General features: G+C 54.3%; 110 protein-coding genes, 2 tRNA genes, 3 rRNA genes and 1 pseudogene (2 of these 116 running past the window's edge). 62 read left to right on the top strand and 54 right to left on the bottom strand.

The window, feature by feature from the left end; genetic code table 11:
* Both truC and H0S68_RS19670 read left to right on the top strand, forming a co-directional pair.
* Positions 1 to 155, top strand: the 3' portion of a protein-coding gene (gene truC / locus H0S68_RS19675; RefSeq protein WP_020828370.1) for a tRNA pseudouridine(65) synthase TruC. 616 nt of this gene lie to the left of the window's left edge; only the last 155 of its 771 coding nucleotides appear in the window; the start codon falls outside the window, past its left edge; it ends in the stop codon at positions 153 to 155.
* 33 nt (positions 156 to 188) lie between these two features.
* Positions 189 to 638 carry a flavodoxin gene (locus H0S68_RS19670; RefSeq protein ID WP_020828369.1) on the top strand — a complete coding sequence of 150 codons (450 nt, stop codon included), beginning with the start codon at positions 189 to 191 and terminating at the stop codon, positions 636 to 638.
* A gap of 95 nt (positions 639 to 733) precedes the next feature.
* Here the strand turns inward: H0S68_RS19670 and H0S68_RS19665 are convergent, their stop codons facing one another.
* The 4 genes from H0S68_RS19665 to map all read right to left on the bottom strand — a co-directional run bounded on the left by H0S68_RS19665 (position 734) and on the right by map (position 5667).
* Positions 734 to 1123 carry a DUF3461 family protein gene (locus H0S68_RS19665; RefSeq protein ID WP_006318690.1) on the bottom strand — a complete coding sequence of 130 codons (390 nt, stop codon included), beginning with the start codon at positions 1121 to 1123 and terminating at the stop codon, positions 734 to 736.
* Positions 1124 to 1251: 128 nt separating this feature from the next.
* Entirely contained in the window at positions 1252 to 2076 is an 825-nt protein-coding gene (gene dapD / locus H0S68_RS19660) for a 2,3,4,5-tetrahydropyridine-2,6-dicarboxylate N-succinyltransferase (RefSeq protein WP_020828368.1), read from the bottom strand.
* A 43-nt stretch (positions 2077 to 2119) separates the two neighbouring features.
* Complete coding sequence (gene glnD, locus H0S68_RS19655; protein ID WP_176984336.1) at positions 2120 to 4798, bottom strand: bifunctional uridylyltransferase/uridylyl-removing protein GlnD; 2679 nt, start codon at positions 4796 to 4798, stop codon at positions 2120 to 2122.
* Positions 4799 to 4872: 74 nt separating this feature from the next.
* Entirely contained in the window at positions 4873 to 5667 is a 795-nt protein-coding gene (map, locus tag H0S68_RS19650) for a type I methionyl aminopeptidase (protein WP_020828366.1), read from the bottom strand.
* 361 nt (positions 5668 to 6028) lie between these two features.
* On the opposite strand from map, the gene rpsB reads away from it, so the two are divergent.
* From rpsB to H0S68_RS19560, 18 genes are all read left to right on the top strand, one after another.
* Positions 6029 to 6754: a 30S ribosomal protein S2 gene (gene rpsB / locus H0S68_RS19645; protein ID WP_020828365.1), complete on the top strand. Its 726-nt coding sequence runs from the start codon at positions 6029 to 6031 to the stop codon at positions 6752 to 6754.
* Between the two features lie 128 nt (positions 6755 to 6882).
* Positions 6883 to 7734, top strand: a complete 852-nt coding sequence (gene tsf / locus H0S68_RS19640; protein ID WP_020828364.1) for a translation elongation factor Ts — start codon at positions 6883 to 6885, stop codon at positions 7732 to 7734.
* Between the two features lie 272 nt (positions 7735 to 8006).
* Complete coding sequence (pyrH, locus tag H0S68_RS19635) at positions 8007 to 8732, top strand: UMP kinase (RefSeq protein WP_004952223.1); 726 nt, start codon at positions 8007 to 8009, stop codon at positions 8730 to 8732.
* A 123-nt stretch (positions 8733 to 8855) separates the two neighbouring features.
* The gene (gene frr / locus H0S68_RS19630; protein WP_020828363.1) at positions 8856 to 9413 is read left to right on the top strand and encodes a ribosome recycling factor; all 558 of its coding nucleotides are present in this window, start codon (positions 8856 to 8858) and stop codon (positions 9411 to 9413) included.
* Positions 9414 to 9570: 157 nt separating this feature from the next.
* Positions 9571 to 10767 carry a 1-deoxy-D-xylulose-5-phosphate reductoisomerase gene (gene ispC / locus H0S68_RS19625; protein ID WP_046372774.1) on the top strand — a complete coding sequence of 399 codons (1197 nt, stop codon included), beginning with the start codon at positions 9571 to 9573 and terminating at the stop codon, positions 10765 to 10767.
* Positions 10768 to 11045: 278 nt separating this feature from the next.
* Positions 11046 to 11804, top strand: coding sequence for a (2E,6E)-farnesyl-diphosphate-specific ditrans,polycis-undecaprenyl-diphosphate synthase (gene ispU, locus H0S68_RS19620; protein WP_020828361.1), 759 nt, complete (start codon positions 11046 to 11048; stop codon positions 11802 to 11804).
* Positions 11805 to 11813: 9 nt separating this feature from the next.
* Entirely contained in the window at positions 11814 to 12662 is an 849-nt protein-coding gene (cdsA, locus tag H0S68_RS19615) for a phosphatidate cytidylyltransferase (RefSeq protein WP_116691861.1), read from the top strand.
* Positions 12663 to 12690: 28 nt separating this feature from the next.
* Positions 12691 to 14046 carry a sigma E protease regulator RseP gene (rseP, locus tag H0S68_RS19610; protein WP_130016976.1) on the top strand — a complete coding sequence of 452 codons (1356 nt, stop codon included), beginning with the start codon at positions 12691 to 12693 and terminating at the stop codon, positions 14044 to 14046.
* A 35-nt stretch (positions 14047 to 14081) separates the two neighbouring features.
* Positions 14082 to 16484, top strand: coding sequence for an outer membrane protein assembly factor BamA (gene bamA, locus H0S68_RS19605; RefSeq protein ID WP_122080076.1), 2403 nt, complete (start codon positions 14082 to 14084; stop codon positions 16482 to 16484).
* 158 nt (positions 16485 to 16642) lie between these two features.
* Positions 16643 to 17140, top strand: coding sequence for a molecular chaperone Skp (skp, locus tag H0S68_RS19600; protein WP_020828357.1), 498 nt, complete (start codon positions 16643 to 16645; stop codon positions 17138 to 17140).
* Between the two features lie 4 nt (positions 17141 to 17144).
* Complete coding sequence (gene lpxD / locus H0S68_RS19595; RefSeq protein WP_020828356.1) at positions 17145 to 18167, top strand: UDP-3-O-(3-hydroxymyristoyl)glucosamine N-acyltransferase; 1023 nt, start codon at positions 17145 to 17147, stop codon at positions 18165 to 18167.
* 160 nt (positions 18168 to 18327) lie between these two features.
* Positions 18328 to 18783 (top strand): 3-hydroxyacyl-ACP dehydratase FabZ, encoded by a 456-nt coding sequence (gene fabZ, locus H0S68_RS19590; protein ID WP_017893789.1) that lies wholly within the window; start codon positions 18328 to 18330, stop codon positions 18781 to 18783.
* A gap of 3 nt (positions 18784 to 18786) precedes the next feature.
* Entirely contained in the window at positions 18787 to 19575 is a 789-nt protein-coding gene (lpxA, locus tag H0S68_RS19585) for an acyl-ACP--UDP-N-acetylglucosamine O-acyltransferase (RefSeq protein WP_020828355.1), read from the top strand.
* Positions 19576 to 19578: 3 nt separating this feature from the next.
* Positions 19579 to 20727 carry a lipid-A-disaccharide synthase gene (lpxB, locus tag H0S68_RS19580; RefSeq protein ID WP_410528972.1) on the top strand — a complete coding sequence of 383 codons (1149 nt, stop codon included), beginning with the start codon at positions 19579 to 19581 and terminating at the stop codon, positions 20725 to 20727.
* Positions 20724 to 21317 carry a ribonuclease HII gene (gene rnhB / locus H0S68_RS19575; protein ID WP_020828353.1) on the top strand — a complete coding sequence of 198 codons (594 nt, stop codon included), beginning with the start codon at positions 20724 to 20726 and terminating at the stop codon, positions 21315 to 21317. The genes lpxB and rnhB overlap by 4 nt, the downstream gene beginning before the upstream one ends.
* Before the next feature lie 86 nt (positions 21318 to 21403).
* Positions 21404 to 24892 carry a DNA polymerase III subunit alpha gene (gene dnaE / locus H0S68_RS19570; RefSeq protein WP_020828352.1) on the top strand — a complete coding sequence of 1163 codons (3489 nt, stop codon included), beginning with the start codon at positions 21404 to 21406 and terminating at the stop codon, positions 24890 to 24892.
* A 12-nt stretch (positions 24893 to 24904) separates the two neighbouring features.
* Positions 24905 to 25864, top strand: a complete 960-nt coding sequence (accA, locus tag H0S68_RS19565) for an acetyl-CoA carboxylase carboxyl transferase subunit alpha (protein WP_020828351.1) — start codon at positions 24905 to 24907, stop codon at positions 25862 to 25864.
* Between the two features lie 111 nt (positions 25865 to 25975).
* Positions 25976 to 28120 (top strand): lysine decarboxylase LdcC, encoded by a 2145-nt coding sequence (locus tag H0S68_RS19560; protein WP_122080072.1) that lies wholly within the window; start codon positions 25976 to 25978, stop codon positions 28118 to 28120.
* Here H0S68_RS19560 and H0S68_RS19555 read toward each other — a convergent pair.
* Positions 28117 to 28662, bottom strand: a complete 546-nt coding sequence (locus H0S68_RS19555; protein WP_116691874.1) for a MarR family winged helix-turn-helix transcriptional regulator — start codon at positions 28660 to 28662, stop codon at positions 28117 to 28119. The two genes, H0S68_RS19560 and H0S68_RS19555, sit on opposite strands and share 4 nt — an antisense overlap.
* A gap of 149 nt (positions 28663 to 28811) precedes the next feature.
* On the opposite strand from H0S68_RS19555, the gene H0S68_RS19550 reads away from it, so the two are divergent.
* The 8 genes from H0S68_RS19550 (at position 28812) to H0S68_RS19515 (ending at position 38363) form a co-directional block, all read left to right on the top strand.
* The gene (locus H0S68_RS19550; protein WP_129941008.1) at positions 28812 to 29045 is read left to right on the top strand and encodes a glutaredoxin family protein; all 234 of its coding nucleotides are present in this window, start codon (positions 28812 to 28814) and stop codon (positions 29043 to 29045) included.
* 123 nt (positions 29046 to 29168) lie between these two features.
* Entirely contained in the window at positions 29169 to 29558 is a 390-nt protein-coding gene (locus H0S68_RS19545) for a VOC family protein (protein WP_048759156.1), read from the top strand.
* Positions 29559 to 29647: 89 nt separating this feature from the next.
* Entirely contained in the window at positions 29648 to 31204 is a 1557-nt protein-coding gene (gene cadC, locus H0S68_RS19540; protein ID WP_410528971.1) for a lysine decarboxylation/transport transcriptional activator CadC, read from the top strand.
* Between the two features lie 365 nt (positions 31205 to 31569).
* Positions 31570 to 32919, top strand: a complete 1350-nt coding sequence (gene cadB / locus H0S68_RS19535) for a cadaverine/lysine antiporter (RefSeq protein WP_262256114.1) — start codon at positions 31570 to 31572, stop codon at positions 32917 to 32919.
* An 88-nt stretch (positions 32920 to 33007) separates the two neighbouring features.
* Positions 33008 to 35149, top strand: a complete 2142-nt coding sequence (locus H0S68_RS19530; protein ID WP_020828344.1) for a lysine decarboxylase CadA — start codon at positions 33008 to 33010, stop codon at positions 35147 to 35149.
* A 63-nt stretch (positions 35150 to 35212) separates the two neighbouring features.
* Positions 35213 to 36661: a dipeptide permease DtpD gene (gene dtpD, locus H0S68_RS19525; RefSeq protein ID WP_048759154.1), complete on the top strand. Its 1449-nt coding sequence runs from the start codon at positions 35213 to 35215 to the stop codon at positions 36659 to 36661.
* Positions 36662 to 36717: 56 nt separating this feature from the next.
* Positions 36718 to 38028, top strand: a complete 1311-nt coding sequence (tilS, locus tag H0S68_RS19520; protein ID WP_217331854.1) for a tRNA lysidine(34) synthetase TilS — start codon at positions 36718 to 36720, stop codon at positions 38026 to 38028.
* A gap of 17 nt (positions 38029 to 38045) precedes the next feature.
* Entirely contained in the window at positions 38046 to 38363 is a 318-nt protein-coding gene (locus H0S68_RS19515) for a c-type cytochrome (RefSeq protein WP_162838000.1), read from the top strand.
* Between the two features lie 68 nt (positions 38364 to 38431).
* Here the strand turns inward: H0S68_RS19515 and rof are convergent, their stop codons facing one another.
* The gene (gene rof / locus H0S68_RS19510; RefSeq protein WP_230090436.1) at positions 38432 to 38689 is read right to left on the bottom strand and encodes a Rho-binding antiterminator; all 258 of its coding nucleotides are present in this window, start codon (positions 38687 to 38689) and stop codon (positions 38432 to 38434) included.
* Entirely contained in the window at positions 38682 to 38882 is a 201-nt protein-coding gene (locus H0S68_RS19505; protein ID WP_041415645.1) for a YaeP family protein, read from the bottom strand. Before H0S68_RS19505 ends, rof begins: the two co-directional genes overlap by 8 nt.
* Positions 38883 to 39086: 204 nt before the next feature.
* Between H0S68_RS19505 and H0S68_RS19500 the strand changes: the two genes are divergently transcribed.
* The 3 genes from H0S68_RS19500 to nlpE are packed head-to-tail and all read left to right on the top strand — an operon-like array spanning position 39087 to position 40765.
* Positions 39087 to 39635, top strand: a complete 549-nt coding sequence (locus tag H0S68_RS19500; protein WP_020828338.1) for a YaeQ family protein — start codon at positions 39087 to 39089, stop codon at positions 39633 to 39635.
* Between the two features lie 3 nt (positions 39636 to 39638).
* Positions 39639 to 40052 carry an alternative ribosome rescue aminoacyl-tRNA hydrolase ArfB gene (arfB, locus tag H0S68_RS19495; RefSeq protein ID WP_046372783.1) on the top strand — a complete coding sequence of 138 codons (414 nt, stop codon included), beginning with the start codon at positions 39639 to 39641 and terminating at the stop codon, positions 40050 to 40052.
* A gap of 29 nt (positions 40053 to 40081) precedes the next feature.
* Positions 40082 to 40765 (top strand): envelope stress response activation lipoprotein NlpE, encoded by a 684-nt coding sequence (gene nlpE / locus H0S68_RS19490; protein WP_041414885.1) that lies wholly within the window; start codon positions 40082 to 40084, stop codon positions 40763 to 40765.
* A 51-nt stretch (positions 40766 to 40816) separates the two neighbouring features.
* On the opposite strand, the gene proS is transcribed toward nlpE, so the two are convergent.
* The 6 genes from proS to metN all read right to left on the bottom strand — a co-directional run bounded on the left by proS (position 40817) and on the right by metN (position 46590).
* On the bottom strand, positions 40817 to 42538 hold the full coding sequence (gene proS / locus H0S68_RS19485; RefSeq protein ID WP_046372784.1) for a proline--tRNA ligase: 1722 nt from the start codon (positions 42536 to 42538) through the stop codon (positions 40817 to 40819).
* Positions 42539 to 42661: 123 nt separating this feature from the next.
* Positions 42662 to 43369 carry a tRNA (N6-threonylcarbamoyladenosine(37)-N6)-methyltransferase TrmO gene (tsaA, locus tag H0S68_RS19480; protein WP_020828334.1) on the bottom strand — a complete coding sequence of 236 codons (708 nt, stop codon included), beginning with the start codon at positions 43367 to 43369 and terminating at the stop codon, positions 42662 to 42664.
* Positions 43366 to 43770, bottom strand: coding sequence for an Rcs stress response system protein RcsF (gene rcsF, locus H0S68_RS19475; protein ID WP_020828333.1), 405 nt, complete (start codon positions 43768 to 43770; stop codon positions 43366 to 43368). The genes tsaA and rcsF overlap by 4 nt, the downstream gene beginning before the upstream one ends.
* 266 nt (positions 43771 to 44036) lie before the next feature.
* Positions 44037 to 44852, bottom strand: coding sequence for a MetQ/NlpA family lipoprotein (locus H0S68_RS19470; protein WP_020828332.1), 816 nt, complete (start codon positions 44850 to 44852; stop codon positions 44037 to 44039).
* A 60-nt stretch (positions 44853 to 44912) separates the two neighbouring features.
* A complete protein-coding gene (locus tag H0S68_RS19465) occupies positions 44913 to 45566 on the bottom strand; it encodes a methionine ABC transporter permease MetI (protein WP_020828331.1) in 654 nt (217 codons plus the stop codon).
* The gene (gene metN / locus H0S68_RS19460; protein WP_020828330.1) at positions 45559 to 46590 is read right to left on the bottom strand and encodes a methionine ABC transporter ATP-binding protein MetN; all 1032 of its coding nucleotides are present in this window, start codon (positions 46588 to 46590) and stop codon (positions 45559 to 45561) included. Before metN ends, H0S68_RS19465 begins: the two co-directional genes overlap by 8 nt.
* Positions 46591 to 46777: 187 nt before the next feature.
* Between metN and gmhB the strand changes: the two genes are divergently transcribed.
* From gmhB to H0S68_RS19425, 7 genes are all read left to right on the top strand, one after another.
* Positions 46778 to 47341 (top strand): D-glycero-beta-D-manno-heptose 1,7-bisphosphate 7-phosphatase, encoded by a 564-nt coding sequence (gmhB, locus tag H0S68_RS19455; protein WP_048759140.1) that lies wholly within the window; start codon positions 46778 to 46780, stop codon positions 47339 to 47341.
* 407 nt (positions 47342 to 47748) lie between these two features.
* Positions 47749 to 49289: ribosomal RNA gene (locus H0S68_RS19450) — 16S ribosomal RNA — on the top strand.
* A gap of 75 nt (positions 49290 to 49364) precedes the next feature.
* Positions 49365 to 49441, top strand: a tRNA-Ile gene (locus H0S68_RS19445).
* Between the two features lie 37 nt (positions 49442 to 49478).
* Positions 49479 to 49554: transfer RNA gene (locus H0S68_RS19440), tRNA-Ala, on the top strand.
* 205 nt (positions 49555 to 49759) lie between these two features.
* A 23S ribosomal RNA gene (locus H0S68_RS19435) occupies positions 49760 to 52666 on the top strand.
* Positions 52667 to 52768: 102 nt separating this feature from the next.
* Positions 52769 to 52884, top strand: a 5S ribosomal RNA gene (gene rrf / locus H0S68_RS19430).
* The 16S, 23S and 5S rRNA genes sit together here with 2 tRNA genes alongside, the layout of an rRNA operon.
* 233 nt (positions 52885 to 53117) lie before the next feature.
* On the top strand, positions 53118 to 54428 hold the full coding sequence (locus H0S68_RS19425) for an MFS family transporter (RefSeq protein ID WP_020828328.1): 1311 nt from the start codon (positions 53118 to 53120) through the stop codon (positions 54426 to 54428).
* 1 nt (position 54429) lies between these two features.
* On the opposite strand, the gene H0S68_RS19420 is transcribed toward H0S68_RS19425, so the two are convergent.
* From H0S68_RS19420 to trxC, 5 genes are all read right to left on the bottom strand, one after another.
* On the bottom strand, positions 54430 to 54762 hold the full coding sequence (locus tag H0S68_RS19420) for a YfiM family lipoprotein (protein WP_020828327.1): 333 nt from the start codon (positions 54760 to 54762) through the stop codon (positions 54430 to 54432).
* Positions 54763 to 55001: 239 nt separating this feature from the next.
* Entirely contained in the window at positions 55002 to 56357 is a 1356-nt protein-coding gene (pssA, locus tag H0S68_RS19415; RefSeq protein WP_020828326.1) for a CDP-diacylglycerol--serine O-phosphatidyltransferase, read from the bottom strand.
* A 153-nt stretch (positions 56358 to 56510) separates the two neighbouring features.
* Positions 56511 to 59159 (bottom strand): GNAT family N-acetyltransferase, encoded by a 2649-nt coding sequence (locus tag H0S68_RS19410; RefSeq protein ID WP_410528970.1) that lies wholly within the window; start codon positions 59157 to 59159, stop codon positions 56511 to 56513.
* A 169-nt stretch (positions 59160 to 59328) separates the two neighbouring features.
* Entirely contained in the window at positions 59329 to 60024 is a 696-nt protein-coding gene (locus H0S68_RS19405) for a tRNA-uridine aminocarboxypropyltransferase (protein ID WP_142814526.1), read from the bottom strand.
* A gap of 119 nt (positions 60025 to 60143) precedes the next feature.
* Positions 60144 to 60563 carry a thioredoxin TrxC gene (gene trxC, locus H0S68_RS19400; RefSeq protein ID WP_041414882.1) on the bottom strand — a complete coding sequence of 140 codons (420 nt, stop codon included), beginning with the start codon at positions 60561 to 60563 and terminating at the stop codon, positions 60144 to 60146.
* 208 nt (positions 60564 to 60771) lie between these two features.
* On the opposite strand from trxC, the gene H0S68_RS19395 reads away from it, so the two are divergent.
* On the top strand, positions 60772 to 61872 hold the full coding sequence (locus H0S68_RS19395; RefSeq protein WP_201896064.1) for a tRNA/rRNA methyltransferase: 1101 nt from the start codon (positions 60772 to 60774) through the stop codon (positions 61870 to 61872).
* 72 nt (positions 61873 to 61944) lie between these two features.
* Here the strand turns inward: H0S68_RS19395 and emrB are convergent, their stop codons facing one another.
* The 7 genes from emrB to H0S68_RS19360 all read right to left on the bottom strand — a co-directional run bounded on the left by emrB (position 61945) and on the right by H0S68_RS19360 (position 69266).
* Entirely contained in the window at positions 61945 to 63480 is a 1536-nt protein-coding gene (gene emrB / locus H0S68_RS19390; RefSeq protein ID WP_048761023.1) for a multidrug efflux MFS transporter permease subunit EmrB, read from the bottom strand.
* Between the two features lie 17 nt (positions 63481 to 63497).
* On the bottom strand, positions 63498 to 64670 hold the full coding sequence (gene emrA, locus H0S68_RS19385) for a multidrug efflux MFS transporter periplasmic adaptor subunit EmrA (RefSeq protein ID WP_046372788.1): 1173 nt from the start codon (positions 64668 to 64670) through the stop codon (positions 63498 to 63500).
* A 25-nt stretch (positions 64671 to 64695) separates the two neighbouring features.
* A complete protein-coding gene (locus tag H0S68_RS19380; RefSeq protein WP_122080065.1) occupies positions 64696 to 66147 on the bottom strand; it encodes an efflux transporter outer membrane subunit in 1452 nt (483 codons plus the stop codon).
* A gap of 24 nt (positions 66148 to 66171) precedes the next feature.
* Complete coding sequence (gene mprA / locus H0S68_RS19375; RefSeq protein WP_020828318.1) at positions 66172 to 66693, bottom strand: transcriptional repressor MprA; 522 nt, start codon at positions 66691 to 66693, stop codon at positions 66172 to 66174.
* A gap of 159 nt (positions 66694 to 66852) precedes the next feature.
* A complete protein-coding gene (gene ygaH, locus H0S68_RS19370; RefSeq protein WP_116691876.1) occupies positions 66853 to 67206 on the bottom strand; it encodes an L-valine transporter subunit YgaH in 354 nt (117 codons plus the stop codon).
* Positions 67196 to 67942, bottom strand: a complete 747-nt coding sequence (locus tag H0S68_RS19365) for an AzlC family ABC transporter permease (RefSeq protein WP_116691877.1) — start codon at positions 67940 to 67942, stop codon at positions 67196 to 67198. The genes ygaH and H0S68_RS19365 overlap by 11 nt, the downstream gene beginning before the upstream one ends.
* Positions 67943 to 68066: 124 nt before the next feature.
* Complete coding sequence (locus H0S68_RS19360; protein WP_410528969.1) at positions 68067 to 69266, bottom strand: MFS transporter; 1200 nt, start codon at positions 69264 to 69266, stop codon at positions 68067 to 68069.
* A gap of 101 nt (positions 69267 to 69367) precedes the next feature.
* Between H0S68_RS19360 and H0S68_RS19355 the strand changes: the two genes are divergently transcribed.
* A complete protein-coding gene (locus H0S68_RS19355; RefSeq protein ID WP_020828314.1) occupies positions 69368 to 70246 on the top strand; it encodes a LysR family transcriptional regulator in 879 nt (292 codons plus the stop codon).
* 29 nt (positions 70247 to 70275) lie between these two features.
* Here the strand turns inward: H0S68_RS19355 and proX (H0S68_RS19350) are convergent, their stop codons facing one another.
* The 6 genes from proX (H0S68_RS19350) to H0S68_RS19325 form a co-directional block, all read right to left on the bottom strand.
* A complete protein-coding gene (gene proX, locus H0S68_RS19350; RefSeq protein ID WP_020828313.1) occupies positions 70276 to 71277 on the bottom strand; it encodes a glycine betaine/L-proline ABC transporter substrate-binding protein ProX in 1002 nt (333 codons plus the stop codon).
* A gap of 50 nt (positions 71278 to 71327) precedes the next feature.
* Positions 71328 to 72323: a glycine betaine/L-proline ABC transporter substrate-binding protein ProX gene (proX, locus tag H0S68_RS19345; protein ID WP_129983350.1), complete on the bottom strand. Its 996-nt coding sequence runs from the start codon at positions 72321 to 72323 to the stop codon at positions 71328 to 71330.
* Between the two features lie 63 nt (positions 72324 to 72386).
* Positions 72387 to 73505: a glycine betaine/L-proline ABC transporter permease ProW gene (gene proW, locus H0S68_RS19340; protein WP_122080064.1), complete on the bottom strand. Its 1119-nt coding sequence runs from the start codon at positions 73503 to 73505 to the stop codon at positions 72387 to 72389.
* Positions 73498 to 74700, bottom strand: a complete 1203-nt coding sequence (gene proV / locus H0S68_RS19335; RefSeq protein WP_020828310.1) for a glycine betaine/L-proline ABC transporter ATP-binding protein ProV — start codon at positions 74698 to 74700, stop codon at positions 73498 to 73500. Before proV ends, proW begins: the two co-directional genes overlap by 8 nt.
* A 406-nt stretch (positions 74701 to 75106) precedes the next feature.
* A complete protein-coding gene (locus tag H0S68_RS19330; protein ID WP_041415640.1) occupies positions 75107 to 75793 on the bottom strand; it encodes a response regulator in 687 nt (228 codons plus the stop codon).
* A gap of 11 nt (positions 75794 to 75804) precedes the next feature.
* A complete protein-coding gene (locus H0S68_RS19325) occupies positions 75805 to 77403 on the bottom strand; it encodes a sensor histidine kinase (RefSeq protein WP_020828308.1) in 1599 nt (532 codons plus the stop codon).
* Between the two features lie 326 nt (positions 77404 to 77729).
* On the opposite strand from H0S68_RS19325, the gene H0S68_RS19320 reads away from it, so the two are divergent.
* The gene (locus H0S68_RS19320) at positions 77730 to 79085 is read left to right on the top strand and encodes a 2-hydroxycarboxylate transporter family protein (RefSeq protein ID WP_020828307.1); all 1356 of its coding nucleotides are present in this window, start codon (positions 77730 to 77732) and stop codon (positions 79083 to 79085) included.
* Positions 79086 to 79219: 134 nt separating this feature from the next.
* Positions 79220 to 80164, top strand: coding sequence for an MBL fold metallo-hydrolase (locus H0S68_RS19315; RefSeq protein ID WP_046372793.1), 945 nt, complete (start codon positions 79220 to 79222; stop codon positions 80162 to 80164).
* Between the two features lie 5 nt (positions 80165 to 80169).
* On the opposite strand, the gene H0S68_RS19310 is transcribed toward H0S68_RS19315, so the two are convergent.
* Positions 80170 to 81063: a LysR family transcriptional regulator gene (locus tag H0S68_RS19310; protein ID WP_129941736.1), complete on the bottom strand. Its 894-nt coding sequence runs from the start codon at positions 81061 to 81063 to the stop codon at positions 80170 to 80172.
* Positions 81064 to 81186: 123 nt separating this feature from the next.
* On the opposite strand from H0S68_RS19310, the gene H0S68_RS19305 reads away from it, so the two are divergent.
* Complete coding sequence (locus tag H0S68_RS19305; protein ID WP_142814531.1) at positions 81187 to 81927, top strand: SDR family oxidoreductase; 741 nt, start codon at positions 81187 to 81189, stop codon at positions 81925 to 81927.
* Between the two features lie 73 nt (positions 81928 to 82000).
* Positions 82001 to 82213 carry a DUF1289 domain-containing protein gene (locus H0S68_RS19300; protein WP_020828303.1) on the top strand — a complete coding sequence of 71 codons (213 nt, stop codon included), beginning with the start codon at positions 82001 to 82003 and terminating at the stop codon, positions 82211 to 82213.
* 76 nt (positions 82214 to 82289) lie between these two features.
* Here the strand turns inward: H0S68_RS19300 and nrdF are convergent, their stop codons facing one another.
* The 5 genes from nrdF to H0S68_RS19275 all read right to left on the bottom strand — a co-directional run bounded on the left by nrdF (position 82290) and on the right by H0S68_RS19275 (position 86758).
* Entirely contained in the window at positions 82290 to 83261 is a 972-nt protein-coding gene (nrdF, locus tag H0S68_RS19295) for a class 1b ribonucleoside-diphosphate reductase subunit beta (RefSeq protein WP_020828302.1), read from the bottom strand.
* Between the two features lie 8 nt (positions 83262 to 83269).
* Entirely contained in the window at positions 83270 to 85414 is a 2145-nt protein-coding gene (nrdE, locus tag H0S68_RS19290) for a class 1b ribonucleoside-diphosphate reductase subunit alpha (RefSeq protein WP_128865633.1), read from the bottom strand.
* Positions 85396 to 85800 (bottom strand): class Ib ribonucleoside-diphosphate reductase assembly flavoprotein NrdI, encoded by a 405-nt coding sequence (gene nrdI, locus H0S68_RS19285; RefSeq protein ID WP_020828300.1) that lies wholly within the window; start codon positions 85798 to 85800, stop codon positions 85396 to 85398. Before nrdI ends, nrdE begins: the two co-directional genes overlap by 19 nt.
* 8 nt (positions 85801 to 85808) lie before the next feature.
* Positions 85809 to 86045 (bottom strand): glutaredoxin-like protein NrdH, encoded by a 237-nt coding sequence (gene nrdH / locus H0S68_RS19280; protein ID WP_020828299.1) that lies wholly within the window; start codon positions 86043 to 86045, stop codon positions 85809 to 85811.
* Positions 86046 to 86326: 281 nt separating this feature from the next.
* Positions 86327 to 86758 carry a carboxymuconolactone decarboxylase family protein gene (locus H0S68_RS19275; protein ID WP_020828298.1) on the bottom strand — a complete coding sequence of 144 codons (432 nt, stop codon included), beginning with the start codon at positions 86756 to 86758 and terminating at the stop codon, positions 86327 to 86329.
* 96 nt (positions 86759 to 86854) lie between these two features.
* Between H0S68_RS19275 and H0S68_RS19270 the strand changes: the two genes are divergently transcribed.
* Positions 86855 to 88288: a PLP-dependent aminotransferase family protein gene (locus tag H0S68_RS19270; protein WP_409325749.1), complete on the top strand. Its 1434-nt coding sequence runs from the start codon at positions 86855 to 86857 to the stop codon at positions 88286 to 88288.
* A 66-nt stretch (positions 88289 to 88354) separates the two neighbouring features.
* Here the strand turns inward: H0S68_RS19270 and H0S68_RS19265 are convergent, their stop codons facing one another.
* Positions 88355 to 88663 (bottom strand): YqjD family protein, encoded by a 309-nt coding sequence (locus H0S68_RS19265; protein ID WP_020828296.1) that lies wholly within the window; start codon positions 88661 to 88663, stop codon positions 88355 to 88357.
* 231 nt (positions 88664 to 88894) lie between these two features.
* On the opposite strand from H0S68_RS19265, the gene asr reads away from it, so the two are divergent.
* The gene (gene asr, locus H0S68_RS19260; RefSeq protein ID WP_048761059.1) at positions 88895 to 89371 is read left to right on the top strand and encodes an acid resistance repetitive basic protein Asr; all 477 of its coding nucleotides are present in this window, start codon (positions 88895 to 88897) and stop codon (positions 89369 to 89371) included.
* A gap of 196 nt (positions 89372 to 89567) precedes the next feature.
* On the opposite strand, the gene H0S68_RS19255 is transcribed toward asr, so the two are convergent.
* Positions 89568 to 89948 carry a DUF4440 domain-containing protein gene (locus tag H0S68_RS19255; RefSeq protein ID WP_262256027.1) on the bottom strand — a complete coding sequence of 127 codons (381 nt, stop codon included), beginning with the start codon at positions 89946 to 89948 and terminating at the stop codon, positions 89568 to 89570.
* On the bottom strand, positions 89945 to 91327 hold the full coding sequence (locus tag H0S68_RS19250; protein ID WP_262256028.1) for an MFS transporter: 1383 nt from the start codon (positions 91325 to 91327) through the stop codon (positions 89945 to 89947). Before H0S68_RS19250 ends, H0S68_RS19255 begins: the two co-directional genes overlap by 4 nt.
* 106 nt (positions 91328 to 91433) lie before the next feature.
* Here H0S68_RS19250 and H0S68_RS19245 point away from each other — a divergent pair, with 106 nt between their 5' ends.
* Entirely contained in the window at positions 91434 to 92330 is an 897-nt protein-coding gene (locus tag H0S68_RS19245; RefSeq protein ID WP_046372802.1) for a LysR family transcriptional regulator, read from the top strand.
* Here the strand turns inward: H0S68_RS19245 and H0S68_RS19240 are convergent.
* Entirely contained in the window at positions 92290 to 93330 is a 1041-nt protein-coding gene (locus H0S68_RS19240) for an alpha/beta hydrolase family protein (protein ID WP_410528968.1), read from the bottom strand. The two genes, H0S68_RS19245 and H0S68_RS19240, sit on opposite strands and share 41 nt — an antisense overlap.
* Before the next feature lie 138 nt (positions 93331 to 93468).
* Here H0S68_RS19240 and H0S68_RS19235 point away from each other — a divergent pair, with 138 nt between their 5' ends.
* Together H0S68_RS19235 and H0S68_RS19230 are read left to right on the top strand one after the other, a co-directional pair.
* Positions 93469 to 94473 carry a helix-turn-helix domain-containing protein gene (locus tag H0S68_RS19235; protein ID WP_410529473.1) on the top strand — a complete coding sequence of 335 codons (1005 nt, stop codon included), beginning with the start codon at positions 93469 to 93471 and terminating at the stop codon, positions 94471 to 94473.
* 267 nt (positions 94474 to 94740) lie between these two features.
* Positions 94741 to 95079: a DUF2002 family protein gene (locus H0S68_RS19230; protein WP_020828289.1), complete on the top strand. Its 339-nt coding sequence runs from the start codon at positions 94741 to 94743 to the stop codon at positions 95077 to 95079.
* 27 nt (positions 95080 to 95106) lie between these two features.
* Here H0S68_RS19230 and H0S68_RS19225 read toward each other — a convergent pair whose 3' ends face one another.
* Together H0S68_RS19225 and H0S68_RS19220 are read right to left on the bottom strand one after the other, a co-directional pair.
* On the bottom strand, positions 95107 to 95553 hold the full coding sequence (locus H0S68_RS19225) for a DUF1198 family protein (RefSeq protein WP_020828288.1): 447 nt from the start codon (positions 95551 to 95553) through the stop codon (positions 95107 to 95109).
* A 66-nt stretch (positions 95554 to 95619) separates the two neighbouring features.
* Positions 95620 to 95958 carry an MbeD/MobD family mobilization/exclusion protein gene (locus tag H0S68_RS19220; protein ID WP_020828287.1) on the bottom strand — a complete coding sequence of 113 codons (339 nt, stop codon included), beginning with the start codon at positions 95956 to 95958 and terminating at the stop codon, positions 95620 to 95622.
* 173 nt (positions 95959 to 96131) lie between these two features.
* Between H0S68_RS19220 and smrA the strand changes: the two genes are divergently transcribed.
* On the top strand, positions 96132 to 96704 hold the full coding sequence (gene smrA / locus H0S68_RS19215) for a DNA endonuclease SmrA (RefSeq protein WP_041415633.1): 573 nt from the start codon (positions 96132 to 96134) through the stop codon (positions 96702 to 96704).
* Positions 96705 to 96753: 49 nt separating this feature from the next.
* Here smrA and H0S68_RS19210 read toward each other — a convergent pair whose 3' ends face one another.
* The gene (locus tag H0S68_RS19210; RefSeq protein ID WP_020828285.1) at positions 96754 to 97167 is read right to left on the bottom strand and encodes a DoxX family protein; all 414 of its coding nucleotides are present in this window, start codon (positions 97165 to 97167) and stop codon (positions 96754 to 96756) included.
* Positions 97168 to 97285: 118 nt separating this feature from the next.
* Here H0S68_RS19210 and H0S68_RS19205 point away from each other — a divergent pair, with 118 nt between their 5' ends.
* A complete protein-coding gene (locus H0S68_RS19205; RefSeq protein ID WP_020828284.1) occupies positions 97286 to 97564 on the top strand; it encodes a GNAT family N-acetyltransferase in 279 nt (92 codons plus the stop codon).
* Between the two features lie 211 nt (positions 97565 to 97775).
* Positions 97776 to 98282, top strand: coding sequence for a DUF1543 domain-containing protein (locus H0S68_RS19200; protein WP_410528967.1), 507 nt, complete (start codon positions 97776 to 97778; stop codon positions 98280 to 98282).
* 104 nt (positions 98283 to 98386) lie between these two features.
* Here H0S68_RS19200 and H0S68_RS19195 read toward each other — a convergent pair whose 3' ends face one another.
* Complete coding sequence (locus H0S68_RS19195) at positions 98387 to 99121, bottom strand: class I SAM-dependent methyltransferase (RefSeq protein ID WP_261136345.1); 735 nt, start codon at positions 99119 to 99121, stop codon at positions 98387 to 98389.
* Between the two features lie 161 nt (positions 99122 to 99282).
* Here H0S68_RS19195 and H0S68_RS19190 point away from each other — a divergent pair, with 161 nt between their 5' ends.
* Positions 99283 to 99735, top strand: a complete 453-nt coding sequence (locus tag H0S68_RS19190; protein WP_020828281.1) for a GNAT family N-acetyltransferase — start codon at positions 99283 to 99285, stop codon at positions 99733 to 99735.
* Between the two features lie 26 nt (positions 99736 to 99761).
* On the opposite strand, the gene H0S68_RS19185 is transcribed toward H0S68_RS19190, so the two are convergent.
* Complete coding sequence (locus tag H0S68_RS19185) at positions 99762 to 100433, bottom strand: winged helix-turn-helix transcriptional regulator (RefSeq protein ID WP_046372807.1); 672 nt, start codon at positions 100431 to 100433, stop codon at positions 99762 to 99764.
* A 264-nt stretch (positions 100434 to 100697) separates the two neighbouring features.
* Here H0S68_RS19185 and H0S68_RS19180 point away from each other — a divergent pair, with 264 nt between their 5' ends.
* Positions 100698 to 101483: a MipA/OmpV family protein gene (locus tag H0S68_RS19180; protein ID WP_052730602.1), complete on the top strand. Its 786-nt coding sequence runs from the start codon at positions 100698 to 100700 to the stop codon at positions 101481 to 101483.
* Positions 101484 to 101673: 190 nt separating this feature from the next.
* Here H0S68_RS19180 and H0S68_RS19175 read toward each other — a convergent pair whose 3' ends face one another.
* Positions 101674 to 102609 carry a LysR family transcriptional regulator gene (locus H0S68_RS19175; RefSeq protein WP_020828278.1) on the bottom strand — a complete coding sequence of 312 codons (936 nt, stop codon included), beginning with the start codon at positions 102607 to 102609 and terminating at the stop codon, positions 101674 to 101676.
* 136 nt (positions 102610 to 102745) lie between these two features.
* Here H0S68_RS19175 and H0S68_RS19170 point away from each other — a divergent pair, with 136 nt between their 5' ends.
* The 6 genes and pseudogenes from H0S68_RS19170 to H0S68_RS19145 all read left to right on the top strand — a co-directional run bounded on the left by H0S68_RS19170 (position 102746) and on the right by H0S68_RS19145 (position 107504).
* Positions 102746 to 103399: a DUF3313 domain-containing protein gene (locus H0S68_RS19170; RefSeq protein ID WP_115058173.1), complete on the top strand. Its 654-nt coding sequence runs from the start codon at positions 102746 to 102748 to the stop codon at positions 103397 to 103399.
* Positions 103400 to 103439: 40 nt separating this feature from the next.
* Complete coding sequence (locus H0S68_RS19165) at positions 103440 to 103790, top strand: DUF3302 domain-containing protein (protein ID WP_046372809.1); 351 nt, start codon at positions 103440 to 103442, stop codon at positions 103788 to 103790.
* 6 nt (positions 103791 to 103796) lie between these two features.
* Complete coding sequence (locus tag H0S68_RS19160) at positions 103797 to 104933, top strand: HlyD family secretion protein (RefSeq protein ID WP_122080054.1); 1137 nt, start codon at positions 103797 to 103799, stop codon at positions 104931 to 104933.
* 497 nt (positions 104934 to 105430) lie between these two features.
* Positions 105431 to 105701 (top strand): annotated as a pseudogene (locus tag H0S68_RS19155) (helix-turn-helix domain-containing protein); the annotation flags it as partial.
* A gap of 194 nt (positions 105702 to 105895) precedes the next feature.
* Positions 105896 to 106648, top strand: a complete 753-nt coding sequence (locus H0S68_RS19150; RefSeq protein WP_410528966.1) for a hypothetical protein — start codon at positions 105896 to 105898, stop codon at positions 106646 to 106648.
* Between the two features lie 508 nt (positions 106649 to 107156).
* Positions 107157 to 107504 (top strand): DUF6404 family protein, encoded by a 348-nt coding sequence (locus H0S68_RS19145; RefSeq protein ID WP_261123793.1) that lies wholly within the window; start codon positions 107157 to 107159, stop codon positions 107502 to 107504.
* A 402-nt stretch (positions 107505 to 107906) separates the two neighbouring features.
* On the opposite strand, the gene H0S68_RS19140 is transcribed toward H0S68_RS19145, so the two are convergent.
* Genes H0S68_RS19140 through H0S68_RS19115 form a run of 6 tightly spaced genes read right to left on the bottom strand, consistent with a single transcriptional unit; the run spans position 107907 to position 111897 of the window.
* Entirely contained in the window at positions 107907 to 110240 is a 2334-nt protein-coding gene (locus H0S68_RS19140; protein ID WP_410528965.1) for a primase-helicase zinc-binding domain-containing protein, read from the bottom strand.
* Between the two features lie 11 nt (positions 110241 to 110251).
* A complete protein-coding gene (locus H0S68_RS19135) occupies positions 110252 to 110590 on the bottom strand; it encodes a DUF5375 domain-containing protein (RefSeq protein ID WP_262017097.1) in 339 nt (112 codons plus the stop codon).
* Entirely contained in the window at positions 110587 to 110850 is a 264-nt protein-coding gene (locus H0S68_RS19130) for a hypothetical protein (protein WP_128865649.1), read from the bottom strand. Before H0S68_RS19130 ends, H0S68_RS19135 begins: the two co-directional genes overlap by 4 nt.
* On the bottom strand, positions 110847 to 111389 hold the full coding sequence (locus H0S68_RS19125; protein WP_410528964.1) for a host cell division inhibitor Icd-like protein: 543 nt from the start codon (positions 111387 to 111389) through the stop codon (positions 110847 to 110849). The genes H0S68_RS19130 and H0S68_RS19125 overlap by 4 nt, the downstream gene beginning before the upstream one ends.
* Before the next feature lie 5 nt (positions 111390 to 111394).
* Positions 111395 to 111640 carry a hypothetical protein gene (locus H0S68_RS19120; RefSeq protein WP_410528963.1) on the bottom strand — a complete coding sequence of 82 codons (246 nt, stop codon included), beginning with the start codon at positions 111638 to 111640 and terminating at the stop codon, positions 111395 to 111397.
* The gene (locus H0S68_RS19115; RefSeq protein ID WP_261139260.1) at positions 111637 to 111897 is read right to left on the bottom strand and encodes a helix-turn-helix transcriptional regulator; all 261 of its coding nucleotides are present in this window, start codon (positions 111895 to 111897) and stop codon (positions 111637 to 111639) included. Before H0S68_RS19115 ends, H0S68_RS19120 begins: the two co-directional genes overlap by 4 nt.
* 545 nt (positions 111898 to 112442) lie before the next feature.
* Here H0S68_RS19115 and H0S68_RS19110 point away from each other — a divergent pair.
* Positions 112443 to 113168 (top strand): NAD-dependent aldehyde dehydrogenase, encoded by a 726-nt coding sequence (locus H0S68_RS19110; RefSeq protein ID WP_409443763.1) that lies wholly within the window; start codon positions 112443 to 112445, stop codon positions 113166 to 113168.
* On the top strand, positions 113165 to 113419 hold the full coding sequence (locus H0S68_RS19105; protein WP_410528962.1) for an ogr/Delta-like zinc finger family protein: 255 nt from the start codon (positions 113165 to 113167) through the stop codon (positions 113417 to 113419). The genes H0S68_RS19110 and H0S68_RS19105 overlap by 4 nt, the downstream gene beginning before the upstream one ends.
* 291 nt (positions 113420 to 113710) lie before the next feature.
* Here the strand turns inward: H0S68_RS19105 and H0S68_RS19100 are convergent, their stop codons facing one another.
* Positions 113711 to 114373, bottom strand: the 3' portion of a protein-coding gene (locus H0S68_RS19100; protein WP_410528961.1) for a retron St85 family RNA-directed DNA polymerase. It continues 282 nt past the right edge of the window; only the last 663 of its 945 coding nucleotides appear in the window; its start codon lies off the right edge, out of view — the gene reads right to left on this strand; its stop codon occupies positions 113711 to 113713.

The raw sequence follows: 114373 nt of genomic DNA, 5'->3' as shown, positions 1-114373 counted from the left end.
TGCAGCTGAATCACCCGGTGACCGGTGAGCCGCTGCAGATTTCCGCTCGCTGGGACGAGTCCTGGCAGGGCGTTATGTCACAGTTTGGCTGGGCGGAGAGTATCCCTGAGCTTGCCAGGGTTGAGTTTCCTTCAGCTAGCGGTCAGGATAACTGATCATTTCTAAAGGTATTTAAGGGAGTAGGAGCAATGGCTCAGGTTGGAATCTTCGTGGGAACGGTTTACGGCAACTCACTGCTGGTGGCGGAAGAAGCGGAAAATATCCTCAGCGAACAGGGGCATGAGGTCAAACTGTTCGAGGAGGGCACGCTTGAAGCCTGGCAGTTTTACCGTCAGCATTACGCGTTGGTAATTACCTCCACCACGGGTCAGGGCGATTTGCCGGACAGCATTGCACCGCTGTTCCATGCTATTCGCGATCGGGTCGGCTACCAGCCAGAGCTGCGTTACGGACTGATCGCGTTGGGTGACAGCAGCTACGATAACTTCTGCGGTGCAGGGCGCGCATTTGATGCATTGCTGCAGGAGCAAGGAGCAACTCGCGTAGGTGAGGTGTTGGAAATCGATGCGATGGAACAGCCGGAGCCGGAAGTGGTTTCCTGCCCGTGGGTCGAGCAGTGGGCCACATTGCTAAAATAGAATTACCCGTTGCCTTTCAAGTTGCAGCGTTGTTAGCTGCAACTTGAAATTCATAGGGTAAAAATGAAGTCCAGTAGATCCAGTTCGCTGAACCCTTACTTACCGCGGGTCAGTTTTTCCAGATCGGATTCGATCTCGGCAATCTTGTGGGAAACCACGCCTTCCAGATGACGCAGGTCATCAAGAATTTTGCGTTTCAGATCCACTTCAACCTGGTCCCGCTGGCACAGCTGATCCAGCTCATCAATCACGTAACGCAGGTTCGGGTTAATTTCGTGGATTTCTTTGTAACCCTGGCCGGCATTGTCCGCAACCACGGTCTTGCGTTGGCGCGGGTATTTGAACTTCACGCTTTTGGCAAAGAACTCGCCTTTATCCTTGCGGAAATAAATCTTAAGAATGTCGTTATTGGCCTCCTGACGCAGGCTATAGCGATCGACATCTTCCGGTTGATTGATTCCTAAGCTTTTCAGGTTGTCATACATAATAGCGCCACCTTATAAATAGACTTTATTCCACGGTCTGGGATTATGGCGAATAACCACGCCAGAGACTGTGACTGCTCACGTAATGAAGACAAAAAAATAGCGGGTGATTCACCCGCTATCTTAATTTAGTCGATGGTGCGCAATAACTCATTAATGCCGACTTTACCGCGCGTCTTGGCATCGACTTTTTTGACGATAACCGCGCAGTACAGGCTGTAAGAGCCATCTTTGGACGGCAGGTTGCCGGAAACCACCACCGAGCCGGCAGGCACGCGGCCGTAGTGTACTTCACCGGTTTCGCGGTCGTAAATGCGGGTGCTCTGGCCTAGGTATACGCCCATGGAAATTACGGAACCTTCTTCTACGATCACGCCTTCAACCACTTCTGAACGCGCACCGATGAAGCAGTTGTCTTCAATGATGGTCGGGTTGGCCTGCAGAGGCTCCAGTACGCCACCGATGCCGACGCCGCCGGACAGGTGAACGTTCTTGCCGATTTGCGCGCAAGAGCCGACGGTAGCCCAGGTATCCACCATGCTGCCTTCGTCAACGTAAGCGCCGATGTTCACATAGGATGGCATCAGAACCGTGTTGCGGGCGATGAATGCGCCCTGGCGAACGGTCGCCGGTGGCACTACGCGGAAGCCTTCTTTCTGGAAGCGCGCTTCGTCGTAGTCGGCGAATTTCATTGGCACTTTGTCGTAATAACGGGTTTCTGCACCGTCCATCACTTTGTTGTCATTGATGCGGAAAGAAAGCAGCACGGCCTTTTTCAGCCACTGATGCGTTACCCACTGACCGTCAATCTTCTCGGCAACGCGCAGGGCGCCGCTGTCCAGCAGGCCGATCACCTGGTTTACCGCTTCGCGCGTTACGGTGTCTACGTTCGCCGGGGTGATTTCCGCGCGGCGCTCGAAGGCGTTTTCAATAACGTTTTGTAATTGCTGCATGCTGTTCTCTGTCCTGATGTTGTCTACGAAAAGGTTACTTGTATCACAATTTATCGTTTGGATTGAGGGCCTCTGTCAACCGTTGTTCCAACTTTCTGCGCGTTTCCGGGTTAAGGGCGCGTCGATCGCTGTCGGCCAGAATAAATAAATCCTCAACCCGCTCGCCAATGGTGGAGATGCGCGCGCCATGCAGTGACAAACCGAGATCGGCGAACACTTCGCCTACCCGGGCCAGCAGGCCTGGCTGATCGAGCGCGGTCAGTTCCAGATAGCTGCGGCGGTCGGTATGGGTTGGCAGGAAGCTGACTTCGGTCGGCACGCTGAAATGACGCAGCTTGGAGGACGGCCTGCGCACGCGCGGCGGCTGATATTCCCGCTGGGTAATGGCCTGTACCAACGCGTGGCGGATCGCCGCATGGCGGTCCTGCGCCAGCGGGCTGCCATCCGGCTCCAGTACGATAAAGGTATCCATCGCCATGCCGTCGCGATTGGTGAAGATCTGTGCGTCGTGCACGCTCAGGTTGCGACGATCCATCTCGCCGGCCACGGCGGCAAACAGGTATGGGCGATCCGGACTCCAGATGAAAATCTCGGTGCCGCCGCGTGTCGCCTGGCGGCTGACCAGCACCAGCGGCTGGGTGGAGTCATGGGCCAGCAGATGGCGTGCGTGCCAGGCCAATTGGTTCGGCGAATGGCGCAGGAAGTAATCGGCGCGACAGCGGCTCCAGATGCGGTGCAGCGCTTCTTCGTCGATATTGTCCATGCGCAGCAGCGCCAGCGCTTGCAGGCGGTGGTGACGCACGCGTTCGCGCAAATCAGGGCTGTTCTGCATGCCTCGGCGCAGCTGCTTTTCGGTAGCGAAATAGAGCTCACGCAACAGACTCTGTTTCCAGCTGTTCCACAGGGTCTCGTTGGTGGCGCAGATGTCCGCTACGGTCAGGCAAACCAGATAACGCAGGCGGGTTTCACTCTGCACTTCGGCGCTAAACTGCTGAATCACCGTCGGATCCTGAATGTCGCGCCGTTGGGCGGTGACCGACATCAGTAAATGGCAGCGAACCAGCCATGCCACCAGTTGAGACTCACGGGAATTCAAACCGTGCAGCTCGGCGAACTCCAACGCGTCCTGCGCGCCGAGGATCGAGTGGTCGCCGCCGCGGCCTTTGGCGATATCGTGGAACAGCGCCGCCAGCAGCAGAAGTTCAGGGTTCGGCAGGCGCGGATACAGCTCAACGCACAGCGGGTGACGTGGCCGCGTTTCGGCATCGGCAAAGCTTTCCAGTTTTTGCAGGACGCGAACGGTGTGTTCGTCGACGGTGTAGGCATGAAACAGGTCGAACTGCATTTGCCCGACAATTTTGCCCCACTGCGGCATATAGGCCCACAGTACGCTGTGGCGGTGCATCGGCACCAGCGCCCGCGAAACGGCACCTGGGTGACGCAGGATGGCCATAAACAGATCGCGTGCTTCCGCAATGGTGCACAGCGGCTGTTTCAGATGGCGGCGCGCATGACGCAACTGGCGGACGGTGGTGGAGTAAATGCCTTTGATTTCGCGGTTGCGCACCATCAGGTAGAACATCCGCATGATCGATTCCGGCTGACGAATAAACAGCGTTTCGTCACGCAGGTCGATCAGGTCGCCACGCAGTTGAAAATCTTCGTTCAACGGCCGGGGTTTTTCCGTGGCGTCCAGGGCCAGAATCGCCTCATCGAACAGTTGCAGCAGCATGTGGTTCAGTTCGCCGACGCGGCGGGTCATGCGATAAAAATCTTTCATCATGCGCTCGACCGGCTCGTTGCCTTCCCCCTCATAACGCAGCAACTGCGCCACGTTAAGCTGGCGATCGAACAGCAGTCGGTTATCGTAGCGGGGCAACACCAGATGCAGCGCGAAGCGAATGCGCCACAGGAAGCTTTGGCATTCGTTAAGCTCGTTGCGTTCGGCCTGGGTCAGAAAACCAAAGCCGACCATTTCGTCCAGCGAAGTGGCGCCGAAGTGACGGCGCGCTACCCACAGCAGGGTGTGAATGTCCCGGAGGCCACCGGGGCTGCTCTTGATGTCCGGCTCCAGATTGTAGCTGGTGCCGTGGTAGCGTTGGTGGCGCTCTTGCTGTTCGACCAACTTGGCGTGGAAAAATTGGGGGGAGGGCCAGAAGCCGTCGCTGAAAATGTGCTTTTGCATTTGCAGGAACAAGGCCACATCACCGCAGATCATGCGTGATTCAATCAGGTTGGTGGCGACGGTCAGATCCGCCAGGCCCTCCAACAAGCACTCCTCGAGCGTGCGTACGCTGTGGCCCACTTCCAGCTTAAGATCCCACAGCAGGGTGATAAATTCCCCCACGCGCTGGGATTGCTGTTCATTCAACCGGCGCTGGCTCAGCACCAGCACGTCAATGTCCGAAAGCGGGTGCAATTCGCCACGACCATAACCGCCGACCGCCACCAAAGCGGTTTCCGGAATATCTTCGAAACCGTAGAACACCCACAGGCGACGCAGCAGGCGATCGATAAAGTCGCTGCGGGCGGCGACCAGGCTTTCGGCGCTGGAGCCGGCATTGAACGCTTCTGCCAGCCACAGTTGGAACTGTTCGAGGCGCTGTTTCAGCGCGACGCAGTTGAGCTCCTCATCGCCATAGGCGTTGGGATATTCAGGCTGCTCCGGCACGGCCTGTCGTGGAATGACCGAGGTGTCTTGTTGGCGAAAGTTTTCAGACATAGTACGCAGCCCATAAAAAAGGCCGGCAAAAGCCGGCCTGTGACATCATGCATCGCGGCAATACGCCGCGGCGCTTACATCTCGTGCGTAATGATGTTGGGGATGGTGTCATCCTTGCGCAACGTCATTATCTCGCAGCCGTTATCTGTGACCACAATAGTATGCTCATACTGCGCCGACAAGCTGCGATCCTTAGTTTTTACCGTCCAGCCGTCTTTCATGGTGCGGATGCGGTAATCACCGGCATTGACCATTGGCTCGATGGTGAAGGCCATGCCAGGTTGCAGTACCACACCGCCGTCGTCGGCATCATAGTGCAGCACCTGCGGTTCTTCGTGGAACACTTCGCCAATGCCGTGGCCACAGTATTCGCGCACCACGGAAAAGTTTTCGGCTTCAACGAATTTCTGGATCTCTTTACCCAGCGTGCGCAGGCGGATGCCAGGCTTCACCATTTTCAGCGACAGATAAAGGCTTTCCTGCGTGATGCGGCACAGACGCTCGCCCAGAATGGTCGGTTTGCCGACGATGAACATCTTGGATGTGTCGCCGTGGAAACCCTCTTTGATCACGGTAACGTCGATATTCACGATGTCGCCGTCCTTCAGAACCTTGTCATCGCTCGGAATGCCGTGGCAGACCACTTCATTAACCGAGATGCACACGGATTTCGGGAAACCGTGGTAGCCCAGACAGGCGGAAATCGCCTGCTGCTTGTTGGTGATGTGGTCGTGACAGATACGATCGAGTTCGCCGGTGGTCACGCCAGGCTTGACGTGCGGCTCGATGATTTCCAGCACTTCGGCAGCCAGACGGCCGGCCACGCGCATTTTTTGGATGTCATCAGGTGTTTTAATTGAGATTGCCATGAAATTCGTCCGCAGGTGTCGTGCTCGCCGACAACAGAAAGAAATAATAAGAAGCAGTCTCTTATGGTATCAGTCCGGCCTGAGGCTGCCAAATTTGATTTCTCGACGATGACGACTGTGGCAACAAAAGTTGGTGTCCGGGGTGGGTTTATGGTATAAAGCGCGCCGGCAGATCCGCGTCTTGGTCCTTGCGATAAGGACGGGAAAGGCCGAAAATACTTTAACTGCACTCACATTGTGTAAATAACACACACGTATCGGCACATCCGCCGGGGTGCCCTGAGGTGATTTATCACCGCCAGGGTCGGCGTTATGGGATACGTGGAGGCATAACCCCAACTCACTCTATAGAGGTTTAATCATGGCAACTGTTTCCATGCGCGACATGCTCCAGGCTGGTGTACACTTTGGTCACCAGACCCGTTACTGGAACCCGAAAATGAAGCCTTTCATCTTCGGCGCACGTAACAAGGTTCACATCATCAACCTGGAAAAAACTGTACCAATGGCCAACGCAGCACTGGCTGAACTGACCAAGATCTCTTCCCGTAAAGGTAAGATCCTGTTCGTTGGTACTAAGCGCGCAGCAAGCGAAGCGGTAAAAGAATATGCTAACACCTGCGATCAGTTCTTCGTGAACCATCGCTGGTTGGGCGGCATGCTGACTAACTGGAAAACCGTTCGTCAGTCAATCAAACGTTTGAAAGATCTGGAAATCCAGTCTCAAGATGGCACCTTCGACAAGCTGACCAAGAAAGAGGCGCTGATGCGTACTCGCGAACTGGCCAAGCTGGAAAACTCCCTGGGTGGTATCAAAGACATGGGTGGTCTGCCTGACGCTCTGTTCGTTATCGATGCCGATCACGAACACATCGCGATCAAAGAAGCCAACAACCTGGGTATCCCGGTATTCTCTATCGTTGATACCAACTCCGATCCAGACGGCGTTGACTTCATCATCCCTGGTAACGACGATGCAATCCGTGCAATCAAATTGTACCTGACTGCCGTTGCTGCCGCCGTCCGTGAAGGTCGTTCTCAAGATCTGGCCGTTCAAGCGGAAGAAAGCTTCGTAGAAGCTGAATAATAAGGCAAGCTCGTCACTGAGCCCTTATTAACCAGGTATTGAATATGTTGGTTAGGGGGGCCTTTATTGGCCCCCTTTGCTTATCTGAATGAGAACTGTCTCTACGTGAGATAACCGAGGAAAAAGAAATGGCTGATATTACCGCTGCTCTGGTAAAAGAACTGCGCGAGCGTACTGGCGCTGGCATGATGGATTGCAAAAAAGCTCTGGTCGAATCTAACGGCGACATCGAGCTGGCAATCGAAAACATGCGTAAATCTGGCGCGATCAAAGCGGCGAAAAAAGCAGGCAACGTAGCTGCTGACGGCGTGATCAAAACCAAGATCGAAGGCAACTACGGCGTGATCCTGGAAGTAAACTGCCAGACTGACTTCGTTGCTAAAGATGCCGGTTTCCAGGCATTCGCTGACAAAGTGCTGGACGCTGCTGTTGCAGGCAAAATCACTGACGTTGAAGTGTTGAAAGCACAGTTCGAAGAAGAACGTGTAGCGCTGGTTGCCAAAATCGGTGAAAACATCAACATCCGTCGCGTGGCTTCCCTGGAAGGCGAAGTGCTGGGCAGCTACCTGCACGGCGCACGTATCGGCGTTCTGATCGCGGCTAAAGGCGCTGACGAAGAGCTGGTCAAGCAAATCGCCATGCACGTTGCGGCGAGCAAGCCAGAATTCGTTAAGCCTGAAGATGTGTCTGCTGAAGTGGTAGAAAAAGAGTACCAGGTTCAGTTGGATATCGCCATGCAGTCTGGCAAGCCGAAAGAAATCGCTGAGAAAATGGTTGAAGGCCGCATGAAGAAATTCACCGGCGAAGTTTCTCTGACCGGTCAGCCTTTCGTTATCGAACCAAGCAAAACCGTTGGCCAGGTGCTGAAAGAGCACAACGCTGACGTCGTTAACTTCATCCGCTTCGAAGTGGGCGAAGGCATCGAAAAAGCGGCAAATGACTTTGCTGCTGAAGTTGCTGCAATGAGCAAGCAGTCTTAATGACTGTATACCCGATAGATTTCGCGGTGCGGCAAGGCGGCAACTGAGCGAACTCCCAGGAGCCTGGTTCACCAGGTGACTGGGGTAAGTGAAGGCAGCCAACGCAGCGGCAACGTGAAAGATGAAGGGTATAATGGAGCCGCCGTCAGGCGGTTCCATTTTATCCAGCCAGAATTACACCGGTGGCAGGCCCTGTGGCATGATACTCATCACAGGCGCACTTCATCGGCTGAAATCCCCAATACTAATACTGCTTCTTAGGACAGAACACCATGGCAACCAATGCAAAACCCGTATATCAGCGTATTCTGCTCAAACTGAGTGGCGAAGCCCTGCAAGGCGCAGAAGGTTTTGGTATCGACGCTAGCGTTTTGGATCGCATGGCTCAGGAAGTTAAAGAGCTGGTCGAACTGGGAATTCAGGTCGGTGTAGTTATTGGCGGCGGTAACCTGTTCCGCGGCGCGGGCCTGGCGCAGGCCGGCATGAACCGCGTAGTGGGCGACCACATGGGAATGCTGGCTACCGTGATGAACGGCCTGGCTATGCGTGATGCACTGCACCGTGCCTATGTGAACGCCCGCCTGATGTCAGCCATTCCGTTGAACGGCGTGTGCGACAACTACAGCTGGGCCGAGGCGATCAGCCTGCTGCGTAATAACCGCGTGGTGATCTTCTCCGCCGGTACCGGCAACCCGTTCTTCACCACCGATTCTGCTGCGTGTCTGCGCGGGATCGAGATCGAAGCGGACGTGGTATTGAAAGCGACTAAAGTGGATGGTGTATACTCCGCTGATCCGGTTAAAAATCCGGATGCAACGCTGTACGAACATATCACCTATCAAGATGTACTGGAGCGCGAGCTGAAAGTGATGGATCTGGCGGCGTTTACGCTGGCCCGCGATCACGGTCTGCCGATTCGCGTATTCAACATGAACAAGCCAGGTGCGTTGCGCCGGGTGGTGATGGGTGAGAACGAAGGCACGCTGATCAGCAAATAAGGCTGTTCTGCCCAATTTAGCGGGAGCGGGTAACGTGGTGCGTTATGCGCTCTCCTTGAGTAAAATTCACGGGCTATACTGTGGTATGGCCTGCCAAGTCTCCAGCTTCCAAGGGTTTGCAACGTGATTAATGAAATCAGAAAAGATGCTGATTCACGCATGGAAAAAAGCGTAGAAGCATTCAAAAACCAAATCAGCAAAATCCGTACCGGCCGTGCTTCTCCAAGCATCCTGGACGGCATCATGGTGGAATACTATGGTTCCGCAACGCCGCTGCGTCAGTTGGCTAACGTGACCGTAGAAGACTCCCGTACCCTGGCAATCAACCTGTTTGATCGCTCCCTGGGTTCAGCGGTAGAAAAGGCCATCATGGCGTCTGATCTGGGCCTGAACCCAAGCTCAGCCGGCAGCGTGATCCGTGTTCCGCTGCCTCCGTTGACCGAAGAGCGCCGTAAAGACCTGATCAAAGTGGTGCGCGGTGAAGCCGAGCAGGGCCGTGTTGCCGTACGTAACGTGCGCCGTGACGCCAACGACAAAGTGAAGGCGTTGCTGAAAGACAAAGAAATCAGCGAAGACGAAGATCGTCGTTCTCAGGACGACATTCAGAAAATGACCGACGCCTACATCAAGCTGCTCGATGCCGCGCTGGCGGACAAAGAAAAAGAGCTGATGGAATTCTAATCAGCATCGCGCAGAAAAAAAGCGTCGCCTGGGCGGCGCTTTGTTTTTTGTGGCGCAGATCCCGTTTCATCGTGCTGATTGATCATGGACAAGCGGTGGCGAAGGTTACACACTGGAGCACCTCCGATCTCATCAGACAGTTATTCAGAGTGAGCTCATGAAGCAACTGACTATTCTTGGCTCCACCGGCTCAGTGGGGACCAGTACCCTGGCCGTGGTCAGGGAAAATCCCGACCGTTTTGCGATTAAAGCGCTGGTTGCCGGCCACAACGTAGCCGTCATGGCACAGCAGTGTATGGAATTTCGCCCAACCTATGCCGCAATGGCAGACGAAGGCGCAGCGCGTGAATTGCGCATCCTGCTGGCGGAAAATGGCGTTGCCACCGAGGTGATGGCGGGCGAGCAGGCCGCTTGTGAACTGGCGGCGTTGGATGACGTTGATCAGGTCACCGCCGCCATCGTCGGCGCTGCCGGGTTACTACCAACGCTGGCGGCAATTCGCGCAGGCAAGCAGGTGCTGCTGGCGAACAAAGAGTCGCTGGTGACCTGTGGGCGCCTGTTTATGGACGCGGTGCAAAAAAGTCAGACGCAGTTGCTGCCGCTGGACAGCGAGCATAACGCGATTTTTCAGAGTTTGCCTGAGAGCATTCAGCGCCAGTTGGGATACTCTTCATTAGACAGTCATGGTGTGTCGCGCATCGTGCTCACCGGTTCCGGCGGCCCGTTCCGCACCACGCCACTGGAACAGTTTGCCACGATGACGCCGGATCAGGCCTGTGCCCATCCCAATTGGTCGATGGGGCGCAAGATCTCGGTGGATTCCGCCACCATGATGAACAAAGGACTGGAATATATTGAGGCCCGCTGGCTGTTTAACGCCTCGGCTGAACAAATGGAAGTGATTCTGCATCCGCAGTCAGTGATCCACTCGATGGTGCGCTACACCGATGGCAGCGTTCTGGCCCAGTTGGGCACGCCGGATATGCGCACGCCGATCGCCCATGCTATGGCTTACCCGCAGCGGGTCAGTTCTGGCGTGGAAGCGTTGGATTTTTGTCGCATCGGCTCGCTGACCTTTGCCGAACCTGAACGGGAACGTTATCCCTGCCTGTATCTGGCCATCGAGGCCTTTGACGCCGGGCAGGCGGCAACCACCGCACTGAATGCGGCTAACGAAGTGGCCGTGGCGGCGTTCCTGCAGGAGCAGATTCGCTTTACCGATATTGCGGCGGTGAACCAAAAAGTGGTCGAACGGCTATCCCTGCAGGAACCGTCCTGCATTGATGCGGTCTTAGAAATAGATCGCCAGGCACGTGAGGTTGCAGTTGGGTTGGTTAAATCACTGCGTAACTGATAACGGCATTTATCTTATTTTGTTCGCAAATTACGCGTGCCGCAGTGGGGCCGTTTGTTCAGGCCCGGCTGAGGTGATATAGTCTGCGCCACTTGTCAGCGGTTATACCGTTGAATTCTGGCCCGATTGATATCTCGAACGCCAACGGAGCAGCGGAAATTACCGACTGTCTCCAGGCAGACTGAAAAGCCGTGTCGGGCACACGGCTTTTTTTGCGCGTAAGGGCCTGATGTTCCGGAAGGGCAGTTGTATTTCTATTGAGGAAATAAGTACGAGTTATGTCGTCCGCAAATCAACAAGAGGCTAATCCGTCCACTCTGGGGCCACGGCATGTTGCCATTATCATGGACGGTAACGGGCGCTGGGCTAAACGTCAGGGTAAGTTACGTGTCTTCGGTCATAAAGCAGGGGTGAAATCGGTTCGTCGCGCGGTCAGTTTTGCCGCCAACAACCATTTAGATGCGCTCACGCTTTATGCCTTCAGCAGCGAGAACTGGAACCGTCCGGTGCAGGAAGTCTCCGCCCTCATGGAGCTTTTCGTCCGAGCCTTGGACAGCGAAGTAAAAAGCCTGCATAAACATAACGTCAGACTGCGGGTGATCGGCGATATCAGCCGTTTCAGCGCGCGTTTGCAAGAGCGGATCCGTCGCTCTGAGCAACTGACTGAAAATAACGATGGCCTGACGCTCAACATTGCTGCCAACTATGGCGGCCGTTGGGATATTATTCAGGGAGTAAGGGAACTGGCTGAGCAGGTGAAGGACGGTTCGCTGCGTCCGGATCAAATTAGCGAAGAATTACTGGGTGAGCGGGTCTGCATGAGCGATCTGTCACCGGTGGATCTGGTGATCCGTACGGGCGGTGAACACCGCATCAGTAACTTCTTACTGTGGCAAATTGCTTATGCCGAACTTTACTTTACTGATGTACTCTGGCCTGATTTTGATGAACTTGTCTTTGAAGGTGCGCTGAATGCATTTGCACAACGCGAGCGTCGCTTCGGGGGAACAACACCTATCGGCGCCAATGCGTCCTAGGGGGAACTTTTGCTGAAGTATCGCCTCATAACGGCTCTGATTTTAATCCCGATTGTTATCGCGGCGTTGTTCTTGCTGCCGCCGGTGGGCTTTGCCCTGGTAACGCTGGTTGTGTGCATGCTGGCAGCCTGGGAGTGGGGCCAACTGGCCGGTTTTACCTCCCGCTCGCAGCGCATCTGGCTGGCGATATTGTGCGGCTTCCTGCTGGCGCTGATGATGCTCAGCATTCCGGCCTACCACCAGTCGGTTCACCTGCCTCAGGTAGGCGGGCCGCTGTGGCTGTCACTGGTCTGGTGGTTGGCGGCGCTGCTGCTGGTGCTGTTTTATCCGGGGTCTGCCGCGCTGTGGCGTAATTCGCGTCCAATACGTCTGATTTTTGGTTTGCTGACCATAGTTCCGTTCTTCTGGGGCATGCTGTCGTTGCGTCAGTTCGGCTATGAACAAAACCACTTCACCGGCTCCTGGTGGCTGCTGTATGTGATGTTGCTGGTTTGGGGCGCGGATTCCGGCGCCTACATGTTCGGCAAGCTGTTCGGCAAGCATAAGCTGGCGCCAAAAGTTTCTCCGGGGAAAACCTGGGAAGGGCTCATCGGTGGTTTGATTACCTCGGCCCTGATATCCTGGTTGTTTGGCCGTTACGCCCCGTTGAATATCGTGCCGACCACCTTACTGATTTGTTCGGTGATTGCCGCACTGGCTTCCGTGCTGGGTGATCTTACCGAGAGCATGTTCAAACGCGAAGCGGGTATCAAAGACAGTGGTCATTTGATACCGGGTCATGGCGGTATACTGGATCGTATCGACAGCCTGACCGCAGCAGTGCCTGTATTTGCCTGCCTGATGCTGTTAGTGTTTTAATCCGTCAACGACGGGGAGTGAAGGGATTATGGGTAGCGTGCTCTGGAACTTAGTCGCATTTCTTATTGCACTCGGTGTTTTGATCACCGTGCACGAGTTCGGGCACTTTTGGGTAGCCCGTCGCTGCGGCGTCCGTGTAGAACGCTTTTCCATCGGCTTTGGCCGCGCCTTATGGCGCCGTACTGACCGTCAGGGGACGGAGTACGTGATTGCCCTGATCCCTCTGGGCGGTTACGTGAAGATGCTCGATGAGCGGGTTGATTCGGTTGCACCGGAATTCCGCCATCAGGCATTTAACAACAAAACCGTGTGGCAACGCGCCGCTATCGTCAGTGCCGGCCCTATCGCCAACTTCCTGTTTGCTATTCTTGCTTACTGGCTGGTATTTATTATCGGCGTTCCCAGCTTCCGTCCTGTGATTGGTGAAATATCGCCACAGTCGATTGCTGCCCACGCTGAAATTTCGCCTGGAATGGAACTTAAGTCCGTTGACGGTATCGAAACGCCTGATTGGGAATCAGTTCGTCTGGCGCTGGTGGCGAAGATCGGCGACGCGGAAACCGAAGTGGGTATCGCGCCGTTTGGCTCTTCTCAGGTGGTGACTAAAACCCTGGATTTGCGCCAGTGGAATTTCGAGCCGGACAAACAAGATCCCGTGGTGGCGTTGGGTATTATTCCGCGCGGCCCACAGATAGAATCTGTCCTTGCCGAAGTGCAGCCGGGGTCGGCGGCACAAAAGGCGGGTTTACAAGCGGGGGACAGGATCGTTAAAGTCGACGGTCAGCTATTGGGTCGTTGGCAAACGTTGGTTAAACGGATCCACAACGGCCCTGGGCAACCGCTGGTTTTAGAGATTGAAAGAAACGGCGCCCCCTTGTCTTTGACGCTGATACCGGATACAAAGCCGGTGGGAAAAGACAAATCGGTGGGTTTCGCCGGCATCATTCCGAAAGTGCTGCCGCTGCCGGACGAGTATAAAACGATTCGTCAGTATGGACCTTTCCCAGCGCTGTATCAGGCTGGGGACAAGACCTGGCAGCTAATGAGCCTCACGGTCAAAATGCTGGGTAAATTAATAACCGGTGATGTAAAGCTGAACAACCTGAGTGGCCCGATTTCGATTGCACAGGGAGCAGGGGCGTCAGCCGGGGTCGGGTTAGTGTATTATCTGATGTTCCTGGCGTTGATCAGTGTCAACCTGGGTATCATCAACCTGTTCCCATTACCGGTGTTAGATGGTGGGCATCTCCTCTTCCTGGCGATAGAAAAGCTGAAGGGTGGGCCGGTTTCCGAGCGAGTACAGGACTACAGTTACCGCATAGGTTCGATCGTGTTGGTGCTTTTAATGGGTCTTGCACTTTTCAATGATTTTTCTCGCCTTTAGGGGCGGGGATAGGTTAGGAAGAACGCATAACAACGATGGCGATGAAAAAGTTGCTCATAGCGTCGCTGCTGTTTGGCAGCGCCACCGTATACGGTGCAGACGGGTTCGTAGTGAAAGATATTCATTTCGAAGGCCTGCAGCGAGTCGCCGTCGGTGCGGCGTTACTCAACATGCCGGTTCGCGTAGGCGATACCGTCTCTGACGATGATATCAGTAATACCATCCGTGCCTTGTTTGCCACTGGCAACTTCGAGGACGTTCGCGTGCTGCGCGATGGTAATACGCTGATTGTTCAGGTTAAGGAACGCCCTACCATTGCCAGCATCACTTTCTCCGGCAACAAGTCGGTGAAGGATGACATGCTCAAGCAAAACCTGGAGGCCTCTGGCGTTCGGGTTGGCGAAGCGCTCGACCGCACCACGATATCCAGCATTGAAAAAGGGCTGGAAGACTTCTATTACAGCGTCGGTAAATACAGCGCCTCGGTGAAAGCCGTTGTCACGCCGTTGCCGCGTAACCGTGTTGACCTGAAACTGGTGTTCACGGAAGGGGTCTCCGCCAAGATTCAACAAATCAACATTGTCGGCAACCATGCCTTCACTAACGATGAGCTGATTTCACGCTTCCAACTGCGTGATGAAGTGCCGTGGTGGAACCTGGTTGGCGATCGCAAATACCAGAAACAAAAGCTGGCGGGTGACCTCGAAACCCTGCGCAGTTTCTATCTGGACCGCGGCTACGCGCGCTTTAATATCGATTCGACTCAGGTCAGCCTGACGCCGGACAAAAAAGGCATCTACATCACCATCAACATCACTGAAGGCGAGCAGTACAAGCTCACCGGCGTGATGGTTAACGGCAATCTGGCCGGTCATTCGGCGGAAGTCGCCCAGTTGACCAAGATTGAACCGGGTGAGCTGTATAACGGCAGCAAAGTGACCAAAATGGAAGACAACATCAAAACGATGTTGGGCCGTTACGGTTATGCCTACCCGCGTGTTGCTACGCAACCTGAAATCAACGACGCGGATAAAACCGTGAAGCTGCACGTAAACATTGATGCGGGTAACCGTTTCTATGTGCGTCGCATCAAGTTCGAAGGCAACGACACCAGTAAAGACTCCGTACTGCGCCGTGAAATGCGTCAGATGGAAGGTGCGTGGCTGGGCAACGCTCAGGTCGAGCAGGGTAAAGAACGTCTGAACCGTTTGGGTTATTTTGAAACGGTAGATGTGGAAACCCAGCGCGTGCCTGGCACTGCGGATCAGGTAGACGTCACTTACAAAGTGAAAGAGCGTAACACCGGTACCTTCAACTTCGGCGTCGGCTACGGCACCGAGAGCGGCGTGAGCTTCCAGGCGGGGGTCCAGCAGGACAACTGGCTGGGTACTGGCTATTCCGTCGGTATCAGCGGCACCAAAAACGACTACCAGACTTACACCGAACTGTCGGTAACCAACCCGTACTTCACCGTTGACGGTGTGAGTTTGGGTGGGCGTATCTTCTACAACGACTTTAAAGCGGATGACGCGGACCTGTCCGACTATACCAACAAGAGTTACGGCATAGACGGTACCTTGGGCTTCCCGATCAACGAAAACAACTCGTTGCGTACCGGTTTGGGTTACGTACATAACGGCCTGTCCAACATGCAGCCGCAGGTTGCCATGTGGCGTTATCTGGACTCCATGGGTCTGGATCCGAACAAGACTGACCGTGCCAGCTACTCTGCGGACGACTTCACGCTGAACCTGGGTTGGACCTACAACAACCTGGACCGTGGTTATTTCCCAACGTCGGGTAACCGTACCACCCTGAATGGTAAAGTGACCATTCCAGGGTCGGATAACGAATACTACAAGCTGACGCTGGACAGCGTGCAATACGTCCCAATCAACGACGATCGTACCTGGGTGCTGTTGGGGCGTGGTCGTCTGGGTTATGCGGATGGTCTGGGCGGCAAAGAGATGCCGTTCTACGAGAACTTCTACGCCGGCGGCTCCAGCACCGTGCGTGGTTTCGGTTCGAACACCATCGGTCCAAAAGCGGCGTACTACAATTCCAACTCGTATAGCTGCAGCAATGGCGCGACGATTTGTAATTCGGACGATGCGGTCGGTGGTAACGCCATGGCCGTCGCCAGTATGGAGCTGATTACGCCAACGCCATTCATCAGCGAGAAATACGCCAACTCAGTGCGTACTTCCCTGTTCATGGATGCGGGTACCGTATGGGATACCAACTGGCAGAACTCTCAGACCAGCATGTACGATATTCCGGACTACAGTAAAGCGAGCAATATCCGCGTTTCTGCCGGTATCGCCTTGCAGTGGATGTCACCTTTGGGGCCATTGGTGTTCTCTTATGCCAACCCGATCAAGAAATACGAAGGCGACAAGTCCGAACAGTTCCAATTTAACATTGGTAAGACCTGGTAACAGGTCGAGCTTCTGGGCATAAGCAGTTATTAAGAATCGCAAATGCCAGGCGCCTGCCAAAACACAGAGATGATTCTCATTGTTTTGCGGGATAAGTCTGGCAGATTGTGTACTTCAAGTGTCATATGGCACAAATGGGTGATGGTAAGGAGTTTATAGTGAAAAAGTGGTTGTGTGCCGCAGGCCTCGGTTTAGCAATGGCTGCTTCAGCTGGCGTTCAGGCAGCAGATAAGATCGCTGTAGTTAACGTCTCCAGCATTTTCCAACAGTTGCCGGCTCGTGAAACCGTAGCTAAACAGCTGGAAAACGAGTTTAAAGGCCGTGCGGGTGAGCTTCAGAACATGGAGCGTAGCCTTCAGACCAAAATGCAACGTCTGCAGCGTGATGGCGCTACCATGAAAGCCAGCGATCGCAGCAAGCTTGAAAAAGACGTGATGGCACAGCGCGAGCAGTTCTCTCAGAAAGCCCAGGCTTTTGAGCAGGACAACCGTCGCCGCCAGATGGAAGAGCGTAACAAAATCCTGAGCCGTATTCAGGACGCTGTGAAATCTGTTGCCAGCAAAGAAGGCTATGACGTAGTGATCGATGCTAACGCCGTTGCCTACGCAGGTTCTTCTAAAGACATTACTGCTGACGTGCTGAAACAGGTTAAATAACAACATGCCTTCTATTCGACTGGCTGATTTAGCACAGCAGTTGGATGCACAATTGCACGGTGATGGCGATCTCGTCATCACCGGCATTGCTTCTATGCATTCGGCACAGGCTGGCCAAATCACGTTTTTGTCAAACAGCCGCTATCAAGAGCAGCTGGCTTCCTGCCAGGCAAGCGCAGTCGTGCTTACCGAGGCGGATTTACCACACTGCCGTTCTGCGGCGCTGGTGGTTAAAAACCCTTACCTGACCTACGCGCGCATGGCGCAACTGATGGACACCACTCCCTCTCCGGCCCAGGATATCGCCCCTAGCGCGGTTATTTCCCCTGAAGCCACCTTGGGGCAGAACGTGGCTATCGGAGCAAATGCGGTGATCGAGTCGGGCGCAGTCCTTGGCGATAACGTGGTTATCGGCCCGGGCTGTTTTATCGGCAAACGTGCACGCATTGGCGCAGGAACGCGTCTGTGGGCTAACGTAACGATTTATCATGAAGTCGAGATCGGTCAGCAATGTCTGATCCAATCGGGCACCGTGATTGGTGCTGACGGTTTCGGCTATGCCAACGAACGCGGCAACTGGATTAAAATTCCTCAGTTGGGCACGGTGATTATCGGCGATCGCGTCGAAATCGGCGCTTGCACCACCATTGACCGCGGCGCGTTGGATAACACCCAGATCGGGAATGGTGTTATCATCGACAACCAATGCCAGATTGCACATAACGTTGTGATTGGCGACAATACTGCCGTTGCCGGCGGTGTTATCATGGCGGGCAGCCTGAAAATCGGCCGCTACTGCCAGATCGGTGGAGCCAGCGTGATCAATGGTCACATGGAGATCGCCGACAAGGTTGTTGTCACCGGAATGGGAATGGTTATGCGACCAATCACCGAACCTGGGGTATACTCTTCGGGCATTCCGTTACAACCCAACAAAGTTTGGCGTAAAACCGCTGCGTTGGTGATGAATATCGATGAGATTAGCAAGCGCTTAAAAGCTGTCGAACGAAAAGTCGGAAAAGACTAATCACTACCGCCCGCCTGACTGGGTACAAAACGAAACGCGTTGGTCATGAGACCAAAAGCGCAAAGAGTTGTTAATTTGCGGCCTGCATGATGATCTCCTTTTGGGGTCAGCGCAGGCCGTGTTGTTGATGCCATCAGTTTTTAGAGACAGGAAGAGTATTTTGACTACTGACACTCATACTCTGGATATTGCAGAAATTTTAGAGTTGCTTCCTCACCGTTACCCGTTCTTGCTGGTTGATCGCGTCCTCGAGTTTGAGGAGCACAAATTCCTGCGTGCGGTGAAGAACGTATCTGTAAATGAGCCGTTTTTCCAGGGACACTTCCCTGGTAAGCCGATTTTTCCAGGCGTATTGATTCTGGAAGCCATGGCGCAGGCCACCGGTATTCTGGCGTTTAAAAGCGTCGGCAAACTGGAACCGGGCGAGCTGTATTACTTCGCCGGTATCGATGAAGCCCGCTTCAAACGCCCGGTCGTGCCTGGTGATCAGATGATCATGGAAGTCACCTTTGAGAAAACACGTCGTGGTCTGACGCGCTTTAAAGGCGTGGCAACCGTTGACGGCAAAATTGTCTGCGAAGCAACCATGATGTGTGCGCGCAGCCGGGAGGCTTAATCCGTGATCGACAAAACCGCCTTTATCCATCCTAGCGCGATTATTGAAGAAGGTGCCGTTATCGGCGCTGGTGCGCACATCGGTCCCTTCTGTTACGTCGGCTCCCAGGTGGAAATCGGCGAAGGCACGGTACTGAAGTCCCACATTGTGGTGAATGGCCTGACCAAAATCGGTCGCGACAACCAGATCTATCAATTTGCCTCTATCGGTGAAGTGAATCAGGATCTGAAATACGCGGGCGAACCTACGCGCGTCGAGATTGGCGATCGCAATCGCATTCGCGAAAGCGTGACCATTCATCGCGGCACAGCGCAGGGCACAGGGTTGACCAAGGTAGGTAATGACAACCTGCTGATGGTTAACGTGCACGTTGCGCACGACTGTGTGGTGGGTAATTCCTGTATCTTGGCGAACAATGCTACGCTTGCCGGGCATGTGGAAATTGACGACCATGCCATTATTGGTGGCATGACGGCTATCCACCAGTTCTGCATCATCGGCACCCACGTGATGGTGGGCGGTTGTTCCGGTGTTGCCCAAGACGTGCCTCCTTTTGTCATCGCGCAGGGTAACCACGCCACGCCATTCGGCGTTAACGCCGTGGGCCTGAAGCGTCGTGGTTTCGATAAAGATCAAATGCAGGCAATCCGTAACGCCTACAAGATCCTTTATCGTAGCGAGAAAACGCTGGATGAAGCGAAAACAGAAATCGAAACCCTGGCAAAAGAGCAGCCGGTGGTGCAGCAGTTCCTGGATTTCTTTGGCCGCTCAACCCGCGGTATCATTCGCTGACCTATGCAAAATCGCCCATTGACTATCGGATTGGTCGCCGGAGAAACCTCCGGTGATATTCTTGGCGCCGGTTTGATCCGTGCGCTTAAGGCGCAAGTCCCCGACGCGCGTTTTGTTGGCGTCGCCGGCCCGCTGATGCAGGCTGAAGGCTGTGAAACCTGGTACGAAATGGAAGAGCTGGCGGTAATGGGCGTGGTCGAGGTGCTTGAGCGCCTGCCACGCCTGTTAAAGATCCGTAAGGATCTTACCCGCCGGTTCAGCGATCTGAAGCCGGACGTGTTTGTGGGTATCGACGCGCCGGACTTCAATATCACTCTGGAAGGTCGTCTGAAACAACGCGGCATTCGCACCATTCACTATGTCAGCCCGTCCGTCTGGGCCTGGCGTCAAAAGCGCGTTTTCAAAATTGGCAAAGCCACCGATCTGGTGCTGGCGTTTCTCCCTTTCGAAAAAGCGTTTTACGATCGTTTTAACGTTCCCTGCCGGTTTATCGGCCACACCATGGCTGATGCCATGCCGCTGCAGGCGGACAAATTGGCTGCGCGCGCTACGCTTGGCATCGCACCCGATGCGCGTTGTCTGGCCCTGTTGCCGGGCAGCCGAAGCGCTGAAGTTGAGATGCTGAGCGCCGATTTCCTGAAAACGGCGCAGTTGCTGCGTACCCGTTATCCCGACCTTGAGCTGGTGGTGCCGCTGGTTAACGCCAAACGACGCGAACAGTTCGAGCGGATCAAAGCTGAAGTGACGCCAGAGCTGCGGGTCCATCTGCTGAACGGCCAAGGGCGTGAGGCGATGGTTGCCAGCGACGCGGCATTACTGGCTTCAGGTACTGCCGCACTGGAGTGCATGCTGGCCAAATGTCCGATGGTGGTGGGTTACCGTATGAAACCGTTCACCTTCTGGCTGGCGCAGCGGCTAGTGAAGACGCCGTATGTTTCGCTGCCTAATCTGTTGGCAGGCCGTGAAATCGTCACCGAACTGCTGCAGCATGACTGCGTGCCGGACAAGCTGGCGGCGGCGGTAATGCCGCTGCTGGAAGACGGCCCGCAAACTGACGAACTGAAACAGACTTTCCTGACCTTGCACCAAAGCATCCGTTGCGGTGCCGATGAACAGGCCGCTCAGGCTGTGTTGGAGCTGGCAAAAGCATGATTGAACCCTTCATCTATCCTGTCGCCACGCTAATTGCAGGCGTGGACGAAGTGGGCCGTGGCCCTTTGGTTGGCGCAGTGGTTACCGCTGCGGTGATCCTCGATCCCGCACGGCCGATCGTTGGCCTGGCGGACTCGAAGAAGCTCAGTGAGAAGCGCCGCCTGGCGCTGTATGACGAGATTGTCGAGAAAGCGCTGTCCTGGAGCCTGGGCCGCGCTGAGCCAGAAGAAATCGACCAACTGAACATTCTGCATGCCACTATGCTGGCGATGCAGCGTGCTGTGGCCGGTTTGCATATCGCGCCGGACATGGTATTGATCGACGGTAATCGCTGCCCGAAATTGCCGATGCGTTCGCAGGCGGTCGTGAAGGGAGACAGTCGCGTGGCGGAAATCAGCGCGGCATCCATTCTGGCTAAGGTAACGCGTGACCGCGAAATGGCCGAGTTGGATCTTGTGTTCCCCGATTACGGTTTTGCGCAGCATAAGGGCTACCCGACCGCCTTCCATCTGGAGCGGCTGGCCGCTCTGGGTGCGACCGAGCATCACCGCCGCAGTTTTGCCCCGGTAAGAAGGGCGCTGGGGCTGTAATCTGCAGGCCTGGTTATCCGGGCCAGACAAGCGATAGCGTTAACCCGGGTTCAGTCCGCTGAGCCCCTAGATTCAGGTATCTGGATATGGCCGAACCTCGTTTTATTCACCTGCGCGTTCATAGCGACTACTCCATGATAGATGGATTGGCCAAGATTGGGCCGTTGGTGAAGAGAGCCGCCGCGTTAGCCATGCCTGCTTTGGCAATTACCGACTTTACCAACCTGTGTGGTCTGGTGAAGTTTTATGGCAGCGCGCACGGCGCCGGGATCAAACCGATCATCGGCGCGGATTTTCATGTGCAAAGCGAAGTGCTGGGTGATGAGCTGGCGCAGCTCACTGTGCTGGCCGCCAATAATGAAGGTTACCAAAACCTGACGTTGCTGATTTCCCGCGCTTATCAGCGTGGTTACGGTGCCGCCGGTCCGACTATTGATCGGGACTGGTTGATTGAGCACCGTGAAGGGCTGATTTTGCTCTCTGGCGCGCGCCAGGGGGACGTCGGCAAGTTTCTGCTGCGCGGCAACCAGCCGCAGGTGGAGCAGTGCCTGGAGTTCTATCAGCAATACTTCCCTGACAGCTATTACCTCGAACTGATCCGTACCGGTCGGCCGGACGAAGAAAACTATCTGCACGCCGCAGTGGCGCTGGCCACTGAACGCGGATTGCCGGTGGTGGCCACTAACGACGTGCGCTTTCTGGTCGAGGATGACTTTGACGCCCACGAAATCCGCGTCGCCATTCATGACGGCTTCACGCTGGACGATCCCAAGCGCCCACGTAACTATACGGCGCAGCAATACATGCGTAACGAAGACGAGATGTGCGAGCTGTTTGCCGACATCCCGGAAGCGTTGCTCAACAGCGTAGAAATCGCCAAGCGTTGTAACGTGACTATTCGCCTCGGCGAGTACTTCCTGCCGCAGTTCCCGACCGGTGATATGAGCACCGAGGACTTCCTGATCCTCAAGTCGAAGGAAGGGCTGGAAGACCGACTGGAGTTCCTGTTCCCAGACCCAGAGGTGCGCGCTCAACGCCGCCCTGAATACGATGAACGTCTGGATATTGAACTGAACGTGATCAACCAGATGGGCTTCCCGGGCTACTTCCTGATCGTGATGGAGTTCATCCAGTGGTCGAAGGATAACAATGTGCCGGTTGGCCCGGGGCGTGGTTCGGGCGCCGGTTCTTTAGTAGCCTACGCGTTGAAGATCACCGATCTTGACCCGCTGGAGTTTGACCTGCTATTCGAACGCTTCCTTAACCCGGAACGTGTTTCGATGCCCGACTTCGACGTCGATTTCTGCATGGAAAAACGCGATCTGGTGATTGAGCACGTGGCGGATATGTACGGCCGTGAGGCGGTATCGCAAATCATCACCTTCGGCACCATGGCGGCGAAAGCGGTTATCCGCGACGTGGGTCGCGTGCTGGGCCACCCCTATGGCTTCGTCGACCGCATCTCCAAACTGGTGCCGCCCGATCCGGGCATGACGCTGGAAAAAGCCTTTGCTGCCGAACCCCAACTGCCGGAAATTTACGAGGCCGATGAGGAAGTCAAAGCGCTGATCGACATGGCGCGCAAGCTGGAAGGGGTCACACGTAACGCCGGTAAGCACGCCGGGGGCGTGGTGATCGCGCCGACTAAAATCACCGACTTCGCGCCGTTGTATTGTGACGCCGAGGGGCAGCATCCTGTTACCCAGTTCGACAAGAACGACGTTGAATACGCCGGGCTGGTGAAGTTCGACTTCCTCGGCTTGCGTACCCTGACCATCATCGACTGGGCGTTGGAAATGATTAACGCCCGGCGCGCCAAAACCGGGCTGGAGCCGATTGATATCGCTGCCATCCCGCTCGAAGACAAAAAAAGCTTCGACATGCTGCAGCGTTCGGAGACCACCGCGGTCTTCCAGCTTGAATCGCGCGGTATGAAGGATTTGATCAAACGTCTGAAGCCCGACTGTTTCGAAGACATGATCGCATTGGTGGCGTTGTTCCGCCCTGGTCCTCTGCAGTCAGGCATGGTAGATAACTTTATCGACCGCAAGCACGGCCGCGAAGAAATTTCCTACCCGGATATCCAGTGGCAGCATGAGTCGCTCAAGCCGGTGCTGGAGCCGACCTACGGCATTATCCTGTATCAAGAACAGGTTATGCAGATTGCCCAGGTACTGGCCGGGTATTCGCTGGGCGGCGCGGACATGCTGCGCCGTGCGATGGGTAAAAAGAACCCGGTTGAAATGGCCAAGCAGCGTGGCGGTTTCGAGGATGGGGCAAAAGCACGCGGCATCGACGGCGAACTGTCGGTAAAAATCTTCGATCTGGTGGAGAAATTCGCTGGTTATGGCTTCAACAAGTCGCACTCCGCCGCCTATGCACTGGTGTCCTACCAGACGCTGTGGCTGAAGGCACACTACCCGGCCGAGTTTATGGCGGCGGTAATGACCGCCGATATGGACAACACCGATAAGGTGGTGGGGCTGGTGGATGAGTGCTGGCGTATGGGGCTGAAAATCCTGCCGCCGGACATCAACAGCGGCCAGTACCATTTCCACGTTAACGATGAAGGCGAGATCGTTTACGGTATCGGCGCCATCAAAGGTGTCGGTGAAGGGCCGATTGAAGCCATTCTGGAGGCGCGTAACAGCGGTGAACAGGGCTACTTTAAAGACCTGTTCGATCTGTGCGCGCGCTCTGACATCAAAAAAATTAACCGCCGCATTCTGGAAAAGCTGATCATGTCCGGGGCGTTCGACCGCCTTGGGCCACACCGCGCCGCATTGATGAACTCTTTGCCCGATGCGTTAAAAGCGGCAGATCAGCATGCCAAAGCCGAAGCGATCGGCCAGGTGGACATGTTTGGCGTACTGGCGGAAGCGCCGGAACAAGTGGAGCAATCCTACGCCAACGTGCCCCGCTGGCAGGAGCAGGTGGTGCTGGACGGTGAACGGGAAACGTTGGGGTTGTACCTCACCGGCCACCCAATCACCCAGTACCTGAAGGAGATCGAACGCTACGCCGGTGGCCAGCGTTTGAAAGATATGCACCCGACGGATCGGGGCAAAATGACCACCGCCGTTGGGCTGGTGATCGCCTCGCGGGTTATGGTCACCAAGCGCGGTAACCGCATCGGGATCTGTACTCTGGATGACCGCTCTGGCCGTCTGGAGGTGATGTTATTCACCGATGCGTTAGAAAAATACCAGCATTTATTGGAAAAAGACCGTATCCTGATCGCCAGTGGACAGGTCAGCTTTGATGACTTTAGCGGCGGGCTTAAAATGACCGCCCGCGAGCTAATGGATATCAGTGAAGCCCGTGAAAAATACGCTCGCGGACTTGCTATCTCGCTGACGGACAGGCAAATTGATGACCAGCTTTTGAACCGTCTCCGTCAGTCTTTGGAACCCCATCGCTCGGGGACGATTCCAGTGCATCTTTACTATCAACGGGAAGATGCGCGGGCCAAGCTGCGTTTTGGCGCAACCTGGCGCGTGACGCCCACCGACCGCTTATTGATAGATTTGCGGACTTTGGTAGGTAATGAGCAGGTGGAACTGGAATTTGACTAAAATAGGAATGCTATGAGTCTGAATTTTCTTGATTTTGAACAGCCGATTGCAGAGCTGGAAGCGAAAATTGACTCGCTGACTGCAGTCAGCCGTCAAGACGAAAAATTAGATATTAATCTGGACGAAGAGGTTCAGCGCCTTCGTGAAAAGAGCGTTGAGCTGACGCGCAAGATTTTCTCCGATCTTGGGGCCTGGCAAGTTGCCCAATTGGCACGCCACCCGCGCCGTCCTTATACCCTGGATTATATCAAACACATCTTTACCGACTTCGAAGAGCTGGCGGGTGATCGCACCTATGCCGATGACAAAGCGATTGTCGGTGGCATTGCGCGCCTGGATGGCCGTCCGGTGATGATCATCGGGCATCAGAAAGGCCGCGAGACCAAAGAGAAAATCCGCCGTAACTTCGGCATGCCGGCACCAGAAGGCTATCGCAAAGCGTTGCGCCTGATGGAAATGGCCTCTCGCTTCAAGATGCCGCTGATCACTTTCATCGACACCCCAGGCGCCTACCCGGGCGTGGGCGCGGAAGAGCGTGGCCAGTCAGAAGCGATTGCCCATAACCTGCGTGAAATGTCTCGCCTGAAAATTCCGGTGATCTGTACGGTGATCGGCGAAGGCGGTTCCGGTGGCGCATTGGCCATTGGCGTGGGCGACAAAGTGAACATGCTGCAGTACAGCACCTATTCGGTGATCTCACCGGAGGGTTGTGCTTCCATTCTGTGGAAAAGCGCCGACAAAGCGCCGATTGCCGCAGAAGCCATGGGCATTACCGCACCGCGCCTGAAAGAGCTGAAGCTGATCGACTCGGTGATCCCGGAACCGCTGGGCTCTGCTCACCGCGATGTGCCGGCGATGGCGGAAGCGCTGAAAGCGCAGCTGCTGGCCGATCTGAAAGATCTCGACGGCCTGAACACCGAAGAGCTGCTTAACCGCCGTTACCAGCGCCTGATGAACTACGGCTATTGCTGAGTGCTGTCACGCGTTGCAAGAAACCGCCTTCGGGCGGTTTTTTTTTGTCTACACACCGCAGTATTTTCATGTTGTTATAGAGGTTTGGTGGTTAACTGACAGGAGCAGCCGATGAACATCATCGCGATCATGAGCCCAGCGGGCGTTTACTATAAAGACGAGCCGATCCGCGAGCTTCACACCGCACTGGCTGCGATGAACTTCCAACTGGTGTATCCCAAAAACAGCGGCGATTTGTTGAAGCTGATCGAAGCTAACGCACGCATTTGCGGCGTGATTTTCGACTGGGACGACTACAGCCTGGAGTTGTGCAGCGAGATCAACGAGCTCAACGAGTATCTGCCGCTGTATGCGTTTATCAACACGCATTCCACCTTCGACGTTAGCCTGCATGAAATGCGTATGGTGCTGTATTTCTTCGAGTACGGCCTGAATGCAGCAGATGATATTGCGCAGCGCATCCAGCAATATACCGCCGAATACATCGATACTATTACGCCGCCGCTGACCAAGGCACTGTTCAACTACGTGCATGAAGGGAAATACACCTTCTGTACCCCCGGCCACATGGCCGGTACCGCCTTTCAGAAGAGCCCGGTCGGTTGCCTGTTTTACGATTTTTTCGGTGCCAATACCCTGAAAGCCGACGTGTCGATTTCGGTCACCGAGCTGGGCTCGCTGCTGGATCACACTGGCCCTCACCTGGAGGCCGAAGAGTATATTGCGCGCACCTTTAACGCCGAGCAAAGTTATCTGGTGACCAACGGCACCTCTACCGCCAATAAAATTGTCGGCATGTATTCGGCACCGACCGGCAGCACGGTATTGATCGACCGCAACTGCCATAAGTCCCTGTGCCATCTGCTGATGATGAGCGATATCGTGCCGATTTATTTGCGCCCGCTGCGCAATGCCTACGGGATTCTTGGCGGGATCCCGCAGCGAGAATTCACCCATGACAGCATTGCCGCTCGGGTGGCTGACACGGCCAACGCCAGTTGGCCAGTCCATGCGGTGATCACTAACTCGACCTACGATGGCCTGCTGTACAACACCGACTACATCAAGCAGACGCTGGACGTCCCATCAATTCATTTTGATTCCGCCTGGGTGCCCTATACCAATTTCCATCCGATTTATGACGGCAAGAGCGGCATGAGCGGTGAACGTATACCCGGTAAAGTGATCTACGAAACTCAGTCGACTCACAAACTGCTGGCGGCGTTTTCGCAGGCCTCGATGATCCACATTAAGGGTGACTATGACGAAAGTACCTTTAACGAGGCCTATATGATGCACACCACCACTTCGCCGAATTACGGCATCGTGGCGTCGATGGAGACCGCGGCGGCGATGCTGCGTGGCAATCCGGGGCGCAGGTTGATTAACCGCTCGGTGGAGCGTGCGCTACATTTCCGTCGCGAGGTGCAGCGTTTGCGGGAAGAAAGCGATAGCTGGTTCTTCGATATCTGGCAGCCGGAAGAGATTGACGAGGCGCAGTGCTGGCCGCTAAACCCGGACGACAACTGGCACGGCTTTGGCAATACCGACCGCGATCACATGTATCTCGATCCTATCAAGGTCACCATCCTGACGCCGGGGATGAATGAGCTTGGCGCGCTGGAAGAGAGCGGCATACCGGCAGCGCTGGTGGCGAAATACCTGGACGAACGCGGTATCGTGGTGGAGAAAACCGGCCCTTATAATCTGCTGTTCCTGTTCAGTATCGGCATTGATAAAACCAAGGCGATGAGCCTGCTGCGTGGCCTGACCGACTTTAAACGCGCTTACGATCTCAATCTGCGAGTGAAGAACATGCTGCCGGATCTGTATGCCGAGGATCCGGATTTCTACCGTAATATGCGTATTCAGGATCTGGCCGCCGGGATCCATAGCTTGATCTGTCGGCACGATCTGCCGGGTTTGATGCAGCGGGCTTTTGATGTGTTGCCAGAAATGAAGCTGACGCCACACCAAATGTTCCAGCAGCAGGTGCGTGGCAACGTGGAAACCTGCGAGTTGGATCAACTGGTCGGCAAAGTCGCGGCGAACATGATCCTGCCTTATCCGCCAGGGGTTCCGCTGGTGATGCCGGGGGAGATGATCACCGAAGAGAGCCGAGCAGTGCTCGATTTCTTGCTGATGTTGTGTTCTATCGGCGAGCGCTATCCGGGGTTTGAAACCGATATCCACGGCGCGAAGCTGACCGAAGATGGGCGTTATCTGGTGAAAGTACTCAAAGCACCGCAGCCTTAAGCAAACTCACGGCAGATCAGGTTCACGCTGCTGGTCGGCAGCGGTTCCTGCGTCAGGCCGCAAAATGGCTGCCCGTCATGCCGCTGGTGATAGCGGCATTGATGACATTCGCCGAACAGGGCCACATTATCATCCTGTTTTTGCAACTGACGCAGCAACTGCGTCAGTAATTCCAGCAACTGTCCGCCGTCCTGCTGCATGGCATCCTGCGCCTGCTGTAAATAGGCCGGCGGGAATAGGGCATCCATCAACGAGCGCGATTTGTCGGTCAGCTTTAACCTGACGCTGCGACGGTCCTTCTCGTCTGCCGTACGGGCGATCATCCCGTTACTTTCCAACTTTTTCAGCGATTGCGACACCGTACCCTTGGTCAGGCCGAGATATTCCGCCACCGCCATCGGCGTATTGGAGTAATGGTTGCAGCGTGCCAGGTAATACAAGGCGCTCAGCTGCACCGGCGGCAGGCTTTCCAACTCTTCATGACTCCGCAGCCAGCTACGTTGCAGGCTATTTAGTCGTTCCAGTAAATCAAACAGTGTCAACATGGGATCCTCGCTAGCGTGGCAAAATAGTATCGATTAAAAACTATATTGACAAGGCATGGTGGAGGATTTATTGTGCTATTGGTTTCGAATCGAAACTAAATGGGTGCGCAGTTCACCCACAACAGTCAGAACCAAGGAGAATTATCATGACTAAGGCCGTTTTCTATCATGCCGGTTGCCCGGTTTGCGTGAGCGCAGAGCAGCAGTTGTTGGGCCTGCTGAGCCAGGATGTGCAGGTGGACGTGGTTCATCTGGGCGAAACGCCGGCGCGTATCGCCGAAGCCGAAAAAGCCGGGGTGCAGAGCGTCCCTGCATTGGTGGTGGGTGGGCAGGTGCTGCACATCAACTACGGTGCGGCATTGGCGGATCTTAAAGCCTGATCGACCTATTGCATTGCCGATAGCTCAATAAAAGCCCCGTCTTATCCAGCGGGGCTTTTTGCCGTTGACGATACCGCCGCTGCCGGATACCTTGCCTCATCAGACAGACAATGAGGCATCACAATGTTGGCATTACGTCAGGTACACCACATCGCAGTTATAGGCTCAGATTATGCAGCCAGTAAGCATTTTTACTGCGATATTCTGGGGTTCACCCTATTAGGCGAGTTTTACCGTGCGGAGCGCGATTCATGGAAAGCGGATTTGGCGCTCAACGGTCAATACACCATCGAACTGTTTTCCTTCCCGTCACCGCCGGCCCGCGTCAGTCGTCCGGAAGCCTGCGGCTTGCGTCATTTGGCGTTCAGCGTCGACGACATCGAGCAGGCCATCCAGCATTTGCAGAATGCTGGGGTGGATTGCGAACCGGTGCGTATCGATCCTTACACCCAGTCACGTTTCACTTTTTTCAGCGATCCGGATGGGTTACCTCTAGAATTATATGAGCTATGAATGCTTAATCGGGACCAGGCGGCGCAGGCGGCACCCGCATATGCTATCATCCCGCGCTTGCCGCACGCCCCTTTTGAGTTATGTTCACTATGCAAGAGCCTGTTTTTCGCGTTGGAGAATGGTTAGTTACTCCCGCAGACAACAAAATAAGCCGTGACGGGCGCCAACAGACGTTGGAGCCTCGCCTGATCGATATGCTGCAATATTTCGCCCGGCATCCGGATGTGGTGCTGAGCCGAGATGAGCTGATCGATAATGTATGGAAACGCAACATCGTCACCAATCATGTGGTGACCCAGAGTATTTCCGAGCTGCGCAAATACCTGAAAGACGGCGACACCAATAGCCCGGAATACATTATCACCGTACCCAAACGCGGCTATAAGCTGGCTGCACCGGTCATGTGGTGTGAAGGGGACGATGTGGCAACGCCTGCGGTGCCGCAGGTTGCGGTGATCATGCATGAGCCGGAAGATGGCAGCGACGGCAGCGAAGAAGACGAGGTAGCCTATGAGCCGCCCAAACCAACCAAGACAAAAACGCCGTCGGTCACCTCAACCCCCCCTTTTTATCGCCAATCAACATTCTGGGTATGGCTGGCATTTCTTGCTGCGTTGAGCGCCTGTGTGGTGTTTGTTGCCATCGCGACCTTGTCGCAGCGCATACCGGAATCCACCATGCCGGTGCTGATGAACCCCCGTGATATCGACATCCGTATTCAGGGCGGTAACAGTTGCAGCAACTGGACGCCGCAGCTCTCTTATGTAGTTGGCCTGAGTGAAGTGGTGACGGACTCGCTGAATACTTACTCGACCTTCCTGGTGCACGATCAGACTAACTACAACTACACCGGACCCAGCAGTTCAGGTAAGTCTCTGACCATTGAGTTCGTCAATCAGCGCCATTATCGCGCTCAGCAGTGTTTCCTGTCGGTGCGTCTGGTGAACAACGCGGACAGTTCTATCATGTTGGATAAGCGTTACTTTGTGACCGATGACAACCAGCTAAAAATTCAGGAAGATTTCCTCAGCAGTCTGTCTACTGCTCTTAAGCAGCCCTGGCCGCCGCAGTTGCAGCAGCGCCTGACCCAGCTTTTACCGAATTCCGGCCCGGCATTGCAACAGTATTATCAGGCGCACCAACTCTTGATTCAGGGGGATAACGACTCACTGACCCATGCGAGTAATATGCTGGCGGATATGATAAAAATCACGCCGAATTTTATTTATCTCTCTGCAGAAAAAGCGCTGGCCGATTTATTGCGTAACTCTTATCAACCCTTTGACGGCGTACAATTGGCGCAATTGCAGGCAGAAATCACCCGTCTGAATACGCTGCCGGCGTTAAAAGAGAGCCCGATTATTCAGCAAATCCATACAATACAGGCGCTGGGGCAGGGGAATACCGATGAGGCCCACCAGGCAATCAACAGAGGCATCGAATTGCAGATGTCCTGGATGAATTATGTTTTGCTGGGTAAGGTTTATGAAATGCAGGGCAATAACCACCTGGCGGCAGATTCCTATATCACCGCCTTTAATCTTCGTCCTGGAGAAAATACGCTGCATTGGATCAGTAATGCCGTTTTTCACACCTCAATTAACGCCGTCGTTCCCTATCTCAATAACTATACTCAAGGCGAATAACCTTCGATAACACCGCTGACTCAATATCTTGAGTGGCGGTGTTATTTATTGTGCTGATTTTGTTAAATTAAATAAATACATCGGTTGGTGATTTATTCTCTGTTGTTCACGTTTGTAGGTGAAAAATAACACACTTACCATGCTGTTTTTTAATGATATTTATCTTTTCTTGATGCCGTGTTTAGCTATTTATTTGTTAATGGAAAACCTCAAGTTATCATTTGTATGATCATGACCGTAATATCACTTTATCTTTAGGACTTTACTGACGCCATTCTTTAGCATCCTGACCATCAAGTCCGGTCATTAGCAAAACTGCATAACGACCTGGACTTATAAGAAATCAAAATCAGGAGAAACTGACCATGGCTTCATCCAAGAAAATAGGGCTTATTGCCTGCACCGGTGTTGTTGCCGGTAATATGATGGGGAGCGGTATTGCATTATTACCCGCGAACCTGGCAAGTCTCGGATCTATCGCTATTTGGGGATGGGTAATATCCATTATTGGTGCGATGTCGCTGGCCTATGTATATGCTCGCCTGGCCACCAAAAATCCTCAACAGGGCGGTCCCATTGCCTACGCGGGTGAAATTTCCCCGGCGTTTGGTTTCCAAACTGGTGTGCTTTATTACCATGCGAACTGGATCGGTAATTTGGCCATCGGCATCACCGCGGTTTCTTATCTTTCTACCTTCTTCCCTGCACTGAATAATCCGGTACCGGCGGGTATTGCCTGTATTGCTATTGTTTGGGTGTTTACCTTTATTAACCTGCTGGGCGGTTCATGGGTCAGTCGTTTGACGACTATGGGCCTGGTATTGGTGCTGATCCCGGTGATTGTGACTGCGACTGCAGGCTGGCATTGGTTCGACGTTGCAACCTATCAGGCTAACTGGAATACCTCCGGTACCACTGATTTCCATGCCGTAATCAAAAGTATCCTGCTGTGCCTGTGGGCGTTTATCGGCGTGGAATCTGCCGCAGTAAGCACTGGCATGGTGAAAAACCCGAAACGTACCGTACCGCTGGCAACCATGCTGGGGACTGCGCTGGCTGGGATCATCTACGTTGCAGCAACTCAGGTCATCAGCGGTATGTATCCTGCGTCTGAGATGGCTGCTTCCGGTGCACCGTTCGCTATCAGCGCCTCTACCATCATGGGTGGCTGGGCTGCGCCAATGGTTTCTGCCTTCACCGCCTTTGCCTGCCTCACTTCACTTGGTTCCTGGATGATGCTGGTTGGTCAAGCTGGGGTACGTGCCGCCAACGACGGTAACTTCCCGAAAGTTTATGGTGAAGTCGATAAAAACGGCGTGCCGAAAAAAGGCCTGCTGCTGGCAAGCTGCAAAATGACTGCGCTGATGGTGCTGATTACGGCCATGAGCTCCGGCGGCGGTAAAGCTTCCGACCTGTTCGGCATGTTGACCGGTATCGCGGTACTGCTGACCATGCTGCCTTACTTCTACTCCTGCGTAGATCTGATCCGCTTCGAAGGTGTCAATATCCGTAACCTGCTGAGCCTGATTGCCTCGGTGCTGGGTTGTGGCTTCTGCTTCATCGCACTGATGGGTGCCGACTCGTTCGAACTGTCCGGTACCTTCATCATCAGCCTGATCATCCTGATGTTCTACGCCCGCAAAATGAATACCCGTCAGACCGCCAAAGCCAACGGTGTAGCCCTCGACGGCAACACGACGGCCAAAGCGCACTAAGCACGTACTGACCCACTTCTTAATTTAGCCCCTTGCAGTAATTGTCACTCGTGATGGCAAGGGGCTCGCTTTACCTGGAGAAATGATTATGAACGTTATAGCTATCATGAACCACATGGGTGTCTACTTTAAAGAAGAGCCTATCCGCGAACTGCACAAAGCATTGGAAAGCCTGGACTTCCGCGTTGTCTATCCTAACGATCGCGAAGACCTGTTAAAGCTGATCGAGAATAATGCACGCTTGTGCGGGGTGATTTTCGACTGGGATAAATACAACCTCGAGTTGTGTGAAGAAATCAGCCAGTTGAATGAATATATGCCGCTGTATGCATTTGCCAATACGCATTCAACCCTGGATGTCAGCCTGAACGATCTGCGCATGCAGGTGCGTTTCTTTGAATATGCGCTGGGTGCGGCTACCGATATCGCTGCCAAGATCAAACAAAACACCGATGAGTACATCGATACCATCCTGCCACCGCTGACCAAAGCGCTGTTCAAATATGTGCGTGAAGGCAAATACACCTTCTGTACTCCAGGCCACATGGGGGGCACCGCCTTCCAGAAAAGCCCGGTCGGTAGCCTGTTCTACGATTTCTTTGGCGCCAACGCCATGAAGTCCGACATTTCTATTTCGGTTTCCGAACTGGGCTCACTGCTGGACCACACCGGTCCGCACAAAGAAGCTGAAGAGTATATTGCTCGCGTATTCAACGCTGAACGCAGCTATATGGTGACTAACGGCACTTCTACCGCCAACAAAATTGTCGGCATGTACTCCGCACCGGCCGGCAGCACCGTATTGATTGACCGTAACTGCCACAAATCGCTGACCCATCTGATGATGATGAGCGACATTACGCCAATCTACTTCCGCCCAACCCGTAATGCTTACGGCATTCTCGGTGGTATCCCGCAGAGTGAGTTTGCCCGTGACACCATCGCCAAACGTGTTAAAGAAACACCAAACGCGACCTGGCCAGTGCATGCGGTAATCACCAACTCTACCTATGACGGTCTGCTGTACAACACCGATCATATTAAGAACGCGCTGGATGTGAAATCTATTCACTTTGACTCCGCCTGGGTGCCTTACACCAATTTCCACCCGATCTACAAAGGCAAATGCGGCATGAGCGGCGGCCGTGTGGAAGGGAAGGTGATTTATGAAACCCAATCCACCCATAAACTGCTGGCGGCGTTCTCGCAGGCTTCGATGATCCACGTTAAAGGCGATATCAACGAAGAAACCTTCAACGAAGCCTACATGATGCAAACCACCACTTCACCGCACTACGGTATCGTGGCGTCTACCGAAACTGCCGCGGCGATGATGAAAGGCAATGCCGGTAAGCGTTTGATTAACGACTCTATTGAACGTGCTATCAAGTTCCGTAAAGAAATCAAACAGCTGAACGTTGAGTCCGAAGGTTGGTTCTTTGACGTCTGGCAGCCAGAACACATCGATCAGGCTGAATGCTGGCCGCTGAAGTCTGACAACGCCTGGCACGGCTTCAAAAATATCGACGATGAACATATGTATCTCGACCCGATCAAAGTCACTCTCCTGACCCCAGGGATGAGTAAAGAGGGTGAAATGCAGGAGTTTGGTATCCCGGCCAGCCTGGTTGCTAAATACCTGGACGAGCACGGTATCATCGTTGAGAAAACCGGCCCATATAACCTGCTGTTCCTGTTCAGCATCGGTATCGACAAAACCAAAGCCCTCAGCCTGCTGCGCGGCCTGACTGATTTCAAACGTTCGTTCGACCTGAACCTGCGGGTGAAAAACATGCTGCCGTCACTGTACAAAGAGGCGCCTGAGTTTTATGAAAACATGCGCATTCAGGATCTGGCGCAGAACATTCACAACCTGGTGGTTGAGCACAACCTGCCGGATCTGATGTACCGCGCATTTGAAGTGCTGCCAACCCTGGTCATGAACCCGTTCAATGCGTTCCAGAAAGAGCTGCACGGTGAAGTGGAAGAGGTTTATTTGGAAGACATGGTCGGCAAGGTTAATGCCAACATGATCCTGCCATATCCTCCAGGTGTTCCACTGGTGATGCCAGGTGAAATGCTCACCGAAGAAAGCCGTCCGGTACTGGAGTTCCTGCAAATGCTGTGCGAAATCGGCGCACATTATCCGGGCTTCGAAACTGATATCCACGGCGCTTACCGTCAGGCGGATGGACGTTACACCGTGAAGGTGTTGAAAAACGATAAATAACTGAAATAACGGGGAGGCGTTTACGCCTCCCTTTTGTCGTTCACCGACTGATGGGAGAAAACCATGAAAACACCCTCACAGCCGCGCGCAATCTACTATGTCGTAGCCATACAAATTTGGGAATATTTCAGCTTTTACGGCATGCGTGCATTACTTATTCTCTATCTTACTCATCAACTTGGTTATTCCGATAGCCGCGCTATCAGCCTTTATAGCGCCTATGCCTCTCTGGTTTACGTCACGCCGATCCTGGGCGGCCTGCTTGCCGATCGCCTGCTGGGCAACCGCGTTGCGGTAATCGCCGGGGCGGTACTGATGACGCTGGGCCACATTGTCCTCGGTCTGAGCGCCGTCTCGACACATTCACTCTATCTGGCCCTGGCGATCATCATCTGCGGCTACGGCCTGTTCAAATCCAATATCAGCTGCCTGCTGGGCGAGTTATACCAACCGCAAGACTCGCGCCGTGAAGGGGGCTTTTCACTACTGTATGCCGCCGGCAACGTGGGGTCGATTCTGGCACCCATCGCTTGTGGGCTGGCGGCAGAGCGTTATGGCTGGCACGTCGGTTTTGCGCTGGCGGGGATCGGCATGCTGGCAGGGCTGGCCATCTTCCTGTTTGGCAGCCGTCATTTCACCCACACACGCGGGGTGGATCGTGCGCAGATGTGCGCCAACACCCTGAAGGTACCGAACTGGGTGTGGCTAAGCGCCATGCTGTTGTTGGCCCCCTTGTTCTTTACCTCGCTGTTTATTTACGGTCTGGCGGGACAATTACTGATGCTGGTGTGTGCTGCTGCGGTGGTAATGGTGGCGCGGATTATGATCCGGGCTACGAGAGAGCAACGCCGTGGACTGTGGCAGATCGTTATGCTGATGCTGCTGGGTACTTTGTTTTGGGCTTTCGCTCAGCAGGGCGGTAGCTCCATCAGCCTGTTTATCGATCACTATGTCGATCGCCAATGGTTTTCCTGGACGGTGCCGACGGCTTTATTCCAGTCAGTTAATGCCTTTGCCGTGATGTTTGGCGGTGTGATGCTGGCCTGGCTTGTACGAGGCAACGGCAGCGGTAGCCGTACGCTGCGCATTTGGGGGAAATTCGCCTTCGGCTTGCTGCTGATAGGCGTCGGTTTCACCCTGATGGCGCTGAATGCTCGCTACGGTCAGGGATCGATGTTCCTGATGATCGCCGGGCTTTCCGTGATGGGGCTGGCCGAATTGTTCATCGACCCGGTCGCCATGGCGCAAATCACCCGGTTGAATATCCCAGGCGCTACCGGGGTACTGACGGGCATCTATATGCTGACCACCGGCTCGATAGCAAATTATCTGGCGGGCATTATCGCGGGGCAAACAGCGGAAGATCCGGCAACCGGAGCGACCGCACAGGCCTACGCGCACCTGTTCTCGCAAATCGGCTGGTGGGCATTGGGTTGTACTGCTGCAGTGATTGCGGTGTTGGCCATGTGGTGGTTGCTGACCGGCCGCCACCTGCGTGCGGTTAATGCTTGATTGATGGTATTGCGGGGGGTAACGTGCAGCTATCTGGACGTTATTAAGCCTAATCAATGAATAGCAATCAATTATCTGGACAGCTAGCCCGTCAGCTGGGAGCGCGCCGGCACTTGCTGGTGGCATTCAGCGGCGGGCTGGATTCCAGCGTACTGCTGCACTTGCTGGTGCAGTTGCGTCAACAGCTGCCGGAGTTGCAGCTACGCGCGGTGCACGTGCACCACGGCCTGAGTTCTTTTGCCGATCGGTGGGTAGAGCACTGTCGCCAACAATGTGCCGCCTGGCAACTGCCATTGGTGGTGCAATATGTGCAGGTTGACGGCCGTCAGGACGGCATCGAAGCCGCGGCCCGGGCGGCGCGCTATTCCGCTTTTGCTGCCACGCTGGCCGTGGATGAAACCTTGCTCACCGCGCAACACCTTGACGATCAATGTGAAACCTTTCTTTTGGCGTTAAAGCGCGGCAGCGGCCCGGCGGGCCTGTCGGCAATGGCTGCGCAAACCTCATTGGGAAATAACGGCTTGTTACGCCCATTGCTGGGCAGTACCCGGCAGCAGTTGGAAGCCTATGCCCAGCAGCATCAGCTCAGTTGGATTGAAGATGACAGTAACCAGGACTCGCGCTTCGATCGCAATTTTCTGCGCCTGCAGGTATTGCCACTGTTGAATCAGCGCTGGCCGCATTTTGCCGCTGCGACGGCGCGTAGTGCCAGCCTGTGTGCTGAGCAAGAGCAACTGTTGAATGAGCTGCTGGCAGAGCAGTTGCACTCGCTGCTCGATGAAGAAAGTGCGCTGGCGATTGACGGTTTGTTGGGATGCTCGCCGGCCCGACGTTTTGCTTTGTTACGCCGTTGGATCGCAGGATGTGGCGCAAGCATGCCCTCACGCGAACAGTTGCAGCGTCTGTGGGACGAAGTGGCGCTCAGCCGTGAAGATGCCGAACCTCAGCTACAGCTGGGGCAATATCAGATCCGCCGTTTCCGTCGGCGCCTATACCTGTTGCCATTGATGGCCGATCTGCGTCAAACCTGCCTGGAGTGGTCGTTGACAGAGCCGCTGATATTGCCGGATGGCCTGGGTGAGCTGGTGAGTGGGGAAGGCGATATTGTCCTGCGCGCTCCGCAGCCACTGCAAAAAGTGAGCGTTCGCTTTAGCGCTCAGGGCAAGCTCCGCATCCTGGGGCGCACGCATTCCCGGCCGATCAAAAAACTGTGGCAAGAGTTGGGTATTCCACCGTGGCAGCGTGAGCGTACTCCTTTGATCTATTATGATGACCAACTTATCGCGGCGCTGGGCGTTTTTGTCAGTGAGGCCGGACAACCCGCCGAGGGGCAGCAACCCCTGCGGCTGCAGTGGCGTAAAAAATAATAAGAGCGTAAGGAGCAATGATGAAATTTGTGAGCGCAATAGCGGTGTTGGTTGGTTTGTGCAGTTTGCCGGCCATGGCGGCGGGGGATGCGGCGGCAGGCAAGGATAAATCCGCCAGTTGCATGGCATGCCACGGCGCCGAAGGGAAGGTCTCGGTGCCAATGTATCCTAATCTGGCTGGGCAAAACGCCATGTACCTGGAGCATGCGCTGCAGGCTTATAAGAAAGGCGAACGTAACGGTGGCCAGGCAGAGGTGATGAAAGCCTATGTTTCAGCGCTGTCCGATGACGATATTGCCGATCTGGCAGCTTACTATGCCAGCCTTAAACCCTAACCAGCCTGAAGCTCTAAATGACGAGGGCAGCCGTTGGGCTGCCCTGTTGGGATGGCGTTACCGAAAAATCAGTCAGACAGGCTGACGACCACGGTACCGATTTCCGGATGACTGAAACTGAGGATGTGATCCAGACGCAAGCTGAGAGCATTGCCGGCCTGATCGATAATCAGATACTCAACGCCCTTGGTAAATTTCAGCTCGGTGGCTTTGCCTTCGAGTTTATCTCCGTCGCGTAACTCCAGCTTCAGTATGTAGTTATGCTGACAGGCGAGTTCCAGGCTTTCATAGTCATCGCAATTGATGGATTGGTACTCATCATTCATCAACATAGTCGCTCACCAATAAGTTAGCGGCAGCAAAAGCCGCCTGTTCCCTAACGGAGGACGGTAGCGCGTTATCCGCAGCAACTTCGTCCAATGCCTTTAATACACATGCTAACGCATCAGGCACGTAGCCGCGATCACCACTGCCAATCTCGGCGTAAAAACGGCGTACTAACTCACAGTATTGTTGCACAGTTTCCTCCCTTAAGAACCTCTGCGTCATCGAAACCCTTTAGCGATGAGGCGCAGGCTCTCGGAGCTTGACTCTATCCTAGACGACTATAGCACAGCTATTCTGGAGTTATTAGCACCTGCGCGCGGCTTTCGCACTGCGCTTTGCCTGGCAGCGGTTGGGCCAAATCAAGTACACTGTCGCCTGATAATTATGAGGTCACCCATGGCGCTGAAAGCTACCATTTATAAAGCCACGGTCAATATCGCTGATATGGATCGTCATTTCTACCACGACGCCACGCTTACCCTGGCCCAACACCCTTCCGAAACCGAACAGCGCATGATGCTGCGCCTGCTGGCCTGGATTTGCCACGCCGACGAGCGCCTGGTATTCACCAAAGGCCTGAGTGCTGAAGATGAACCGGAAATCTGGCAGCGTAATGACCATAACGGGCTGGAAATGTGGATCGAAATGGGTCTGCCTGATGAGAAGCGCATCAAGAAAGCCTGTAATCAGTCTCCGCGAGTGGTGCTTTACGCCTACGGGGAACGTGCCGGCCACGTATGGTGGCAATCGATGCAGAGCAAAGTGGCAAACCACAAAAACCTAAGCATCCGTTTCCTGGATGATGAACAATTAAGCAAGCTGGCGGCCTTGGCCAGCCGTAATATGACGTTGCAGGCCACACTCCAAGAGGGAACTATCTGGCTTTCTGACGCTCAGAATAGTCTGGAAATCCAATTTGCCGAATGGCAACAGGCGCAGGTGTGATCGGTGCTGGAACTGTCGAGAAGCGTTGCCATACCGGATAACGAGCTGGAATTGACGGCGATCCGCGCGCAGGGTGCGGGTGGCCAGCACGTGAACAAAGCCTCAACGGCCATCCATTTGCGCTTTGACATCCGGGCATCCAGCCTGCCAGAGTATTATAAGGAAAGGCTGCTGGCCCTGAATAATCATTTAATTACCGCCGATGGGGTGGTGATTATTAAAGCGCAGGAATATCGCAGCCAGGAATTAAACCGTGAGGCGGCGTTGGCCAGATTGGTGGCGCTGATTCAGCAGGCGATGGTGGTGGAAAAAGCGCGCAGAGCGACCAAGCCCACGAAAGGGGCTAAATTACGTCGGCTGGAAGGCAAAGTACGTAAAGGCGCAACGAAAGCGCTGCGCGGCAAAATCCGCACTTAAGGATACATGGACACAGTAGGAGAATAGCTGTGAAGAAAATAACAATAGCCCTGTTTTTAGCGGCAGGGGCACTCTCATTATTGGGATGTAATAATCAGTATCAGCCAAAGGAACAGCCTCTTCAGGCAATGCAGCAAAGTTATCAGGGCGTGTTGCCTTGTGCAGACTGCGGCGGCCTGGATACTTCGCTGTTCCTGGATGAAGACGGCACTTTCGTGCTGCAGGAAACCTATCGTGATACCAAAGACGGCGACCAGACTTTCGCTGACTACGGTAAGTGGGCACGAACCGCCGATAAGCTGGTGCTGACGGACAGCCGTGGCGACAAACGCTATTTCCGGCCCGCAGGCAAGAGCCTGGAAATGCTGGATCAAAGCGGTGCGATTATCGAGTCCAAATTGAATTATCGTCTGGATCCGGTAGAGAAAGCCTTGCCTAAAACGCCGATGGCGCTGAAAGGCAGCTACACCTACATGGCGGATGCGGCGGTGTTTAAAGACTGCGCCACGGGCAAGACGTTCCCGGTAGACAATACCATTGCGTTGGAACAAGGGTATGCCAAAGCCTACAAAACGCCGGGTGAACCGGTCTTCCTGACGTTGAATGGCCACTTCAGTGTTCAGCCGTCAATGGAAGAAGGGCAGACTGAAAAGGCGCTGGTGCCGGACGGTAAACTCGTTTTCGACCGCAGCAAAAATTGCGACAGCAAATAACGACCATAAAAAAACCCGCCTAGGCGGGTTTTTGCTTTCTGTCTCTGCGGATCAGCGTTTGATCTGCCCCAGCAGGAAATCAACGATTTCGCCGGTTTTGATCATTTGCTTCTCGCCGACACGGCGGTTTTTGTACTCAATCTCTTCGCTGTCGAGGTTACGGTCGCCGATAACGATAGAGTGCGGCACGCCAATCAGTTCCATATCCGCGAACATCACGCCTGGACGTTCTTTACGGTCATCGAGGATCACGTCGATGCCATGGGAACGCAGGGTGTTGTACAGCTCTTCCGCCAGCGCCTGCACGCGGAAGGACTTGTGCATATTCATTGGCAGAATGGCGACCTGGAACGGGGCGATAGCATCTGGCCAGATGATGCCGCGATCGTCATGATTCTGTTCGATAGCTGCAGCCACCACGCGAGTGACCCCAATACCGTAGCAGCCCATGGTCAGGACCTGATTACGGCCGTCTTCGCCCTGAACCGTCGCCTTCATTGCTTCAGAGTACTTGGTGCCGAGTTGGAAGATATGGCCGACTTCGATACCGCGTTTGATCAGCAATGTCCCTTTACCGTCCGGGCTGGTATCGCCATCGACCACGTTACGGATATCAGCAACCTGCTGTGGCAGCGGCAAATCACGCTCCCAGTTGATACCGAAGTAGTGTTTACCGTCAATGTTGGCACCGGCGCCAAAATCGCTCATCGCTGCGACGCTGCGGTCGGCTACGACCGGAACCTGCAGATTGACCGGGCCGAGTGAACCCGGGCCTGCACCAACGATGGCGCGGATCTCTTCTTCGGTGGCGAAGGTCAGTGGAACGGCAACCTGTGGCAGCTTCTCGGCTTTCACTTCATTCAGTTCGTGATCGCCACGCACCAGCAGAGCAACCAGCTTGTGGCCACTTTCTTCTTTAGCGCGAACCAGCAGCGTTTTGACCGTTTTCTCGATAGGCAGTTGGAATTGCTCTACCAGCTCGGCGATGGTCTTGGCATTCGGCGTATCTACAATGCGCAGTTCTTCGCTGGCTGCGGCACGTGGCTGAGCCGGGGCAACCGCTTCTGCCAGTTCGATATTGGCAGCAAAGTCGGAACCGGTGGAAAACACGATATCGTCTTCACCGCTGTCGGCCAGTACCTGGAACTCGTGTGAGGCGCTACCGCCGATAGAGCCGGTATCGGCATCCACCGCACGGAAGTCCAGACCCATGCGGCTGAAGATTTTGCTGTAGGCTTCGTACATCGCATCGTAAGTCGCCTGCAGAGATTCCTGCGAGGTATGGAACGAGTACGCGTCCTTCATCAGGAATTCACGCGAACGCATCACGCCGAAACGAGGGCGGACTTCATCGCGGAACTTGGTCTGAATCTGGAAGAAGTTCAGCGGAAGTTGCTTGTAAGAGCTGATTTCGTTGCGGATCAGATCGGTGATCACTTCTTCGTGCGTTGGACCCAGTACGAATGGGCGATCGCCGCGATCGACAAAGCGCAGCAGTTCAGGACCGTACTGCTCCCAACGGCCACTTTCCTGCCACAGATCGGCAGGCTGTACTACCGGCATGCAAACTTCGATCGCGTTAGCATTGTTCATTTCTTCGCGAACGATGTTTTCAACCTTTTTCAGAACGCGCAGGCCGGTAGGCAACCAGGTATAAAGACCGGAGGCAAGCTTGCGAATCATCCCGGCGCGCAGCATCAGCTGGTGGCTGATCACTTCGGCATCGGCAGGTGTCTCCTTCAGAGTGGAGAGCAGATATTGGCTAGTACGCATGGTGTTTTGGTTCCGTTAGAACTGCAAATTGCAACCGGCTGCCAGTAGTAGGGCAGCCAAAATTTTCGAAAGTGATTTAGTTTACCAGTGCGAGCAGGTTGTCAAAAGAGAGACGGTGGAATTTTAACGCAGGTCGAGTGACAACACCTCGGTTTGCTGATCCACCACCCGCCAGCGCACGTTGAAATCCAGCAGCCAGACGGCATAATCCCGTTCCGCCTGTTGCCCCTTGCGGTAAGCCGGACGCGGATCCTGAGCCAGCACCTGAGTGATAAACCGACGAAGCTGCGGATAACGCTGCTGATGTTGCAGCAACTGCTGTTCCGCCTCGGCCGTAAAGCTCACCGGCATATCGCCGGCTGGTGCGGCTTGGGCAAATCCGGCGCGTGCCTGCGGCTGGCTTTCGGCAAACGGCAGGTAAGGTTTGATATCTACCACCGGCGTGCCGTCAACCAGATCGAGACTGCCTAATTCCAGTACTACCTCAGCGCCTTGAATGCGCACGCCTTTTAATTCGATCAGCGACATGCCGAGCGGGTTGGGGCGAAAGGTCGAGCGGGTTGCGAAGACGCCCATCCGGGCATTACCGCCCAGACGAGGAGGGCGAACGGTTGGCCGCCAGCCACCTTCCAGGGTTTGATGGAAAATGAACATTACCCAAAGATGGCTGAAGTCGCTAAGGCCGCGTATTGCTTCCGGCTGGTTATAAGGAGGCAGCAGCACCAGTTCGCCGCCACCGTCTTCGACTAACCCCGGCTGGCGGGGTACGGCGAATTTTTCTTTATACGGTGAACGAATAGTGCCGATCTGATTGAAAACAAACTCGGTCATTTGGACGAAACGTTAAGCGCAGAGCCCTGGCAAATGGCCTGTTGGTAACAGCCGGCAACGCCGCTGACAATCTGGCAGTCATGCAGCAGCACGGCATTGGCCTTCATGTAGGACGCGCGAATTTGCATACGCTTACGGGCGGTGGCCAGATTAGGTGGGGAATCCTGTACTGTCGTCTGGCAAGATTCGCCGGAGACTTCACCCAGATCGCGGAATGGCTTACCTACTAATTCTTCTGCACTTTTGTACAGTTTAACCGGTGCCGGACGTGCTGCTGGCGTGGTTTTTGCTGGTGTGGTCGAGACCGGTTTGCTGGTGCTGCTTGTTGAAGGTGGCGCGAAACGCTGCGACGAACACCCTGCAAGCGCGAGCGCTAACAAACAGAGAGGTAAAGCACGCATTGAGATTCCTCTGCCTTGATGGAATATGTGAGTGGCGCTATTGAAGCAATCTATGGTGGAAATAACAAGACGGGCCGGAGCCCGTCTAGATTTCTGACAAACACCCGAAAAACGTGGTTTTCGGGTGTTTGGGGTAATGCAGAGAATATAATCCTTTGTTTTTATTAGTACTAAATGGTTGCATTAGTCGCAAAGGATTTTATTAACAGTGTCTGACGGGCCGGAGCCCGTCTTGCAATTATAGGAATAAATTCGGTAATTAATGATTACCAGCCTTTAACTGCACCACCGTTAAAGATTTTGTTGGCTGCTTCGTTCACTTCGTCAGACTGATAGGCCTGAACGAATTTCTTCACGTTTTCCGCGTCTTTATTGTCTTCGCGGGCAACCAGCAGGTTCACGTAAGGTGAATCTTTATCTTCAACAAACAGGCCGTCTTTTGCCGGTGTCAGGCCAATCTGGCTGGCGTAAGTGGTGTTGATCACCGCCAGCGCGATTTGCTGATCGTCCAGCGAGCGTGGCAGTTGCGGCGCTTCCAGCTCGACCAGCTTCAGGTTTTTCGGGTTTTCAGTCACGTCCAGCACGGTTGGCAGCAGGCCAACACCGTCTTTCAGTTTGATCAGGTTAACCTTCTGCAGCAGCAGCAGGGAGCGGCCCAGATTGGTGGGATCGTTTGGCAGCGCAACCTGAGAACCGTCTTTCAGTTCGTCCAGAGATTTGATCTTCTTGGAGTAACCGGCAATCGGGTAAACGAAGGTGTTGCCGACCGGTACCAACTTATAGCCGCGATCTTTGATCTGCTGATCCAGATACGGTTTGTGCTGGAAGGCGTTCAAATCGATGTCGCCTTTACTCAGTGCTTCGTTCGGCAGCACGTAGTCGTTGAAGGTCACCAGTTCGACGTCCAGACCGTATTTTTCTTTCGCCACTTTTTGCGCGATTTCAGCAACCTGCTGCTCAGCACCGACAATGACGCCGATTTTGATATGGTTCGGATCTTTTTCTTCCTGACCGCAGCCTGCCAGAGCCAGAGTACCGATCAGTGCGCCGATTGCCGCGATGGATTTAAATTTTAACGACATATCCCTTCCTCATTAGACTCGCATTTGAAATACGCTGTGTGAGCGCAGTTGCTGTAAAAACTATTTATGGGTGACGGCTTTGACGATCCGATCACCGCAGAACTGAATCAGATAGACCAGCACCACCAGTAATACTAATACGGTATTCATTACTGTGGCGTTATAACCTATATAACCGTACTGATAACCGATCTGCCCCAGCCCGCCGGCACCTACCGCACCGCCCATGGCGGAGTAACCCACCAACGTGATCAAGGTGATGGTGGCAGCATTGACCAGGCCCGGCAGGGCTTCCGGCAGCAGTACCTTTTTGATGATTTGCATCGGGGTTGCGCCCATTGCGCGGGCAGCTTCCACCAGGCCAGAAGGGATCTCCAGCAGGGCGTTTTCTACCATACGGGCGATAAAGGGCGCTGCGCCGACCGTCAGCGGCACGATAGCCGCCTGCAGGCCGATAGAGGTACCGACGATCATCCGCGTAAAGGGAATCATCCACACCAGCAGGATAATGAACGGAATGGAACGGAACACGTTCACTAACCCGGACAGCGTCCTGTATAGCGTATTGTTGGCGGCGATTTGCCCCGGGCGAGTCACATACAACAGCACACCAACCGGCAAGCCAAGTACGAAACCGAAGAAGCCGGAGACAAAGGTCATCATGACGGTTTCCCACACGCCGCGCGCCATTAGCCAAATCATTGCCTCAGACATAACCCAGAACCTCTACTTTTACCTGATTTTCCTGCAGGAACTTAATCGTTGCCAGCGCATCTTCATCGCTGCCGTGCAGCTCTGCCAGCATCACGCCGAATTTAACGCCGCCGGCGTAATCCATCTGGGCGCTGATGATATTGTTGTTGACGTTGAAACGGCGAGCCGCTTCTGACAGCAGCGGCGCATCAACGGACTGGCCGGTGAATTCCAAACGCAACAGCGGCTGACGGCCACCGCTGCGTTCCGGAGCCAGACGCTTGGCATAATCATCGGGGATATCCAGATGCAATGTGGATTGAATGAACTGCTGGGCCAACGGCGTTTTCGGATGAGAGAACACTTCGCTGACGCTGTCTTTTTCAATCAACTGCCCCTGGCTGATGACCGCAACCTGATCGCAGATGCGTTTCACCACGTCCATTTCATGGGTGATCAACAGGATGGTCAGGCCGAGACGACGATTAATGTCTTTCAGCAGTTCCAGAATGGAACGGGTAGTGGCTGGATCCAATGCGCTGGTGGCTTCGTCACACAGCAGGACTTTCGGTTGGCTTGCCAGCGCACGGGCAATCGCCACGCGTTGCTTCTGGCCGCCGGACAGATTGGCCGGGTAGGCGTCGTGTTTGTCCGACAACCCGACCAGTTCCAGCAATTCGGTTACGCGCTTTTTGATTTCAGCCCGTGGGGTGTTGTCCAGCTCCAGCGGCAGCGCAACGTTGCCAAATACCGTGCGGGAAGAAAGCAGGTTGAAGTGTTGGAAGATCATGCCGATTTGGCGGCGTGCGCGTGTCAGTTCGCTTTCAGACAGCGAGGTCAGATCCTGTCCGTCAACCAACACCTGGCCGGAAGTCGGGCGCTCAAGCATGTTGGCGCAGCGGATCAGCGTACTTTTACCGGCGCCTGATGCACCGATAACGCCATAAATTTGCCCGGCAGGGACGTGAAGAGTCACGTCAGAGAGCGCGCTAATGGTGCGCGAACCCTGCTGGAACACTTTGGTGATGTTAGAAAGTTTAATCATATTCTTCTTATTTTAGCGTGGTTGCCCGTGGCTAGATAAAAGTAAACCTTGGCGTGGACCAAGGTATAAATCAGATGTTAAGGCGTCTAGACGTCTAAGTCAACGATCAACGCTGTTCTCTGCCGTTCTCAGTACCGGGTAAAACATGCGATACTGTCCGGGTTTTCAGGCCCTCAGGAGCAAACCGGTGACACAAAGCGTTCCAGCAATTTTCCTCGATCGTGACGGCACGATTAATGTCGATCATGGCTACGTCCATGAAATCGATAATTTCCACTTTATAGATGGCGTGATCGACGCCTGTCGCGAACTTAAAAAGATGGGCTTTGCTTTAGTATTGGTGACCAACCAGTCTGGCATTGCGCGTGGCAAGTTCAGCGAAGACCAATTTATGTACCTGACGGAGTGGATGGATTGGTCGCTGGCCGATCGCGATGTTGACCTGGACGGTATCTATTTCTGTCCGCATCATCCTGAAGCAGTAATAGAAGAGTACCGCCAGACATGCGACTGCCGTAAACCTGAGCCGGGCATGCTGTTGCAAGCGCAGCAAGAATTGAACATTGATATGGCCGCTTCTTATATGGTGGGTGACAAACCGGAAGATATGCAGGCGGCAATAGCGGCAGGTGTCGGTACTAAAGTTCTGGTGCGCACCGGTAAGCCGGTCACTGAACAAGGTGAGAAACTGGCGGATTGGGTGCTAAATAGCCTGGCAGACCTGCCAGAAGCCATCAAAAAGCGGGTTTAATAGACGTTGTGCATGAATAGTGAGCTGTCAGATAAAAAGTGAATATTAATCCTTGTCATTCTGAACCGGCTCCCTATAATGCGCCTCCATCGACACGGAACATGTGAACAACTTCACAGAGTCTCCGGGGTTCGAAGAGAAAAAATCCTGAAATTTAGGGGTTGACTCTGAAAGAGGAAAGCGTATTATACGCCACCTCGAGATAGCAAGCTACGGCGGCTAACTCACTGCTCTTTAACAATTTATCAGACAATCTGTGTGGGCACTCCACAAGACGATATCCAGAACCTTCGGGTTCAAAAAAATATCAAGTCTTGAAGAGTGACCAAGCAGTAATTCATTTAGTTGAATTATTACGAAAGTTAATTTTCGAGCATCGCTTCACGAGTTGAAGCAAATCAAGCTTTTAATTGAAGAGTTTGATCATGGCTCAGATTGAACGCTGGCGGCAGGCCTAACACATGCAAGTCGAGCGGTAGCACAGGGAGCTTGCTCCTGGGTGACGAGCGGCGGACGGGTGAGTAATGTCTGGGAAACTGCCTGATGGAGGGGGATAACTACTGGAAACGGTAGCTAATACCGCATAACGTCTACGGACCAAAGTGGGGGACCTTCGGGCCTCATGCCATCAGATGTGCCCAGATGGGATTAGCTAGTAGGTGGGGTAATGGCTCACCTAGGCGACGATCCCTAGCTGGTCTGAGAGGATGACCAGCCACACTGGAACTGAGACACGGTCCAGACTCCTACGGGAGGCAGCAGTGGGGAATATTGCACAATGGGCGCAAGCCTGATGCAGCCATGCCGCGTGTGTGAAGAAGGCCTTCGGGTTGTAAAGCACTTTCAGCGAGGAGGAAGGGTAGTGTGTTAATAGCACATTGCATTGACGTTACTCGCAGAAGAAGCACCGGCTAACTCCGTGCCAGCAGCCGCGGTAATACGGAGGGTGCAAGCGTTAATCGGAATTACTGGGCGTAAAGCGCACGCAGGCGGTTTGTTAAGTCAGATGTGAAATCCCCGCGCTTAACGTGGGAACTGCATTTGAAACTGGCAAGCTAGAGTCTTGTAGAGGGGGGTAGAATTCCAGGTGTAGCGGTGAAATGCGTAGAGATCTGGAGGAATACCGGTGGCGAAGGCGGCCCCCTGGACAAAGACTGACGCTCAGGTGCGAAAGCGTGGGGAGCAAACAGGATTAGATACCCTGGTAGTCCACGCTGTAAACGATGTCGACTTGGAGGTTGTGCCCTTGAGGTGTGGCTTCCGGAGCTAACGCGTTAAGTCGACCGCCTGGGGAGTACGGCCGCAAGGTTAAAACTCAAATGAATTGACGGGGGCCCGCACAAGCGGTGGAGCATGTGGTTTAATTCGATGCAACGCGAAGAACCTTACCTACTCTTGACATCCAGAGAATTCGCTAGAGATAGCTTAGTGCCTTCGGGAACTCTGAGACAGGTGCTGCATGGCTGTCGTCAGCTCGTGTTGTGAAATGTTGGGTTAAGTCCCGCAACGAGCGCAACCCTTATCCTTTGTTGCCAGCGCGTAATGGCGGGAACTCAAAGGAGACTGCCGGTGATAAACCGGAGGAAGGTGGGGATGACGTCAAGTCATCATGGCCCTTACGAGTAGGGCTACACACGTGCTACAATGGCGTATACAAAGAGAAGCGAACTCGCGAGAGCAAGCGGACCTCATAAAGTACGTCGTAGTCCGGATCGGAGTCTGCAACTCGACTCCGTGAAGTCGGAATCGCTAGTAATCGTAGATCAGAATGCTACGGTGAATACGTTCCCGGGCCTTGTACACACCGCCCGTCACACCATGGGAGTGGGTTGCAAAAGAAGTAGGTAGCTTAACCTTCGGGAGGGCGCTTACCACTTTGTGATTCATGACTGGGGTGAAGTCGTAACAAGGTAACCGTAGGGGAACCTGCGGTTGGATCACCTCCTTACCTAATGATATTGATTCGCGTGAAGTGCTCACACAGATTGTCTGATGAAAAAGTAACGAGCAGAAATACCTTTATAGGCTTGTAGCTCAGGTGGTTAGAGCGCACCCCTGATAAGGGTGAGGTCGGTGGTTCAAGTCCACTCAGGCCTACCACTTCTCGAAGTGGAAAAGGTACTGCACGTGACTGTATGGGGCTATAGCTCAGCTGGGAGAGCGCCTGCCTTGCACGCAGGAGGTCAGCGGTTCGATCCCGCTTAGCTCCACCATATAGTCCTGTATTTCAATACTTCAGAGTGTACTGGCAACAGTATGCTGCGAAGTATTTTGCTCTTTAACAATCTGGAACAAGCTGAAAATTGAAACATGACAGCTGAAACTTATCCCTCCGTAGAAGTATTGGGGTAAGGATTAACCTGTCATAGAGTCTCTCAAATGTAGCAGCACGAAAGTGGAAACACCTTCGGGTTGTGAGGTTAAGTGACTAAGCGTACACGGTGGATGCCTAGGCAGTCAGAGGCGATGAAGGGCGTGCTAATCTGCGATAAGCGTCGGTAAGGTGATATGAACCGTAATAACCGGCGATACCCGAATGGGGAAACCCAGTGCAATTCGTTGCACTATCATACGATGAATACATAGTCGTATGAGGCGAACCGGGGGAACTGAAACATCTAAGTACCCCGAGGAAAAGAAATCAACCGAGATTCCCCCAGTAGCGGCGAGCGAACGGGGAGGAGCCCAGAACCTGAATCAGTTCTTGTGTTAGTGGAAGCGTCTGGAAAGTCGCACAGTAAAGGGTGATAGTCCCGTACACTAAAATACATTAATTGTGAGTTCGATGAGTAGGGCGGGACACGTGACATCCTGTCTGAATATGGGGGGACCATCCTCCAAGGCTAAATACTCCTGACTGACCGATAGTGAACCAGTACCGTGAGGGAAAGGCGAAAAGAACCCCGGCGAGGGGAGTGAAATAGAACCTGAAACCGTGTACGTACAAGCAGTGGGAGCACCTTCGTGGTGTGACTGCGTACCTTTTGTATAATGGGTCAGCGACTTATATTTTGTAGCAAGGTTAACCGTATAGGGGAGCCGTAGGGAAACCGAGTCTTAACTGGGCGAATAGTTGCAAGGTATAGACCCGAAACCCGGTGATCTAGCCATGGGCAGGTTGAAGGTTGGGTAACACTAACTGGAGGACCGAACCGACTAATGTTGAAAAATTAGCGGATGACTTGTGGCTGGGGGTGAAAGGCCAATCAAACCGGGAGATAGCTGGTTCTCCCCGAAAGCTATTTAGGTAGCGCCTCGTGAACTCATCTTCGGGGGTAGAGCACTGTTTCGGCTAGGGGGCCATCCCGGCTTACCAAACCGATGCAAACTCCGAATACCGAAGAATGTTATCACGGGAGACACACGGCGGGTGCTAACGTCCGTCGTGAAGAGGGAAACAACCCAGACCGCCAGCTAAGGTCCCAAAGTCATGGTTAAGTGGGAAACGATGTGGGAAGGCATAGACAGCCAGGATGTTGGCTTAGAAGCAGCCATCATTTAAAGAAAGCGTAATAGCTCACTGGTCGAGTCGGCCTGCGCGGAAGATGTAACGGGGCTAAACCATGCACCGAAGCTGCGGCAGCGACGCTTAGGCGTTGTTGGGTAGGGGAGCGTTCTGTAAGCCGTTGAAGGTGACCTGTGAGGGTTGCTGGAGGTATCAGAAGTGCGAATGCTGACATAAGTAACGATAAAGCGGGTGAAAAGCCCGCTCGCCGGAAGACCAAGGGTTCCTGTCCAACGTTAATCGGGGCAGGGTGAGTCGACCCCTAAGGCGAGGCCGAAAGGCGTAGTCGATGGGAAACAGGTTAATATTCCTGTACTCGGTGTTACTGCGAAGGGGGGACGGAGAAGGCTAGGCTAGCCGGGCGACGGTTGTCCCGGTTTAAGCGTGTAGGGGGAGTGACCTGGTAAATCCGGTTACTTATAACCCTGAGGCGTGATGACGATGCACTACGGTGCAGAAGTAGTTGATGCCAAGCTTCCAGGAAAAGCCTCTAAGCATCAGGTAACACAGAATCGTACCCCAAACCGACACAGGTGGTCAGGTAGAGAATACCAAGGCGCTTGAGAGAACTCGGGTGAAGGAACTAGGCAAAATGGTGCCGTAACTTCGGGAGAAGGCACGCTGGCGCGTAGGTGAAGAGACTTGCTCTCGGAGCTGAAGCCAGTCGCAGATACCAGCTGGCTGCAACTGTTTAATAAAAACACAGCACTGTGCAAACACGAAAGTGGACGTATACGGTGTGACGCCTGCCCGGTGCTGGAAGGTTAATTGATGGGGTCAGCCGCAAGGCGAAGCTCTTGATCGAAGCCCCAGTAAACGGCGGCCGTAACTATAACGGTCCTAAGGTAGCGAAATTCCTTGTCGGGTAAGTTCCGACCTGCACGAATGGCGTAATGATGGCCAGGCTGTCTCCACCCGAGACTCAGTGAAATTGAACTCGCTGTGAAGATGCAGTGTACCCGCGGCAAGACGGAAAGACCCCGTGAACCTTTACTATAGCTTGACACTGAACATTGAGCCTTGATGTGTAGGATAGGTGGGAGGCTTTGAAGCGTGGACGCCAGTCTGCGTGGAGCCAACCTTGAAATACCACCCTTTAATGTTTGATGTTCTAACTCGGCCCCGTAATCCGGGGTGAGGACAGTGTCTGGTGGGTAGTTTGACTGGGGCGGTCTCCTCCCAAAGAGTAACGGAGGAGCACGAAGGTTAGCTAATCACGGTCGGACATCGTGAGGTTAGTGCAAAGGCATAAGCTAGCTTGACTGCGAGAGTGACGGCTCGAGCAGGTACGAAAGTAGGTCTTAGTGATCCGGTGGTTCTGAATGGAAGGGCCATCGCTCAACGGATAAAAGGTACTCCGGGGATAACAGGCTGATACCGCCCAAGAGTTCATATCGACGGCGGTGTTTGGCACCTCGATGTCGGCTCATCACATCCTGGGGCTGAAGTAGGTCCCAAGGGTATGGCTGTTCGCCATTTAAAGTGGTACGCGAGCTGGGTTTAGAACGTCGTGAGACAGTTCGGTCCCTATCTGCCGTGGGCGTTGGAAGATTGAGAGGGGTTGCTCCTAGTACGAGAGGACCGGAGTGAACGCACCACTGGTGTTCGGGTTGTCATGCCAATGGCACTGCCCGGTAGCTAAGTGCGGAAAAGATAAGCGCTGAAAGCATCTAAGCGCGAAACTTGCCTCGAGATGAGTCTTCCCTGGGCCTTTAAGGTCCCTGAAGGAACGTTTAAGACTAAGACGTTGATAGGCTGGGTGTGTAAGTGCAGCGATGCATTGAGCTAACCAGTACTAATGATCCGTGAGGCTTAACCTTACAACACCAAAGGTGTTTTAGAGAGATTGTAGAGATTTTCAGCGAGTTCCGAGATTGGTTTCAATGGCTGCGGGAGTAGCGGTTGGAATGAAACAGAATTTGCCTGGCGGCAATAGCGCGGTGGTCCCACCTGACCCCATGCCGAACTCAGAAGTGAAACGCCGTAGCGCCGATGGTAGTGTGGGGTCTCCCCATGCGAGAGTAGGACACTGCCAGGCATCAAATAAGCCAAGAGGCCATCCGCAAGGATGGCCTTTTTGCTATGCCCGCTATATAAATATTTTCTGTTATTTCGCCCAATTTTCACGCCAGTCTTCAATGCGCATCACAAAAATCACGCTATATTCTTCGCCCGCTATTTGTTTTAATTGTTAACTCAATATTAACAATTGAGTTACATTTAAACGGCAGGACGCCGACTTCACGGTTTATCTGGCTCGGAGAATAGAAAATGACAGAAACAACCTCGGCCATTGAGGATGGAAATACCGTCGACCCGGCAGTACAGGACAAAAAGAAACGCATTTTCGCTATTGTTGGCGCTTCATCGGGTAACCTGGTGGAGTGGTTTGATTTTTACGTCTATTCCTTCTGTTCTATCTACTTTGCCGCTTCATTTTTCCCCGCCGGTAACAGCACCACCCAATTGCTACAAACTGCCGGCGTGTTCGCCGCCGGTTTCTTCATGCGCCCGATCGGCGGCTGGTTGTTCGGTTATATTGCCGATAAGCATGGTCGCAAAAACTCGATGCTGATCTCTGTTTGCATGATGTGTGCTGGATCGCTGGTGATCGCCTGTTTACCGACCTATGAGTCGATCGGAAGTTGGGCTCCGGTGCTACTGTTGGTTGCGCGTCTGTTCCAGGGCCTGTCGGTCGGCGGTGAGTACGGTACCAGCGCCACCTATATGAGCGAGGTGGCAATAAAAGGGCGACGTGGTTTCTATGCTTCTTTCCAGTATGTCACGCTGATTGGTGGCCAACTGTTGGCGTTACTGGTTCTGGTGGCTCTGCAGCAAATCCTCTCCGCAGAGGAACTAAAGGCTTGGGGCTGGCGTATTCCCTTTGCGATTGGCGCGGTATTGGCGGTAGTGGCGTTATATCTGCGTCGGTCGCTGAATGAAACCTCCGATGCCAAAACCCGTAACCATAAAGATGCGGGTTCACTGAAGGGGCTGTGGAAAAACCGTAAAGCCTTCCTGATGGTGTTGGGCTTTACCGCCGGTGGTTCGCTGAGTTTTTATACTTTCACGACCTATATGCAAAAGTACTTGGTCAATACTTCCGGGATGGACGCCAAGCTGGCCAGCGGCATTATGACCGCTGCACTCTTTATCTACATGCTGCTGCAGCCCTTGGTCGGGGCATTGTCAGACAAGATCGGTCGCCGCAGTTCAATGCTGATCTTTGCCTCGTTGGCGACCTTGCTGACCGTGCCTATCTTGCTGACGCTGAAAAATGTCAGCAACCCTTATGCGGCCTTCGGTCTGATTGTGCTGGCGTTATTTATCGTCAGTTTTTATACCTCGATCAGCGGGCTGCTGAAGGCTGAAATGTTCCCGCCGGAGGTGCGTGCGTTAGGCGTTGGCCTGTCTTATGCGGTGGCTAATGCGATGTTTGGCGGGTCGGCGGAATATGTTGCACTGTCGCTGAAGTCGTTTGGCTTCGAGAATGCCTTCTTCTGGTATGTTTCCGGCATGTGTCTGCTGGCGCTGATCGTTTCTCTTCGCTTGCACCGCAAAGGGAAAGAGATCCAGCTGTGAATCAGCGGGTTGCGTGGTAAAGGCTATAGCCGGTCGCTGCTCCCGCGACATCCCAGGCAAAATCTTTCCAACTCCAGCCGGTGCCGCCTTCGCGACTGTCATACAGTTCTTTGGCGGCGCCGAGCCCGATTGAAAACATCAGGCCAAAGCTGCGGCTGCGTGCCTCATTCCAGTTTTGATGATCGCCATAAGCCGCACCGGCGGCAGCGAAAGCCGCAGAGGCGACAAAGTGTTGTGCCTTGTCTTTCCCGGTCCAGCTGTCATTTGCCAGGTGGGTACAGCCGCTGGTGAGCAATAAAAAGGGGAGCACGGCCAGGCAGCGGAGTGGGCGCATAATGAAAACATCCTGTTGTCATGACACATAAAAACCCCGGCATAGGCCGGGGTGAGACTGCTGAAAAACATATAATGTTTGTCAGCAGGCGTTAAAGGTTTTGAAAATAAATCAGGAAAATCAATTTATTGATTTTCGGCTGATGACACAAAGGGGGAAAAACCACGCTTTTATTCCCCTTTGTCAACAATCTGACCCCGGCATAGGCCGGGGTCTGCGATAGCTAAATTATAGCGGGATTACAGTATACGGCTAATCAACCGGTCAATACGGATACGGCGCAGACGGCGGATCAGCTTGCGCACTTTGATCGGGTACTGCTGGATGCTTTGCAGTTCCAGGTAGTTCCCCACCACGGTGGTGTGAGTGCGGATGCACTCCAGCTCTTTATGCCGTTGCTCACGCATCTCCTGCTTGGGATCGTGGATCAGAATGGCATTTTCCAGATCCAGCCGCCAGGCGCGCGGATTGAGGTTATTACCGGTAATCAACTGCCATTCGTCATCCACCCACATGCCTTTCAGGTGGTAGCTGTTATCGCCGTCTTTCCACAGGCGAACAATCAACTGGCCGGTATCGACGTAGCGCTGCAAGCGGCTGAGAAAGCGTCGCAGGTTGATTTCGTACAGATAAGGCAGGGCGCCGATAATTTTGAACGGCTGATCTTCCGGAATATAGAAATCATTGGCGGTTTTGTCGCCCACAATAATTTCCACCTGTTTGCCTTGGCGCAGCAGATAGATGATATTGCGCACCAGCAGGGCCGGCAGGTTGAAGTAAGGGGTGCACAGCGTCAGTTTCTGATCGGCACAGGACATCAGATGGTGAATGGTTTTATTCAACACGCTTTGCTTACCCAGCCCAACCAGCGGCGTTACCGCCAGCTCATCGTTGCCCGCCTGGTTGCGAAACTGATAACCGGCTCGGCGCAGACCGAAACGAAATAAGCGAGTTTCGTTTTTGATCTCCGGGCTCTTGGGACGATCGTCACGATCCAAACGTTGCACGGCACCGGCGGTCAGCAGGTGCTGCTTGATGTAATCGATCATGGTATTGGCCAATTCGCCATTGGTGATCAACTGGTAACGATCGTAGCGGTATTTCTCATGCTGATGCAGGTAAACGTCATTGATGCTGGCACCGCTGTAAACCACGGTATCGTCGATCACAAAACCTTTCAGGTGCAACACGCCCAGGGCTTCGCGGGTATTCACCGGCACGCCGTAGATTGGCACGGCAAGCTCTGGGTGCTGGTCTGCCATTGAGCAATACCAATCGGCGTTGGTATTGGCGGCCGCGGCGCCGATGCGCCCACGCTGGGCACGATGCCAGTCGACCAGAATGCAAATCTCCAGCGCCGGGCACCGCTGCTTGGCTTGATAAAGCGCGTTGAGAATATCGCGTCCGGCGTCGTCATGCTCCAGATACAGAGCGACCAGATAAATGCGTTGGGTGGCGTTAGCGATCAATTCCAGCAGCGTGGCACGGTAATCAGACGGTGTGTACAAAGTACGTACATCAGCTACCGTCTGGGGGAGTTTGGGCAGTTGTGCAAGGTGTTGTTGATGTTTGCTACGTTTAAATTTTGACAACATCACAGTGCGCTTCTTCTCTCATGATTAGATGGCCGGAACGCCAAATACGGGAAAACAGTAAATCGAATAATCGGGCGATAATACCACTAGTTGTCCCGATTGTGCGTATGTTTTGGCGTTAAGTGGTGGATTCGTAGCGCATTGCGACACAGGTCACTGCGCTTCTTCCGCCTGCAGCGGCAGGGTCAAATTGACGATACCGTCCTCAAGCTGCACATCGATGCCAAAGCCCAGCCGTTGCGCCAGCGCTATCATTCCGCGGTTATTAGGCATGGTGATGCCGGTCAGGCGGGCCAACCCGTGGGCGCGGGCATAGGCAATCATTTTTTCCAACAGTTGACGCCCCAGACCGAGCCCTTTCAGATCTGAACGCACCAGCACGGCAAATTCCGCGTCGGTATTATCCGGGTCGGAGAGGGCACGTGTTACGCCAATGATTTGGTCATCCCGCACCGCGACAAAAGCCATCTCCCGATCGTAGTCGATCTGCGTCATGTTAGCCAAATCGTCATGGGTAAACTCGTTGATCTCACTGAAGTAGCGATAGTAGAGATCTTCCTTGGTCACGCGATCGATAAAGTGTTTCAGCGCGGGTTCATCTTCCGGCAGGATTGGCCTGAACAGGCATTGCGAGCCGTCTTTCAATCCGATGGTTTCTTCCAGCTCATGAGGGTAAGGACGGATCGCCAAGCGTGCCTGCGGATCACCTTCGAACGGAGCAAGCTGCATGGAAACGTCGAGCAGGGTGAATTCGCTGCCAGAGGCCAGAACCGGGTGGATATCCAGACGGGTAATTTCCGGGCAGTCGAGGATCAGATTGGACACCTGCACCAGCAAGCGGCTCAGTCCAGGGATATCCAGCGGTCGTAAAGCGCTGCGGCCGCGAATTTTTCCGCCTTTCACCGCCTGCAATACCAGATAACGTGCCAGCGCCATATTCAGCGGCGGCAGCGCTACGGCGACCTGATTTTCCTGGCGCCATTCGATACCGCCTTCACCCAGCATGATCAGCGGGCCGAAAATGGCATCTTGCTCCACCGCGATACGAAGCTCCTGCGCTCCGGCGCGGTTGGCCATGCTCTGAACCAGCAGGCCGTGAATGCGCGCTTGTGGATAGGTACGTTTAACGCGGTCGAGAATTGCCTCAGCGGCGCGTTGTACCTCGGTAGCGGTGCGCAAATAGAGCATTACACCCTGAACTTCAGACTTGTGCGGAATATCGGGGGAGCGCAGCTTCAGGGCCACCGGATAGCCAATTTGCTCGGCAATATGCACGGCTTCGGCGCTGTCTTCGGCAATCCAGGTAGGCAGCGTCGTCAGGTCATAGGCCTTTAGAATCGACTGTACCTCGTGGGTATCGAGCTGCGTTGCGCCTTCCGCCAGCGCCTGCTGAATCAATCGGTGAGCGTCGGCGGTGTTGGCCGTCAAACCGACCGGAAGCGCCGGGGTTTCTTTAAGCTGTTTCTGATTACGGCGATATTCCACCATATGCATAAACGCGGTTACTGCACCTTCCGGCGTTCGGTAGGTGGGAATACCGGCTTCGGTAAATAACCGGCGGGCTTCTTGCGAAGAGTACTCGCCGCACCAGTTGGTCAGCAAAGTCACGCGTTTGCCACGCGGGTGCTGACGCACGGCCTCGATAATACGTTCGGCGGTCAGGGTGCCTGGGGCTGCCGCGCTAGGTGCGTGGATCAGCAATAAAGCGTCGTAGTCGTGGCTGTCGAGCAGGGTCTTGACCGCCGCCAGATAGCGCTGCGGTGTTGCATCGTCTCGCAGGTCAATCGGGTTGCCGGCGCGTATAAAGTCGGGCAAGGCGGCACCCAACTGCGCCAGGATCTCGTCTCCCAGCGGCGCCAGCTTGCCGTTGCGCCCCAGCAGTTCGTCCAACGCCATTGCCGCCGGTGCCGCACCGTTGCTGACGATCATCAACCGCTCTCCGCGCAACGGATGCATATGGCTCAGCGTTTCCACTGCCGAGAACAGCTCGTGGGTATCCTGTACGCGCAGTAAACCGGCGCGTTGGATTGCGGCATCGTAAGCGGCATCCAGCCCCTGCTGACTGTTGAGCAACAGCTGGGCCTGCTGACTGCGTCCGCTTTTGACCACCAGAATGGGTTTGTTGCGCGAAGCACTGCGCGAGGCAGATAAAAAGCGGCGCGCATCGCTGATGTTTTCCAGATACAGCAGGATGGCGCTGGTTTTACTGTCGCGTGCCAGAAAATCCAGCAGGTCGTCGACGTCAATATCCAGGCTGTCGCCCAGCGCGATAAAATAGGAAAAGCCGACTTCGCGTTGCTGTGCCCAGTCGAGAATGGTATTGGCCACCGCGGCGGACTGGGAAATAAACGCCAGCTTGCCCTTGAGGATCGGTACCGGCGAGAAACTGGCGTTGATGCCTTGCCAGGGGGCCAGCAGGCCCAGGCTGTTCGGCCCCAGCAGGCGCATAGAATAACGCTGCGCGCAGGCTTTCAGCTCGGCGAACTGTTCTGGCGGCGAGGAGAGCACAATGGCCGTTTTGCAGCCGCGTTTGCCCAAATCCTCAATCAAGGCCAGATTGCGATGCGCATGGGTACACAGTATGGCCAGATCGGGGCTGAGCGGCAGGCTGGCGACGTCCGGGTAGGCCATGACTCCGCATACCGCCTTATAACGCGGCGTGACGGGCATGACCGGCCCGTTGAAGCCGCCGGCCAGCAGGTTGCTCATCATCAGGTTGCCGGCGCGGCCAGGCTGCTGTGAAGCGCCGAGAACGGCAATCGATTTAGGACGTAAAAGCGCTTCTAACCCTCGCTGGCTCATGCACGGCTCCTTTATATCCGTTATCCTTCAAAAGACAGGGGTGTTGGCTGCCCTCTCTCACCCTGGTCACTTAGTTAACTAAGCTCCTTGGGATGCGTTCAGTTGCCGCCTACCTGTCTTTCGAATGCTATTGGCTATAGGCAACATTACCGCCTTGATTCTAGGCGTTTTACAACGGCTTTGCTGTGACCGATGCCTCCGGGCGAGTAGGTTTCCCTGCCAGATACTGTTGACGGAAGTAGCGAAAATGCTCAGCCAGGCCGTCGGCCGCGGCGGTATCACCGGCCTGTTGCAACAGCGCTGTCGCCACTTCCGCGGTGCAGTGCTGCTCGGTGCGGCTGGCTTCACGCAGTTGGTAATTTGAGGCAGCGGTAACATTGAGCGAAAACACCGGAAACTGATTGAGGTACGGGCTTTTGCGGAACATCTTGCTCGCCTCGGTCCAGGTGCCATCGAGCATAATAAACAGCGGCGGTTTGCCACCGACGGGCAGTTCGCTGAATACCGGTCGTTCAGGGGCGGCATAAGATGCGGGAAACACCACGTAAGGCTGACGTTCGGGATCGTTAATCGCCGCCAGCAGGCCAGGGTCAACCTCGGTACGTGACCAAAGAAACGCCTGGGTGTCCGGCAGAATATCGGCGATCAATCTGCCGGTATTGCTTGGTTTGAGCGGTTCTGCGCCAAACATGATCAGGCAAAAACGGCTGGCGGCCGGCTGCGGCTGGATAGTGTCACACAGGCAGTTTTTTTGTGGCAGCAGACACCCCTGACAACGCGTAATGCGGTTGCCACGCGCCAGAAAAGGGCGGGTTGATCGTTCCAGGCGAAACTGGCGCAGGCGAAGTACGGCGTTGTCGGTCATAAAGATCCCGGGGAAAAAACGCCATTGTAACGCAGAAAAAAGCCCGACGGGAGCGTTCGGGCCGGTTTGAAATGCGGCGGTGTCATTGACAATGGGCAACACCGCCTGGACTTTCTGCGTTAAACTAGTTCATTGAGCCAGTTATCAAACGGCGTTTTCGGCATGGCGCCATTGAGCATGTCGACCATTTTTCCGTCGCGGAAGAGCATAATGGTCGGGATACTGCGGATGCGGAAACGGGCGCTCAGTTCCGGTTCAGCCTCGGTATTCACTTTTACGAAGCGGACTTTACCGGCGCGCTCTTCGGCAACGTCTTCGAAGATCGGCGCAAAGCTGACGCAAGGACCACACCACGGTGCCCAAAAGTCGACCACCACCGGCAGGCCATCCTGCAGCAGCGCGTCCAGTGTCGCGGCGGTGGCATTGATCACTTCACCGTCAAAAAGCGCATGGCCGCAACGGCCGCATTTTGCGCCGTCAGCCACACGATCTTCAGGTACGCGGTTGGTGGCATTACAAGCGGGACAAACTGTATTCATGATGACCTCGGATACTGGGAAAGCACGACATACCGCATTCGGGTTGCGGAGATGTATCTTTAATGCTGCTTATTATCGTTAAAAGCGCGTCAATGAACAAAGAGGTTTGTTCAATGAATACGATAGTTGTTAGCTTTTAGCGCAAGTAGGTGGCTTAGCACCCCAACATCAGGTAATCTTCGCGCCCTGCGCGTTGGTGGAGAAGAAAATGAACGATTCATTTAGTGGCAAGAACGGTAAAGTTAAAGTGATGTACGTCCGCAGTGACGACGACAGTAACGGCGACGACCGTAACAAGAATAAGCGTCCGGCCGGTAAAGGCCGTCCGGCAGACGGTGCTCGCTCTTCGGGCCGTACCGGTCAGGACAAGCCGCGCGGTAACAACGATCGCCGTGGCTCTGGCTCTGATTCCCGCCGCAGTGAAAGCGATCGTCCTCGCCGTCCAGCGCGTACTGAAGACCGTGGCGGTTATGATTCGCCATGGAAAACCGTGTCTCGTGGTCCGGAAGAAGAGCCGGCGTTCGATCACGGTGGCATCAGCGGCAAAAGCTTTATCGATCCAGAGCAACTGCGTCGCCAGCGTGCGGAAGAAACCCGCGTGTACGGTGAAAACGCCTGTCAGGCGCTGTTTACCAGTCGTCCGGACGCGATCGTCCGCGCCTGGTTCGTGCAGTCGGTCACGCCGCGTTTTCGTGAAGCGCTGCGCTGGATGGCAGCCAACCGCAAAGCCTACCACGTGGTAGATGAAGAAGAACTGGCCAAAGCGTCCGGCACCGAGCACCACGGCGGCGTATGCTTCCTGATCAAAAAACGTCAGGGCCTGGATGCGCAAACCTATCTGAAAGAAGCACCGGCGAAAGACTGCGTGCTGGCATTGGAAGAGGTGGGCAACCCGCACAACCTGGGCGCTATCGTCCGTTCTTGCGCACACTTTGGCGTGAATGGCGTTCTGTTGCAGGATCCGGCATTGCTGGAGTCCGGTGCGGCGGTACGTACCGCAGAAGGCGGCGCGGAACACATCAAGGCGATCAGCGCAGATGACTTCCTGTCGGTGCTGGATACTTTCCGCAAGGCCGGTTACGCCATCGTGACCACATCTAGCCATAAAGGCACCCCATTGGCACAGGCTAAGCTGCCGGCCAAAATGGTGCTGGTGTTGGGGCAGGAGCGTGATGGCCTGAGCGACAGCGCCTGGCAGCAGGGTGATATGAACGTGTCTATCGGCGGTACCGGCAAGGTAGAAAGCCTGAACGTATCGGTCGCGACCGGCATTTTGCTGGCCGATTGGTGGCGTCAAAACCAGGCTTAATATCCGTCGCCTGGCTGCAACGATATAAATAAAAAACGGGCGCCTCTGGGCGCCCGTTTTGCTTTCTCTGGTTTAGTGAGCGCCGCCGCCCCCGCCGCCGGAGCTGAACGGCGGTTTCGCCACCCAGACCAGCACCAGCAGGACCAGGAACACCCCGGCCGACAGCCAGAAGATCTCGTTGGCGGAGATAATCAGCCCCTGCGCGGTGATCTCGTTGGCGATGTAGGCCGAAGCCTGCTGCTTGCTCATGCCAATTTGTTCCAACTGCCGGTACATCTCTTGCGACTGTGGGTTGTAAGGATTCACAAACTCCGTCAGCTGCGAGTGATGCTGCGATTCTCGCTGGGTCCACAAGGTCGTGGTGATCGATGTCCCGATCGACCCCGCCAGTGTTCGAGTAAAGTTCGACAGGCTCGATGCCGCCGCCATGCGCTCCGGCGGCAGGCCGGACAGCGTAATGGTGGTCAATGGCATAAAGAAGCAGGCGATGGCGAAGCCCTGAATAAACTGCGGCCAGGCCGAGGCGCCGAAGTCCATTCCCGGTTCAAAGGTATAGGCGCGCCAGTAGAAGCACACCGCATACATAATGAAACTGAAGGTCACCAATCGTCTCATATCGAGCCGGTTGCCGAACTTGCCGATGATCGGCGACAGCAATACCGGTATCAACCCGACGGGTGCCGAAGCCAGCCCTGCCCAGGTGGCGGTATAGCCATAAACCTCCTGCAGCAACTGCGGCAATAGCACAATGGCGCCGAAGTACAGCATGTAGGCCAGGCTGATACACAGGCAGCCGACGGTAAAGTTGCGCGATTTGAACAGTGACAAATCCACCACCGGGTGGTCGTCCGTCAGTTCCCAGACAATCAGGAACAGCAGCGCCACCACCGCCACCACCGTCAGAACGATGATCTCGGTCGAGTTGAACCAGTCGAGCTCCTTGCCCTGATCGAGCATCACCTGCAAAGATCCTATACCGACGATCAGCAGCACCAGACCGACGGTATCGATCGGTTTGATCTCGGTTTTGGTTTCCCTGCCTTTCAGCGTCGACATCGCCACCAGGATCACCACGGCACCGATCGGGATGTTGATGAAGAAGATCCAGCCCCAGTGATAGTTGTCACTGATATAACCGCCGAGGATAGGCCCGAAAATGGGCGCAACGATCACCGTCATCGACCATAGTGCCAGGGCCATCGCTCGCTTGGCGGGCGGATAGTTGTTCAGCAACAGACTCTGCGACAGCGGGATCAACGGCCCTGCGACCACACCCTGGATCACGCGGAAGAAGATCAGCATGCCCAGGCTGTTGGAAATGCCGCACAGCCAGGAGGCGAGTACGAACAGCGCGGTAGACCAAAGGAACAACCGCACTTCACCGATGCGCTTTGCCAACCAGCCGGTGATCGGGATGGAAATGGCGTTCGCCACGCCAAACGAGGTGATCACCCAGGTTCCCTGCGAGTTGGAAGACCCGAGGTTACCCGCAATGGTTGGGATCGCCACGTTGGCAATGGTGGAGTCCAGCACCTGCATAAAGGTCGCCAGGGCAAGCGCGACCGTCATCCAGGCGAGCTGAGCGCCTTCAAGCGGTTTCTGTGCCAAGGTAGCCTCCCGCGCGCTTAACCGGCATTCGCATGGATCACGTCGGCGATCATTTGGTTTACCGGTGCCAGGTTCAACGCCAGGGCGTCGCTTTGGTACAGCGGTTTGTCGCGCACCACGTCAGACAGCACGCGGCCGTCCAGATTGGTGGTGTCAACTTTAACCAGGGTCGACAGACCGATACGCAGCGGATGATCGGCGATTTGCTTGGCGTCCAGTTCAATACGTACCGGCAGACGCTGAACCACCTTGATCCAGTTACCGGTGGCGTTCTGCGCAGGCAGCAGCGAGAAGGCGCTTCCGGTACCCATATCGATACCGACCACTTTACCGTTGTACACCACGTCATCACCGTAAATGTCACTGACTACGGTAGCCGACTGGCCGATACGCATATTGGCGATTTGGGTTTCTTTGAAGTTGGCATCAACCCAGATGTGATCGGCTGGCACTACCGCCATCAGCGGGGAACCGGCGGCGATTTGCGCGCCAACCTGTACGCTGCGGCGTGAGACATAACCGGTGATCGGGCTGATGATTTTGGTCCGTTGCAATGCCAGCCAGGCGTCACGCATTTGCGCTGCGGCCTGTTGAATGGCCGGCTGCTGCTCCAGCGGGGTATTCAATACCATCGCCTGGTTAGCGTTGTATTGCTGCACCGCCACTTCCAACGCCGCCTTGGCGCTGTCGACTGCATCGCGAGCATGTTGCAGCTCTTCACGGCCGATAGCGTCAACGCTGCCGAGCACGACGCGGCGTTTCAGATCGTTTTCAGCCTTGCTCAGGTCAGACTTGCGCAGGGCAATATTGGCCTGATACTGCTTGCTGTTGATGATCAGCTGGTGGGTCTGACGCACGCTATTGGCCAGGCCGGTTTTGGCGCGTTCCAGCGCCTGTTCGGCATCGGTCGGATCAAGGGTAATCAACACGTCACCCTGTTTCACATAGTCGGTATTGTCGAAGTTGACGCGGTTAACGCTGCCGTTCACCTGGGCCATGATCTGGACCTGGTTTCCGGAAACATAGGCGTCGTCGGTTTCCTGATGATGACGTAACACCAGGAACCAATAGACTAAATATGCCACCCCAATAACGATGAAAATAACCGTCAGCAGCAGCAGCCAAAATTTACGCTGCTTCTTTTTACCTGCCGGTTGCTGCGGGTTTTGAGTCTCCGCGCTTGCGCTCATGGTGTTCTCCAAGCTCTCTATTTTATTATGCTTTTGAACCCGTAGCGGCCGGGGCCTGATAGCCACCGCCCAGCGCACGGATCAGTCCTATCTTCGCCTGCAGCAAATTGCTGCTGGCATTCAGTTCCGCCTGCTGCTGCTGCAAAAGCTGCGTTTGGCTGGTCAACAACTGGTCGCGCCCGATAATCCCTGCCTGGTATCGAGCGTTAGCGACGCGGTACACCTGTTGCATCGATTCGGACGCAGATGCCGCCTGCAGCTGCTGTTGCGCAGTGCTTTGTTGGACGGTGATGGCATCGGCGGTTTCCTGCACGGCATTCAGGATGGTTTGGTTATAGGACTCCACCGCTTGGTCATACAGCGCGGACTCCTCACCCAGCTTGCTGCGCAGCGCACCGGCGTGAAAGATCGGCAATGAAATTGCCGGCATCACGTTCCAGGCCTGGCTGGCCGCTTCAAACAGATTCGGGCTGGTCCCACTGGTGTTGGTGGTGGTCAGGCCGGCAAAGGCTGAAATGGTCAGGCTGGGGTAAAATTCTTTACGGGCGGCGCTGACGCGCTGGTTATAGGACTCCACCAACTGGCGCTGTGCGGCGATATCCGGACGTTTACCGAGCAGATCGGCGGTCAGTTCACCTTTTGGCGCCATTAAATTGCTGGCGGGAAGGGCCACCGGGCGCAGGTGCTGCATGGCGTTCGGGCCCTGGCCTGCCAGCGCAGCCAGTTGGTGTCTGAGCTGTTCAATCTGCGATTGCAGTTGCAGGATCTGCTGCTTGGCGCCGTCGGCTTGCGCCTGGGTTTGTTGCGGAACATCAACGCCGGTGATGCCGGCCTTGTATTGCTGTTGGCGCAAGTCAGCCAGGCGTTGGTTGTTGTCCACTTCCTGCTGCAACAGCTTTTCAAGCGCGAAATTGCTCTGCAACTGGTAATAGGCGGAGGCTACCGAACTGGTCAGCGTCAACGCGGCCTGTTCCTGCTCGGCGCGGGCCGCATCGACCTGTGCCTTGGCGGCGTTGACCTGGTTGCGGTATTTGCCCCACCAGTCGAATTCATAGGCCAGGTTCAGCCCTAGCGAGTTGGAGGTTTCGTAGATCGGTTGATGAGGATACCCCAGCCCCAGGTTCACGTTTTGCGGCACTTTCTGGCGGTTGCTGCTGGCGTTGAGATCCAGATTCGGCCCGTTGGCGGCACTGGCTTCCCCCATTACGCTTTGTGCTTCGCGTACGCGTGCCGCTGCCTGTCGCAGCGAAGGGGAGCTTTGCAGCGTCTGGGTCATCAGCGCGTCAAGTTGCTGGTCGTTAAGCGCGCGCCACCACTGCGGGCTGACGTTCAACGAGCTGACCTTCGGCTGCGCAAGCTGCAGAGCCTGCGGATCCATCAGGGTGGATTGCGGGGCAATATTATCGGTAGACGCACACCCGGCCAGCAGTAATACGGCGAACAGTGGGGTGAATCTCCAGTTAAATGGGGATCGCATAGTATGTATGTACCTGAACAGAAATTATTGGGATAACTGTTCTGTAACTTCCATCTGGTCCAGGCGCGTCAACAGCTTACGCGTCAGCTTTTCAAGCTGTTGCTGTTCATCATCGTTCAGCGTGGACCACAGGAAATGCAGACACTTGTGCTGCGGTGGCAGCAATTGATTGAGAAACTCTTCTCCCTGCGGCGTCATGTGCAGGTGCAGGCAGCGACGATCGTTGTCGCTTTCACGGCGTTCAATCCAACCGCGTTTCTCAAGTTCGTCGGCAATGCGCGTGGCATTGGTCCGTGACGAGCCCAGGGCAGAGCTTAGCTCAGAAGGCTGAATGCTGTGGCTTTCCTGCGCATCCAGGGTAATCAGCGCCATAAACAATGTTTCGTTAATCCCTTGTGCTTTCAGCATTTTATTGCGGTTTTCCAGCAGCTTGCTTTGCATGTGCATGCACAGGCGGGTCAGCAGGATTTCCTGATAAGGGAAATCTTTCTGACGCTTGGCGCGGAAATTAAGCATTTGTTCAATGGGAGCAAACGAGCTTTCCATAATTTTGGGCCTCATTAGTTTCGTCCGAGATAGTAACGATAGTGATTAATAATGTAAATGTTCAGCAGGGTGATTAATTTAGCAATTCGTGTCATTTGTCAGCGGATTGTCAATAAACCCACTTTAAGCAAAAGGGTTAATGCGACGTGCTGCCTAAGATTAAAGGTTACCCTGACTGAAAATCATAAATAACTTTAATGTAATGCCAAAGGATGCCGCGCCAATCAGCGTCGACAAAATGATGCTTTTGGTTCGGTAAAAACACAGGCCCAGCGCGGCGAAACCGGCCAATGTCGGCCATAGCTTGTCCGGTTCACGCATCACTACCGGGGTGCTGGAAACCACCAGCAACGCGCAGATTGAGGCGATGCCGATGCTGTCGAGCAACAGTGCGGTTTTACCGCGTTTGATTCCCGGTTGTGCCCGCGCAGGCGCCAAACGCAAGGGTAAGTAGCGGAACAGATAATTAGCACAGCCGACCACCAGGCCGATCACCAGCACATCAGTGTTCATCAATGGACTCCGTTGCCGAGGGTTGGAACAGGGCTGCGATACAACCGGCGCTGATGCCGGCCAAAATGGCCACTGGGATAGAGAACAGCACTACGCCAAGCAGCGCGCCGGCCAGCGCGGCGGCGATGGTCAGGCTTTGCGGGCGTTTGAATGCCGCCAGCAGGAAGCTGAGGAACAGCGCCGGCAACATAAAGGATAATGAGGCTTCAATCACCGGGAACTGCTCTAGTGGCCCATTGCCGAACACGGCACCCAGCGCGGTGCCTGCGACCCAAGACAGCCAGGAGCAAAGCGAGATGCCGATCATCCAGTTCTCGCTCCAACTGCGGTTATTGCGCATCAATTTAGCGGTGGCGGCGGCGAACACTTCATCAGTCAGGCCAAAGGCCCAGAGCGCAGTTTTGCCGCCCGACATGCGCGAGACGATGCGATGGCGCAAAGCAGGACCATACAACAGGTGCCGTATATCCATTGCCATCACGGTCAGCGCGGAAACCCACAGTGACATACCGGCGCTTAGCAAGGCGGTGATCACGAACTGGCTGGCGCCCGCATAGATGATGCAGGAGAAGAAAATGCTCTCTAGCGGGGAGAACCCCAGCTTAACGGCGCTAAGGCCAAACGCAAAAGCCACCGGCACATAGCCGATAACGATCGGTAAACTGTCGACAATGCCGTGGGTGAAGGTGGAACTGACGGCTGGGGGATTGATACTTTCTGCAGCTTGGCTTTGCATAATGTATTTGAATCGCAGGGTATATAGGGAACCAATAGTTTATCCCCAGAACATTACCAGAGAGTAAGTAATGTTTATACCCTGCGCCGCTAATAAATTTCCGCTATGACTATTCGCGTGCTAATCAGATGGCCGCCGGTCCCTGGGGATCATGGCGCTTGCCCAACCACCAGGTGAGCAGGTTAAACAGGCACAAAATGCTCCCTGCTGCAGCGACCCCTGTCCACCCCGCGTGCTGATAGGCTGAGGCAGACAGCAGCGAACCCAGAGCGCCGCCGATAAAATAGCTGGTCATGTAGCCGGCCGTCAGGCGATTGCGCGCTTCCGGCATAATGCGATAAATCACGCTCTGGTTGGTAACGTGCACGGCCTGCACGGCCAGATCGAGGATCAGAATACCGACGATCAGGGCCCACAGCGATTGTTTAGCGAAAGCGATAGGTATCCACGACAGCAGCAGCAGTACCAGGCCTACCGTAGTGGTTAATCCCGCCTTGCCCTGATCCGCCAAATGCCCGGCACGGGAGGCGGCCAACGCTCCGGCGGCCCCCACCAGTCCGAACAGGCCGATGACCCCTTCGGAATAACCAAAAGGCGGGGCCGCCAACAGGAAGGCCATTGAGGTCCAGAGCACGCTGAAGTTGGCAAAGGACAGCGCACCGAGCACTGCACGGGTTCGCAGCAGCGGTGAACCGCAAAACAGGGTGAAAATAGACTTCAGCAACTGAGGGTAATTCAGTCCGGAGTGCTGTTTGTAACGTGGCAGCGCGCGCCACAAGATCAACGCCATCAGGATCATCAGCACGCTGGCCACCCAGTAAATGGTGCGCCAACCGCCGATTGAAGCCAGTGCACCCGCTACGGTACGTGCCAAGAGAATGCCGAGCAGCAGGCCGCTCATAATGATGCCAACGGTTTTCCCGCGTTTTTCCGGGTGTGCCAACGTAGCGGCCAACGGCACCAAAATTTGCGCCACTACCGAGAACAACCCGGTGAGGGCCGTCCCCAGGATCATCATCGGCAGCGTGGTGGAGCTGGCGGTGATCAGCATGCCTCCGGCGGCCAGCAGCGTCATAAACACGATCAGCCCACGACGTTCAAACATATCGCCGAGCGGCACCAGCAGCAGCAGGCCTACGGCGTAGCCCATTTGGGCGGCGGTGACGATAAAACCGGCCTGATTGACCGATAGCCCAAAGTTTTGGGCGATGGTTTCCAGCAGTGGCTGCGCGTAGTAGTTACTGGCGACAGCCAAACCGGTGGCGATGGCGATCAGCACAATCAGTGCCGAGCTGAGACCTGGAGGTGAATTTTGTTGGCTCATTGGTTTCAATCACAAGAAAAAGTGGTGCAAGTATCGGGCAGGACAGCGGGTTAAACCAATGTATAATTTTCATCTGATTAATCTCATTTAGAGATAAATGAATGAACCTGAAACAGATTCGTTTTGCGCTGGCGGTTGCCGAAGAGCAGAGTTTTACCCGGGCGGCGCAGCGCTGTCATACGGTGCAATCGGCGCTCAGCCACCAGATCGCCAAATTGGAAGAGGAGCTGGGCTGTGCATTGTTTGAGCGTACTTCGCGCCGGGTCAGGTTGACCACCGCCGGGCAGGCATTTATTCAACCGGCGCAGCGGCTGCTGGCGGCAAAACAGATGCTGGTGGAGGAGGTTGTCGCCGCCAGCGGCACGGTTTCCGGTACCCTGACCATCGGCACAATTTCCACCATAAACGCGATTGATCTGACCGAAAAATTGGGTAACTTTCACCGCCATTATCCCGCAGTGAATATCCGGCTGTACGTGGGCATGAGTGAAGAGCTGTTGGAAGACGTTCGGCAGCAAAAGACCGATGTGGCGTTTGTCGGCCTCTGGCCAGGGGATATCGATATGCTGCCGGTGTCCCACCGGCAACTGACCGACGAGCCACTGGTGGCGTTGGTGTCACCACAACACCCGTTAGCCAGTCGGGAACGCGTGAATTTGCAAACCTTGTCGGAAGTGCCGCTGGTGGACTTTTACAGCGGGACCGGTGCCCGGCGCCAGACTGACCGCGCGTTTCAGGCTGCAGGCATCAAGCGTCACGTCAGTTTTGAGATTGACCATATCGAATGGCTGGAGAATTTGGTACGCCGTGGGTTGGCGACGGGCATTGTGCCGATTTCGACGGCGCAGCGCTTGAGCACGCTGGTGTCGATTCCGATAGAAGATGGTCCACGGCGTCAGGTGTACTGTGTTTGGCCGCAGCCGCTGCCACGGACCGCCGAGCGTTTTTTACAGTTTAGCGGGATTGAAATCAGCGAATAGGGCGCGACAGGCTGCCGCGCCCAGGGTAATTATTTCTTCGCGGCTTCCGCGGCGGTTTTCACCCAGCCGTCGAAGGTGGCCTGATGCGCCTTGATCCAGCCATTTACATGGTTTTGGATATCGGCTTCGGAGGCCTGGCCTTCATGCATCCGCAGGTTCTGCGCATTCACGTCGGCAATCGGCAGCTTCATGATGGCAAACAGCTTGGCGGCCGCCGGGTTGGCTTCGGCCCACTGCTTGTTGGCGGCGATGCGCATGGTGTTGACCGGGAAACCATAGTTGGCGCCGTTAGGCAGCTTGGTATCGAGGTTTTTCTGCTCGCCCGGCATGGCGGAGAACGGCACCTGCAACCAAACAACGTCGCGGCCCGGCACCAGCACGTCACTCACCCAGTACGGCGTCCAGGTGTAGTACAGCACCGGCTTACCTTCTTTGTAGCGAGTAATGGTATCGGCAATCATCGCCGCGTAGTTGCCCTGATTGTGCTCGACGGTTTTCTCCAGGCCGTAGGCTTTGATGTGATGGTTAATGGCCGCCTCGCAGCCCCAGCCTGGCGTACAGCCGGTCAGGTCGGCCTTGCCGTCGCCATTGGTATCGAACAGCTTGGCAATATTGGGATCTTTCAACTGTTCAACGTTGGTGATGTGGTATTTATCGGCGGTTTTCTTGTCGATCAGATACCCCTGAGCCGCCCCGTTGACGTAAACCCCTTCACGGTAAAACTTGGCGTCGCCGCCTGCGGCCTTGTATTGATCGGCATGCAGCGGATCCCAGTTTACCGCCAGGAAGGTCGCGTCGCCGGAGGCGATGGAGGTGTAGGCGACGTTGTAGTCCACTTCGCGGGTGTCTTTAACGTCATAGCCCAGCTTTTCCAGCGCCTTGCTGACCAGCAGCGTCTGGAAGGTCTCTTCTGAAATGGTGCTTTGCACCGGCTGAACGGTGACGCCTTTACCGGGCAAATCGGCGGCGGAAACCGCCTGTGAGCTAATCAGTGTGGTAAGGGCAACCGCCCAGATTCCTGTAGTGCGCATAGTGAAATACCTTTTTATGTTATGAAGCCGGGATTTCCGGCACCCTGGGATTATTTCGCTGCTGCCGCAGCCGTAGTGATCCAGCCGTCAAAAGTGGCCTGATGCGCTTTGATCCAGCCGTCTACGTGACGTTGTATGTCGGCGGCGCTGTTCTCGCCTTTGTGCATGCGCAGGTTCTGCGCGTTCACGTCCGCCAACGGCAGTTTCATGATGGCGAACAGTTTGGCGGCGGCCGGGTTAGCCTCGGCCCATTGCTTGTTGGCGACGATATGTTCGTTGTTGACGGAAAAACCGTAATTTTTGCCGTTCGGCAAGGCGGTATCGTTATCTTTCAACGAACCTGGGCTGGCGGAGAACGGCACGGTTAACCAAACCACATCACGACCCGGTGCCAGCTCATCGCTCACCCAGTACGGCGTCCAGGTGAAATACAGCACCGGTTTACCCTGTTTGTAGCGAGTCAGGGTGTCGGCGATGATGGCGGAGTAATTGCCCTGGTTTTGAGTCACTGTGTTGCTCAGACCATAGGCTTTGATATGGGTGTTAATGACGTTGCCGCACACCCAGCCAGGTTCGCAGCCGGCCAGATCGGCCTTGCCGTCGCCGTCGGCATCGAACAACTTCGCCAGCTTGGGATCTTTTAACTGGGAGATATCGCTGATGTGGTATTGATCGGCGGTTTTCTTGTCGATCAAATAACCCTGGGCCGCATTGGTGATATAGGCTCCCTGACGATAGAATTTCTTGTCGCCGCCGGCGCTTTGGTACATGTCGGTTTGCAGCGGATCCCAGTTCACCGCCATGTAGGTGGCGTCGCCGGAAGCGATAGAGGTGTAGGCGATATTGTATTCCACCTCGTCGGTAGGCTGGACGTCATAGCCCAGCTTGACCAGGGCGCGGTTGACCAATTCGGTCTGGAAGCTTTCTTCGGCGAGGGTGCTTTGCAACGGTTTTACCGTGACGCCTTTGCCGGGTAATTCGACGGCGAACGCCTGTGTGCTTAGCAATGAAGTCAGGGCCAGAGCCCAAATTCCTGTCGAGCGCATAGTGGTTCCTTCGTTTTTATAAATGCTGTCGGTGCCCCCGACGTTTGGCCGGGGGCAGGGCGATTAAGGCTTTTTGATGAAGGGCCGGGTGACTAACCCGATCGGGCCGTGAGCATACCAACGGCCGATGCCTTTGCTGCGGCGATCGCGCCCCAGCGATTGGGTGAGGCGGTCGAGAATAATCGCCAGGATCACGATACCGACCCCGCCAACGGCGGCCAGCCCCATATCCAGACGACCGATACCGCGCAATACCATCTGGCCCAGGCCGCCAACGGCGATCATCGAGGCGATAACCACCATCGACAGCGCCAACATCAGCGTTTGGTTTACGCCGGCCATAATGGTCGGCATTGCCAGTGGCAGTTGCACTTTAAACAGCAGTTGGCGCGGGCTGGCACCAAAGGATTCGGCGGCTTCGATCAGATCCTCAGGCACTTGGTTAATGCCCAGAATGGTCAGTCGCACGATCGGCGGCAGCGCAAAGATAATGGTCACCACCACCCCCGGCACGTTACCGATACCGAACAGCATGACGATCGGCACCAGATAGACGAAGGCCGGCGTGGTCTGCATGGCGTCGAGCAGTGGCCGGATCACCTTGCCGGCATGTTTGCTGCGCGCCAGCCAAATGCCGAGCGGCAGACCGATGACGATACAGAAGAACAGGGCGGTCAGGACCAGCGCCAGGGTCACCATGGCTTGCGACCAGGCGCCAATCGCACCAATGGCAATCAGCGAGACCAGCGTCGCAGCACCCATACCAAGGCTGGAGAGCTGCCAGGCAATCAGCGAGAACAGCAGAATGGCGATCGGGGCAGGCATGCCGAGCAGCAGCTGCTGAAAGCCGCTGAGAATAAAATCGACCGGTACGCGAATGCCCTGAAACAGCGGGCGAAAGTGCAGCACCAGCCAGTCGATGCCGTGGGTCACCCAGGAGTCAAACGGCACCCAGGTTTTGTGGAACGGATCCAGCAGGCTGAAATGTTCCTGTTGGACCGGTGCGCTGTTAAGCCAGTCGGCACCCTGAGCGGCCTGATTGGCGGCGTCATGGGTTTCTGGTGGCGGTGTGCTGGACCAGGCATCGCCGGCGGGCGCTGTCGATGTTGCGGCGTCAGTCGCCGGTGCGGCGCTGGGGTCGGCAGGCGCAGTCGCCCATGGATCCTGTGTAGTGTCACTCATTCGCTGGGCCCTCTTTATCTAAGGCCTGCAACAGCATGGCCTTGGAAATAATTCCGATATAGTTATTTTCTTCGCAGACCACGGGGACCGCACAGGGCGCCAGGGCAACCAATGAAATCAGTTCGCTCAGCGGCATGTCGGCCGGGACCGGGGCTGGGGCTTCCAGCAGGGCGTCATCCAACGTCTGGTTGGCCGCCAGCGCCTGCTTGAGTGAATCTACCGACACCACGCCGATAAATTTCTTCCCGCGTTCAATAACATAACCATAATCGCGGTCTTCATCGCGCAGCAGCTGTAGTGCTGAACGCGGACCAAAACCGGGGGTTTTGCGAATAAGGGCGACAGGACGACGCTGGGCGATATCCTTGGCGCTGAAAACGTGGCTGATATCGACGCCACGGAAGAAGGTGCGGACATAATCGTTGGCCGGATTATTTAATATTTCCTCCGGCGTACCGACCTGAATAACCTCTCCGCCTTGCATAATGGCAATACGATCGCCAATACGCATTGCCTCATCCAAATCATGGGAAATAAAGACGATGGTGCGCTGATGCTGGGCCTGTAATTTGACCAGCTCATCTTGCATCTCGGTACGGATTAATGGATCCAGCGCCGAGAAGGCTTCATCCATCAATAATATGTCCGGATTATTCGCCATGGCACGGGCTAATCCCACGCGCTGACGCATCCCGCCGGAAAGTTCATCGGGATAAGAATAGGCATAATTCTCCAGCCCGACCTGACGTAATGCCTCCAGGGCTTTTTCCTGGCGCTCCTGCGGTGGAATGCCGGCCAATTCCATACCGAACGCGGTGTTATTCAATACATTCATATGCGGCATTAAAGCGAATGATTGAAACACCATGCTGATCTTATTACGGCGTACGGCGCGCAGTGCGCTGTCGGATATTTTAGATATATCCTCGCCATCAATCAGCACCTGACCGCGGGTGGGTTCTATCAGACGATTGAGAAGGCGTACCAGGGTAGATTTTCCAGAACCGGAAAGCCCCATGATGACAAATATCTCGCCTTCTTCAATGGCCAGAGAGGCGTCTTTTACGCCCAGTGATAATCCGGTTTTTTCAAGCAATTGGTCTTTTGTCAGGCCTTTTTCAATCAGTTTGAAAGCGCGATCCGGATGTTCGCCAAATATCTTATACAGGTTCTTTACTTCGAGTTTAATTGCCATGCAATTTGCTGTTTCCTCTGATGAATTATCAAACGATAAAAATTTCCCAATAGAAAATAATAGTCCCCTATACCCTAACACAGTGAATATCTGAGACAACCCTCAATGTCCGATGAATGGGATATTGACGATTTACATCAAGTTTTCGATTAGTTATGGTAATGAGGTGAGTGCTCAATTATCAGTGACTGATATTTCCGATAAACGGTTGGTTTTAAGTAAGAATAATCCGCTCGGATTATTGCTGTTATTTGCCTGCCAAAGCCTGTTTTCGGACAATAAAAAACCCGACCAGAGGCCGGGTAAAAGTCATCAGTATTTCATCAATTTTCAACGACAGGTGCCGATATCGAGGGGATATCGCCGAAGTTATATTACCCCTTAAATATGACAGCCAGATGGCAGCTTATGCCTTGCGATACAGACGCCGCGGATGACCAATATTGCCGTACATCATTTCAACGCGCACAAACTGGGTGGCGACGCAGTATTCCAGATAACGTCGGGCCGTGGTTTTGCTGATCCCGACCTGTTCGACCACGTCTTCTACCGCATGCGCCGCTTCCGGTTGCTTGATAAACAGCGCCTGCACCAGCTCCAGCGTGTTGGTTTCTATGCCTTTGGCGCTGGGTTCGCTGGAGAACTGCTTGGATTGCAGGTTATACAGCGCGTCGACGTTGCTTTGGTCGATTACCTTGAAGGTGCGCTGGGTTTGCACAAACTGCATAAAGCGCTCCAGTGAATTGCGCAGCCGCTTGTAGGAGACCGGTTTAATGATGTAATCGAAGGCGCCATTGCGGATCGCCTGGCTGCAGGTATTCATGTCGCTGGCGGCGGTAATAAAAATCACTGAACAACCGGGGTTTTTCACCGCCGCTTCTTCCATCAGTTCAATGCCCTGGCCGTCGGGCAAAAAATTGTCCAGCAGGATCAGCCGTGGCTGGTGGGCATTGACTTTGACTCTGGCCTCGGCCAGCGTGGCGGCATAAGCCACCACCCGCAGAGCAAAGTTCTGCTCAATAAATTCCGCGTGCAGCGTCGCCAGCTGTGGCTCATCTTCCACGATCAAAACGTCCAGTGCTTCTGGTTGCATCATTCGGGTGCTCAAGATTGTTTAGGGATAAACAAAGAAAAAATAGCGCCGTGCGGATCGTTGTCCGACACTTCTATGCTGCCGTGCGCCTGCGCCACGTGGCTGGCAACCAGGTGCAGGCCGATGCCGTGGTCACCCTTGTCATCTTTGGTGGTGACGCCCTGTTCGAACAGCGTATCGCGCACCTCAGGGGCAATACCGGTGCCGCGATCGGCCACTTCAATCACCAGTTCATTGCTGCTGTCGCTGATATAAAGTTCTACCGCCTCATAGGGCGCGCCGTAATGCAGCGTAGCGTCTACCGCATTATCCAGCAAATTGCCGATGATCGACATCAATTCGGTTTCATTCAATGCCGCCGGGATCTGCCGCAGCTGGCAGGCCGGGTCGAAGCGAAGCTCCACGCCTTTTTCCTTCGCGCTGGAGTATTTGCCCAGCAGCAGGCCGCATAATGCCGCCGAACTGAAACGCTGTGAGATAAAGTCGAGGATCTCCTGCGCACCTTCCGATTGCGCCTCCACATAGCGGATGGCCTCGTCGTAGCGTTGCATATGCAGCAGGCCGGCGAGGGTGGCGGTCCAGTTCAGCTGTTCGTGGCGCATGATGCGCAGATTGTCAGCATAGCGCTTCACCTGGCTAAGCTGGCTGCTCAGGGTGTTGATGTCGTTTTTGTCGCGGAAGCTGATCACCCAGCCCTGCAGCTCTTCTTCCTGCATGATGCGTACCCGGCTGGCGATAACCCGGACATGGTTGAAGCGACAGACCTCGTCATGGGTGTCATGCCCTAGCTGTGAGGCGCCGAAGAAATCCGGCTGGGATTGGATCACCTCACCGATTTCTCTGCCCATCAGGGCGGCGGCGGGCTGACGCAAATCCAGCAGTTCGCGGGCCGCGTGGTTAATGGTGATGATCCGCAACTGAGGATCGACGGCAATCACCCCTTCATAGATAGCTTCCAGCAACGCTTTCTGTTGGCGTACCAACAGGGCAATTTCTTTCGGTTCCAGCCAGAACATTTGGCGTTTTAAATTCTTCGATAACAGCCACGAAAATACGAACAGCGCGATTAATAAAAGCACTATCGACCCAAGAATTTGCGTCAGAGTTCTGGAATTCAAATTGTCGATATGTGATTTGAGATAACCCACCGAAACAATGCCGATGACGTTATTATTTTCGTCCAAAATGGGCGCTTTACTGCGCAATGAAATGCCGATGCCACCTTTGCGAATGGAAATAATGCTTTTGCCTTCGAGAACCTCTTTATTATCGCCGCCGACCATCGGCGTGCCGATACGGTTGGCATATTCAGAGTGATAAAGATGCCGGGTTTGCTTATCGCCGATAACGATATAGCTGGCATCGCTGCTGGCGCGAATTTTCTTCATTAGCGCTGCAATTTTAACCGGGTCTTTTTTTTCCACTGCGGTGATCAGGGAAGGGATCAGGGCAATCTCTCGCGCCTGCACCTGCGCTCGTGCACCGAGGTCGCGGTGCAGTTGCGCATCGAGCTGGTAGTAGGTGTAAGCACCAATAAACGTCAACAGCAGGCAGGAGAAGGCAACCAGGCACAGGAATAGCTTGATTTGAAATGAGAGTTTTATACGCATGACCGGGGTTCGCCCTGATAAATCCTGAAGGCTTACCCTATCATGAGTGGCCGTTAATGTAATATTGCGCCGGATCAACTTGTGATCGCAGCCACGGGATTATTCTTGTCTGGGTGGTTAATGCAGCAGCTGCAATAAAACTGATAATTCTTAAAGTAAAAATAACGTTAACACCATTAAAACCACGGCAAATTTTACATAATCCTAATTAACACCATAGAAACCATAACCACCATTAAAAACCCTTTTTAACTTTGAACAAAATCACAGCAGATAATCCGTGCGTTTCTCTATGATGGCTGAACAAACTAATAAGAGGCCAGATTATGAGCACAACAGATGATTCTTTCCTCGCCGCCAAAGACAAAACCGCTGAAATACCGCTGCGGGAAAAATGGTGGCATATACTGGACAATTACAAAGTAGGAATTATTCCGTTGCCGTTCTTTGTTCTGGCCGGCGTACTTATTTTATTGGATTGCCTGGAAGGGAAATTACCGAGCGATATCGTGGTCATGGTTGCCACATTGGCGTTCTTTGGTTTTGCCTGCGGCGAGTTTGGCAAACGCCTGCCGCTGATCGGCAAAATGGGGGCAGCGGCGATCTGCGCCACCTTTATTCCTTCTGCGTTGGTGCATTACGGCTTGCTGCCGGACGTGGTGGTGGAATCGACCACCAAATTCTATAAATCGACCAATATTCTGTATCTCTACATCTGCTGCATTATCGTTGGCAGCATTATGAGCATGAACCGTCAGGTGCTGATCCAGGGCTTTCTGCGCATTTTCGCGCCGATGCTGTGCGGTGAGATTGTCGGCATGCTGGTAGGAATGGCGGTGGGCATGGCGTTGGGGCTGGAGCCGTTCCAAATCTTCTTCTTCCTGATTTTGCCGATCATGGCCGGTGGCGTCGGTGAAGGCGCGATCCCGTTGTCGATGGGGTACGCGGCCATTCTGCATATGGAGCAGGGGGTAGCCTTGGGGCGCATTCTGCCTATCGTCATGCTCGGCAGCCTGACCGCCATTGTTCTGGCCGGCTTGCTTAACCAACTGGGTAAACGTTACCCGCACCTGACCGGCGAAGGCAGCCTGATGCCGAGCAAGCAGGGCGAAAGCGAGATGAGCGCGGTGGAAAAAATCAGCGGTAAGGTGGATGTCAGCACCATCGCCTGCGGTGCGCTGCTGGCCATCCTGCTGTACATGGTAGGGATGTTGCTGCACCGCATGATTGGCCTGCCGGCACCGGTTGGCATGCTGTTCGCCGCGGTGGCGGTGAAGCTGGCACATGGCGTGTCCCCACGCATTCAGGAAGGTTCGCAGGTGGTCTATAAATTCTTCCGTACTGCGGTCACCTACCCGATTCTGTTCGCCGTCGGCGTAGCGATCACTCCGTGGCAGGAACTGGTTAACGCCTTCACCTTCCAAAATCTGGTGGTGATCGTCAGCACCGTGTCTGCACTGGTGGCGACCGGCTTCTTCGTCGGCAAGAAAATTGGCATGCACCCGATCGATGTGGCGATTGTCTCCTGCTGCCAGAGTGGGCAGGGTGGCACTGGCGATGTTGCCATCCTCACCGCCGGCAACCGTATGTCGCTGATGCCTTTTGCGCAGATAGCTACCCGTATCGGCGGCGCGATCAATGTCTCGCTCTCTTTGCTGGTACTGGCCAAATTCTTCGTATAACTCAAAAAAATCCTTAGTGTTTCTTTGCCTTTCCCCGCCCCCGCGGGGATTTTTTTATTCATTTTTTGCCTCCGGCAGGCGTCATTTCCGCTTTGGGTTAATACTTAGCGCTCAAATGACAACAAGGAGTCACCATGTTCTGGAAACGTTACCTGCTGGGGGCGGCGCTGGCCGTTATGTCGCTGCAAACCCTGGCCGCCGCACCGCAGGTGAAAACCCCCGCGCCGGGTTTTTATCGCATCATGCTGGGCAGCTATGAAGTCACTGCCTTGTCTGATGGCGTGCTCCGCTTGCCGGTTGACAGACTGCTGCTGAACAGTTCGCCAAAGCAGATAGAGACCGCTCTGGCTGAGCACCATCAGGGCCTGCCGGTCGTCACCTCTGTTAATGCCTACCTGATCAATACCGGCAGCAAGCTGATCCTGGTTGATACCGGTGCGGGTTCGCTGCTGGGGGACGGGTTGGGCAAACTGGTCGTAAACCTCAAGGCTGCCGGTTATCAGCCACAGCAGGTGGATGAAATTTACCTGACGCATATGCACCCGGATCATCTCGGCGGTTTAACGCAAAACGGTAAAGCTGCTTTTCCAAATGCAGTGGTGCGTGCCGGGCAGCAGGATGCGGATTTTTGGCTTAGCGAGAGTCGGTTGAAACAGGCGCCGCCGAAGGAGAAAGCCTCGTTCGAGAATGTTATCGCCGCGCTCAAGCCTTATCAGGCCGCCGGACATTTTAAAACGTTCAGTAATGATGGTGAGCTGTCGCCGGGGATCAGTGCGTTTGCCGCCCATGGTCATACGCCAGGCCACAGCATCTATCTGGTGGAAAGCCAGGGTAAAAAATTGTTGCTGCTGGGGGATTTGATCCACGTGGCGGCGGTGCAGTTCGCCCATCCGCGTGTCGCGATAAGTTTTGATAAAGATGCCAAAGCGGCAGTCGCCCAGCGGCTGCGGGTGTTTAGTGATAGCGCTCAGCGCAGTGTGCTGGTGGGCGGACCGCATCTGTCATTCCCCGGGCTGGGTTACCTGAATAAACAGGGGGAAGGTTATGACTGGGTGCCGCTGGAATATGGCGCCATGTAAGGCATTTATCGGTTACGGGCGGCGAACACTTTGCTGAACCAGTCGATGAAGACCCGAACCCGCGGTGAAAGTTGGCGGTTGCGCGGGTAGAGCAAGGAGACCGGCATCGGAGTGGAGGGGAATTGCGGCAGCAGGGGCAGCAAGCTGCCATTGTCCAGGCTGTCGCGCAGGTGATAACGCGGCACCTGAATGATCCCCAGCCCCATGCGCGCCGCAGCAACCAGGCTTTCCGCCGCGCTGACCGACACCGTGCAAGGCAATGTCACCTGCCGCGTCTGGCCAGCCACCGTAAATTCCAGCGGCATCAGGGTGCCGCTGGCCGAGGAACGGAAGCCCACCATGCGGTGGCCTTCAAGTTCGCTGATGGAATGCGGCGTGCCAAAACGTTGCAGGTAGTCCGGGGCGGCGCAGGTAACCTCTTCAAGCTCGCCTAACCGACGCGCCACCATATCGCTGTCTTTCAGTTTGCCGACCCGCACCACGCAGTCGATACCTTCCCGCACCGGATCTACCAGCCGATCGCCCTCGCTCATAAAAAGTTCGATATCCGGATATTGCGTCAAAAAGTCGGGAAGTTCCGGCAGCAAAAAGTGCCGTGCCAACGTGCCGTGCACGTCGATGCGCAGCAGCCCACGCGGTTTGGCACCGGCAAACGCCATCTCGGCATCTTCGATATCCGCCAGAATAGTCAGGCAGCGTTGATAGTAAGCTTCGCCATCCAGGGTTGGACTGACGTGACGGGTGGTGCGTTGCAACAACCGCACCTGCAGCCGAGCTTCCAGTTGCTTGATGGCATCGGTCACCGTCGATCGCGGCAGGTTCAGATCCTGTGCGGCCTGGGTAAAGCTGCGTTGTTCCACCACGCGGGTAAACAAGCGCATGGCATCGATTCTGTCCATGGTTATTGTTCGCTAAATTCGGATAGTGATAACGAAGAGTAGGGGATTATTCGCCAAGGCGAAAGGTGCATGATGTTGTCACGCCGGTAAGTCGCCGGCGCATAGCCGACGAGGATAGAGAGCATGAACACCAAGACTCAGCAAGTTGCTATTGTCACCGGCGCATCGCGCGGTATAGGCGCGGCCATTGCCGAACGCCTGGCTGCCGACGGTTTTACCGTGATCGTCAACTATTCAGGCAATCAGGCATTGGCCGATGAGCTGGTGCGCAAAATTGAACAAAGCGGGGGGCGGGCGCTGAGCGCCAGGGCGGACGTCAGCGACGCCGCTGCCGTTGCCCAGCTGTTTGACCGTGCCGAGCAGGCTTTCGGCGGCGTGGATATCCTGGTGAATAACGCCGGGGTGATTGCGCTGGCTCCGGTCGCAGAAATGAGCGATGCCGATGTCGATCGGCTGATCGACATTAACCTGAAGGGGACCTTCAACACGCTGCGAGAGGCGGCGAAACGCCTGTGCGACAACGGGCGCATCATCAACTTTTCGTCCAGCGTGGTCGGGCTGCTGCAGCCGAGCTACGGCATGTATGCCGCCAGCAAGGCCGCCGTCGAAGCGCTGACCAGCGTGCTGGCGAAAGAGCTGCGGGGGCGCAATATTACCGTCAACGCTATCGCGCCGGGCCCGACCGCCACCGGGCTGTTCCTGGACGGTAAAACGCCGGAGCTGATCGACCGGCTGGCGAAAATGGCCCCATTGGAGCGTCTGGGTCAGCCGCAGGATATCGCCGCGGCGGTGTCATTCCTGGCCGGTGCTGACGGTGCCTGGATCAACGGTCAAACCCTGCGGGCCAACGGCGGCATTATCTGATTTTACCGGGGCGGTTTCTCTCGCGGCAGGATCGGGTATCCTGTCGCGAGAAATCCACCGGAGGAAGCGCCTTATGGTAGGCCGCAGCAGAAGAAGAAAAACCGGCAGTCAGATTGACGATGGCGTGCGTTCACCCTGCAATAATGTTTGCCAGATCGACACCGAAAACGCGTGGTGCCGGGGCTGTTGGCGCACGCTGGAGGAAATCGCCGCCTGGTCGAGTGCTGATGACGAGGAAAAACGGGCCATTTGGCAGCGCATCCGACAGCGTACCGGAAATATCTAAACTGTAGGGGCGCGGTAGCCTGCGCCCGTTCAGCGGTTATGGTTTAGAGCGAAGTGATTCGCCCCGGCGATTTCACTCAGAAATCCCAGTCGTCATCTTCAGTGTTGACCGCTTTACCAATCACGTAAGACGAGCCTGAGCCGGAGAAGAAGTCGTGGTTCTCGTCGGCGTTAGGCGACAGTGCCGACAGAATGGCCGGATTGACCTGCGCCATCGACGGCGGGAACAACGCTTCGTACCCCAGATTCATCAACGCCTTGTTGGCGTTATAGTGCAGGAAGGTTTTCACGTCCTCAGTCCAGCCTACACCGTCGTACAGCTCTTCGGTGTAACGCACCTCGTTATCGTACAAATCCTGCATCAGATCGAAGGCGAAATTTTTCACCTGTTGGCGGCGCGCCGCGTCGACCTTCTCCAATCCTTTTTGGAATTTATAACCGATGTAATAACCGTGCACCGCCTCATCGCGGATGATCAGACGGATCAAATCGGCGGTGTTGGTCAACTTGGCGCGGCTCGACCAGTACATCGGCAGATAAAAGCCCGAATAGAACAGGAACGACTCCAGGAATACGCTGGCGACCTTCTTCATCAGCGGATCGTCGCTGCGGTAGTGGGCCAGAATGATGCTGGCTTTTTTCTGCAGCGCGCGGTTTTCCTCGCTCCAGCGGTAGGCATCGTCGACGTCCGGCGTCTGGCACAGCGTAGAGAAAATTGAGCTGTACGAACGAGCATGCACCGCTTCCATAAAGCTGATGTTGGAGTACACCGCCTCCTCATGCGGCGTAATCGCATCTTCGATCAGCGCCGGCGCGCCCACGGTATTTTGAATGGTGTCCAGCAGCGTCAGGCCGGTGAACACCCGAATGGTCAACTGCTGTTCCTTTGGCGTCAACGTTGCCCACGACGGAATGTCGTTCGACAGCGGCACCTTCTCCGGCAGCCAGAAGTTGGAGGTCAGGCGGTTCCACACCTCCAGATCCTTGTCGTCTTCGATGATGTTCCAGTTGATCGCGCGCACCAACTGCGCCGGTTTAGGGGTATTCATAGATTGCCTCACAGTGCACAGGACACGCAGCCCTGCACCTCGGTGCCTTCCAACGCCATCTGGCGCAGGCGGATGTAATAGATGGTTTTGATGCCTTTACGCCAGGCATAAATCTGCGCGCGGTTGATGTCGCGGGTGCTGGCGGTATCGCGGAAAAACAGCGTCAACGACAGCCCCTGATCGACGTGCTGAGTGGCGGCGGCATAGGTATCGATAATTTTTTCCGGCCCTATGTCGTAGGCATCCTGGTAGTACTCCAGGTTGTCGTTGGTCATATAGGGCGCCGGGTAATAGACGCGACCAATTTTTCCCTCTTTGCGGATCTCGATGCGTGACACGATCGGATGGATGCTGGAGGTCGAGTTATTGATGTAGGAGATGGAACCGGTGGGCGGTACCGCCTGCAGGTTCTGGTTGTACAAGCCGTGCATCATCACCGACTGGCGCAGCGCCAGCCACTCTTCGCGGCCAGGGATGGCGATATTGGCGTCGGCGAACAGCGCGCGAACCCGTTCGGTTTGCGGCTGCCATTCCCGTTCGGTGTATTTGCTGAAGTATTCACCTGAAGCATAGGTCGACTCTTCGAAGCCGCCGAATGCGCTACCGCGCTCGATGGCCAACCGGTTAGAGGCGCGAATGGCGTGGTAAGCGACGGTATAGAAATAGATGTTGGTGAAATCAATCCCTTCTTCTGAGCCGTAGAAGATGCGTTCGCGAGCCAGGTAGCCGTGCAGGTTCATCTGGCCGAGGCCAATGGCATGCGAACTACGGTTGCCTTCGGCAATCGACGGCACCGAGCGAATGTCGCTCATGTCCGCCACCGCCGTCAGCGCACGGATCGCGGTGTCGACCGCTTTGCCAAAGTCGGGGGCATCCATGGTTTTGGCGATGTTGAGCGAACCGAGGTTGCAGGAAATATCCTTGCCTACCTGGTCGTAGCTCAAGTCATCGTGATAGGTGCTGGCGCGGTTGACCTGCAAAATCTCGGAGCACAGGTTGCTCATGTTGATGCACCCGGCGATCGGATTTTCACGATTGACCGTATCTTCAAACATCATGTACGGATAACCGGATTCAAACTGGATCTCCGCCAGTACCTGGAAGAATTCACGCGCATTGATGCGTGATTTGCGGATGCGCTTGTCATCCACCATTTCGCGGTACTTTTCGCTGACGCTGATTTCCGAGAACGGCACGCCGTACACCTGCTCGACGTCATAGGGCGAGAACAGGTACATCTCTTCGTTATTCTTCGCCAGTTCGAAAGTGATATCCGGGATCACCACCCCCAGCGACAGCGTCTTGATGCGGATTTTCTCGTCGGCATTTTCACGCTTGGTGTCGAGGAAACGCAGAATATCCGGGTGATGAGCGTTGAGATAGACCGCCCCGGCGCCCTGACGCGCGCCCAGTTGGTTGGCATAAGAGAAGGCGTCCTCAAGCATCTTCATGATAGGGATCACCCCTGAAGACTGGTTCTCTATGCGTTTGATCGGGGCACCGACCTCGCGAATATTGGTCAGTAAGAACGCCACGCCGCCGCCGCGTTTTGACAGTTGCAGCGCAGAGTTCACCGCCCGACCGATGGACTCCATATTGTCTTCGATGCGTAACAGAAAACAGGACACCAGTTCGCCGCGCTGCTGCTTACCGCAGTTGAGGAAAGTGGGCGTCGCCGGCTGGAAGCGGCCCGAGATCATCTCCTCCACCAAATCTTGCGCCAACGCGGTATCACCTGCCGCCAGCGTTAAGGCGACCATGCACACCCGGTCTTCGTAGCGTTCCAGGTAGCGCTTACCGTCGAAGGTTTTCAGCGTGTAGCTGGTGTAATACTTAAAGGCGCCGAGGAAGGTCTCGAAGCGGAATTTTTTCGCATAGGCCTGTTGGAACAGCTGTTTGATAAAAGCGAACTCATACTGCGCCAACACGCTCTGTTCATAATAACCTTCCTCCACCAGATAGCGCAGCTTCTCCTCCAGGTTATGGAAGAACACGGTGTTTTGGTTCACGTGCTGCAGGAAGTAGTGCCGCGCTGCTAACCGATCCTTGTCGAACTGGATACGGCCTTCGGCATCATAAAGATTGAGCATCGCGTTGAGCGAATGGTAATCCAGCGCGCTTGCGGCGGGCCGGGTCAGTTCTGTCGTTGCCAAAATGCGGTTACTCCCTGTCGAACGTTTGCAACGTCTTGTGTGGTGCCGAGCAGCTCAAAGCGGTAAAGAAAAGGCACCTGACATTTTTTGGCGATGATGTCGCCGGCAATGCCGTACGCTGCGCCGAAATTGGTATTCCCGGCGGCGATAACGCCGCGCAGGAAAGCGCGATTTTGTGGATCGTTGAGAAAGCGGATCACCTGGATCGGCACGGCTCCTACGGCGCTGCCGCCGCCATAGCTGGGCACGATCAAAATATAGGGTTTATCCATCAGCAGTTTGCTGCGGGCGCCGGCGATAGGGATACGTATCGCCGGCAATCCCAGTTTTTCAACGAACCTGTGGGTGTTCTCCGAACTGCTGGAGAAATAGACCAGCGGGTTCATGGGCAACCTCAGGACGCCAGGGCGTGGGCCAGCGCGCCGATTTTGTCCGGCCGGAAGCCAGACCAGTGATCTTCACCGGCGATAATCACCGGAACTTGCTGATAGCCAAGGGATTTAACATGGTTCAGCGCCTGCTGATCCTGGGTGAGGTCGATCACCTGATAACCAATCCCTTGTTTATCGAATGCGCGATAGGTGGCGTTGCACTGGACACAGTCCGGTTTACTGTAAATAATAATGCTCATGATTCGCATTTACCTTTTAGGCTGAAGGAAAGGCGGACAGGTCAGATAACGGAGCATTGAACGGCGTTTCTGACGGCGTTACCAACCGCTACATGTTCCCTGCGGTTGATGAGTTAAATACTATATGTGGATATTTAATTTATCAACCACGCTATATATGGTGTTTTGGCAGGATTCACGTCGAGGCCGCATCAGGGCTGGAAAAGCAGAGGGAAAAATTTTTTTTGGTGGTTGTTGGCGGGAACCCCCTCTCGGGCGAGAGGGGGGAAAGTGCGGTTTCGTCATTGACGCATGCTGATGGCCAGGCGGTTAAAGGCGTTCATGATGCTGATGGCGAAGGTTAAATCGGCAATTTCCGCTTCGCTAAAGTGCGTCTGCAGCGCTTCAAACGCGCTGTCCGGTGCGCCAGTTGCGGCGATCAGGGTCACGGAGTCTGCCCACTCAAGCGCCGCGCGCTCGCGGTCGCTGAACGCATGACTCACGCGCCAGCCCGCAAGTTGGTCCAGCTTGGCGTTGTCAACGCCACTTTCTCTCAGTGCTTTACCATGCATATCCAGGCAGTAGGCACAACCGTTAATCTGCGATACGCGCATAAACATCAGCTCAATTGTCGCCTTGTCCAGCGCGCCTTTCTCCAGTGCCATCAGGGCGGTCACCATGCCTTTATAAGGGGCAGGAGAGAGTTCGGAATATTTCAAACGTTGCTTAATCATGGTCAACCTCAGTTAGCGAACAGCAGAATAATGAGGCTACTTTAATGGCGATATGGACTATGCTATAGAGCCATAAAATGATTATTTAACCAGGCCATGATGCGTCAGTTTCTCTCCTCTTTGCGGCTGGATGCTCAGCTCGCAGATCCTTTGTACCGGCAGATTTATCTGCGAATTAAAGACGCCATTGCGCAAGGAAGCCTGCAGGCGGGCAGTCGGCTGCCTTCGGTACGTGGGCTGGCGAGCGATCTGGGCGTGGCGCGGGCCACGGTGGAAAGCGCTTACGGCCAACTTATCGCCGAAGGTTTTCTGCAAAGCCGGGGACAGGCTGGCACTTATGTTTCGTCGCAGCTGCAGAATCTGCCGGTACGCGCAGCATTGACGACGGAAGTGTTGCCGGCGGTGGCGGCGAATCCATTGCATCCGAGTGGGGCAACGCAGCCTTTTCAATTGGGGCTGCCGGCGCTGGATGCTTTCCCGCGCGCACTATGGCAGCGGATTGTCGGTCGCCAATTGCGTACTGCTCCTTTGGCGGCCATGGCTCATCCGTCAACTCAAGGGTTGCCAGAGCTGCGCGCGGCGATCGTGAATTATTTGCAGCTTTCGCGTGGTATCAATTGTCGACCGGAACAGGTTTTTATTTGTGCCGGCTATCAGGCATTGCTGGATTTGGTGATCGGCACTTTACTCAAGACCGGTGACGAGGTGTGGCTGGAAGACCCTGGCTACCCGGTGACCCTACCGCTATTTCGCGCCGCCGGCATGCAGCCGGTGGCCGTGCCGGTTGATGAGCAGGGGATGAATATCGCCGTCGGTGTTGCCGCTGCACCTCGAGCACGCATGGCGGTGCTGACGCCGACCCACCAGAGTCCCCTGGGCGTCTCGCTTAGCCTGGCGCGGCGTATGGCCTTACTGGAGTGGGCACAGCAGCAGGGGGCATGGATCCTTGAAGACGATTACGACAGCGAGGTTCGTTATCATGGTCGGCCGCTGCCGCCGTTGAAAAGTCTCGATCGTCAGGGCAGGGTGCTGTACGCCGGGACTTTCAGTAAAACCTTGTTTCCGGCACTGCGTATGGCTTATTTGGTCGTGCCGCTTGAACAGGTGGACGCTTTTGGACGCAGCAGCCGGTTACGCGGTTGCGGCTGCCCGCCGCTGATGCAGGCTAGCGTGGCTGATTTTATCCATCAGGGGCATTTCTATCGCCATCTGAAACGTATGCGGCCTCTCTATCGCCAGCGCCGTGAATGGCTGGCGCAGGCGCTTGCACGACAGCTGGGGGAGTATTTGACGGTATCGTCGCAGGCCGGGGGCATTCAATTACTGGCACGATTGACGGCAAAAGGCTTGGATCGGAGGATCGCGCAAGAGGCCTGGCAACGCGGGTTGTCGATACAGGCACTTTCGGATTGGCACATAGCCAGTGCGGCGGGAGATGGCCTGCTGATGGGGTTTGCCAACTTTACCCAGCAGAGCGAGGCTGAGCGGGCAGTGGCCAGGCTAGCCGAGTTGTTTGACGCCACAAATTAAACGGCCCGCGGTTTCCCACGGGCCAGACGCACATCTGTTGTTTTATCTTTATGACTGCAAGGGGTGTTAACGCCGGGCCAGCAGAACGCCGAGGACGATGCCAACCGCGGCCCCGATCCCTACGCCCTGCCAAGGTTTGTCGCGCACGTAGCTGTCGGCTTGTTCGACGGCATCGCGGGCGTGCTGTGTCAGATTGCTGGAACCATTGAAGCGAGCACGGGCGTCGCGTAACACGCCTTTGGCTTTGCTGTGCAGCTCTTTCAGTTCCTCTTTGGTTTTGTCACCGGATGCACGTAGCACCTCATCCAATGTATCAGCCAAAAGAGTGACGTCCTGATCAATGTCGCGTTCTACTTTTTCTGATTTCTTAAACATTCGACTCTCCGTTTTTGACACATGTCTCTTAAGTGTAGACCATTTCTCAAAATGTGCCGGCGATCACGGTAAAATACCTGGTGGGATTACGTCACCGGCGATGCCTGTCTGTGTTGTACATTTGGTTACTCGGCGAAACCAATCACTCACGGAAGCGGCTCATCGATTCCTCTAGTATCTGCTTCAACGGCCCAACGGGGCTTACTGAAAAAACACTCTGAGGAATTAAAGATGAAAAAAGTATTAGCCCTGATCGTTGCTGCCACCATGGGTCTGTCTTCTGTTGCTTTCGCTGCTGATACTGCTGCAGCTCCGGCAACGGCTGCTCCGGCTGCAACCACCACTACCGCTGCGCCAGCTGCTGCTGAGAAGGCTCCTGCTAAAGCCACTCATCATAAGAAAGCGCACCACAAAGCGACCAAGAAAGCCCCAGCTCAGAAAGCCCAGGCGGCTAAAAAGCACCACAAAGCGACCAAGAAAGCCCCAGCTCAAAAAGCTCAGGCCGCTAAAAAGCACCAAAAAGTAAGCAAAAAAGCTCCAGCACAGAAAGCTCAGGCTGCTAAAACTCACCACAAAGTAAGCAAAAAAGCGCCAGCTCAAAAAGCCCAGGCTGCTAAAAAACACCACAAAAAAGCGCCAGTGCAGAAAGCTCAGGCCGCTAAAAAACACCACAAAGCCACCAAAAAAGCAGCAACTCCAGCCGCTTAATTGAGTGAGGAATGCGGTGCCTGAGGGGGCCGCATCATCCCGACGTTATTGAGACACCCGGCTTGGCCGGGTGTCTTCTTTTGAGGGCTAGCTCATGATGATCAATCGCTATCTGTTCGAAGTGATTTTCAGCGCCGTCACCCTGTGTGGGCTGATCGTGGCCTGGGAACTGTTTCTGGCCGACGGTTTTCTCTGATTACTGCGCGATGGGCGTTTCATGCAGGTGCCGCCAGCCCAGCCCGGTTTCGGTTTGTTCAAACACCACGGTGGAGTTGCGCAGCGTCGCCGCCTGTCCAGGCAGCCTCTGTTTCTCACGATAGCTGACCACTGCCCCCGTCGGCCATTCGGCCACCAACGTCATCTCTTCTATGCTGATTGCCAACCCCGGTTTGGCGGCCCGATGCGCACGGAAAAACGTGCTCAGTGCGGCAAAATCGAGTCGGCTGCCGTTCAGCGCGATCATGCTGAAGGCGGGATCAAAACGTGCCAACAGCCCCTGTTCATCTCCGGCCCCTTTTTCCAGCCAGTTTTCAATGGCGACGTGTGCGTCGATCACTTCGGTAAAATATTGGTTCATTGGTGTTCCTGTTGAGTATTGAGACGGCGCACTATGGCGCGGTTTGCGATGCGCAGGCACAGCAGCATGGGGATCAGCGTGCTGGCGGCGGCCAGGTAAAAACAACTTTTGTAGGCGACGGCGGGGGTAAAATGTTCCAGCAGCAGGTTGAGTAACAAGCTGAGCAGGGCGACACCCAGGCAGAAGCTGAGCTGTCGGTTGATATTCCACAGCGCACTGGCGTCGGCCAATTGCTCATCGGCGATATGCAAAAATGCGCTGCTCTGCGCGGTGCTGCTGCACAGGCTGCCGCCAAAGCCCATCAGGGCGAAGGCCGCAACCTGCAATCCGTAATCCCCAGCGTGCGCAATCTGCGACAGCGCCAAAATGCCCAACCCTTGCAGCAGACAGCCGAAGATAAACAGCGGTTTCGGGCCAAAATGGTTAAATTTTCTGCCGGTCAACGTGATGGCCAGGAACGAGGACAGCGACCAGGGCAGCATCAGGCTGCCGACCTGCGCGGCACGCATGCCCAACTGATTTTGCAAATACAGCATGGCGATCAGGCTGACGCCGATAAACAGGCCGGGGATGCACTGATAAATCATCATCGACGTGCGCAACAGCGGATCCTGAACCAGGCGCAGGTTCAGCAAAGGGTGGGTAATGCGCAGGCTACGGCGCAGGAAATAGGTCAAGGCGATCGCCCCTGCGGCCAGCAGTAACGCGCCTTGCGCAAGGCCCCCGCGTTCCCCCAGCCGGGTGAGGCCCAGTAAGATCAGCGTCAGGGCCGTACAGGCGCTAAGCAACCCCTTGATCTCGAGCGGTCGCCGTTGCGGATCGGGTGCCTGAGGGCGTAGCCAGAGTGCGGCCAACAGCAGCGCCAGCGCGGCGAGCGGCAGGTTGGCAAAGAACACCCAGCGCCAGTCGAGCCGGTCGACAATAAGCCCCCCCAATGCCGGTGACAGTGCCGGGGCCAGCAGGCCTACCAGCATAATGGCGGCGGAAAGCCCCGCGCGCTCATGACTACGGTACAGTTGGTAGGTCAGCGTTTGGCCGATCGGGATCAGCAACCCGCCGCCCATACCCTGCAGCACTCTCCAGCCAACCAGTTCGCCGATGGAATCGGCATAGCCCGCCGCCGCCGTTGCCAGCATAAACAAGGTTAACGACAGCAAAAACACCCGCCGTCCGCCAATGCGCTGCGCTAACCAGGCGCTGAGCGGGATCACCAGCGTCAGGCCGAGAATGTAGCCGTTACTGACCCAGGCCAATTCACCAACCGAAGCCTGCAGCGCATGGCTGATTGAGGGGTAAGCGACGTTGGCGATAAACATGTTGATCAGATCGACAAAAAATCCGAGCAGGTAGACGATTGCGACTTTGATGCGATAGGGCATGGTGCCTCCGGTTGAAGGCTAGCAGTGTAACGGGCGGGAAAGTGCGGATAAATCGGCTACGAGCGATTACACTGTCAAAATTATTTTGACAATAAGGGGCGACAACATGCTTAACCTGCAGCGTTTGGCTATCTTCGTGGCCGTGGTGGACGCCGGCAGTTTCACCGCTGCTGCGGTGGCGTTGGGGCAAACCAAGGCGGTGGTCAGCTTCAATGTCAAACAGTTGGAGGGCGAACTGGGGGTGTCGCTGCTGGTGCGCAGCACCCGACGGCTGGCACTGACCGACGCCGGCGAACGTTTTTATCAACGTTGTCTGCGGTTGTTGCAGGATGCGGAAAACCTCTTGGATGACGTACGTCGGGATCACCATGGACTGAGCGGCGTATTGCGCATCACGACTACGCCGGAATACGGCGCTCAGGTGGTGGTACCGGCGTTGGCGGCGTTTTCCCAATTGCATCCGCGCCTGCGCATTCAGCACGTTTCCTCTTCCTATCATGCAGATTTGATTTCAGAGCGTTTCGACGTGGCCATCCGGCTGGGACAACTGGCGGATTCCAGCCTACGGGCGGCACTGCTCGACAGCTTTGCTATTGTGCCGGTCGCCTCGCCAGCCTACCTGGCCCGCCATCCCATTGCGTCTCTGGCCCAACTGGCACAGGCACAGTGGATTGCTCACAGTCGCCTCAGTTCGCCGCTGAGTTGGCAGGTCATTACCCCTGAGCGCCAGGCGGTGCTGTTTAAGGTGGAAGATGCCGCCACGTTGATGGGCGACAGTGCCGCAGCGCTGTTGGCGTTTGCTTTGCACGGTGCCGGGGTGGCGCTGTTGCCCGAATGGCTGGTGCGGCCTGCCCTCGCCGAGGGCAAGCTGTGTCCGCTACTCACGGACCATCAGTTTCCTGCGCAGAGTATTTATGCGCTATACCCCAACACCCGCCACGTACCGGAAAAGGTGAGGGCGTTTATCGATTTCCTGCGGGCGCGGGTAGCCACGGATGAATAAATGCCATGATGGCGGCCAGCGTTTGCCGGTGTACGGCTTCGCGTTGTTCGCTGGAAGAGGCGCAAAGCACCGCCCCATCATCTTCTTCACTCGCCAGGATTTGCCGGCCTTTGGGCTGACAAACCGGCAGGAAATCGAAATGATTGCCGCTGGAGAGCCTCAGTGCATGAATAGGTTGCTTTCCGTTATCCGCCGCCAGCGTGGCACCGCCAAGCCCGGGTTCCTGGCCGTTGGGCAAAAAGTGCTGTGGCTCGACGATCAGTAACGGTGCGCTGAGCCGACGCAGGCTGGTCGGCAGCAGGTAGGGCACCATGCCGGGATCTAGAGCCACCGCAAAGCGAATGCGCGGGTCGGTGTAGTCGGCGTCAAATGCCCTGGCGGAAAGCTTGGTCAGTGCGACATTGGCTTGTGTATAAAACTGACAGTTGGGCGACTGCGGTGCTTGTCGGCAGCCATCGATGAAATCGCTCAGCCGGACTTTACCGCCGATAGCTGCAATGGTGCTGTAACCGCCCTTGGAGTGGCCGATAACGCCAATCGCCTGAGGGTTGAGCATCGGCTTCCAGCGAGGGTCGGTGGTGACGGCGCTAATCAAGGCGGAAATATCGCTGGTCTGTAACCACAGCTCGGCAGATAAAGCCGGAACCGAGTTACCGGTAGTGCTGCCTGGGTGGTTGGCCGCCACCACGATCGCGCCTTGTTGGGTCAGCGCTGCCGCCAGCCAGGCCTGGCTGGCGTTATTGCCGCCGCTGCCGTGGCTGATCACGATCAGCGGAAAATGCCCACTTGCTGCCGGCGCGTCCGGCTGACTCTCAATGCCGGTAAAGACCGGGTTTGCACCGATGAGCTGCGGTTTAGCCGTTTTAGTGGTGGGGTAGTAAATTCGGCTGACTAACGAACGCGAGCCGGCCTGAAAGGTTTCATCGTGGGTGGCGACCTGATAGGGGGACGCGCTCGCAGCACCGCACCACAGCATCAATAACAACAAGGTTGTTTTCATTTTCACTCCTCAAGGTATCGAGATTGAGAGGGTGGCATTGGCGGTGCCATCCGGCGACCTCGATCGCGATCCGGGTCGTTAAATGATTGTTTTAACAGTACACTGTTGATTCCGTGTGCAAACGACAAGACCTTGATGATGCCGCTTATTCCTCTCACATTTCTGTTCGGTCTGCTGTGCCTGGGGCTGCTGTATCGCCTCGGTCGTCCAACGGCGCGGCGCTGGGTCTTTCAGCTATTGTTGTTGCTGTGCGCGTGGCAAAGCCTGCTGGTGGGTATCCGTTATGGCTACGGCATAACGCAATTCAATCGGCTGCAACCGTTCGGCGCGATGGCGATCCCTTCACTGGCTTATGTCGCGTTTTTGGTGAGTACCCAGGGCCGTTTGCGGCGGCGCGAACTGTGGCATCTGATGCCGCTGTGCCTGACGCTGTTGGCCAGCCTGACGGCGCCCTTTTTGCTGGATGCCATGATTGTCGGGGGTTATCTGGGGTATGGAGCCGCATTGCTATATGCGTTGCGGCGCGGTGAAAACGCTTTGCCGCAGGTGGCGCTGGCGGAAAGTTGGCTGAGCTATCGACTGTGGCGCGGTTTGGGGGGCTTGCTGATCATGGTGGCGGTAGCCGAAGGGGTGATTGCGCTCGACTTTTCCCTGTTTGACGGGCGGCACGCCGGTTGGCTGGCAACGATCGATAATCTGTTGGTGGCGTTGAGCCTATGCTTGGTGCTGTCGCGCAGCCGACCTGCGGAAAGCCCGGTTGAGGTCATATCGGAAACGGCGGATAGCGGGGGGGAAGATGAGGATCAACTGGCCGAGTGGTTTGAGCGGGTGCAACAACGGCTGCGGCAAGATGACTTCTACCTGGAGCCTGAGCTGAATCTGGCCCGGCTGGCGCGCAAGGTGGGCTTGCCGGCGCGACGGGTTTCGCAGGCTATCAATCGGCATACGGGAATGAATGTGTCGCAATATGTGAATCAACTGCGTATTCGTCAGGCGGCGCAGTGGTTGCTCGCCGGTGATGAGCCGGTGACTGATATTATGCAAAAGGCCGGATTCACTACCAAATCGAATTTTAACCGCGAATTCTTGCGCATTCAGGGTGTGAGCCCAAGTGAATGGCGCAGGCAACAACAGCGGCTTTAAATAATACTTTGTTATCCCTTGCCGGGTTTGGATCGGGGCTATGCTAAATGCTGTTGATGAGCCGTACGGGCGTGCCGTCAATCTCTTGATTTTGCGGTACTGAGGGTGTTTCCGGGCGTGATGTTGACGCTGCGACTGTTGTTGCAAAAACGGCAAAATACCTAGTTAAGGAATATTCCTAAACCCACATCCATACCGAAAAATTTATTGTTTCATCTCATGATTACGGTAAGGTCGCTCAGCGGTCCAGAACGAGAGGAGAAATCGATGTATTTACGGCCGGATGAAGTGGCTAGAGTGTTGGAGAATACGGGGTTTGAGCGTGATTATGTCACCGATCAAGCCTATGGTTACCGCAAGGGTGAGCACTACGTGTATGTGAATCGTGAAGCGCGGATGGGCAGAACCGCGTTGGTGATCCACCCGGCGCTGAAAGAGAAAAGCGTGCATTTCGCCACGCCGACCTCGCCGATACGCACCAGCGATCAGTACCTTGAGTTTCCCCTGGATTTAAGCAGCGATACCCCGAGTGCGCGTTATGGCATTCCCCACGGTTTCAGCTCGCGTGACGCGCTTTCGCGCTATATCTACAGCATGTTTCTGTAATGCCTCCCCCGCCTGCGGGGGACATCTTCACCAATTGGCAATGGCTTCCTGGTTAAAACGCTCGTTGTAGGCGCGGCGGAACTGTGCCAGCTCGAAAGCATCGATATCGAGATCGGCAAAATAAAACAGCGCGGCTTCGGTGTGCTCGGCATGTAACTCTGGCGACAGACCGGCACGCAGCAGGGTTTCCCGCCACAGGGCAATCTGGTGGTCGTCTGCCTGTTTGATAAAGGTCAGATAGATAAACAGCAAATAGGCCGCCTGGTGCATCTCTTCGGTGTAACCGTTGTTCAGCATGCGGATAAAGGTCTGGCTGTTGCGGCTCCCCATCTCCTGAATCATCGATTCAATCAGCATAGGTTTCACTTTCAACAGGTGGGCCAGAGAGTCAATGGCTTTGCGGGTATCGGAAGTCAGAATGCGGTAACCAATAATAAATACAACGATCAGGGCAGCGATGATGATCCAGGTCATTTATGATTTATTACACTCTCGGAACGCCAGTATTTGGCAGGAGGCGCTGCAGGACAGCGCCCGGTGTCAACGCTGTTCGCCGCTGAAATTGTCGGCTGCCCGCTGCTGATTGCGCAGGTGGTGGTTGAAGCTGGCGGCATCTTTGGCCAGTGCGTCCAGATGGGCGCCCAGCATTTTAATTTGCTTCACCAATGCGTGCTGCTCCGGCACTGAACTGGCGGTGCTCAGCTTGCGTACCAACTGTTCGTTCTGCATACGCAGTGCGACTTCGCGCTGTTTAGCCTCTTCCAGCAACTGCTGCAGGGCCTGATAGCTGTGCTGCCATTCACGGTGCTGCTTTTCGAAGCTGGCCTGCAACTCACTCATGGCATTTTGAAACTGGGTTTCCAGCTCGCGCATTTTCATGGGATCGATCCTTTGCGGCACTCAATAATGGTTTTGCAGTATAACGAAAACTGCACAGAACCTCACCCGTTGACGACGATTGCGGAAAATTCCCGGCTTGCAACCGGAGCTGTGGGTCTTACAATCAGGCTTATTCCGGCATGAAAGGCTTAGTGTCCAAGAGTGGCTTTGAGATGAGCAACCAAGACAAAGATTTTTTTGAACAGGCGATGGCGGATGTCATTCCGTTATCCCGCGGCCCCGAGACGTTGTACTTGAAGCCGCAGGAGACCATGGATAAGCGCGCGCGCCGTGAAGCGCAGGCGCTGCAGCAGGAAAACTTTCTCAGTACCGGCTTTCTCGAACTGATCCCCTGTGAGCAACCGTTGGAATATAAAGGCGAGGGCATTCAACAGGGCGTGCTCGACAAGCTGAGCCATGGCCGCTACCCGCCACAGGCCAGTCTGAACCTGTTGAAACAGCCGGTGGAGGCCTGTCGGCAAGCTCTGTTCCGCTTTATTGTGCAAGCGGAAAAGCAAAGTCTGCGTTCGCTGCTGATCGTTCACGGCCGTGGGCGAGATGATGAAAGCCACGCCAACGTGATCCGCAGCTATGTCGCCAAGTGGCTGGCCCAGTTTGAGCAGGTGCAGGCTTTTTGTCGGGCGCTGCCGCGTGATGGCGGTGAAGGTGCCTGTTACGTGACGTTGCGCAAATCTGCACAGGCGAAAGCCGATAACTTCGAACGTCACGCCAAACGTAGTCGATAAACGGGGCAACAGAAGGCCAGCCGGTAGCGGGGCCACCGGCTGGTGGGGGTTATTTATTGAAGAATTTATAATCCAGCGAATAACGTCCGGCGCCGGTGACCGCCAGCAACAACAGCCCGCCAATAATGCTGATGTTTTTGAAGAAGTTTATTTCATTGCCCATCATTTCCATGCCGGTCATTTTCCAGAATGGGTGGCCGATAAACGCGGTGCCGAGTACGTAAAGGGCAAAAATAACCGCGATAGGGCGGGTAAATAACCCAAGAATAAGCGCAATGCCGAAAAAGAACTCCACCACCACGGCGATAATCGCCGCTAAATAAGGCATGGGCGTACCATACCCTTCCATTGCCGTGACGGTTGCACCAAAGCCAACCAGCTTCATCCAGCCAAATATGATAAACAGGATCATCAACAATATTCGGGATAGCAGAATAACGCCGTCTTTTGAGCTTTCACCCATTTTGAACTCCTCAGCCACTGTCACAATTATGTTGTGTTACTGATTAAAGAGTAGACTAATATTGGCTTTGTTGTAGCGACAACCGAGAGTTACGCACTTTTTTATAGGAATAAATTCTATGGATCTTAAATTTTTGGAAGATGAAAAGCGTTTCTATATAAACGATCAGCAGGGGAAGATGATTGCCGAGATATCTTTTGTGCCCAGCGGCGATAAATTAACCATCATTGATCACACTTGGGTTGACGAAGTGCTAAAAGGCCAGGGGGTAGGTAAAAAGTTGGTGGCGCTGGTGGTCGCCAAAATGCGCGCGGAAAACCGCAAAATCATTCCGTTATGCCCGTTCGCCAAACACGAATTCGACACCACGCCAGAATATCAGGATATACGCGCCTGAAACCTAGCGGGGCGTAACCACGTCCCGCTGCTCAGCGCATGTCAAAGTTGTTACTACTGCGTTGGCCGGAACCTGCGGTCTTTGCGCGTAATCCATGCTGATAAGCTTTTCCCCCAATAGCGAACTCGCTCTTTGTGGCAGCGCTGGTTGCATAACAATCGATATATAATATATTACATAACGATTATTAAAACAGAGGGATAGCCATCTAATGCCGGGATTATTGATGTTCTATGTGGGCGGCACCGCACCGGGTGCCAATATCGAATTGCACGACGTACAATTCGTTGCAGCGGAGCGGCCAGAACAGGCTTATCCCTTGCTGCGCGAGAAATGGTTTGGCGATAAGAACAAGGTGCATGTTGATGGCTATACGCGTATTGAATGGGCGGATGGCTATGACGTGGCGCTGAGGGCTGAGCCGTTCGTCGGGCCGGAGAAGCTGTTCTTTGTTAACGTCGGCGGTTACCGCAGTGACGAGTTGGCTGAGCTGCACGAGTTTGGCCTGTTTGTCGCGCACAGTGCGGATGAAGCCAAAGAAAAAGCCAAGCAGACGTTACTGACCGGCAGCTTCAAGCAGCATAAGGATGATCTGGCTGAGGTGGACGATTGCCTGCTGTTGCAGTCACTGCAGGGTTACCATGTACATTTGCAGGCCAATGCGCAGGGTAAAGCGGCGCAACCGCTGTGGCAGGGCTATTTGCCGATCGGCGAGTAGAACGTGATAGCGGCACCGATGCCTGCAACCGCGCCCTAAGCCATTGGGGGGAGGCAGCCTCCCCAATATTGGATGTGTTCAGGATTTATTGCGGAAAAGAAGCATTAAGCAGGTTTATGAGCGGCGAGAATAAATATCATTGGGCGCTCTTTTTCTTCGTCCAGCGCCGGGTTATCTGCGATTTGTTGAGCCGAAGGGCCCCATTCGTTCAGATAGCTAATGACGAAGCCTTGCCGGATCAGCAAGTTTACGTAGCTGCCAAGCGTGCGGTGCTGCTTGATGACCCCATCTGCCAACCAATTTGAAATCCGCTGACCTTCCTGCTGATAGCCGTTAACCGGCCACGACTTCTGCCCGTTTTGATCGACCCACCATCCCTGATGCTGCGGTGCGGTATAAATGGGGTGCTCAGCGGTGAAGATAAACTGCCCGCCAGCCGCCAGCGCCTGATAAACCGTGGCGAACAACCGCGCCAGATCTTCGATGTAGTGCAGCGTCAGTGAGCTGTAAGCGATATCAAAAGACGCCTGCGGCAACTGAAGCTGCTCCAGATCCTGCTGGCGGTATTCAATGCCGGCATCCTGGGTCATCGACTGCGCTTTACCCAGCATTTTTTCTGAGACGTCCAACCCCAGTACGCTTACGGCACCTTGTTCACGAGCGCTGCGGCAGAACCACCCGTAGCCGCACCCGAGATCGACTACCCGCTTGCCGTGCAAATCCGGCAGTATGCTGCGGATAGTCGGCCATTCCGGTGCGCCGTCCAGCCCGTTCACCGAGCGGCTGAGCTGGGCATAGCCGTCGAAGAAGGCCTGATTGTCATAAATATTTTGCGTCATAATGACTCCTGTTTTGGTGAAATCGCTGCCGGTTAAGGGGCAGCGTCGCCATATTATCTGCCCACCCAGCTGATTTCCATGATAAAGGTCGTGCTAACCTCCACGGGTTACCGCATAATTTTACGCCAGAAAAAGAATGAAAAATCACCTCAGGAAAAGATATGAAGATTATTTCGGTGCGTCAGTCCCCCGAGTTTAAACAGCAAGCGATCGGTTATTTCCAACAGCAATGGGCTTCGCAAGAAACGCTGATGATGTATGAGGATGCCATCACTCGTTGCATCGGTGCGGCTAATCCATTGCCGCAGTGGTATTTGCTGGTGGATAACAGTCAGATCCTGGGGTGCGCAGGATTAATCACCAATGATTTCATTAGCCGCGGTGAACTCTATCCATGGCTGTGCGCGCTGTATGTGGAGGAGGCCCACCGTAACCGCGGTTACGGCAGGTTGTTGATTAACCATGTGGCGCAGGAGACTCGTCAGTTGGGTTTCCCACAGTTGCATTTGTGTACCGATCTGGAAGGCTACTACGAGAAACAGGGGTTTGCCTTTAATGGGTTGGGTTACCACCCCTGGGGTGAGGCTTCTCGAGTGTATACACGGGATCTGTAAGAGGATTAACGGGCTCTGATAGCCAGTTAATAACGCTTTGGCAGCCGGTTAACCGCCAGCAAAATACCTTTTTCGACGGTAATATAATCTCCCTTGCGCAGGTCAGATAATATTTTCATGATGCCACTGCGCGAGAGCTGGGTTCGTTGCTGAATATAGCGCGGAACCGTGGTGGATAAGCGAAAGGCTTCTTTTTCATTCATTAGCATCAGCAAGTGATTGCAGACAACTTCGTAGGCATCGTTGCCTGACAATAACCTGTCGCGGATGCTCAGAACTTGGATGACATAGGCTTGTATATGCACTAAGTTTTGCCAAAGGTTTTCCCGTGCCAGCGTTTCCAGCACATCACTTTCCTGGTACATCACCAGTTCAACCGGTGATTCGGCCAGGAAAAAGATCAACTCTTTAGGGAAGAAGGTTTCCGCGATACCGGCGAGCGAGGGTTCTCTAAAGTTGGCTATTTTCAAACCATCACTGTCGCGGCATGCGGACATTTCACCGGACTGGAGCAAGAACCAATGCCGAATGCCATTGTGAAATAAGCGAATTTTTTTGCCCGCTGGAAAAGAACATTTTTTACCATAGGGCATTAAGGCGTGCTTAATCGCCAAGATATGCTCTATCGGCTTATCATCTTTATTAAATAAAGTGGCTGAGTTTCTTTTCCCAAGAGTGAAGAGAACGTCTGTTTCCATAATGTCATGTTCCAGGGGCGTAAATTTATTACGGTGAAGCCAGGGTCGAATTTTTCCGCATACTATATTATGCCTTGTAGCTATGCAATTATGCAGCTCTGTCTGGTGGGTGGTGGCGGGCTGTGAATGGTAAAATAGGGTGAATATGATTAAAAATCAATTTGTTGCCTGGTGTGCATTTTTGGACACTTAAGCCGCTATCAGACAATTACCCTGGTGGAGTAGTATGCACGGCGTTTGATGCTCCCACTATGGATGATAATAATGAAACCGTGCTCAGATTTTCTAACTCCTCGTATTAGGGGGAGTAAGTTTAGTATTTCGCTTTCACTAATTTTCGCTTACCTTATTTATTCGCCTTTTTCAGTTGCAGCGAGCTGGTCCTTAGGGGCAGCTGCGATGGTGAATGATTATGGTTATGTTGATACCGATGCTAAAACCCAGGGATTGCCCACGTTAAACTATGAGAAAGGGAACTTTTATATTCACTCTTTGGCGGCGGGATATTATCTGCTGAATATGCCAAAGGATCAGATTTCGATCATCACCTATTATTCCCCCCTGGGTTTTGATCCGGATGATAGCAATAACAGCCAAATGAAAAAGCTGGATAAGCGCGATGGCACAGTAATGGCCGGGATGGCCTTCACCCATAAAGAGAAATGGGGGGTTATTCGCGCCTCGCTGGCTGGTGATACCCTTGATAACAGTAACGGTGTGGTAGGGGACGTGGCCTTTTTGTATCCAATCAAGGCGGGCAAGCTACGCCTTGTTCCCGGTATTGGCGCGGTCTACAACAACGGTAACCAGAACGATTACTACTATGGCATTGGCCATGCGGAGGCAAAAAGCAGCGGTTTCTCAACGTATTCGGCCGGAGAGAGCTGGAGCCCTTATGTGGAGCTGAGCGCCAACTACCAGTTTAACGAACATTGGTATGCCTTGGCGTCAGTGCGTGCCGTGCAGCTGAGCAGTGAAATCACCGATAGCCCAATGGTGGATAAAGATATCTCCAGCCAGGCTTTACTGGGCGGTGGATACCGATTTTAAGCTACATGTTCGTAAGCCTGTGCCGCCTTCAGGGCATGCGTGCCTGTCTGCTCTGGCGACGCGACCAGGTTGCGAGCGAAGTGACGATCGGGAAAGACCGGTAAACGAGTAACTGTCGACGGTTCGGAAAGACGAACAGCATCACCTCGCTTCGGCGGGGTTTTGCTTTTAGTGTTTGTGGCCGTTATCGCTAAATCAGGCGCTGCTCATGCAATTTCATATTATGCATGATGCTGTCCATCATCACCTGAACCCTGTGGGGTAACACCCCACGCTGGCGATAAATAAGAAAGGCTTGCATATCGATACAGCGCTCACGTTCAATACAAGGCATCAGTGACCCCGATTCCAGCGCAGAAGCGACGGAGTAATAAGGGGCATAGACGATGCCAAGCCCCTGTTTTGCCAGCTCGATGGCCGGCAGAATATTGTCGCATATGCTGCTGCCGGTGACTGCTACCTGCATCAATTGGCCCTGAGAACTATAACAGCTCCAGGTATTGTGGCTCCCTCCCAGCACCCGCAAGGTAATGCAGCGATGCGCTGTCAGCTCCTCTGGCTCGACAAGAGGGGCGTTTGCGATATAGTCCGGTGAGGCAAATAACCCGACGCGAAAACGGGTCAAGGGCCTGGCGATCAGGCTTTCATTTTGCGGCTGGAAGAAACTGATCAACAGATCGCAGTCACTGTCGAATACCGCACCGTACTTCTTCTCACGTTCATCCGGATTGCGGGTGACCAAATCGACGATCAGCTCCGGCGATTCGCGTAACAGCGGCGGCAGCAGATAACGGGTCAGGAATGAATGGATACCAATAGGTGCGCCCAGCGTCACCATGCCATTCAGACTGCGTTTATAGGTACCTGATATATCGAGCAGATCGTTATGCTCATCTAAAAGCTGAGTGGCTCGGCGTAAAAATTGTTCGCCAAACTCGGTTAGCGACAAGCTGCGCGGGGTGCGTAAGAAGATCTCCAGGCCAAGCCGGCGCTCCAGCGCCGTCAGGGTGCGCGACACATTTGACTGTGGCATGTCTAGCCGCTGAGCGGCCTTGCTGACGCTGGCCGTTTCGGCAATGCAGCGAACGATCCTGAGTTCGTCGATCTTGAAGTCTTTTGATTTCACTCTACGCGCCAGTCTGATTTTGTATATCAAAAATGATATACATTTTTGCCTGTATTGTCATATGACTTATCAGTCACTAGCGGGTACTATTTCGATTAATTATTTATTGCTTATTAAATTAATATTGGAAGTTATGATGAGAAAAAAACGTGCGGCCATTTTGCCCTTGGTATTCATTCTGGCCGCTTGTTCATCCAAGGTCACCGAAAAAGAAAAGTATTCTACGTTCCTGAATAATTACAATGATATTACCCAGGGGAAATCGGCCTCCGGTAAGGACGTTTTATATTGGAAACAAACTAACGTTGACTATTCTAAATATAAATATTTGGTTTATCAGCCGATGATCTATTTCCCGCGTCCGAAACCCACTGAGATGGTAAGCCAGCGCGCACTTGATAATATCCTGAACTACACCAACCAGCAGTTTAAGCAGTCTATGGCATCCCATTTTATCTTGGAGGATGTGCCACGTGAAAATACGCTTATTTTCCGAGGGGCTATAACGGCTATCGATACCCATAAAAAAGGGCTTCAGGTGTATGAGGTATTGCCAATCACGCTACTGGTGGCGGCAACACAGAGCGTAACCGGTCACCGCACCATGGAGAGCTCTGTGTATATGGAAGGCGAGTTTATCGATGCTTCGACTAATCAGCCGGTTATCAAAGTGGTGCGCAAAGCGTCCGGAAATAATTTGAATAATGAAAAGGCAAAACTCACCGTGGACGATGTTAAAAATGCCATTGATATCATTGCCAAAGATATCAAAGAGTATAAGACAACATAAGCCTCGATGCGTTATTTAGCGTTACCAGCCAGGGTGTAGCATGTTTCTAGATTATTTTGCTTTAGGCGTATTGATCGCCGTGTTTTTGATTTTATTTTACGGCGTGATAATTATTCACGATATTCCTTATTTGCTGGCCAAAAAACGGCAACATCCCCATCAGGATGCCATTCACGTTGCAGGCTGGGTCAGCCTGTTTACCCTGCATGCTATTTGGCCACTGCTGTGGATTTGGGCGACGTTATATCGGCCAGAGCGGGGATGGGGCATGAGCGAGAAAGCCGAACACCCTGAAGTGCTGCAAGCGCGAATTCATCAGTTACAAAGCGAGTTACAGCGAATGCAGATGCCCGTTGCAGATGAAAGCTCGTCGTCCAATAAAGGGTGTTGAAAGGGTATGGATCTCTTAATTATTCTCAGCTACGTAGCGCTGAGCTACGGCGTTTTCAAACTGTTCCGTATCCCCATCAATAAATGGACCGTGCCGACCGCGGTATTGGGCGGCATTTTTATCGTAGGAGCTTTGATTCTGGGGATGAATTACAACCATCCTTATACCTACCGGGCGCAGAAAATCGCTGTTTCGGTGCCCATTGTTCCCCAGGTATCGGGAGTGATTGTCGAGGTTACGGATAAGACCAATGTGCTATTGCATAAGGGCGATGTGCTGTTTCGCCTGGATGATACCCGCTACCGTGCCCGGCTGAACAAGCTGCAGGCAGATCTTGCCAGCGCGCAGGCGGATGTAAGAACACGACAGGCTACGCTAAATGAGTCCTCGGCCAATGTACAGCGGGTTTATGCCGAGTATGAACGCACGCGCCAGGATTATCAGCGTTACGCCAAAGGCGCGGCAATGGCAGTTAACCCTTTCTCGGAACAAGACATCAGTCATGCCCGGCAGCAGTATCAAGCGCAATCTGCAGCGCTGCAGGCTGCCAAAGCTCAGCATCAGCAGGCGCAGGAGCGGCTTTCGGGCCACTACAATGGTGAGGACGCCCGCATTGCCAGCCTGAAATCACAGATTGCGGAAGCGACCTACAATTTGGAACAAACGACCATTCGAGCACCCAGCGAGGGTTATGTTACCCAGGTGCTGGCTCGGCCTGGCACCACCGCAGTGCGCTTGCCGTTCAAGCCGGTGATGATTTTTATTCCGCAGCAAAAACGGCAGGTGGTGGCGGTATTCCGTCAAAACTCGATCCTGCGTTTAACCCAGGGCGATAAAGCCGAGGTGGTATTTAACGGCTTGCCGGGGAAAATCTATGGCGGCTCGGTCACGCGGGTGCTGCCGGTAGTCCCCGACGGCAGCTATCAGGCCAGTGGTGTTATGCAAGGGCTAAACGTTGGCGCTCAGCAGGAGGGGGTTTACGTGATGATCGATTTAGACCCTGTTCCCGCGCTGGACAAATTGCCCGATGGGGTTACCGCACAGGCTGCGGTCTACACCGAGCACTTTGAGCATCTTTCCATCATGCGCAAAGTCCTGCTGCGCATGACCAGCTGGCTGCATTATCTCTATCTGGATCACTAACGACCAGTCTGCGCTACAGACACAAAAAAGCCCGCAACGTGAATTGCGGGCTTTTTCGTTATTGCCACCGGATCTATCTGGGGTCACCGGTGACCTATTTGGGCTGGGGGAATCTGAATAAATCGATTAGTTTGTTGTAATCATTGATAAAAATCTAGTTCAGATTTGTTGAGTATACCTAAACGTATACCAATGCAGGAAAGTGACACCGATTTAGAGGGTGATTTTAGAATCCGGCATCAGCAACTCCCCCCTTAAATGAGTCTGTTTTTGGGGCTGCCCCATGATAGATCAAATTCGTCATCTCGCTCAGAAAAAAAAGATTTATAGAAAAACTGATCACACTGTTCACTTTTGACTTTAGTTGTTTAAAAACAATAAATTAATCGGTGATTAGTTGGTGATGAGTTTACTCAGACTGGTCACTTACCGTGAACAGTCAGCCCAAAAATGCAAAACACCGGCCTGAGCCGATTATTGAGTTGCTTCTCACGATGATGTCGGTGATTTCTGCTGTGGCGGAATTTGAGCGGGATCTATTGCTTGAGCGCACGCACCCACGTATTGCGAGGGCAAGCTGGAAAGCGATTTGGTCGTCCTTCAGCACTGAATGAAGAACAACAACTTTCTATGATTACACGTATAAACACCGGGATCAGTATCAGCGCCATTTCACGGGAGTTTAATACCCCCGGTAAACAATACTCCGGGTTGACAGTTTTCTATGTGCCAGGAGCGGACGTTAGAGATGTCGCTTTCTTTCATTAACCCTTTTTCATTTCTGCAACAGCAAGGGTGCAAAGATGATGCAGTATTACAGCCGTAACCTTGCTGATCCTCTGAGTAGAAAATTGATGCTATATTTTTTAACCGAACTGTATGATAGTTCTTTTCATTTTCGCTTGTTGAGGGCAAAATAAGAGTACCTTTGGTCTATACAATTAATCCGCATGGCTTCTTATATGAACATCAACGAACTTGATAATGGTAAAATACTTTTAATATTCCTTTTGCTTGTGTTAATTATGGTTCTGGTTTTCATTCTGTATAATTCAACGAAATATATAAACTCATTATCCATTGCAGAAAAGAAATGTTATATCAGGAGGTTTTTTACTAATATCAGTGTGGCAGGGTCATTAATTGGGGTGGTTAACTCCATTGTTTCTAGTTTTTTATATATTGATAAAGAAAAAGATATAACAATAGAAAATGGCAGGCTTACTGGAAAAGCTGAACCGAAACTGAAAAATTTAAATAATTATCTTGAAGAGGAGTATTCCAGCGCAAAAACCACCCGCATGATATTTATCAATCTATTTTTTATATCTACTATTTCAGTGATATGCGGTTTCATATGGCTTGATGGTCTATCCTATGAAGTTAGGGTAACTATTGCGTGCTTGTATTTTGGCCTTAGTTTATTTGTCCTCTTTGTAATAAAATCCTGTTATTCAAGGACGGCTGTTATAATGGCCATCCTAGAAGATCAACAAAAAAAGGATGACATCAAAGATTTCTTTCTTAAATATAAGAAAGGGGCTGATTTAAATGAGCGTGACATAGACCTAATTAAAATAATATGTGTATCTCGCGCTGAGCGAGAAAAAACCGCTAAGCATCCTTATGAAATAATATTAAAAAACATCTCTGGTAGCAGTTTAAGCTTTGGTAACAGTAAGCTAAAAATAAGTAAAGAAGAAAAAAATGACTAGTTCCCCTTGTAATTAATAGATAAAGCGGGATAAAACAGACAGGGTTGTTTCTGCTGGCACTCCCAGTAATGATAGCAATGCTAAGACTCGTGCCACGTCAATGGGGCAATAATTCGTCCCTGCCACCCGCGCAGGGATCTTCCTTTTAGAATACATTTAATCGTCGTGCCAGATTTTGGGGCGGCCATGGCAGTGCCATTTTCTGATGGTTTTTTAGTCAGGTGTTACTGCTATTTAGCCCTGCGGAGGACTATACTTTCGCTATTTTAGTTGCGCTCTTGTTCAATTAAAACTTTTCCAATGAAACTAAGAAGAGCGTGGACAGCACTGCAGAGACTTAATATGAATGTCCACTTCTCGCTCAAAGCTACCTGTCAGAACCTGTTTCCCTAAAAAATTCTTAGAGTGGAATTTTTTCCGTTTTCCAAACGTCCCCCTCTATGGCTGATTCTGGATAAGGCATATTATTAGACAGTCTTTATAGATACCCAATGAAAGGATTCGGATTATGGCATTTGAAGATAAGAAGAAAAAGGCAATAGCCCTGATGGAAGATAAAAAGATGTGGCGGAGCAATTATGCACCACCGATCTTGCGCCTGTTTTGGAAGTTGGGAGGAAAAATGCCACCTCCACCGTTTGCCCCCTTCTGGCTGAATACTCTGTTTTTCGCCATCTGGTTTGGCCCGTTATGGGGCATTCTCATGTGGTTTAGTCGCTGGAAAAATGAAGGTGTCAGTGTACCAATCGCGGTAGTAAACGCTCTCTTTGCCGGTTTGCTGTTTGGTTTATGCATGGCGTTAATCCACTCTTGGCGCAAACGGGCCAATAAACTGCCCGACTGGAAAAGTCTCTAGCCGGGCGACAACCTGAACGCCAGAAAAAAAGATTTATAGAAAAACTGGCCACACTGTTCACTTTTGCTTTTAATTGTTTAAAAACAATCAATTAACCGGTGATTAGTTAGTGATGAGTTTGCCCTGACTGGTCACTCACAGTGAACAGTCAGACCCCAAAATGCAAAATACCAGCCTGAGCCGGTGATTTATTGCACATTAGAAGAGTAGCAGGAAGAGATTTCAGACAGAGAAAAGGCCTGCAATGCAGGCCTGAGTAGTCACCGCTACGGGGTTCCCCGGTGTTGGGTGTATGCGGTTTGTACAGCTCGACTATAAGCGGCCCCACACAACAGCGTCCAATGGGTTCGGCAGATCAATAACCGCCTATTGATCGGCAGAAACGATCGTGATGCCATTCGCTCAGCGCATTTCACACTTGGGCAGCCAGTCAGCCTCACAGTCTTCATTCAATATCAGGTTGGTTTGCATCCCCTGATTGGTCTTGCGTTTCAACAGCGCTATTTCGTACTCACGCAGGGTTTGCGGCACCGCACGTCCGAATGCGGTCAGATTCAATGGGTACTTGTGTCCCCGGGCCTCCATATAAGATAGGTATGCGTGATACAGGTATTTGCGCGGGTTCGCTGGGGTAATGTTGGCATTACCGATATACAGACCGTCAGGCGCACTGACCGCCAGCAGGTAGCCGCAAAAGTCGACCAGCGGATCGGCGCTGCGTTTAATCTCCAGCGCCTCCCCCGAGTTCTGTTGTGCTTCCAGCAATGCGCGGGCGTCATCGGGCGCGGTAAAACGCTGCATCAGGTGGCGTACAATCACCGCCAGCTCACCGGTGATTTTTGCCAGCAACTGCGGGTCGCGCTCGTTGGCCGGTATCACCTCCGGGAACGGCAGGATTACCCGGCGACGGGATACACCGCCGCTGCGGTCACTGAACTGCATCGGGTTGTTATTCACCGCCAAAATTACCGCCGGAATGTGCGTGGAGTAGGCGTCCCGGTATTTCGGGTCGATAGCCACCGCATCGCCGCCGGTGATCGCTTTGATACCCGCACCGTCACCGCTCCATTTCTCTTGGTCAGGCAGGATAATCAGCGAGAACCCGACCACGGAGGCGCGTTCCCGTGACGATTCCAGCGTATCAATGGTGGCCGAGGTGGTGTTGTCTTTCCCCGCCAGCAGGCTGGCTATGGCGGCCATCACGCTTTTACCGCTGCCGCCGGGGCCGGTGACCTCAAGGAACAGTTGCCAGTCATAGCGGTTCGCCAGCACCATAAACAGCGCGGCAAGAATACGCGCCTGCTTATCGGGCTGCTGCCCGGCAGCGCGTGTCAGCCAGCACCAGAAGTGTGGGGCATGGTCGGCCAGATTTTCCCCTGCCTTGGGCGGCGTGTAGTCCACGCTGTTGACAGTGCGCAGCCAGTGCGTTTTCTGGTGCGCGCTGAATTGCCCGGTGGTGGTATCAAATACCCCGTTACGAAAGCCAATCAGGTGCCGTGCCGGCGTGCCCATTTGCGGCACCATCAGCCGGAGTGTGTCCAGAATGCTGTTGATACCCGCAGCCGAGAACGGGGCGCGGATTTTCTGGAACAGCGCGGCAATCTCCCGGCTGAGTACCCGGTACGGTAACACCTGCCATGCGCCGTTTTCATAGCGACACAGGTCTTCACCGACCGGTGGCACGGCCAGCAGGTGCTGGTAGTGCTCCGCTAACAGTTCGGCCTTCTCACTGGCGCTCATGGCTTTCAGGTCGGCATCGCTGAGTGTATCAAATGGGCTGGGTTGCTTGGGCTGGCTGAAGGCTGTCAACTGCGCAAGCGCGGCCAGCTTACCTTGTTGCTGGTATACATCGTTCCAGTCGCCGGTTTCTGACGGCAACGCCGGTTTACCGCCGCTCAGTTGGGCGGCCTCGGCAGCACGGGCCTGCCCGGTGCCGTTCTCGTCATTGTCGGCCGCCAACAGCAACAGCGCGTCAGGGTAGTGAGCACGCAACTGCTGCGCCATCGCGGGCAGGATATTGGCGCTGAGTGCGACACAGACGCTTTCTCCGGTCAGGTGATGCACAGTCAGGCCGGTAGCGTAGCCCTCGGTCAGCCAGATAACGGCATTATCCTGCCCCGGCAGGAAATGACAGGTGTGTTTTGTTTGCCCCCCGGCCAGCGTGCGCTTAACGCCTGCGGCATTGATTAACTGGACGTTGACCACCTCCCCGGCGCTGTCGGTCAGGGGAACCAGCAGGTCGCCGGGCTGGTAAGTGATACCGCCCACGCGCAGTGACGGCCCCTGTAATGTCAGGGTGTCAGTGTCCGGCCAGCCTTTGGCGGTCAGGTAGACATTCCCGGCCTGTTGCCGGGCGCTGGCGAGCAGTAGTCTGGCCTGCTGCGCTGCATGATGCTGTGCCTGCGCTTTGTCCTGCTGTTCCTGTTGGGGATTGTATTCTGGCAAGGTGTTGCCCGACGGCTCACCCAATACCCCGGCCACCTTCACGGCGGCCTCTTTGGTGGTCACGGCCAGTGCCTTTTCGACCAGATTCAGGCCATCGCCACCGCCGCACTGGTTGCAGAACCATGTGCCACGGCCCTGCAGATTATCAAAGCGAAAGCGGTCTTTGCCGCCGCAGACCGGGCAGGGCTGCGCCCGGCCCCCTGCAGTAATGTGAATGCCCAGCGCGGGAAGCAAAACCGGCCAGTGGCCGGTTGCTGCACGTGAGGTGTGAGAAACGCTTAATGCGGTCATTGTTTTGCCCCTCAGTGCACGGTGGTGTTACAGGTGACGGCCATCCGGCCACAGCACAGCTCATCCATCATCTTTTGGCCGAGCGTGGTCAGGCGCGGCGGTGCCACCAGAATATCCGGCTGCACCATGTCACTGAGCATGGTGCAGGCCATGTCCATGCCCACCTCCGGCCCATGCTGGCGAACAAAGTAGCCCTCAATGTCCATCGCTATCGCCATTTGCAGCTCATCCAGCGTGTAGCCGGGGGTCACCCGGTAAAAGGCGCAGGTATCGAGATAGGCATGGGCCAAGGCGCGGCGGTAAACGGCGGTACGGACTTCAACGGGTAAACAAGACTGTGGGGTGTTCATGCGGCAGAAGCCTCCATGCTGGCGAGAATGTGGGAGTCACAGGTTTTGACGACCTGCCCGAGCTGGTCAGTGAGTACCGCAATGACCGACGCAAAGGCGGCTTTTTGAGTGGCGTCCGGGCGCTGACCGGTCGATTCGAGCGTGTCCAGCATGTCGAGGAACAGCACGCCGGTAGAATGCGCGTGCTGAAGACGCAGGAAATCAGCATGCGGGATAGGGTAGAAGGTTTCACTGTGGAAACGGGCGGCCAGCGTATTCATGACACCCCCTGTACGGGCAGACGGCCCGCAAACGACAAAATGTAGTCACGCGCCAGCAGGCGGCGGGCGCTGTGCTCAGAATCCGCCACGGTGCGCAGCATGCACGGGGTTGCCGTCAGGGCAGTACGGCGAATGGCCGCAAACAGGAAACAGAATTCAGGGTGAGTCGGGGTGAGGGTCGTAGCCATAGTGGCAGCCTCCATTGAGTAATGGTTATTGCTACCACCGAAGTTCTCACGCAAGGGTGGCAGCCCAGACGGGGGTGAGAAACCGGCCTCAATGAATACCGGCCAGCCCGAAGGCTGCCCCGCCTGAGCCACCATTGTTTGATAACCACAGTAGCATAGAAACCACTGTGCAAAAAATGAGCGCACTAAGGCTGCGACGAAAAAAAACACGCTTGGCGCGTGTGGTGTCGCCATTGAGTAACTCGGGTTCTCACGCCCGGCTGCCGATTGTGCGACAGCGGGGGGACTATAGCGCAGGGCCGGACGTGGGGGCAAGCCGTAAGACGTCCCCGGACGTTCAATCGATCGCATAGTGATCAACAGTCGGTAAGCTGGTCGTTGTGGGTATCGGCGGCGGCGCTGGTAAGCGGTACCGGCACGGCACGGAACAGACGCGGTTCGGCCTGGCTACTGGCCAGGCGGATCACGCCGTGCTTATCGCTGCGGTGTTCCGGTAAGGCAATATCCGGCTGTTTGCGTTGCAACAGGATGGCTTCCGCCACAAACAGTGCGTCGTTGTCGCTCAAGGTAAAGTGCTGGCGACCAAAGGTTAACCGCATCATGCTGTGGCCCCCTGATGACGGTTGGCGATACGTCCAGCCATCCAGCTTTCGACTTCTGATTCGAGCCATGCCACGGTTTTGCCGCCAAGGGATATTTGGGCCGGGAATTGCTTGCGGGTCATCATCTCGTAGACGGTAGAGCGTGAAAGCCCGGTGGTGTACAGCACTTCCGGCAGGCGAATGAAGCGATCGCGTGGCGTGTAATCAACCGGGACGGGCGAGAGAGTGGAAGGGGTCTGTGTGGCAACTGCAAACATGGAATGCTACCTCGTTTATGCCCGGTGGGATCTCACCGGCGCTGTGTGGGTTCGTCTGGTAGCGCTCTATTATGTGAATATTTTCCCGGTTGGCAACAAGGTGTTGTTGTGTGACGGACTAAGGAATTGCACGTAAAAACAAAGAATTGCATTAAGTTGCACTAGCCCACCCCTCCTCGTACTTCCTCACCTTTAGCTCATAGCTCTCAGCAATCAATAAGCAATTTATAAATAGGCAGGAACAGCAAAAATAAATCTAACCATGGCTAGCCAGAGAAAAGGTCTTTTTTAGAAAAGTGAATAGTAGTGAACACTGGGTGAATAGTTTTAGATAAACTAGTCACTACTTTATTAACTGATTTAACTACCTTTTTTATTAAAGTGAACAGTAGTGAATAGTTTTTATAAGAACTAAAATCTCATTGGTGGTTTTACAGTCAGTTCTTAGGGCTGTTGTCCTACGGACAGTCCAACCGGGATGAATGGCGATGTTGTACGGCAGTCAGCAGAATAGCTTCACATTGACTGACACCGGAGATAATCCCATGAGCACAACTGCATTACCCAAGTACATCAACGACAAACTGCAAGCCCTGCATGATGCCCGCGCCGCCCACGACAAAAACTATCAGGCGCTGACAGAGGTCATTACAGGGATCGCCCGTTGCCATCAGCAGAAGAAAGACACAGAGGTGGAAAGTCACGAGGCAGAAAGCCAGTGGCGCACCCTGTTTCGTAAGTTGCGCGGGGAAATGACCCCGGAACTGCAAGCGCAGCATCACAGCCGGATTTCCAAACGGGAGCTGGCGAAAGAGTTCGACGGTCTGGTTGAAGAAATGGAGCTGGACAAAATGCAGCTTCACCTCAGTTGCGGCAGAACAGCCCCGGAAGTGGTGACGGCGCACGAAGCGGCCCTGAAGGCCTTTGCCGAACATGCTATGGATAAGGCCGTCGATGCCCTCAATGCCGCCATCCTCAGCGCCGAGGTGATTAATGCCTGCGCGCTGGCGAAACAGGCTTACGGCGTGTATTGGCGCGACCCGCAGGAAATGCTTGAAAAACGCCTGCTGGGGGCGCTGAGTGGCCGTGTTACTGCGGCCACAGCGCTACAGAACATCGAACACCCGGTGCTCAATGACATCGGTCTGACGATCCCGACTGAGACGGGGGTGTTGCCGGAACTGAAAAATAGCCCCATGACACGGATGAAGGTTGCGAGGGAACTGGCGGAAAAACGCCAGCGTTTGCAGCAGAAAGGGGCCAAATCATGATGCGTTGCCCACTGTGTACTCATTCGTCTTATACCCGAACCAGCCGTTATGTCACGGAACAAACGAAAGAGGCCTATTACCAGTGCCAAAACATCGTGTGCTCCTGCACGTTTAAAACAATAGAGAGCGTCGATAAGATTTTATGTCAACCGATTCAAGCGGAGACGGTGACCAGTGAAGATTTACCGCCGCCGGAAAAAAGGACATTAAATCGCTACCGCCGTTATAGCCAAAATCCAACACTTCACTGATTGAACTGGCTCCGCTGCAATGCTGATTTTGCTGCGGGGCTTTTACCGTTCCCCAAGCGTGAAAACAACCTTTTTTCTGGCTAGCCTGCCTCAAACTGTGCGTGCATGCATAGGGTGCATGATTTTGCATTAATCCACCTCCTCTCAAAACAGCTGAACCCCCGCGCCACAAGGGCTTACAGGGCCTCTGAGTTATGCATGAAATGTGCATGATAAAGTCAGAGCGCGTAGGCGAGGGAGGATTGCGCGCGGGCTTGCTAAAGTCCACTTGCTTGATTGGCTGTAGGAGGTTCAGGAGTGAGTAATTGAACGCTTTATTTTTATAATAACATCTTCGCCGTACTTTAATTTTAATCGATCAATGAACTTTGGCTCTATGTAATGTGCGTGGCTAAGGATTCCATTTAAATAATTCATCTCATCTTGCGTAAGAAGACTATATGAGAATTTATGCACAAGAGAACTAATCATTCTTTTCTTTTTTCTTCCCAATGATAACTCGTTGTTGTTATTTATTACCACTCCGGTGATATTACGGTTCATAGCTTTGGAGCAAAAAATGGTTTTTTCTGTATTTATTTTTATTTTTCGTTTGAAGTGTTTTATTAATGTTCGTCGAACCATTGTAGATATAGTCGATAAGCTGTCCTTTTCATTAGATGAAAAAGTTAGGTCGTCAGCATAGCGTGAATAAATGATATTTAAATCGTGACAATAGTCAGTCATTTCTTCATCAAAGTCATACATTATTGTGTTTGATATTAGTGGGGATGTTGGCGCCCCAATACTTAATCGTAGTGGGCTATTTCCTCGTAACTTCCAAAAAAATAAATTTGAAATTAAAAAGGAATCCTCATCTGTTATTTCATTTTCATTGATCCTGCTAATTAATACCTTTAAAAACAAATCTGGGGTTATCGAGTGAAAAAAATCTTTGAAATCCATTTTTAGAAT

The organism is Serratia sp. AXJ-M, assembly GCF_046531865.1.
GTDB lineage: Bacteria > Pseudomonadota > Gammaproteobacteria > Enterobacterales > Enterobacteriaceae > Serratia > Serratia liquefaciens.
Note: the sequence above shows the minus strand (reverse complement) of the source record. Positions and strands in the feature narration are given on the sequence as shown.

Coding starts and splice junctions, on each gene's coding strand:
- nrdI (WP_020828300.1), bottom strand. CDS start 85,800: ATGAACCCGCTGGTCTATTTCTCCAGCAGTTCGGAGAACACCCACAGG.
- H0S68_RS19235 (WP_410529473.1), top strand. CDS start 93,469: ATGCCGCTTATTCCTCTCACATTTCTGTTCGGTCTGCTGTGCCTGGGG.
- H0S68_RS19330 (WP_041415640.1), bottom strand. CDS start 75,793: ATGCAACCAGAAGCACTGGACGTTTTGATCGTGGAAGATGAGCCACAG.
- H0S68_RS19130 (WP_128865649.1), bottom strand. CDS start 110,850: ATGAATACGCTGGCCGCCCGTTTCCACAGTGAAACCTTCTACCCTATC.
- metN (WP_020828330.1), bottom strand. CDS start 46,590: ATGATTAAACTTTCTAACATCACCAAAGTGTTCCAGCAGGGTTCGCGC.
- lpxB (WP_410528972.1), top strand. CDS start 19,579: ATGCAAAATCGCCCATTGACTATCGGATTGGTCGCCGGAGAAACCTCC.
- rof (WP_230090436.1), bottom strand. CDS start 38,689: ATGAATGATGAGTACCAATCCATCAATTGCGATGACTATGAAAGCCTG.
- H0S68_RS19325 (WP_020828308.1), bottom strand. CDS start 77,403: ATGCGTATAAAACTCTCATTTCAAATCAAGCTATTCCTGTGCCTGGTT.
- proV (WP_020828310.1), bottom strand. CDS start 74,700: ATGGCAATTAAACTCGAAGTAAAGAACCTGTATAAGATATTTGGCGAA.
- H0S68_RS19230 (WP_020828289.1), top strand. CDS start 94,741: ATGTATTTACGGCCGGATGAAGTGGCTAGAGTGTTGGAGAATACGGGG.
- tsf (WP_020828364.1), top strand. CDS start 6,883: ATGGCTGATATTACCGCTGCTCTGGTAAAAGAACTGCGCGAGCGTACT.
- H0S68_RS19150 (WP_410528966.1), top strand. CDS start 105,896: ATGAACATCAACGAACTTGATAATGGTAAAATACTTTTAATATTCCTT.
- emrA (WP_046372788.1), bottom strand. CDS start 64,670: ATGAGCGCAAGCGCGGAGACTCAAAACCCGCAGCAACCGGCAGGTAAA.
- H0S68_RS19315 (WP_046372793.1), top strand. CDS start 79,220: ATGTTCTGGAAACGTTACCTGCTGGGGGCGGCGCTGGCCGTTATGTCG.
- H0S68_RS19245 (WP_046372802.1), top strand. CDS start 91,434: ATGCTTAACCTGCAGCGTTTGGCTATCTTCGTGGCCGTGGTGGACGCC.
- map (WP_020828366.1), bottom strand. CDS start 5,667: ATGGCAATCTCAATTAAAACACCTGATGACATCCAAAAAATGCGCGTG.
- nrdH (WP_020828299.1), bottom strand. CDS start 86,045: ATGAGCATTATTATTTACAGTAAACCGGACTGTGTCCAGTGCAACGCC.
- H0S68_RS19105 (WP_410528962.1), top strand. CDS start 113,165: ATGATGCGTTGCCCACTGTGTACTCATTCGTCTTATACCCGAACCAGC.
- rpsB (WP_020828365.1), top strand. CDS start 6,029: ATGGCAACTGTTTCCATGCGCGACATGCTCCAGGCTGGTGTACACTTT.
- H0S68_RS19560 (WP_122080072.1), top strand. CDS start 25,976: ATGAACATCATCGCGATCATGAGCCCAGCGGGCGTTTACTATAAAGAC.
- H0S68_RS19670 (WP_020828369.1), top strand. CDS start 189: ATGGCTCAGGTTGGAATCTTCGTGGGAACGGTTTACGGCAACTCACTG.
- smrA (WP_041415633.1), top strand. CDS start 96,132: ATGAGCAACCAAGACAAAGATTTTTTTGAACAGGCGATGGCGGATGTC.
- rnhB (WP_020828353.1), top strand. CDS start 20,724: ATGATTGAACCCTTCATCTATCCTGTCGCCACGCTAATTGCAGGCGTG.
- ispC (WP_046372774.1), top strand. CDS start 9,571: ATGAAGCAACTGACTATTCTTGGCTCCACCGGCTCAGTGGGGACCAGT.
- H0S68_RS19255 (WP_262256027.1), bottom strand. CDS start 89,948: ATGAACCAATATTTTACCGAAGTGATCGACGCACACGTCGCCATTGAA.
- H0S68_RS19305 (WP_142814531.1), top strand. CDS start 81,187: ATGAACACCAAGACTCAGCAAGTTGCTATTGTCACCGGCGCATCGCGC.
- H0S68_RS19355 (WP_020828314.1), top strand. CDS start 69,368: ATGAACCTGAAACAGATTCGTTTTGCGCTGGCGGTTGCCGAAGAGCAG.
- trxC (WP_041414882.1), bottom strand. CDS start 60,563: ATGAATACAGTTTGTCCCGCTTGTAATGCCACCAACCGCGTACCTGAA.
- bamA (WP_122080076.1), top strand. CDS start 14,082: ATGGCGATGAAAAAGTTGCTCATAGCGTCGCTGCTGTTTGGCAGCGCC.
- H0S68_RS19115 (WP_261139260.1), bottom strand. CDS start 111,897: ATGTTTGCAGTTGCCACACAGACCCCTTCCACTCTCTCGCCCGTCCCG.
- H0S68_RS19500 (WP_020828338.1), top strand. CDS start 39,087: ATGGCGCTGAAAGCTACCATTTATAAAGCCACGGTCAATATCGCTGAT.
- accA (WP_020828351.1), top strand. CDS start 24,905: ATGAGTCTGAATTTTCTTGATTTTGAACAGCCGATTGCAGAGCTGGAA.
- H0S68_RS19545 (WP_048759156.1), top strand. CDS start 29,169: ATGTTGGCATTACGTCAGGTACACCACATCGCAGTTATAGGCTCAGAT.
- H0S68_RS19145 (WP_261123793.1), top strand. CDS start 107,157: ATGGCATTTGAAGATAAGAAGAAAAAGGCAATAGCCCTGATGGAAGAT.
- H0S68_RS19110 (WP_409443763.1), top strand. CDS start 112,443: ATGAGCACAACTGCATTACCCAAGTACATCAACGACAAACTGCAAGCC.
- tilS (WP_217331854.1), top strand. CDS start 36,718: ATGAATAGCAATCAATTATCTGGACAGCTAGCCCGTCAGCTGGGAGCG.
- H0S68_RS19275 (WP_020828298.1), bottom strand. CDS start 86,758: ATGATTAAGCAACGTTTGAAATATTCCGAACTCTCTCCTGCCCCTTAT.
- H0S68_RS19530 (WP_020828344.1), top strand. CDS start 33,008: ATGAACGTTATAGCTATCATGAACCACATGGGTGTCTACTTTAAAGAA.
- H0S68_RS19465 (WP_020828331.1), bottom strand. CDS start 45,566: ATGTCTGAGGCAATGATTTGGCTAATGGCGCGCGGCGTGTGGGAAACC.
- H0S68_RS19550 (WP_129941008.1), top strand. CDS start 28,812: ATGACTAAGGCCGTTTTCTATCATGCCGGTTGCCCGGTTTGCGTGAGC.
- H0S68_RS19300 (WP_020828303.1), top strand. CDS start 82,001: ATGGTAGGCCGCAGCAGAAGAAGAAAAACCGGCAGTCAGATTGACGAT.
- H0S68_RS19320 (WP_020828307.1), top strand. CDS start 77,730: ATGAGCACAACAGATGATTCTTTCCTCGCCGCCAAAGACAAAACCGCT.
- H0S68_RS19270 (WP_409325749.1), top strand. CDS start 86,855: ATGATGCGTCAGTTTCTCTCCTCTTTGCGGCTGGATGCTCAGCTCGCA.
- H0S68_RS19125 (WP_410528964.1), bottom strand. CDS start 111,389: ATGCGATCGATTGAACGTCCGGGGACGTCTTACGGCTTGCCCCCACGT.
- H0S68_RS19250 (WP_262256028.1), bottom strand. CDS start 91,327: ATGCCCTATCGCATCAAAGTCGCAATCGTCTACCTGCTCGGATTTTTT.
- dtpD (WP_048759154.1), top strand. CDS start 35,213: ATGAAAACACCCTCACAGCCGCGCGCAATCTACTATGTCGTAGCCATA.
- H0S68_RS19165 (WP_046372809.1), top strand. CDS start 103,440: ATGTTTCTAGATTATTTTGCTTTAGGCGTATTGATCGCCGTGTTTTTG.
- H0S68_RS19515 (WP_162838000.1), top strand. CDS start 38,046: ATGATGAAATTTGTGAGCGCAATAGCGGTGTTGGTTGGTTTGTGCAGT.
- H0S68_RS19395 (WP_201896064.1), top strand. CDS start 60,772: ATGAACGATTCATTTAGTGGCAAGAACGGTAAAGTTAAAGTGATGTAC.
- asr (WP_048761059.1), top strand. CDS start 88,895: ATGAAAAAAGTATTAGCCCTGATCGTTGCTGCCACCATGGGTCTGTCT.
- H0S68_RS19135 (WP_262017097.1), bottom strand. CDS start 110,590: ATGAACACCCCACAGTCTTGTTTACCCGTTGAAGTCCGTACCGCCGTT.
- ygaH (WP_116691876.1), bottom strand. CDS start 67,206: ATGAACACTGATGTGCTGGTGATCGGCCTGGTGGTCGGCTGTGCTAAT.
- H0S68_RS19410 (WP_410528970.1), bottom strand. CDS start 59,159: ATGAGCCAGCGAGGGTTAGAAGCGCTTTTACGTCCTAAATCGATTGCC.
- H0S68_RS19220 (WP_020828287.1), bottom strand. CDS start 95,958: ATGAAAATGCGCGAGCTGGAAACCCAGTTTCAAAATGCCATGAGTGAG.
- pyrH (WP_004952223.1), top strand. CDS start 8,007: ATGGCAACCAATGCAAAACCCGTATATCAGCGTATTCTGCTCAAACTG.
- proX (WP_129983350.1), bottom strand. CDS start 72,323: ATGCGCTCGACAGGAATTTGGGCTCTGGCCCTGACTTCATTGCTAAGC.
- H0S68_RS19195 (WP_261136345.1), bottom strand. CDS start 99,121: ATGACGCAAAATATTTATGACAATCAGGCCTTCTTCGACGGCTATGCC.
- mprA (WP_020828318.1), bottom strand. CDS start 66,693: ATGGAAAGCTCGTTTGCTCCCATTGAACAAATGCTTAATTTCCGCGCC.
- tsaA (WP_020828334.1), bottom strand. CDS start 43,369: ATGACCGAGTTTGTTTTCAATCAGATCGGCACTATTCGTTCACCGTAT.
- rcsF (WP_020828333.1), bottom strand. CDS start 43,770: ATGCGTGCTTTACCTCTCTGTTTGTTAGCGCTCGCGCTTGCAGGGTGT.
- H0S68_RS19665 (WP_006318690.1), bottom strand. CDS start 1,123: ATGTATGACAACCTGAAAAGCTTAGGAATCAATCAACCGGAAGATGTC.
- H0S68_RS19380 (WP_122080065.1), bottom strand. CDS start 66,147: ATGCGATCCCCATTTAACTGGAGATTCACCCCACTGTTCGCCGTATTA.
- H0S68_RS19420 (WP_020828327.1), bottom strand. CDS start 54,762: ATGCGCCCACTCCGCTGCCTGGCCGTGCTCCCCTTTTTATTGCTCACC.
- H0S68_RS19180 (WP_052730602.1), top strand. CDS start 100,698: ATGAAACCGTGCTCAGATTTTCTAACTCCTCGTATTAGGGGGAGTAAG.
- proW (WP_122080064.1), bottom strand. CDS start 73,505: ATGAGTGACACTACACAGGATCCATGGGCGACTGCGCCTGCCGACCCC.
- H0S68_RS19185 (WP_046372807.1), bottom strand. CDS start 100,433: ATGGAAACAGACGTTCTCTTCACTCTTGGGAAAAGAAACTCAGCCACT.
- H0S68_RS19365 (WP_116691877.1), bottom strand. CDS start 67,942: ATGCAAAGCCAAGCTGCAGAAAGTATCAATCCCCCAGCCGTCAGTTCC.
- H0S68_RS19200 (WP_410528967.1), top strand. CDS start 97,776: ATGCCGGGATTATTGATGTTCTATGTGGGCGGCACCGCACCGGGTGCC.
- cadC (WP_410528971.1), top strand. CDS start 29,648: ATGCAAGAGCCTGTTTTTCGCGTTGGAGAATGGTTAGTTACTCCCGCA.
- proX (WP_020828313.1), bottom strand. CDS start 71,277: ATGCGCACTACAGGAATCTGGGCGGTTGCCCTTACCACACTGATTAGC.
- glnD (WP_176984336.1), bottom strand. CDS start 4,798: ATGTCTGAAAACTTTCGCCAACAAGACACCTCGGTCATTCCACGACAG.
- H0S68_RS19210 (WP_020828285.1), bottom strand. CDS start 97,167: ATGGGTGAAAGCTCAAAAGACGGCGTTATTCTGCTATCCCGAATATTG.
- ispU (WP_020828361.1), top strand. CDS start 11,046: ATGTCGTCCGCAAATCAACAAGAGGCTAATCCGTCCACTCTGGGGCCA.
- pssA (WP_020828326.1), bottom strand. CDS start 56,357: ATGTTGTCAAAATTTAAACGTAGCAAACATCAACAACACCTTGCACAA.
- lpxD (WP_020828356.1), top strand. CDS start 17,145: ATGCCTTCTATTCGACTGGCTGATTTAGCACAGCAGTTGGATGCACAA.
- H0S68_RS19470 (WP_020828332.1), bottom strand. CDS start 44,852: ATGTCGTTAAAATTTAAATCCATCGCGGCAATCGGCGCACTGATCGGT.
- nrdF (WP_020828302.1), bottom strand. CDS start 83,261: ATGAATACCCCTAAACCGGCGCAGTTGGTGCGCGCGATCAACTGGAAC.
- H0S68_RS19140 (WP_410528965.1), bottom strand. CDS start 110,240: ATGACCGCATTAAGCGTTTCTCACACCTCACGTGCAGCAACCGGCCAC.
- dnaE (WP_020828352.1), top strand. CDS start 21,404: ATGGCCGAACCTCGTTTTATTCACCTGCGCGTTCATAGCGACTACTCC.
- dapD (WP_020828368.1), bottom strand. CDS start 2,076: ATGCAGCAATTACAAAACGTTATTGAAAACGCCTTCGAGCGCCGCGCG.
- H0S68_RS19265 (WP_020828296.1), bottom strand. CDS start 88,663: ATGTTTAAGAAATCAGAAAAAGTAGAACGCGACATTGATCAGGACGTC.
- H0S68_RS19170 (WP_115058173.1), top strand. CDS start 102,746: ATGAGAAAAAAACGTGCGGCCATTTTGCCCTTGGTATTCATTCTGGCC.
- H0S68_RS19225 (WP_020828288.1), bottom strand. CDS start 95,553: ATGACCTGGATCATCATCGCTGCCCTGATCGTTGTATTTATTATTGGT.
- H0S68_RS19160 (WP_122080054.1), top strand. CDS start 103,797: ATGGATCTCTTAATTATTCTCAGCTACGTAGCGCTGAGCTACGGCGTT.
- proS (WP_046372784.1), bottom strand. CDS start 42,538: ATGCGTACTAGCCAATATCTGCTCTCCACTCTGAAGGAGACACCTGCC.
- H0S68_RS19205 (WP_020828284.1), top strand. CDS start 97,286: ATGGATCTTAAATTTTTGGAAGATGAAAAGCGTTTCTATATAAACGAT.
- cadB (WP_262256114.1), top strand. CDS start 31,570: ATGGCTTCATCCAAGAAAATAGGGCTTATTGCCTGCACCGGTGTTGTT.
- H0S68_RS19240 (WP_410528968.1), bottom strand. CDS start 93,330: ATGAAAACAACCTTGTTGTTATTGATGCTGTGGTGCGGTGCTGCGAGC.
- H0S68_RS19425 (WP_020828328.1), top strand. CDS start 53,118: ATGACAGAAACAACCTCGGCCATTGAGGATGGAAATACCGTCGACCCG.
- H0S68_RS19120 (WP_410528963.1), bottom strand. CDS start 111,640: ATGATGCGGTTAACCTTTGGTCGCCAGCACTTTACCTTGAGCGACAAC.
- H0S68_RS19310 (WP_129941736.1), bottom strand. CDS start 81,063: ATGGACAGAATCGATGCCATGCGCTTGTTTACCCGCGTGGTGGAACAA.
- H0S68_RS19360 (WP_410528969.1), bottom strand. CDS start 69,266: ATGAGCCAACAAAATTCACCTCCAGGTCTCAGCTCGGCACTGATTGTG.
- H0S68_RS19405 (WP_142814526.1), bottom strand. CDS start 60,024: ATGACCGACAACGCCGTACTTCGCCTGCGCCAGTTTCGCCTGGAACGA.
- H0S68_RS19190 (WP_020828281.1), top strand. CDS start 99,283: ATGAAGATTATTTCGGTGCGTCAGTCCCCCGAGTTTAAACAGCAAGCG.
- rseP (WP_130016976.1), top strand. CDS start 12,691: ATGGGTAGCGTGCTCTGGAACTTAGTCGCATTTCTTATTGCACTCGGT.